The organism is Egbenema bharatensis FJBBOT/2019, from assembly GCF_048077055.1.
GTDB classification, from domain to species: domain Bacteria; phylum Cyanobacteriota; class Cyanobacteriia; order Elainellales; family Elainellaceae; genus Egbenema; species Egbenema bharatensis.
The window spans coordinates 1,698,654-1,813,996 of sequence record NZ_CP182236.1; the positions used below are offsets into that span (position 1 = coordinate 1,698,654).

Here is a 115,343-nt window from a genome sequence, read left to right on the forward strand (position 1 = left end):
CTTTCAAAGTTAAGTTTAGTGTTTTAAAGTCAGAGATTTCTCACAGAATAGATCATCGCTAAGTAATATGTTCAGCACAATATTGATTATTATGCAGAACAGGTGATCTTGCGGGTAAGCTGGCGGATAATCACAGAGCGACTTTAAAACATACTGGCTAGGAAATAAGGGCATGGTAGTGGCACAAGAAAGACCGTCGTTGGCTAATGTTTTCCGTCAACTCAGTGGTAGTGCCTTCCCGCCTGTGGTGGAAACCTATGAGCGGGGCAAAACCATTTTCTTTCCTGGCGACCCAGCAGAGCGGGTTTACTTCCTGCTAAAGGGGGCGGTGAAGCTTTCCAGGGTCTATGAGGCGGGAGAGGAAATTACGGTAGCCCTGCTGCGGGAAAATAGCGTATTTGGCGTACTCTCCCTGATTACTGGACAAAAAGCCGATCGCTTCTATCATTCAGTTGCATTTACCCCAGTAGAATTACTCTCAATCCCGATCGAGCAGGTTGAGAAAGCGTTGAAGGAAAATCCTGATCTGTCAATGATTATGCTTCAGGGGCTTTCATCGCGGATTCTGCAAACTGAGATGATGATTGAAACCCTGGCCCATCGGGATATGGGTTCTCGGTTGGTCAGCTTTTTGCTGATTCTTTGCCGCGATTTTGGAGTGCCCAGCCCTGAAGGAATTACGATCGACCTGAAACTATCCCATCAAGCCATTGCTGAGGCGATCGGTTCTACTCGCGTGACGGTGACTCGTCTGCTGGGGGACTTGAAGCAGGATCAAATGATCTCGATTCACAAAAAGAAGATCACGGTACATAACCCCGTGACCTTGAGCCAGCAGTTTACTTAGGATTAGGGATTGAATAACCTCCCAAGAGGAACCCACCCCAAGCCCCTCCCAGGAGGGGATTTACTGGAGATCGCTTTTTAACAAGAATTCTCTCGCATTTTCCCTATTGGGAGGGGGCAGGGCTTTTTTCCGCACAGTTATCACTATCTCCACCTCCTCTGCACCTGGAGGTTCTTTAACAATGCTGTCAATTTTGCTAGCTTTTGTCCTAGGATCCATTTTGGGATCGTTTAGTATTTCATTTATCTTGTCCGAATTCTCTTCTAGCCGCTTTAATTCTTCTTCTTTAGTAGCCATAGCAACTCTCCTGACTTTCTTCGTCATCGAGAAGCCGTATACCCTCTCTGAAAAAACTTCGAGACTCACTCCTCACTCAAACGAAGGGTAAGTATTTGCATCTCTACTCATATTCTTATGCTGATCACTCATTCCGTCAGCATGATGTTAGGAAAATATACTTAAATCTCTTCAGGGTCAACCCCTAAGGCTCGTAACCGTTCTGCAAGTTGAGTCGATCGTTGTTCTGCCGCATCTGCACGCTGTTCTGCTGCTTCTGCCCGTTGTCTGGCTGCTTCTGCCTGTTCAGCGATTTCAAGGTAACTCAGAAAGGGTTTGCCGTCAGGGTGCGTCAGTTGGAGCGTTTCTGGAAGCAGAGCAAATTGGATTTTCAAGCGAGGGCTTTCCCAGGTTGAAATGGGTTCAATCACTTCTAATCCATCTCCTCCTCGCAAAAAGCCCCGAAGCTGATTCTGATCTGGATCGTAGATGTAATATTCTTCTACACCATACCGCTCAAAAAATAGAAGTTTCCTGTCCATCTCGTTTTGCGTGTTGCTGGGAGAGAGAATTTCAAACACAACCTGTGGTGCAATGTTGTCTTCTTCCCATTGTTTGTATGATCCTCGCTTCCCTTTCGGTCTACCCAGCACTACCATGACATCTGGAGCCACAACAATATCATTGCGGCCCTCTACGGGATACCAGAATAAATCCCCTGCAACGAAGACATTGGGATTCTCTGCGAACAACCAGTCCAGGTTTTGCTGGATAGTGACAATCCAACGAAATTGTTCTGTGTTGTTCGCCATTGGCTGTCCGTCACTATCAGGATAAGTAACAGATGGAGTTGAAGATATTTGCGTCTGGGAAACCATGAGCAAACCTCGACAGGATGGAATATGGCCTTTTCCTCAAGATAGTCAATTACTGGCTGCGCTGGGTAGATTGGCAAACTGCGCTGTTTTAAGGTTCTGAAGTTCTAATGCTTTATTGAGAAGTAGGGACGAACCGTTTGATCGTCAGGTAAACAATTGTTCGTCCCCATTCCTGAAGCTTAGAGCACTAAACGTCTGGGGGATCGGGTGGCTCTGCGATTGGGTGCCGTCTGCCTGTGAACCGTGGGCTGTTGCTCAGGAGAAGCGATCGCTGGGCTTAGGGCGGAAATAGCCTGAACAAACTGCGGATCCTCAGTTGTGCCCCATTGGTCTGAAGAGAGGGCTTGCGACTGATCTTCAGCGATCGGCACTATGCGATCCGGGGCAATGCCACGACGGTTGATATCCAGCCCTGATGGGGTGTAGTAACGGGCGATCGTTACATTTAACCCAGAGCCATCTGAAAGCGTATTCACCGACTGCACCAGGGCTTTGCCAAAGGTTTGGGTGCCGACAATTACAGCTCGCTGATTATCCTGTAAGGCTCCCGCCAGCACCTCACTGGCACTGGCAGAGTTACCGTTCACCAACACCGCCAGGGGTAAATTAGTCAGAGCCGTTTGGTCAGCCTGAACCCGGTTCTCTCGGTCATGGCGATTCACCGTACGGACAATATCTCCGTCATTCAACCACATCCGGGCGATCGCAATACTCTGGTTCAGTCTGCCCCCTGGATTGTTGCGCAGATCCAGAACAAACCCATCCACCTGTTGCGCCTGCAAACTTTGAATGGCTCGCTCCATTTCTTCGGCTGCATGGGCATTGAAATCACGCAGGCGAATGTAGCCGATTCGTTGACCACCAGTGGTGTGAACTGCGGAGGTGACGGTCTGGAGTTGAATGCGAGAGCGAGTCAGCCGGACTGATCGAGTAGACTCTCCACGGCGCATCGTCAGCCATACCGGAGAACCCGCTTCTCCCCGAATCAATCGCACTGCATCCTCCACCATCATTCCCTCGGTGCTTTGCCCATCAATTCGTTGCAGCACATCCCCTGGTTGAATTCCCGCAGCGGCAGCAGGTGAATTTTCGATCGGTTGAACGACAGTTAGAGCCTGGGTGCTGGGGTCAGCCCGTAGTTGGATCCCCACTCCCACTAACTCGCCATTGGTTCGATTGCGAAACGATTGGAACTCCTCAGGCGACATGAAGCGAGTGTAGGGGTCGTTCAACAGGCTAAGTTCCTGGCGCAGGGCTTCATAGGCAGCCTCACGAGAAGCATACTCCTGGGAGAGTAGGGTTTGGCGAACACTTTGCCAATCAACCTGATTAAACTGCGGATCAACATACTCACGATTGACAATCTGCCAGGCTTCATCCAGAACGGCTTTAGAACTCGATTGCAGGTTTGCCTGGGCTGCAAGGGTGAGGGCAGGCATTCCCATCAGGGCAAGGGCAGCAGTGAGGATGAAGCGTTTGTAAGTTTGATGCATTGGGGGTAAGGGTGAGTTAACAGAGGGTGATGAAACAGAACAGTTGATCTGAATAGTTGATCTGAAATTTGGGGGGATTTGTCCCAGACGATCGAGCTTGAAAGGCGCAACCGTCTGACGATTCATCCACAACCCAGTGGCGGGATCCATTGATGGGATCGAGGAACCATTGAAATTGGGCCAGCCAGAACAGGCAAACCCATGCACCCGGAATCGCCTTACGGAGGTTAGTAGGAGGGAAATCGGCTGACATCAGTGTTTCTAGGTATTGCAACCCTGATCCACCATGAAGCAGGCATGAACCACCCGCCCGGAGTCAGTGATATCCACTGAAGCAAGGTGGACTTAGAGTGCCCACTTCAATCCAAACTTTCCCAAGTCGAGTTACTTTTTCATAAATTCTTTCGGTTTGATTTTTAGTTGGCTAAGGAAAAACCGATCGTACTTTGCGCCCTGAGACCAGTCGAACTGTGCGCCCTAAGACCAGTCGAAACGGTGGTGGATCGCTGGTTGACTGACAAATCTTTTCCCGTAGCGATTGGTCTAGCGATTGATCTGTAGAGATGCACTGCTAACGGAAATCAATCCTTAGAGAGATGTACTGCTAACGGAAATCAATCACCCGAATTAGTCACCACCATGATATTCTCTCCGAATTCTAAAAGCTCGGAATGACATCAAAATGACAAATATGTGACAGGGCAAATATGTGACAGGGCAACGACTTCGACGAAAAACCGATACAGTAAGTAAAGGAATATAAAGAATTTTCAGAAAAGGTTCAGACCATCCATGCGTGTAATTTTGATGACAGGTAAGGGAGGCGTAGGCAAAACCTCTGTGGCGGCAGCGACAGGGCTACGCTGTGCGGAATTGGGTCACAAAACCCTGGTGCTGAGTACGGATCCAGCCCATTCCCTGGCTGACAGCTTTGACATGGAGTTGGGCCACGATCCTCGGCAAGTTCGCCCCAACCTGTGGGGAGCCGAGCTAGATGCCCTGATGGAGCTAGAGGGAAATTGGGGAGCCGTCAAGCGATACATTACCCAGGTGCTTCAGGCGAGAGGATTGGAAGGTGTTGAAGCCGAAGAATTAGCGATTCTGCCAGGGATGGATGAAATTTTTAGCCTGGTACGGATGAAGCGGCACTATGATGAAGGCGAGTTTGATGTGCTGATTATCGATTCAGCTCCGACCGGAACAGCCCTGCGCCTCTTGAGTTTGCCGGAAGTGGCCGGCTGGTACATGCGGCGATTTTACAAACCCCTGCAAGCCGTATCCGCTGCCCTTAGACCGTTAGTAGAACCACTGTTCCGTCCGATCGCCGGATTTTCCCTGCCCGATCAGCAGGTGATGGAAGCGCCCTACGAGTTCTATCAGCAAATTGAGGAGCTAGAAAAAGTATTAACCAACAACACGCTAACCTCAGTGCGGCTGGTGACGAACCCCGAAAAGATGGTGATTAAAGAATCGCTGCGGGCCCATGCCTACCTGAGTCTTTACAACGTGGCAACGGATATGGTGGTTGCCAACCGGATTATTCCCGACAGTGTGACCGATCCTTTCTTTCAACGCTGGAAGGAGAATCAGCAGCAATACCGTCAGGAAATTCACGATAATTTCCGTCCTCTGCCGATCAAGGAAGTCCCGCTTTACTCTGAAGAAATGTGTGGACTGGCAGCCCTCGATCGCCTCAAGGAAACCCTTTACGCCGATGAAGATCCATCGCAGGTGTACTACAAGGAGACGACCCTGCGGGTGGTACAGGAGCAAAATCAGTACAGCCTGGAGGTTTATTTGCCGGGAATCCCCAAGAACAAGGTAGAACTGAGCAAAACGGGCGATGAGCTCAACATTCGGATTGGCAACCATCGACGCAACCTGGTACTGCCGCAAGCATTAGCCGCCCTGCAACCCGCTGGAGCCAAAATGGAGGAGGACTATCTCAAAATCCGATTTGCTCAGTAGGTTCAGAACGGGCTGAAAATTTAATTTTTATTTAATTTCAGCAGCAATCGGTTAATTCTATCTATCGCTCTATTGCCATAGAAGGTTTGAATGATACAATCTGGGGTTAGATCAACGGTTGGAATCCGTCATCACCTACATGGGTAAATTTGCATGAAAACAGCGGAGTCTGTGCCGACAGAAGTGGTTCAGCAAGTGGCTGAGTACTTCGGGGTATTGAGTGAACCGATGCGATTACGTCTCCTCAACCTATTACGAGATGGGGAGAAGTGTGTCCAGGATTTGGTAGAGGCAACTCAAACCAGCCAGGCCAATGTCTCAAAGCACCTGAAGGTGATGCTGCAAGCTGGGATTTTGACTCGTCGCAGTGAGGGCACCTCCGCCTACTACAGCGTGTCCGATGAGTTGATTTTTGAACTATGTACGCTAGTTTGCGATCGGTTAGCCAGTCGAATTGAGCAGCAAGCCCAGTACTTCCGAGCCTTTAGTTTGACCAGCAAACAATAGGCTTTTCAGCTTGCAAGGCTACTACAGTTTGCTGGATCCTCGATTCCTCTAGGGATCTGCGATCAACTGGCATCCCAATTTTTGAAAACATCGGCTGTAAGGGCGCACAGCAGTGTGCCCCTAACGGGTATGTTATCTTGCGTATCCCCCTATGCTGAAAAATGCTGCTTCAACACTTCCCAGCGGGAACAGTGCCAGTAGTCCACGTGGGAGATGATTAGATCCTGCTCATTCAGGGTCAATTCGCTCCAGCCAGGAATGCTGATGCGGGGATTCCAGGGTAGGGGTGTATTCCAGCTCAGTGTCCAGTCAGTGCGAATGGTATTATCAGAACGCTGAATCTGATGCAGATCAAGCTGAGGCTGGCGAAACCAGGTATCGATGAACTGGAGCATTTGGCGGTAGCGATCGCACCCACGAAACTCGTTCATCGGGTCTTTGAAATATACATCGTCGGCATAAATGCTGTAGGTTTGATGCTTAGGAAAGTTACGATAGTCTTCCTGCAAAATGTCGAGGATGTCCATGATTAGCCAGCGACTTCAGCGAGGGGGATCAATGCCCATGAGGGCAAATGGGTGTACTCAAAACGGGCTACGGGCCAGCCTTGTCAGCCTTGCCGCCCTTACCATTATTCCTAGCCTAGCACCTGCGGCCCAGGCTACTCCATCTGAAGCGGCTCTAGAGAGCTGTCAACAGCGGATTGCCACTGAATTACCTGGAACTGCGATCGAGCTGATTCCTGGCTTAGAACTGTTTGACTTAACCCTGATCCGATGGCAAACCGATCGCGGCTCAGGCTTTTGCCGGGTGACCTCCACCGGAGAAATCGTCGAATTTATCAATCCTTTTGCTCTCCCCAGGGGGCAACGACCGATCGAGAGCCTGATTATTTTTGAAACCGATGAATACACTGTGCGTGTGTTGCGCCTGGTGGAACAACTGTACCTGACGGTCTACGATCGAGCGGCTTCTGAGGTGGAGCTAGATCGCGCCTTAGCCCAGGTGACTGAATCCGATGAACAAACCATCTACACCAACTTGCTGGGACAAACCCGGTATCAGGCGATCGTTTCTTCTGAAGGGGAATACCGATTGGTGATTCGATCGAGGGGGGTTACTACCTATGAAGCTTTGGGGGAGGCGATCGCTGTCACGGAGCCACGTTTGTAGCCACGTTTGTAGAGAGGGGTAGGTACAAAAAGAGAGTTGATTTCGTCCTGAGTTGCAAGATGCCCACCCCACAAGAGGCTAGTTGACTGGGCGGGCAAGATGCCCACCCCACAAGAGGAAGGCAAACAGGCGGAGAGTGAATGGCAGGCAAGATGCCTGCGCTACGGGTTGGTGCTACCCGAACATTAGTTCTGGAGAGTTTGCCCCACTCCCTCTCCTTGCTCCTTCCTGCCTCCTGCCTCCTCACTCCTCACTCCTCACTTACGTATATTGATATTGCAATTCTGCAAACTAAACAGTCTTATTCTATAAAGATATAAAGAACCTTAAAGGACTTTTTTGTTCTCGATGCTATGTCAATCTCAATTTAAATCGCTTGACTTTTTTCAGGATCGTAAAAAGTTATATCAGTTTCTTGACTTTTGTCGCCAAAAATCGATCGCAGAGTGTCATCCGAAAATTGTCAGCATTTCCTTAGAAATTGATGCAATCGATCCACTCATCGCCCTTTATAACCTCGTCCAACCTGATCAATGCCATTTCTATTTTGAAAATCGAGAGTGTGATCGGGCGATTGCTGCGATCGGTGCGGTGCGATCGGTTCAACTTCATGGAGCACAGCGATTTTCTCGGGCACAACTGTTCATTCAAGATTGCTTAAATCATTTGATTTCTAATCACTCCTCTGAATACGTTGTTGCCCCCCAATTTTTTTGTAGCTTCACTTTCTTTGATCAGGCGGTTGAATCCCATCAGCCCTTTCCACCTGCCACCATCTTCCTACCTCAATGGCAGATTTCTTGCTGGCAATCGGAATGTGTGGTGATTACAAATTTAATTGTTGATTCTGATACAGAAATTGACCATCTTTCAGAAACAATCTGGCAAGAATTCCAGGCAATTCAGCGGCAGCAATATCATCCTTTTTTATTTTCTTCCCCCCTTCAACCCATCTTTAATTGGGAGATTAACAACCCTCATGACTTTCAGAAAACCGTGATCTCAGCACTGGAATCGATTCAGCGACGACAGTTAGAAAAGCTGGTTTTGGCCAATGCGGTAGATGTTGTATCGCCTTTACCCTTTCAGTGGGGACATTCTTTACATAATCTTCGGCAGGTCTACCCCGATTGCTATGTGTTCTCGGTCAGCAATGGTAAGGGGCAGTATTTTATCGGAGCCAGCCCTGAGCGACTTCTGAGCGTTCAAAATCAACGGTTGGTGACAGATGCCCTGGCCGGGTCTGCGCCTAGAGGACGATCGCGGGAAGAGGATGACGCACTGGCCAAACGATTATTGGAGAGTGACAAGGAACGACGAGAGCATCAAGTTGTAGTAGATTTTATTACCCAACAACTGGCTCAATTTGGACTAAAAATTCACCTTGCCAATGAACCCACTCTGCTGCGGCTGTCCAATATTCAGCATCTCCATACCCCCATGCGGACAACGCTTCCTAACACAATCCATCCCCTGGAATTACTCGCTCAACTGCATCCGACTCCGGCTGTGGCAGGTTTGCCCAGGGATATAGCCTGTGAACAAATTCGGCACTATGAAAGCTTTTGCCGATCGCTCTACGCCGCTCCCCTAGGCTGGGTCGATGCCCAGGGCAATGCTGAATTTATTGTCGGGATTCGATCGGCTCTTTTGGATGGCCATTGCGCCCGGCTTTATGCTGGAGCAGGAATTGTTGCGGGGTCTGACCCCCAGCGTGAAATGGCAGAGGTACAACTCAAACTTCAGGCCCTTTTAAGAGCATTGGTTTAGCGGCCGATCGGGGGTCGAGCCGGGTCAACCCTGCCCGGTAGAAGCATACTGCTGTACGCCCTGTGCCGATTCTATTCCCTCGCCTGATACTGCGAACACGCTTCGCACGGGCCAAACGGATTCACCGCACAGCGAATGTAGCTCGATCGCGCATTAAATTTGCATGACCAATCGCCAATCACATAGCCAATCCCCTCGGCGTACTGGTGTTCGGGGGGAAGGGCAAGGCTGGGTAAGCCCCTGGAGGAAACCGACTCGAGCGCCAACCTCAAGCGTTCCTGTGCTCTGATGCCCGCCCGCCGCATCATCCAAACAGAAAGAATAGATGGAGTTAAGCCTAAAACAATGATGAAAAATGCAATCATTACGGTGTTCTACAGGTTCTAAAACAACCGATCGCTAATCGCTAATCGCTAATCGCCCATCATCAATCGAGCATCGCCCATCACGAAGCACTAATCATCCAATGGTAGATTTAAGCCTCCAAACCGCAGGCTTTGATCTTTACCTCAGACGAGATTGCTGACTAGTATTACGCACACACCAGGGGATTGGCAACATTTTCTCCCGTCAGGCTAAAGGCGCGTACCGTTGTAATTCGTACCGGAACCACCTGTCCCTTCAGTTCTGCAATGTCTCCCGTGAAGAAAGTCAGACGATTGCCGCGCGTCCGTCCCATCACCTGAGTTGGATCCTTGGGATTTTGATCCTCCACCAAAACCTCTTCCAACCGACCCAAATACCGCTGCGATCGTTCGGCAGCTCTGATAGAGACGAGATGATTCAGGCGTTGGAGGCGATCGCTCTTTTCATCTTCGGCAAGCTGATTATCCCAAAGAGCGGCTGGCGTACCGGGACGGGGAGAGTAGGCAGCGGTATTAAGCTGATCAAACCCAATGTCATCCACCAGGCTCAGGGTGTTTTGGAATTGTTCCTCCGTTTCCCCCGGAAAACCAACGATCGCATCGGCACTGATGGACGCATCTGGCATATAGCGACGAATCGTATCGATAATCCGACGATATTTTTCGTGGGTATAACCTCGCGCCATTGCCTTCAGGACTGCGTTATCGCCCGACTGAAAAGGAATATGAAAATGTTCACAGACCTTGGGCAATTCTGCACAGGCGCGGATCAGTCGCTCGGTAAAATAGCGGGGATGGCTGGTAGCAAAGCGAATCCGCTCAATGCCAGGGACATCGTGAACGAAGTAGAGCAAATCCGTCAGGGTATGCTGATGGCGACCTGCCGCCGTCACCCCCGGTAAGTCTCGCCCGTAGGCATCAATGTTTTGCCCCAGTAAGGTAATTTCCTTGAAGCCCTGCCGTCCCAATTCCTCTATTTCCGCCCGAATCGCTTCCGGAGTGCGGGACTGCTCCACACCTCGTACATTCGGGACAACGCAATAGGTACAGCGTTCATTGCAGCCGTAGATCACATTGACCCAGGCAGTGACGGTGCTATCCCGACGCGGTTTAGTAATGTCTTCAAAAATATGAACTGGCTCGGTCGCTACGATCTGATTGCCATCAAACACCTGTTCCAGCAGATCGCGCAATCGATTTGCATGTTGGGGCCCCATCACCAGATCCAACTCTGGAACCCGACGCAGCAGCAGTTCTCCCTCTTGTTGAGCCACACATCCCGCTACGATTAGGGTCAAGTCAGGCTTTTCGTGCTTCCGCTTCACCTGCCGCCCCAGATAGGAATACACCTTCTGCTCGGCATTGTCTCGAATTGTGCAGGTATTGTAGAGAACCAGATCGGCTTGCTCTGGGTCTTCTGCCCATTGGAAGCCCATCTCTTCCAAAATCCCAGCCATACGTTCCGAGTCTGCCTTATTCATCTGGCAGCCAAAGGTGGTGATGTGGTATTGACGAGGCAAGTGAGTCATAGGTGTGCGCTGTGGATGCGATCGAACTCCCAAAATTCCAGGGAAGGCTAAAAAATCAGGGAAGACTAAAAGAGTGGCAGTCAATTCCACCACTCTGATTAAGCTTCATCCTCATATTATAGGTCGTTGGCTGTTATGCCGATGCATCCAACTGAAGCATAAAGAAACCCCGGCAAAAATTACCGGGGAACGTCCAATGGTGTGCTACTAAATTTCAGAGTTCCCCATTTCCTGGAGCAACTAACACCGAATTGATCAATGGCGTTACAAAAAAAAGTGATCATGGTTACAAAATGGGTCTTATTGTCTTACCCAGGTTAGAAGCTTTATTCCCGTTTCTAAAAATCACTGAATTTTCGCGTTTTGATAATCCGCCCTTTGCTAGACGCTGGTATCTACTACCGACCGATACGCTGAATCACAGCATCTACAACTGCTTCAACGCAGGAAGTAGGCTTATTAATTTTTTCAACGTATGCAGGCTTTGCACCTATGAGTCCGATCGTTTCTTTCCTCAAGCGAATCCGCATTGACAAAATTCTACTGATTTTTGTCGCAGGATTCATGCTGTTTTTTAGTGTTGCCTGTAGTAATGGCACTGAAACCGGAGCCAGACCCCACAATCCTCCTGTACAGGCAGGTGGAGCCAATAATCCCTACAAAGGGAGCGGAGATAGTTACACCCAATATCGGCAGCCCTCTAATCCGAATGTAAGCCTTGATCAACATAAGTCTTAGCGGATTAAGGCTTAATGCAGCGATTCAATGCATCTCAGCTAAAGTGCATTGAATTTGGGTCAAACCCAGTTCACATCATCAGCCCAATCGATCGCAGCCCAATCGATCGCTGACATTACTTGGAAGTAACAATACTGGAAACATAACTGGAAACATAATTGGAGTTGATCATGATTAATCAGTTTTTTGGCAGCCTTGCCAACCGTTTCTCATTTTTCAAACGATTTCATCTACAGCGAATTTTTATTGTTATTCTCGCAGGGTTTTTAGTTTTATCCGCCACTGCTTGCAGCAATAAAGTTGATTCACCTCAGGCTTCTGACACTGGTTCCTACCGGGAGCGTGTGGGTCAACCTTCTGGGGTTCGAGAGTTCAGTGGGCGATCGGATACCAGGGAACGTCCCAGCCTGAATACCTACAACGATTATGGTCAGTATGGTTCGGGTGAAACGAGTGGATTGTCTCCCAAGGCAAAGGAATTAGTTCGGAATGCTGAACGGAATGTTAATCGGCAGATCAAAGATGGAGAAGATCTGGTTGATAATATCCGCAGCGGTAAGCCCCTGGATGAAAGAGTCAGCGATTTGTCTGAACGAGTTGGCGATCGAGCTAAACAGTTTGGAGAAAACGTATCTGAAGGAACCCAAGAAAACTTCCAAACCCTGCAAGATAATGCAGAAAGTGCAGGACGAACCATTCAGCGCACTGCAAGAGATGCGACCTGAGATCGACAAACAGATCTGAAAGTAAAGATCTCATTTAGAGATCTCATCTCTAGCTGTAGCACCCTGTTGTTTTAGACCCAATCTAGGAGAAATTAAATCATGACCTATAGCGATCAACCGTATCGTGATCCAGAACGCCGTGTCGCCGATCGTCCTGTTGCAGTTCCGGCGGCTGTAGACTATCACGATCGCGTTCGATGGGGCCCCATCCTTGCGGGTTTAGTGCTGGCTATTACAGCACAATTGGTGTTGAGTGGAATTGGTGCAGCGATCGGTCTATCAGCGGTTGCAGCCGCCGACAACCCTCAGCAGGCAGCCGCTGATGTGGGAACAGGCGTGGGGATTTGGCCCATCATTAGCTTGTTGATTGCACTGTTCCTGGGTGGCTGGCTCACGACCCGCCTATGTGGCCCGATGAACCGTAGCACAGCTTTGCTGAATGGTACTGTCCTCTGGGCAACGACGATCGCCCTGAGTGCGTGGTTGTTAACGAGTGGTGTAGCAGGTGCCTTTGGTGTAATTGGTGCCAACCTGGGTGAAATTATTAACCAGACTCAGACAGGAACGGCTGGAACCACTGAAGGATTAGATCAACAGCAAGTCCGGCAGATTGCTGAAAATGCGGCCACTGCGGGTTGGACCTTTGCCTTTGGGGCATTGTTGGGATTAATTGCTACTCTAGTCGGAGCAACTCTAGGAGCACGTCCTCCCCGTCAGCCTATCACTGCCGCTGCGCCTCCTGTTCCTCCCTCCGATGTGGACAGACCTTACACGCGGTAGGGCACTGTGAGATCCTTGTGAGATCACCGTGAATCGCCGTGAAAATTACTGTGCCATTGTCCTGGTTGATCCTGCTGTAGGGGCGCATAGCAACCCGCCTTTATTGAATCGCAACCTTTGATCGCAACTGATGATCAACCGCTGTGGAAGCAAGTTCTTCCATGCACTGCACCCTCTAGCTACTGGTTAGGGGGTGTCTTTTGTTGGAGCGACTCAACATCCCGGTAAAATAGGGAGACAATTCAGTTTGCCAGAGGTTCAGAAGTCATGACTGATTCATCTGTAGAGATGCCACCCCGCGCCAAGCTGCTCTACTACTTAGATACCACCCTGGAAGCCGATCGAGAATTTGCTGCGATCGAATATGCAGCAAGCGGCATGCTGGACTTGACTCATCCTGAAACGTTGCAGGAACTGGATCTAAGTATTGCGTTGAAAACGATTCAATGTAAGGCGGAAGCAGCCCGAAAAATCATTCAATGGTTGGCTGACCATCCTCACCATGTTTAGTACAGACTGAACGTCAGCCAGATTGGGCTTGATTAAGCGATTTCCGTAGCGCAGGCTTCTTGCCTGCCGGGTAAGCTATTTGTAATGCAAAAGCAAAAATGGGATGTACCCCACTAACCTGATTGCCTAACAAAACTCCTGAAACCTTGACTCTCCTGTTGGAAAAAGTTTTGTTAGTCAACCAGACCACTAACTCTACCAAGCAAAATTAAACCTTAAACAATCGAACCAACATGAACTGGCGATGGCATAAGTTCTTTCTATCTGCACAAACTCGTATTTTAATTTGGCTTGGCATTCTCATATTTCTGTCCGTTGTTATTTCTATTTTCACCATTCGGCAAATTCTGTCCGCTTTGTTAACCGAACGAGTACAACGTTCCCTGGAGCAAGAAATCGAAGAAGTGCAGCGATTGATTGGGGGTCGCAATCCTTCTACAGGAGAGCCATTCGGAGATGATATCGCCTCAATTTTTGATGTCTTTCTAGCCAGAAGTGTCCCTGAAGATGATGAGTTTTTTATCACTTTATTGAATGGTGAAATTTACCAAACCAGCCCGATCGCCCTCCCAGATCGGCTAAATGAACGCTCATCATTTCTACAATCACTAGCTCAGGTGAAGCACCCCCAACAGGGAACTAAAAAGATTGGTTGGGAAACGATAATTTACCTGGCTTATCCGATCGAAACGAATGGAGATGGCACGTCTCAGGGAGTGTTTGTGGTGATCCAACTCCTGGAAAACAAACAGCGAGAAATTGATGATGCGGTGCTGGTTGCCGCCAAGGTGATTGGCCTAGTGATGCTGGTTGCCCTGGGGTTAGCCTGGGTGGCCATTGGTCGCGTTTTGTCTCCCCTCAAACTCCTGACTGAAACCGCTCGATCGATTCACGATGTGACACAAAATCTGGATCAGCGCATTCCCATTCGAGGGGCAGATGAAATTACGGAACTCACGATGACCTTCAACCAGATGCTCGATCGCCTGCAAACTTCATTTGCGACCCAGCGGGAGTTTATCAACGATGCCAGCCACGAATTTCAAACGCCCATCACCGTCATCCGAGGTCATCTTGACCTGCTGCTGGTTCACCTGCTGGATCAAACTGCGCCTGAAATGCGGGATGCAGTGAATTTAATGCATGATGAACTCGATCGGATGAGTCGGTTGGTTGACGATCTATTGCTACTCGCCAAAGCTGAACGCCCTGATTTTTTATCGCTGGAACTGGTAGATGTCGATCGTCTGACGCAGGAACTACATGCCAAGGCGACAGCCCTGGCTCCCCGCAACTGGCAACTGGCTTCAACCGTCTCAATTCGGATTGTGGCAGATCGACAGCGCATTACTCAAGCAGTGATGAATCTGGTGCAAAATGCCGTAGAACACACCCATCCTGAAGACACCATAGAGCTAGGCTCAAAACTCACTGAAGACCCAACCATTAAAGGAATTTGCTTTTGGGTGCGCGATACAGGCATTGGGATTCACCCAGATGATCAGGTTCGCATTATGCAGCGATTTGCCCGTGCCACCAATACTCGACGAAAATCGCATGGAGCGGGGCTGGGACTGGCGATCGTCAAAGCGATTGCAGCAGCTCATGGAGGACGGGTCAGTGTCTCCAGTAAACTAGGAGAAGGCTCACAATTTAACATTACCATTCCCCTTGATCCACCTCAGGAAGCGACATTCCGATGAGTCACATTCTAATCGCAGAAGACGAACCTCGCATCTCAGCATTCCTCCAAAAGGGGTTACAGGCGCACGGTTTTACGACGACGCTGGCAGAGGATGGCGTTCAGGCCGTTTACCTGGGACAAAAAGGCGAGTTTGATCTTTTAATTTTGGATTTGGGACTACCTGAAAAAAGCGGTCATGAAGTTATTCAGGAGCTACGGCACCAGGGCAAACAGATGCCCATCATTATTCTGACCGTTATTCAAGACGTGAAAGATAAGGTCAAGGCTTTAGAATCGGGAGCAGATGATTATGTCACCAAACCGTTTGCGCTAGAAGAATTGATTGCTCGGATTCGGGTGCAGTTGCGCTACAAACGATCGCCCCAACCAATGGAGCAAATGATTACGACCATAGGTGACTTGGAAATTAATTTTCGGCAGCGCAGCGTTCAGTATAAAGGGCGAAAGGTTGAACTATCAACCCGTGAATTTACGCTATTAGAACTGCTGGCTCGTCAGCCTGGACAGGTTTGGACAAGAGAAGACTTGCTCGACCAAGTTTGGGGTTATGATTATGCACCCACGTCCAATACTGTCGATGTATATATTGGTTATTTGAGAAAAAAATTAGGATCAGGATTAATTCAAACGGTTAGAGGACTTGGCTATCGGCTGCAAGTTTAAGAAGACTCTCATCTGTTTTCAGAAATTTCTCATTGTTCCTGGGCAACAGTTTTTTAGGATGGGATAGATCATCACTTGACTTTGAAATGGTCTATTGCAGAGCCATGTTTTTGATGGCGATCGGCTCCAGTTAACTGATATGGAAAATGGTATAAAAAATGAACGTTTTCTCATGTTCTATCAGAAAAGACTCATGAAAGCTGACTTAATAATCGCTTAATCTAAGTTTAACTCTCCCCCTTCCCATCCTTAAGATGGTTGTCTAAGGCATCTGACAACGGTAAGCTCCCAAGCCTTTCTGAGTCCAGGCAGAAAGCTGCTCCTGCGATAGGTACGGGCCATCGCATATCTTCCGTTTGTTGAGATGTAGAACAATGAACCCACGAACCCAGTCCAGTCCAGATCAACCCGATCGAATTCCGTCTGAGATGCCCCAGGATGTTCCCCTTCAGGATGATCTCAGGGACTTTCAACTCCGCATTGCCCTCTACTCCCACGACACAATGGGATTAGGGCACAAGCGGCGGAATTTGCTCATTGCCCAGACTTTAGCCCAATCCTTACCCCATGCATCCATTCTGTTAATCAGCGGCATGGTGGAGGGTAGAGAGGAACATTTGCCACAAAACATAGACTATTTAGCCCTTCCCGCGCTGCATAAGTCCATTGATGGGAAGTATTATCCTCGACGGCTGGAACTCTCATTGCAGGAACTAGTGGCCATTCGATCGCAGGTGATTCAGGCTGCCCTGGGAACTTTTGCACCAGACTTGTTCGTCGTAGATAATGTGCCACGCGGAGCCGTGCGGGAGCTAAATCCAGCGTTAGAGCAGTTACGTGCAGGTGGGAAAACCCGCTGTGTGCTAGGGCTGCGGGATGTCTTAGACGAACCGGGAGTAGTGACCCACGAATGGCGACGAACCCTTAATGAAGAGGCAATTCGTCAATATTATGATGGGGTTTGGGTCTATGGCGATCGCACCGTTTTTGACCTGGTGCAGGAATACCAATTTGCACCCGATATTGCAGCGAAAATGCGCTATACCGGGTACTTTGATCAACGCCAAAGATTGCAGTTTACTGAAACATCTGCTGAATCAGTCACCGCATCATCTAAAGATGGGTTACAAGATTTAAATCTACCGGCGGGCAAGCTGGCTCTATGCCTGGTTGGGGGTGGCCAGGATGGAGCGCAGTTGGCTCTACGGTTTGCTCAGGCAGTATTACCGGAAGGCATGAATGGCGTGATTATCACGGGTCCTTTTATGCCAGTGGAAGTCCAACAGCAGATACAGCAATATGCAGCGTCTCACCCTCGTTTGCGGATTCTGACCTATGTGAATGAACCCGCGCAGCTCTTAGACAAAGCAGATTGTCTGGTTTCGATGGGAGGCTATAACACCACCTGCGAGGTGATGTCTTTTGGGAAACGATCGCTGATTGTGCCGCGAGTGGCCCCTCGGTTGGAGCAATGGATTCGGGCCAAACGACTGCATGAGTTGGGTTGGGTTGATGTGCAGCACCCTGATCGGGTCAGTTCCGATAGCATCAGCCAGTGGCTTGCCCAGGAACAAACTTCTCCAGTAAAACTGCGATCGCCGATTGATTTAAACGGGTTAAGCCGTTTACCCAAGTTTGCGTTGGATATCTTGCAAAATTCCGCAAACCCTTCGCAACCTGATGCTCCATTTCACTTACCACTGAATACAAAGTCTGGTTCTCAACCAATCGTTTGCCAGGCTTCTTAGTAAAGTTAAGAAAGGATATTTCTGATTATGCAGCTTAAAGATACTGTCAAAGTTGGCTATGTTTTGAAGCGATATCCTCGCTATTCTGAAACGTTTATTGTATCGGAGATTCTAGCCCACGAAGCGGCTGGACTAGAGGTCAAAATTTTTGCTCTACATCCTCCCCTGGACGGTCATTTTCAGAACATCATCTCGCAAGTCCGTGCGCCCGTTCAGTATCTTTTCTCCCATGACCTGCGGGGTAGTACCCTGTGGCGGGTGTTTCACGAGGCTAGTGAAATCATTCCTGATTTATGGGACAAGTTAAAGTTTGCCCAGGGGGAGGATGTGCATCGAGTGCATAAGGCGATTCAGCTAGCCTGCGAAGTTCGCCAAACCGGAATCACCCATCTCCATGCCCATTTCGCCACTTCTGCAACAGTCGTTGCTCGGTTAGCCAGCTATTTCGCTGATATTCCCTATTCCTTTACCACCCACGCGAAGGACATTTTTCATGAAAGCGTAAATTTCGAGGAGTACGGGAAAAAACTGCAAGATGCCGCATCGGTGATTACAGTTAGCGATTACAACGTGAACTATCTACAGCAAGTCTATGGAACGCGATCAAACAAAGTTCAGCGCATCTACAATGGACTAGACTTGCAGACCTTTACCTATCAATCTCCCCAGCACCGATCGCCCAAAATCCTTGCAGTTGGAAGGTTAGTTGAAAAGAAAGGATTTTCTGTGCTGATTGATGCTTGCCATGAACTGCGATCGCAGAAAGTTCCTTTCACCTGCCAGATTGCAGGAACGGGTGAGTTAGAAGCAGCCTTACGGACGAAAATTGCCGATCTGGAATTGCAGAATCGGGTGGAGTTAATTGGGCCACGTCCCCAAAGTGAGCTGATTAATCTGGTGCGATCGGCGGCGGTGCTTGCGGCTCCCTGTACGATTGGGACAGATAGCAACCGTGATGGACTGCCCACCGTTCTGTTAGAAGCCATGGCTCTGGGAACGCCCTGCATTGCCACCGATGTCACGGGCATCCCGGAAGTTCTCCACCACGAACAAACTGGGCTGATGGTTCCTCAAAATGATCCGATCGCCCTGGCTGAGTCTCTTAAGCGGTTACTAACGGATTCTCATCTCCGAGTACAGCTTGCGACCCGCGCCAGACAGGTGATTGAGCAAGATTTTGACATTCACCGTAACGCTGCTCACTTGCGAACCGTATTTCGATCGGCTGCATCTCTCGCAACAGCAGTCTGAGGAACGTGATTGAGAAGGAATTGGAGAAATTGGAGGAAAACGAGATGCGAATTGCCTATATTTGTGCAGATCCAGGGATTCCCGTTTTTGGGTGCAAAGGTTGCTCAATCCACGTTCAGGAAGTGATTCGAGCTTTATTACAGCAAGGGCATCAGGTGGAACTGTTTGCGGTGCGATGGGGCGGACACCCCCCCGCAGACCTGGCTGCCGTCCCCTGTCACAAATTGCCCAAACTGCCCAAAGGAAATACGCTTTCCCGAGAACAAGCAGCTTTAGGACTGAATCTGGATCTTCGGTTCGCCCTGGAGCAGGCTGGACGATTCGATTTAGTCTACGAACGCTACTCACTCTGGAGCATAAGCGGTATGGAATTTGCTCAGGAAAGAGGAATTCCGGGAGTTCTGGAGGTGAATGCGCCGTTGATTGAGGAGCAGTCCCAGCATCGAGGATTAGTGTTGCGATCGCACGCGGAACAAGTTGCCCGACGGGTCTTTCAGGCGGCAACACTTTTGGTTGCAGTGTCGGATGCCGTGGCAGACTATCTGAGAAGCTATCTCCCCACCGATCGAAAAGTGCAGGTGATTCCCAACGGGGTCAATCCGCATCGCTTCCCGAATGATCGGGTTGCCGCGCTCCCCCACGAGGCCTTCACGATTGGTTTTGTCGGAACCATGAAGCCCTGGCATGGATTGTTGACCCTGGTGGATGCGTTCACCCAGTTTCAGGCGACGCTGCCTGCACCCACACGCCTGCTGCTGGTGGGAGATGGGCCAGACCGATCGGCGATTGAGTCTGCATTGAGCGATCGTCACCTGGGTTCTGCCGTTCACTTTACAGGGAAAGTCAATCCAACTGAGATTCCGGGACTGCTTGCTTCTATGGATGTAGCCGTCGCGCCCTATCCCCAGCAGCCGCAGTTCTACTTTTCACCTCTGAAAGTTTACGAATACATGGCCGCTGGATTGCCCGTTGTCGCCAGTCGGATTGGGCAACTGCAACACCTGATTCAAGATGGCACCAATGGCTTACTCTATCAGCCTGGAAACCCTACCGCTCTCGCTACCCAACTCAGTTTGCTCTACCATCAACCAGCATTGCGATCGCACCTGGGACAGGCGGCTCGATCGACGGTATTACAGACCCATACCTGGGAACAGGTAGTGCAGAAAGTTTTATCCCTGGCTCCGGTGGCATTGCGATCGGCGGCTTGCCCAATGGAGGTCAGTGCCTCATGAGTCGCCCTCAAAAGTTGAAGGAAGTTGTGCCAGGATTGGGACGAATTCTACAACGGTTCTATCCCTATATCCGCAAGCAGCAAAGACTGATTACCGTTTCCATGTTGGCTCTGTTTGCCGAGATCGGACTGCGCTTACTGGAACCCTTACCGCTCAAGTTTGTATTTGATGAAATTTTTTCAGAACAAGCTGGACGAGAATTTACAACACTCACATTTGTTCAGTCCCTCGATACGCGACTGCTGTTAATACTGTCGGCTGCGGCAGTCCTGTCCATATCAGGATTACGGGCGATCAGTGCTTACTGGAACACGGTCGGTTTTGCCCTAGTAGGAAATCGGATACTCACAGAGGTTCGCAGCGTTCTATATTGTCATCTGCAAACCCTCTCCCTGTCATTCCACAATAGTGCCCGCAGTGGTGATTTAACCCTGCGTGTGGTCAGTGATGTGGGATTGCTGCAAGAGATCGTCGTTACCGCTTTTCTTCCCCTCCTGGCCAACTGTCTTGTTTTGGTTGGAATGTTGAGCATTATGGTTTGGCTGAATGCCCAATTAACAATGCTGGTGTTAGCCCTTGTGCCTTTATTCTGGCTCACAACCCTGCGGCTGACTCGACGGATTCGAGAAGTTTCACGGCAACAGCGCAAGCGAGAAGGAGCCATGGCCGCTACGGCAGCAGAATCGATCGGCGCGATCAAAATTGTGCAGGCTTTATCCCTGGAAGACAAATTTGCCAGCGTTTTTACTGGGCAAAACAAAAAGAATCTCAAACACGGTGTAAAGGCAAAACGGTTAGCCGCTAATTTAGAACGCACGGTCGATGTGCTAGTCGGTGGAGCGACTGCTTTGGTGTTGTGGCGTGGATCAGAATTAGTGTTAGACAATGCCCTGACCCCGGGAGATTTGCTGGTTTTTCTCAGCTATCTCAAGAATGCATTTAAACCCATGCGCGACTTTGCTAAATACACGGGACGATTAGCCAAAGCCACCGCCGCTGGGGAACGCATTTTAGATCTGCTGGATCAATCTCCCGAAGTTTACAATTCACCAAAGGCAAAACCCGCTCCCCCCTTCGTTGGACTGGTGCAATTTCAATCCGTCAGCTTTGGCTATCAGCCAGGACATCCTGCGTTGCAGGAAATCGACTTTCTAGCTTACCCAGGTCAGCGAGTGGCGATCGTGGGACACTCTGGCAGCGGCAAATCCACCCTGACGAATCTACTCTTGCGCTTATACGATCCCACAGATGGCGAAATTCTGATTGATCAACATCCCATTCGGGATTACACTCTGGAATCCCTTCGCGCTCAAATGAGCATCGTGTTGCAGGACAGTCTGCTGTTCGCCACCAGCATTTGGGAAAACATCGGCTACGGATCTCCCTCTGCTACCCAGGCGGACATTATTGCAGCGGCTAAGTTGGCCAATGCCCACGACTTTATCATGGCTCTCCCCCAGGGGTACGACACCGTGATTGGTGAGCGAGGGGTCACCCTATCCGGAGGACAACGCCAGCGAATTGCGATCGCCCGTGCTGCGGTTCGTCAAGCTCCAATCTTGATTCTGGATGAACCGACGACGGGACTCGACAAAGCTAATGAGCAGGAAGTTCTAGACGCGCTGGAACGGCTCACCGTGGGACGAACCACATTTTTGATTGTGCATGATCTGGCACTGGTCGCCAAAGCCGACTGCATTCTTTACATTGAGCGGGGACGGCTGTTGGAACGGGGAACCCACCAGGAGCTAATGGGCCTTAACGGACGCTATGCCTCTCTATATCGATTACAGGCGGCTGAACAAGAACAGATTCACTACCCGGTTCAGGAGGACACGAATGCTTTCGCCCGCTGATTTACATCTAATTCGCCGCGATCCAGATCTGCCAGGGCTACGCTACTTACTCTGTGCAGATATCTTTGCAGAAAAGCTAATGGCAAAGTTGCCCAATATCAGCATCAGTCAGATTCGCAAAACCTACATTCGCCACAAACCAGCGACGAACTGTTTGGTTAGCTACGAACTAAATATCGCTGGAACCCATACATCGATTTACGCTAAAGCAGTTGCTTCAACCAGCATAGACAAGTTGAAAAAATATCAACAGCGTGCTGATGTACCTGGAGCATTGGGAACAGGGCGAATCATTTTACTACCTGAAAAAATCATTGTCTCAGCTTTCCCTAATGACAATCGGTTGAGACAGCTACCGACATTAATTGATCCGACCTTACGACAAAAGCGATTGCAAAAAATATTGCCAGACTGTTCTGAGCTATGGACAGGCACACTGCATTCTTTGCGATATAAACCAGAACGTCGCTACGTAGCTCAGTTGCAGGTTAAAGGACAGCCTCAAGCGATAATTAAAGCTTATACAAACTATAGTTTCCGGCAGGTAAAAGCGAACTCAAAGACTTTTCAATCGATCGATCAAGTGAATATCCCGTCCCTGATTGGACACTCTAGACCCAATCAGTTGCTCATTTATCCCTGGGTGTCGGGGCAATCTTTACATGAATTAATCACAACATCCAGCTTAAACGAGGATATTGGCATTCAAACCGGAGCTGCTCTAGCACAGATTCACCAGCAGAATCCTAAACGGCTGCTAAACTTAACCCGTACCGATGAAGCGACAACACTGCTGACTGTTGCTGCTAATTTAAGTTGGTTATGTCCGCAATGGAAACACCGAATTCAAACGATCGCCGTTCAGCTTGCTGCGGCTCTTTTGAGTACACCTTCTCCAGGGATTCCAATTCACGGAGATTTCAACGCAGAACAGGTGATCGTCCATGCAAACGGAATTACCTTCATTGACTTCGATCGGGCAGTCCGGGGTGATCCAATGGCAGATCTAGGGTCGTTTGTGGCAAAGCTCCACTGGAGCGAACTGTGCCAGATTCTTTCAGCAGAGCGACGAGAGCAGCTTACCTCTATGCTGATAGCTGGCTATCGTGATGTTGCGCCTGAAAGAATAGATGATGAACAAATTCAACGATATACGGCGATCGGGCTACTGCGATTGGCGGCTGACCCGTTTCGCTACTGCGATCCAGATTGGCTGAATAAAATTGGGTTGATTATCCAGCGGATTGAGGATTTGGTGATGGAATCCTGTCTTTCGACTGCTCAGATTGCTTGAGGGTTGAATGATTGGAATGGGGGTTGAGGACTGGGCAGGCAAGATGCCACCGCACAAGAGGATGAATTGTTCTTTAAGTGGGTATGGTATGTCTTCAACAAGATTAACTTGCATGGTGTTGTTTTGATGTTTTTTCAGATAATTTTTTCGGGTTATGATCAGCTCTGTCTTGAGTGATTCAAAGCTGAGTTTTTTAATTGCGGCGATCGATCCTACAATGGTTCAGGCTTGCTTTCAAAGCCATGTATCGGTTTGGGTTGGTGACAATGCGAAGATTGCGATTTATAACATTCGGGTGGTTCGTCATAAATTCGGCAAGCGCTGCCTGATTGAGTATGATGTCGAGGTGAACCATGCAGGAACTTCAGAATTCATGACCTGGATGGGTAAGGTTCGCGCTAAGGGACTCGATCGCACCAGTTATCAGCTTCAATGCAAATTATGGCAGCAGGGATTTGAGGCAAATAGTTCGGATGGCATCTCGGTTCCCGAACCGATCGGGACTGTTCCAGAGTGGCAGATGTGGCTTCAGCGCAAAGTGCCAGGAACGATCGCCACTGTGCTTTTACCGAATGCCGAGGGGCACACCTTAGCCCACCGCATTGCCGCTGCCCTTTGTAAACTACACCGAACTCAGATTTTGCCCGATCGCCATCATGGGATCGAACAAGAGCTTGCCATCCTGCACGATCGCCTGGATCGGGTGGCTCAACAATTCCCCCAATGGCAACGTCGATTAGAGCGGATCTTAGACGAGTGCGATCGGACGGCTGGACGGATTGAATCCCCTCACGTTTGCGGTATCCACCGTGATTTTTATCCAGATCAAGTATTAATCAATGACTCGCGCCTTTACCTGCTGGATTTTGACCTTTATACAACGGGTGATCCTGGGTTAGATGCAGGCAATTTTAACGGGCATTTAATCGAGCAAGGACTGCGATCGTTCCATGACCCAGCAGTTCTGGCATCTCAACAAACGGCATTCACTGAGCGATTCATTCATCAGTCTGGAGCAGCGGTTCTTGATTCTGTAGAAACCTACACCACGCTGACCCTGGTTCGCCATATTTATCTGAGTACCCAATTTCCCGATCGTCAACCGTTTACCGAACAACTCTTGGAGCTATGTGAACAACGGCTTTTACATCCAAAATTTCGTTACTTCTAATCTTCTTTTCTACCGTTTTATACGTTAAAAATCCTATGCACAACTGCTTGAAGTGGATTGTCCTATTATTCGGATCGGTGACTATTTGGACAATACCCTTACCGACAAAAGCGACGACAGAACGGACATTCACTGAACAAAGTACAGATTCCTACGAGAACCAAAGCAATACTTTTATACCTATTTTTCAGCTTGTAGATGTTCAACCAGATGACTGGAGTTTTCAAGCTTTAGAACTGATTTCAGAACGCTATGGCTGTTTAGATGAAAACTCGTTTTTGAGGAACCCTGAAAGCGGCTCTTTCACCCGAAATGAATTCGCCATAATTTTGTCAAACTGTCTCGATCGCCTCTCCCAACAGACGACAGAAAGCAGTTTAGGAGTTTCCTCAGAAGACCTTCTTATCCTGCAACGATTACAGTCGGAATTTTCTCCACAACTTGCTGCAATCCGGAATCAAGTCAATCAACTAGACAACCGATCGAATCTTCTAGAAACCCAGCAATTTTCTACTACCACCCGATTGGAAGGAGAAGTAGTTCTGGCAGTGGCAGGAGTTATTGGCGAGGAGAGGGCTGATCAAAACAATGAATCCATCGATCGCACCCTCGTTGGCGGTAATCGAGTTCGGCTGGAGCTTTTAACCAGTTTTACGGGATCAGATCAGCTACGACTGCGACTGCAAGCGCGGGATATTCCAGAACTGGAAAATGTCACCGGAACCCAAATGTCCAACCTGGGATTTGATGGCAGCAATGGCAACAATATTGAATTGGATCGCTTGGATTACGAATTTGCAATCGGCGATCGGGCTTCTGCGGTGGTCAGCTTGGCGGGAGGCGGCTTGGGCGATTACGTCAGCACAGTGAATCCTCTTTTTAGCGGCAGCAGTGATGGTGCTATCTCAACCTTTGGCCGTGAAAACCCGATTCGGCGGCAGGGAGGCGCACCCGGTGTTGGATTGACCTACGAACTCAGTGAAGCCGTTAGCCTGGAGGTGGGCTATGTTGCTTCTCAAGCGACCAACCCGGAGGTGGGCATTGCTCAAAGTCCTTATGGTGCGATCGCTCAGATCACCGTCGAACCGTCTGACACCACTCGCTTTAGTGTGACCTATTTGCGATCGTTTAATGGATTGGATACTGGAACAGGTAGCGTGCGATCGGGTGATCCTTTTGACGGGGATTCTGAAGCGATGATTGCTAACTCGTTTGGCGCAGAAGTATCGTTTGACCTCAATGAGGCTGTGATAGGGGGGCGAGTGGGATTCATCCAGGCAAACGCAAAAGATCTGGCAGCAAATCCGAGTGCTGATATTTTTACCTGGGCTGTCCTGGCTGGATTCTCAGAGCTGGGTGGAGAAGGAAATTTAGCTGGATTAGTGATTGGTCAGCCTCCCAGAATTACTCGCAATCAATATGCTGAAGCAGAACAGGCTGCATCCTGGCATCTTGAGGCGTTTTATCAAGCGCAGATCAACGATCGCATTTTGATTACACCCGGTATAATTATTTTGCTGAATCCAGAACACTCAGCGAACAATGCACCTATTTATGTAGGTACTATTCGAGCCACATTTAGCTTTTAGCGGTTGCGATTTTGCAATACAGAAACTGTAAAAGTTTTGTTGTCCAATATAGAACAGTTACCACGAGCAGTAAAGTACTTACCCATTGTAACCAGGGAAGCTGAAGTCCGATTTTAGTAGCTGCAAACAGCAGTGCATCATCCACAAAGCTGAGGGCAAAGGGAAGACCCTTTTGAAAAGCTGATTGCAGAAAATTGAAAAGATGGTTTTGCATCGCTTTTAGAGTCCCCGAAGAAAAGACACCTTTACTATAGGAAAGCGAGTTTCCTCATGCATTGACTCTTTATGAAGGTTCGCTTGCAGATTTAGGCATTCGGTGCAGTTATCTTCAGTAATCCTTTAAAGATTCAGTCAGCTAGGATTGGAAATTAAACAACCTGCCAGTCATTCTGCCCAGTCAACAAGGCGGACAAGATGCCTACCCCGCAACAATCAGATTATTCAATTTTCATTTCTTGGAAGCTGAAGAGTTGCAGATTTGTGCAACTCAAACAGTTGTTTCTTGCAGGCGGCGCATCGAGAAACTGAAGTAATTTTTACAAGAAATAGGATCGAACAATCAAGGAAAAAGTGGCAGCATTTGAATATTAAATCTACTTCAATCAGCATGAAGTTCAGAGTAAAAGATGAATCAAATTCAGATAAAAACTGTACGGGAGGCGGATAGATGATCTCTTTTCTGCTAATGATTGGATGGCTACTGATCTTCGATCGCCTGCTTGCTGCTTGCCCACGCCTTATCCCACGGGACTAGGTTAAAGGCTTGTGCAACCCTACTCAAGGCTCTTTACATTGCAGTTTTCGGCAAGCCAAGTTGCGGATTTGCGTAACCTGGGGTGCAGAAATGGCAGATGCAGGGATTGGATAGTTTGCCCTATTGTAGAAACGATCTGGCTTTTTCCGAAAGCGATCGTCCCTGTACCCCACACACGCTTACAGTGTGTTGTTCCCTAACCCGTGATTACTGTTATTTGTATGATGCTATTGCTCTGGTCTGTCGTTTCCTATCTCGAACTCCAGCGATCGATGCGGTGGTGGTTTGAGCGACGGACGGCTCATTTGGAAGCTCAATCTGAACGCCTTCATAACGGGGTGATGCAGGAGCTATTTGTGTTACGCCGAGAGCTAGAGGCGACCTTACATCAAGGGCACCTGCTCCCATCGCATTCTAATCCAGCTAGTTCAATCCAACTACAGGCGATCGAAAAAATTCATCATCAGTTGGAGCAGATTAGCGATGAACTTTCTCCCCCTTACATTGCAGACAGTTTGCCTCTGGCGGTTCAGGCTTATGGGCAGGAGTGGCAGCACAACCATCCTGAAACTGTTCTAGAGCTAGAGTTGCCAAAGATCTGGGAGCAGCAGGCAACGCCACAGGATCAAATCCTGCTGATGGGACTGGATGAACTGTTGCAAATGGTCATGCCCGGCTCTCAAACAACCCTACCGTGCCGGGTTCGCTTAACGACCCAAGATCAGCCAGCAAACAACGGAGCAGCCCCAACGTCCTGGGGTGAACTATCGGTTGAAGTCACTTACCCCAATGCGGTTCTGATTTCCAGTGTTCTACGGACGAGAGAATTGCGCTATTTACGGCGAGTGGTGCGAGGGCTGACCCACGGACGATTGCTGAATGAGCGTCGGGGACTGACTGTAACGTGGTATTTCCGTTGGGTTCTGCGATCGACCCCATCCCTTACAGTAGGGTTAGATTAAACCATAGATCCTGTTAGTTATAACCATGAGCAGAACAATTGTGGTGATCGATGATCACGAACTCGTTTTGGATGGAACAGTAAATTTATTAAACGATCGCTATCCTGACGCAACCATTCAAGTTGCCCAGACTCGGCAAGCCGGTCAAGCATTTATTGAGCAATTGCAGCCTGATTTAGTCGTGGTCGATTTATCGATTCCTGAGTTGGAGGGTGTTAGATCTCTTCCTGAAACGGGGATCGAGTTACTCAAAACCCTGATGCAGAATTACCCTACCCTCAATATTGTCGTGCAAAGCATGAACCCCAAACCTTTGGTGCGGCTGAAACCGATGATCGATGACCATGAGGGCGGGTTCACCATAGCTGATAAGAGCCTCCGCCGTGAGGAAATGCTAAAGAAATTGGATATGGCTCTAAATGGGGGAACATACCTGCCCAAGGAAATGAAGCTAGGGTTGGAGGTGAAACCAGAATGGTTAGAACTCTTGCGATTGGCCTATCAGGAGGGACTGCAAGACAAGGCGATCGCTAAAGCGATGAGTATATCCGATCGCACGGTGCGGAACTACTGGACAAAAGTGCAGGATGCTCTGGGCGTTTATCCAGAAGACAATCAAAATCTCCGCACTCAGGTGGGAATTCGGCCCGGGAAGAGGGGTTGATTGATTAGTGGGAATGGGTAATGGGTGATGGGTAATGGGTAAGATGAATCACAGGCGATGGGAACGAATTCGAGATGAGATTGCGATCTGGCGGATTGGGGCGTTGCCAGGTTTACTTGTGATTGGTTTGGTTGTGCTGCTGCGACTAATGGGAACATTACAGTTTTCCGAATGGTGGATGCTGGATTTCTTTCTGCGATCGCGTCCGCCGGAACCAACCGATGAACGAATTTTGATTGTCGGAATTAATGAAGCTGACATTCAGGCGAATGGCCATCCGATTTCAGATGAGACATTGGCTGAACTGATTGAGGCATTGCAAATCTATGAACCCAGAGTAATTGGATTAGACATTGTGCGCGATTTACCGGTGGAGCCGGGACACGATCGATTAAATCAGGTGTTTCAGTCCCCCAATATTATTGGGATTGAAGCGTTACCGAATGCCAATGGTAATGCAGTTTCTCCACCACCCGGATTACCCCCAGAGCAAATTGGGTTTGCAGATGTGTTTTCGGATGCCGATGGGGCATTACGACGCAGCTTATTAGATATTGCCCTGTTTGAAACTGAATCCAACGAAGCTGAGTCCAAATTTTCCCTGGCTCTGTTGCTGGCTGAAGCCTACCTGAATCAAGAGGGAATTTATCTGGACAATGGCATTCGTGATCCCGATGCGATGCGGTTTGGTTCAGCAGAGATCCCGCAGTTACGGCCAAATTCGGGTGGTTATGTGAATGCGGATACAGATGGTAATCAGACTTTGATTCACTATCGCAGTGGTGACCTACCCTTTCGTCAGGTGTCGATGGCGGATATTCTGTCTGGAAATGTACCGGAGGATTGGATCCGCGATCGAATCATTCTGATTGGCTCAACTGCAATCAGTTTGGGTGATCTGAAGCTGGCTCCAGCCCTGGCAAACAATGATAATGCTGGGCTAACCTATGGAGTCAAAATCCACGCCCATATCACCAGCCAGATCATCAGTGCGGTATTGGACGATCGCCCGCTATTACGTACCTGGGCGAATGGTTGGGATTACGTCTGGATTATCGCGTGGGGGTTACTTGGCATTCTGTTGAGCCGGGTTCTGGCTTCACCTTTCAAAACCCTTTTAGCGTTGGGAATTGCCAGTGCGCTGCTGTTTATCATTTGTGTTGCTGCCCTGATGGCAGGATGGTGGTTGCCGATTGTACCTGCCCTGGGTGTGCTGATTTTAAACAGTGCCGGACTGACCGCTGCTTTGTTCTACCGTCATCAACAAGACCTGCAAGCCAAAATCCACGATCGCCAGTCTGTGATTGAGCAAACCTTTGATGCGATTCATAATGGCCCCCTGCAAACCCTGGCGGGAATTATGCGGAATTGCTCAGAAGAATCCTACTCGCGGGATCAGCTCTACGCTGAACTGCAAACGCTCAACCATGAACTGCGCACGGTATATGATGCCATCCGACAGGAAACGCTGACCCCCAATGGACACTTTTACCTCTGCAATGGAGAGCAGTTGGATTTGCAACACCCCACCCACGAACTGCTCCACGCCGTTTACCGAGCCACGCTCAATCGCCCTTTCCCATCCTTTGAACATTTGAAGGTTAAGGTGGTATCTTTCCAGTTCATTGATGTTCGGATATTGAGTACGGATCAAAAGCGCGGCCTTTGTCGCTTCTTAGAGGAGGCACTCTGTAACGCTGGAAAGTATGCCAGGGACATGACGCGCTTAGAAGTGTCCTGTAAACCCCAACCTGGAAAAATTCTGATCCGTATCGCGGATAATGGCAAGGGGTTGCCCCATACTACCAGCTCATTTTCGGGACGGGGCAGCCATCAGGCAACGATGCTGGCAAAACAGTTGAATGGTTCCTTTCACCGCCTTCCAAATTCTCCCCAGGGAACCCTTTGCGAACTGACTTACCCGATCGCCAAGCCCTGGTTTGGATGATCCCTACTGCCACCTGGAACTCAATAAGGTGCAGTTTTCTGCAAAGTTTTTATCAGTTTTCAGATTTATGATTGACACAAATCGGGAATGAAGGTTTAGATCAATTTATTTACAGTATGGGTATGCAATTAATTCAATATTAAATGTCATCAGGAAATCGTTCTATGAAACGTCTATCCCATCCCCCATCTCCTTTTCTAACCCGATCGATCGCGGCATTTGCTTTGATCGCCGCCCTTGCTTTTCCGGGTATCGCCCTTGCCCAAAGACGCTATGTGCCCCGTCGCGCTGGCACTCCTCCCAATGCGCGCACGATCGCCGGAACCCGTACGGGAAGCTGTACCGGAACCGCTGAAACTGCCTTCACCCTCCTGGCTCCCTACAGTCATGTCGGACAAACCAGTAACCCTCGCCCGACGCTATCGTGGTATGTACCGGATGCAGAACCCGTTGCTGTAGAGCTTCGAGTTTATGCCTATGCTACGAATGGTCATTTGCAGGTTCCGCAAATCTATGAGACAACGCTGCAAAGTACATCAGGGATCATGTCCTATTCCCTGCCCATTGATCTCGCTGTTGAACAAACTTATTACTGGCAAGTTGCGCTTTTGTGTAATCCCGATCATCAAGCTTCAGATGTGATCGCGGGAACGGAAATTCGCATCGTTGATCCAACGGTGGATGAAGCCGATCGCTGGTACGATTTACTGAATAGTACGTTGCCCCAACTGGATGTATTGGCAGATTTAGCAGACATCGAACAAGCTGCCGGGCAGGAATGGGCTGCACAAGCGGCAGCGGCAATGGGCAGTGAACAGGCGGAGCTAGAAACGAGAAGGATTGAAGTATTGCAGCAAAGCGAACAGTTGCGGGAGATTGTGGCGAATAGTAACGAACCGATCAGTCAGGAGCATCAAAGTCGTTGACCCGATGTATCGCCTGGGGTGGGCACTGCCCACCCTACATTTACATCCCTTACAACCAATTTCCAATTAGAATGAAGGCTGACCAGAAGGCTGGATGGGACGTTCTGCCCTGCGATCGAATTAACTCGATTTGTGCAGCTTGCAGGGCTTTGGCTCTGGATAATTGCTCGTTGAACAAGCCTTCGTAGAACTGTGAGATCAGTTGGGCAGTTGCCTGGTCGTTGACGGCCCAGAGAGAGGCTAACACACTCCTGGCTCCGGCTTGAGCTGCAATTCCAGCCAATCCCAGGGCTGCCCGATCGTCTCCTGTGGCAGTCTGGCAGGCACTGAGAACCAATAATTCCACTGGATTTTGGAGGCTGGTGCTGCGGATTAAATCGTCTAGGTCAGTGATAGTCAGCTTTTGGGTGTCTTGATTCGGATCAAAGCCAGAAACGAGAAATGCCTCTTCGGCTTCAAAGCTAAACTGGCCGTGGGTGGCAATATGAATCACGGGATAGGTGTTGGTTTCTAGGGCTTGCTGCAACCGATCGCGGGTGAAGTTTTGATCCCGTAACTCTAAACTGTTGGGCAGAATGGAAGTGACGGCCCGTAGTTCTGAATCGACATAGTTCAACTGAGGGAAAATCCGATCGTCTACGGTGGCTGGTTTTGTCAGTCCGAGGGCAAGGGCCCGTAATTGCCGTCGATTCAGGGGGGCAAAATTGGTCAGGTTTAAGCTGGGCGTGGTGGTAACAGCGTACCGTTCCACTAAAAACTGGTTGCCATCGTAGAGTGCTGTCATGGGCACACTGCGGAAAATACCATCCTGGACAAAGACCAGCGTTTGGACATTGCGTTCATCTAGCAGTGCCTCAAAGGGACGAATCAACCAGTTGTAAAGCTGGGTGGCCAGGGTAGGGTCGTAGCCGCCCAGGGCAGCCGGTACCGCATCCCGCGATCGATCGAGTCCTTTCCGATATTCGTTAATGGTATCAACGATCGTTTCTCGGCTCAGATCATTCCCCTGCTGATCTCGAACCCATTCAAATTTCTGTTGAATTTGCTGGTTCTCATCCTGAATGCTAACAATCACTGCGGTGCGATCGTTCAAAATCACGGTACTGAATACGGCGGCCGTTGGATCGGTTTGGACTAACTGCATCCCATCATCACTTAAGGAAACCAGAACACAGTCATTACCAAAGTAATTTTGCAGTTCCGCTAATCTGAGCGAGTCAATGGTAGTCAGTACCCGATTAATGTTGGCATTCCTGTCGGTTAAAGGGATTAAAACTGAGGTTGGTTCCTGGGCAAGGCGCAAACCAACCACCTCCCGATACAGAGGTTCGATCGTATCTCGAAAGTCGAACCGGACTTCCGGGTTGGCAATCAGAATATCTTCACTGAGGATGTCCAGGGTGGCAATGGACTGATCATAAGCGCGAATAGCATCCTGCGTTTGTCCTTTCGCTTTTAAGATGCGTCCCGCTTGCCATTGCCACAGGTAAAGTCCATCTCGCGTCTGTAAGGATTGATCGGCAATCAGTTGCGCCTGATGGGTCAGTTGTAATGCCCGTTCGTATTCACCAGCGCATTCATACCAGTGTCCTAACTCACCCAGAGCAAAGGATTCTGCCCGTGGATTTTGAATGGTTTTAGCGATCGATACGGATGCTTCTAAAAAGGATTTTGCTGGCTCAGAAGGAGACATACAGCGAGGTTGAAAACCCGTTAATCCGATCCGGGCATCCCGATTAGATTGTAATCGCGCTAAGGTAATGGCTGAACTGACTTTCTCCTGGGAATTGGGCAACTGTTCCCAGAGCGATCGGGCGGTTTGGAGCTGCGTTTCTGCTTCCTGGATCTCTCCTAAACGGTAAGCGGCCGGAATGCTACTGAGACGGGCGCGGAGCTGGCTGGAAAGGTCGTCCGTTGATTGGGCTAGCTGGGTACTTTGCTGCAAGTACTCCAGGGCAGTGCGGTCATGGGCTTGAGCGGCTTCACGGGAAATTCTAGCCTGCTGTGGTTGCTCGCTCTCCTCAGCAAAGCTGGCCCGTCGATAATCTACCTGTGCCAACGTCAGATAGATTTGTCCGAGATGGTGGGTGGCAGAAATTTGATAGGGCAAATGCTCCAGGTCTTGCGCAATTCTGAGACTGTGTTCGGTTAAGTCAATCGCCTGCTGATACTGTCCCTGCAATCGATAGACATCCCCTAAACTCCCCAAGGCTGCCGCTTCTCCCAACCGATCGCCGAGGGACTGGGCAATTCCCACCGCACTGCTTGCCTCGCAGGATGGATTCAAGCTGTTGCGATTAGATGCTCCACAGAGTAAGTCGATCGCCTGCTGGTATTGTCCATTCCGGGTGTAAGCCTGGGCCCATTCGGTGGCAATGCGTCCCACTTGTTGGGGTTGATTCAACTGACGGTAAAGCTGAATGGCTTGCTCCCAATGGCGAATTTCCAGATCGGTTTGCCCCAATGCCTGATAGGCCCTTGCCAGGTTCTCCAAAACGATCGCGGCATGGCTGAGATTTCCCTCGGCTCGATATCGTTCCAGGGCTTGCGTCCAGACTGCGATCGCCTCCGAAAACGCCCCTTGCTGATACTGTTCCACGCCCTGCTGCACCAGGTGGGCAGGGGAATCGCCATTCTCTGTAGAAGCATGGGTTTGAGCAGTAGATCTTGGCGGCTCTGGCAGGTTGGCCATCCCAGCAGGCTGCCCAACCCAAAGGCAAAGCGTCAGGCTGAGAACAAACAACATCCCCAGCGATCGGCGTTTGGAATGATGCAACCCCGCAGCAAGCCTTTTGAGAACACGAAATCGATCGATCACGAGTTTACTCCAACCATTCCGTTGTTGATTCACGTCAATTTATGGTTAACGATTAAAACGAATTAATATTAAATGATTAATATCAGCCTAAGTTAAGAACAATTAAAGCATATACCCATTACCCATCCTCCCATAGCCTACCAGAACAGCTCAAGATTCCACCTATCCTTCAAAACTTTTTTACTTTAAAGGTTCATCCTGGATGACATGAATCTATTCTGCTATGGTGCGGGTGGGCGATGGGGCTGAAGTAAGGAGCTGGGTGGAGAACTGGTGAAGCAAATGCCTGATGCGATAGAGAATCCGGCTTGGAAGTGTTCAATTTGAACCAAAGCCATCATTGATTCCCGCTTAACCTTTTGATTGATATTTCTCAATATATGCTGCGTTGTTTGGGGCAAATGTTCCTTTCTGGATTCAGAATACGGTTAAGGGTTGGGTTCTACATTCCATCTATCTGCCGATCGCCTGATTGAAAATGGCAGTAGCGTTGGCAGAAACCTACAAAATTTAAAGATTTTGCCCTATTCATCTCCAGCAAATTAGGCGATGATTTTTCGTAACTCTATATTGATAAGTCCGATATTGATCACCCTATATTTAAGTTGAGGCAACCTCTATGCACTGGCGCGATCGGTTGTGTCCCTTTGGATTGGTTAGTGTAACGACGTTGGCAGGATGGGCTTTGGGGCTGCCTGGGATGGCTCAACCTGTGCCGGATGGTTCGCTGGGAGTGGAGCGATCGGAAGTGATTCCCCTGGGTGGGTCAAGTTTTGATATTGGTGGGGGAGCATCTCGCGGAGCCAATCTGTTTCACAGCTTCCAGGAGTTTGGGGTGGAGAATGGCGGCAGTGTTTATTTCCTCAATCCAGTCGGGATTGAAAACATTCTCAGTCGGGTAACGGGGAATAATCCATCCAATATTTTGGGTTCGTTGGGTGTTCGGGGTGGTGCCAATCTATTTTTGATGAATCCTAATGGCATTGTGTTTGGCCCGAATGCTCGATTAGATGTGCAAGGCTCTTTTGCAGCGACGACGGCAGATGCGATCGGCTTTGGGGAGCAGGGGGTGTTTAGTGCGATCGATCCTCAAGTTCCACCGTTGTTGACGGTGAATCCTTCTGCGTTCTTCTTTAACCAGATAGCTGCTCAACCTATTACTCAAATTGGTCCTCCCAATCAAACTAACGCAGCAGGTTACATTGAAGGGTTACGGGTACCAGATGGCAGAAGTTTGCTCTTGTTGGGAGGACAGATCAATATTCAGGATGGTAGGCTACGTGCTTCGGGTGGCAGGCTGGAATTGGGCGGAGTCGCAAGGACGGGTGCAGTCGGATTGGAAATCAACGGTAATCAACTGAGCCTGAACTTTCCTAGAGATCTCGATCGGGCAGATATTTCTATCACAGGATTAGCTGATATTGATGTCACTGGCGGTGGTGGTGGTGGCATTACGATGTATGCTCGAAATCTCAACATTTTGGATGGAAGTGACGTTTGTGCAGGAATTGGACCCACAGCAAGCTGTGGAAGTCAAACTTCAAATTTCGGAACTGTCGATAGTCAAGCAGGTGACATTGTTCTGGATGCGCAAGGAACGATTAGAATTGCTGATTCAGTTAGCGAAGTAACAAATAGTGTGAATAATGAATCGCTCGGCAATGGTGGTAATGTTTTTGTGCAAGCAGATTCCTTATTTCTGACTAATGCTGGACAAATTAGGGCTAGCGTTTTTGGACAGGGAAATGCTGGGAATATTATTATCGATGTTCGCAATCAAATAGTGCTAGCTGGTACTAGTACAGAAAACGTACGTAGCGGGATATTCAGTACCATAGTGCCCCGGGGGATAGGTAATGGAGGCAACATCGAAATTACGACTGATTCGTTATCACTAAGAGATGGAGGAATAATCAACGCTGGTACCTTTGGGCGATGGGGAACTGCTGGGAATGTCAACATTTATGCTCGTGGGGATATTTCACTCGATGGTATGAATAGGAGTAGAACGTCCCCTAGCGGTATCTTCAGCACAATGGAGGGAACTAGGGGACAAAGCGGAGATATCCGTATTTTTGCTAGCTCTCTCTCGTTTACGGGTGGTGCTCAACTGGTCACTCGCACCTTTGGGGAAGGAAATGCAGGAAATGTCTTTGTTTGGGCAACTGATTCGCTTTCGTTCAGGGGTCGAGTTCCTGGTTTTACTAGGGAAGGCGAACGCGATGTCTTTTCCTCCGGTATCCTTACCGATAACATTAGTGGACAGGGCAATGCGGGTGTGATTGACATTGCAGCTGATTCTATATCCATATCTGCTGGGGCTCAATTGACCAATATTACCTTTGGAGAAGGGGATGCAAGCCGGATAAATATCCAAGCCGATCGAATTTCAATCAATGGCACTGGGCCAGAAATTCCAGAGGGACGCGCACCAAGCGGTGCTTTCAGTCAGGTAGGGCGAAGGCGTGTTGTAGGGGGCGATGGACGGGGCGACGGGGGGCAGATCGATGTCACTACAAGGCTTCTATCTCTTACCAATGGAGGACTATTAAGCACTAGTACATTCGCACAGGGTAATGCAGGTGATATTATTGTTCGTGCCGATCGCATCTCAATTGACGGTATAAGTATTGATGGAAGATTTCCCAGTGGAATTTTTAGTAGTGTCAGTCAGGGAGCGATTGGTAATGGTGGAAATATTCAAGTTGTTACTCGGTTATTATTGCTGACGAATGGAGGACAAATTAACGCCAGCACCTTCGAACAGGGTAGCGCAGGGAACATATTCATTCATGCCCATGATCACATCTTGCTCGACGGTGTCAGTTCAAATAGGCAGTTTCAGAGTGGCGTTTTCAGTGCTGTGGAGCAAGGTGCTGTAGGTAGAGGAGGAAATATCACTATTAATGCTACCGATCTTAGTCTTACTGATAGAGCTAGTATTTCAGCAGCGAGTCAAGCGATAGGAGAAGCAGGCAACATCCGTATTCAGCTGGATAGACACTTCAGTTCGACCGATAGTACAGTTGTTACCGCAGCAGAGCAATCCTTTGGCGGGAACATCACCTTGCAAGCCAGCGACATTCGTTTGTTTGGAGACAGTGATATTTTGACCAATAGCGCGATCGATGGCGGGAACATCACCCTGCGAGCAAACTCGATTCTGGCGTTCGGAGATAGCGACATCATTGCTGCTGCCGGACAGCGAGGTGGAGACATCACCTTAGATACTCCGGTTTTCTTTGGGGAAGGATTCATCCCCGATTCTGCCACTGCTGATCCAGATACATTAGATGGAAACGATCGCGTCGATATTAATGCCAGTGGACAGATCAGCTCTGGTAACATTTCGATTCCGGATACGAGTTTTGTGCAGGATAGTTTAGCCGACCTTCCCGAAAGTGCGATCGATACTGAATCACTCATCGCCTCAAGTTGTGTGGTACGGAGTCAGGAGACAGAAGGGACGTTTATTATCACGGGTAGAGGAGGCTTACCGGAACGACCAGGGGATGGAGGACGATCGGTTTATGCAACGGGAGAAGTGCGATCGATTCCTGAAACCAGTCAAACCTCCTGGCAGATGGGAGATCCGATCGTGGAGCCGCAGGGATTGTATCAGTTGGAAGATGGGCGAATGGTGTTGAGCCAGGAATGTGATTAGGATGGTGAGTTGAATCTGTGCTGGGTTGACTGGGCAGGTAAGATGTTCAGCTCACAAGAGTAGTAGGTGCGATCGGTTGGTTGAATGGGCGGGCAAGATGCCCACCCCACAAGAGTTTGTTGACTGGGCGGGCAAGATGCCCACCCCACAAGAGTTTGTTGACTGGGCGGGCAGGATGCCTACCCCACAAGAGTTTGTTGATTGGGCAGGCAGGATGCCCACCCCACAAGAGTGGTAGGGGGGTGATGCCGCTGATTGGCTCAATTATGACTTGCCAAAAAGTAGCGGAATACGCTTGTGTTTGCCCAACGTATCCGCTATGCTGTTGCGATGCTGGTTGTTTCTACCCAGAAGGAGCCAGTGAACCAAACCCGCTTAAGGTGAGGTGTAGCGCTGATTAGGGAAGCGCCAACGACCCTAACCAGCTAACCTAACTTCTGACGACCCAGAAAGTCAGGCTGTCTGATTGTAGATCATGCTGTCTATTTTCGGCTGTCCTGCTGATGAACGACGATGTTTGGGGGGCTGTCTCTCGGCACTCCCCACACCTTAAGCCTTTCTTCCCTTAATACGCATCAGCGAGGAACTAAATATGTCTTCAGAGTTCAACGAACTACTGCCCGTCGCTCAGGATGAACGGGTACAGGTTTGGATTATCGGCACCCGCGATCAGGTCATCTTCACCATGAACGAATTCTATGTGCGCCGGATTGCCACCGATCGGGTTCAGTTCACCCCGATTATTCCGGCTCCCTTTGCCACCGGAAAATACATGACGGTTCTGGTGCGATAATTTCTCTGCCTGAACAGCAAGGGGGATTCACGAATCCTGAACAAGGCGATTCACGAATCCTGAACAAGGGCGATTCACGAATCGCCCCTACCAAATTACCTATTGTCTTATCATTCTTGCTTGTGGGGTGGGCATCTTGCCCGCCCAGTCAACCATCTTGTGGGGTGGGCATCTTGCCCGCCCATTAATTGCCTACTGAGTTACACACGCCCAATTGCCATAGGAATCAATACAGCAAGTCGTAATGTAGTAACCATTCGTGTAATATTCGCAGTAATATCCTTGAGCCATCAACTCTTCCGATGCGGATTCATCAAGGCTTGCTTCCATCTCTTCGATCGGAGCAACGGTCGTTGTCGTGATCGTAGACTCAATCTGTTCTGGTCGAGTCGTTACTGCTCGAACATCGGAAGTTACTGAAGCAGTCATCGAACCAAACGTTAGGGTACTTAGAATAGCCAGAGCAATATGTTTTTTCATGGTGTTTCTCCATCAGGTAAAAGAAGGAACGCTGGGAGGAACGGGTTCAGTAGCAGCAGTGCTTAAGGTGATATCCTGTCCTCTTGATTTACAGCATAGGGAAATGGTGTAGTGAATTCATTCCCCTTTTCCGCCCATTCGCTTGCGGTTTTCTGCACCGGGTTTGCACCCCCTCAGCGATCGCACCTCAACCTGCAAACTATGTCTATATGTCTAAAAGTTCCTGAAATTTAAGAATCTTGTCCTGTCTCTCCTAAACGCCATCACTTAAGCGATGATTTTTAAGGTTCTTACGTTCAAGCTGCTTTTATGCAAACCTGGCGCGATCGCATTTCTTCCTTTGGTTTTGTTGGTGCATTGACAATTGCTGGATTTGGATTATGGCAGACCACCCTTCCTCTGCAAACGATCGCCCAACCGATACCAGATGAGACTTTGGGAAACGAGCGATCGCAGGTGTTTCAAGCCGGAGAAACGCTATTTGGCATTGACGGCGGAGCGACCCGCGGAACCAATCTGTTTCACAGCTTTCAAGACTTTAATGTGGATAACGGCAATGCGGTCTATTTCATCAATCCGGCTGGCATTGAAAATATCCTCAGTCGCGTCACAGGGAATAATCCCTCCAACATCCTTGGCACATTAGGCGTATTTGGTGGTGATGCCAACCTGTTTTTCATGAACCCCAATGGGATTGTTTTTGGCCCCAATGCCCGTTTAGATGTACAAGGCTCTTTTATTGCCACCACCGCAGATGCGATCGGCTTTGGCAATCAAGGAACGTTTAGTGCGATCGATCCTCAGGCTCCGCCGCTATTGACCGTGAATCCCTCTGCATTCTTTTTTAACCAGATCTCGCCTAATGCTTTAGTCAATCAATCTCAAGTGCCAGTGGGGACAAGTCCAAATGGCTCGAATTTATTTGGGCTGCGAGTGCCGGATGGGGAAAGCCTGCTGTTTGTAGGTGGCGATATCCGGCTGGAGGGTGGCGGATTGGTCGCGCAAGGCGGACGGGTGGAGTTGGGTGGGCTGGTAGAACCCGGCAGAATTGGGTTGGATGGAACCAATGCGGGTTTGCGTCTCATTTTTCCAGAGGGAACGAATCGATCGAATGTCTCGCTGACGAATGATGCGCGAGTTGGAGTACGGGGCACAGGTGGCGGAAATATTGTGGTTTATGCCGATCGGCTGGATGCAGTGGACGGCGGGCGACTGGTGGCGGGAACTGAAGGAGATAGCAATGCTGGCGATCTTTTCATCGATGCAAACCAGGTGAATTTATCTGGAATTGGAGCCAGTGATATTCAATCTGGCTTTTACAACACGCAGGCAGGTTTTTCCGGAGATTCTGGCAATGCCGGTACAATCACCATCGAAACCGGAACATTGAATGCTGGAGAGGGGTCACTGATCTCAGCCTTAACGTTTGCTGATGGTAATGCGGGAACGGTAAACATTACGGCACGAGAATCGGTTTCGTTTAATGGTGGCGATCTGTTCACTGCGGTTCAAACTGGTGCGATCGGCAATGCTGGCAATATCAACATCAATGCTGGATCAGTATCCATTACCAATCGATCGCAGTTTGACACCAGCACCCTTGGTCAAGGGAATGCGGGAAGCATTAATATTACAGCCCGTGATGGGCTGCTTCTGGATAATGCCATCCTCTTTAGCGAGGTGGGCACGGCAGGAATCGGCGATGGGGGTGACATCATCATTAATGCTGGATCAGTCACACTGAACAATTCAAGGTTTATCAGCAGCACCCTTGGTCAAGGCAACGCGGGAAGCATTAACATCACAGCCCGCGACGCAGTGATATTCGACAATGCGATCCTCTTCAGCGATGGAGAGGCGACGGGAATTGGCGATGGGGGTGACATCATCATTAATGCTGGCTCGGTATCGTTCAAGAATGGTTCACAACTTGTATCCAGCACATTGGGGCAGGGGAATGCAGGCAATACTAATGTGACTGCCAGTGGAGCCGTTACTTTAGATAATGCGTCCTTTTTTAGCCGAGTTAGAGAAGATGCGATCGGCAATAGCGGCAACATTACGATCAATGCCGGGGCACTTGCTCTGGTCAATGGAGCACAACTCATCAACAACGTATTAGGACAGGGGAATGCTGGAAATGTTCGGTTAAACGTCCTGGATACGGTCACGCTTAACCGTGGATCGGTCTTTAGCGATGTGACTGCTGGCGCGATCGGCAATAGTGGCGATATCAACATCAATGCTGAATCCGTGTTACTAACGAATGACTCTCGCTTGAGAGCTAGTAACTCTGGACAGGGAGATGCCGGAAATGTCACTGTCACTGTCCGTGATAGTATTTCGTTGCTGGATCAAGCTTTTATCACAAGCAATATCATTGGGCAGGGAAATGCTGGAGATGTTCGGCTCAATGCTGGCAACAGGATTTCTCTCATTGGAGAAACCGCAACAATCATTACGGGTATTGGTACAGACGGAATTGGTAATCCCGGAAATATTATTATTACAACAGGCTCATTGTCTGTCACCGATCAGGCTCAACTTGCTGCCAGTGCCCTCGGACAAGGGAATGGAGGAAGCATTCAAATTACCGCCCGTGAGAATGTCTTGTTTGCCAGACGTGGCAATGCGACCACCTCAACAGTCGCAACAGCACAGGGGAATGCTGGAGATATTACCATCAGAGCAGGGTCACTAACCCTAACCGATGACGCGGGATTAGGGGCGAATCCACGGGGACAGGGCAATGCAGGAAATATTATTCTTACGGTGGACGATACCATCACCCTGAGCAACAGGAGCTTTGTGTCAACCTTTGTTGGAACCGACGCTGTAGGCAATGGTGGAGATATCATCCTCTCTACGGGTTCTCTTTTAGTGGGTAATGAATCGGGATTTGGCACGTTTACTGCTGGACAGGGCAATGCGGGAAACATTGAAATTACTGCCCGTGACGTGGTTTCCTTTACAGGAAGACTGGCAGCAGCCAACACGGCTGCATTTGCAAACGCGATCGGCAATGGTGGCGACATCACAATTACCACGGGATCACTGTTGATCAACGGTGGTCAGCTTACCACTGCAACCAGTGGGCAGGGCAATGCCGGAAACGTTACAGTGAATGTGCGGGAGAACATTTCGATTACCAACGGCGGGAATATTTTTAGCAGCACAACCAGTACGGCGATCGGCGATGCAGGTGACATTCAACTTACGGGCAACAACATTCGGGTTCTCCGAGGAGGGCTACTTGCTACTGCTACAGCGGGACAAGGACGGGCAGGTAATGTGGTCATTGAAGCAACCGATCGCGTTTTATTCAATGAAGCTGGGAGCGATGCGATCACTGGTGTTCTGAGTTCAGTGGCATCAACAGGAATAGGTAGAGGTGGAGATATCACGATTTCCGCTCGATCGGTTTCTGCCCTCAATGGGACGCAATTCGGAGCGATTACCTCAGGGCAGGGTGATGCAGGGAATATCACCATCAATGCCACTGATACCGTCACGTTTAGCGGGCGAAGTCGCCAGTTTTTTAGTGGAGCCTTCAGCACCGTTCAAGACAATGCCAGAGGGGATGCCCAAACAATTCGGATCAACACAGGAACCCTTTCGGTTATGGATGGAGCCAGGGTCAGTGCCAGTACCTTAGCACGAGGCAACGCCGGAAACCTGATTATTAATGCGCGAGATGCTGTAATTGTAGACGGCACAACCACTGAAGGATTTTCTACAGGCTTGTTCACCTCCACCTCCGAAAATGCGATCGGCTCTGGGGGAACCATTCGCATCAATACCAGTCAGTTTCGCGTATCCAACGGGGCCGTTGTAAATGCTCAAACCCAGAACCGATCGCGGGGTGGCAACATTGAAGTGAATGCTAATACTGCTGAACTCACCGATGGCGGACAGTTGATTACTACGACCAGCAGTTCAGGTCAAGCTGGCAATATTACAATTAACGCCGATCGCATTCGCCTCTCTGGTGCTGACTCAACCTTTGCCCAACGAATTGAAGAGTTTGGCAGAGGACAAACCGCTAATGAAGGCAACGGTGAAAGTGGACTGTTTGCCAACACTCGGATCGATGCTACTGGGGCAGGAGGTCGCATCAGACTCAACACAACCAATCTTCAGCTAACCGATCGCGCCCGCATCTCTGCCCAAAGTGAAGGCTCTGGAAGTGCAGGAGGGATAACAATTAATGCTAGAGGGAATGTATCACTGAGCGATCGCGCCATCATCTCCACCCAGAGCCAGGGAGAGAATGCCCCAGCCGGAGATATTCAAATTACCGTCGGTAACACCTTCTCGGCAACCGATAGTGACATCACCACATCAGCGGCTAATGCTTCTGGCGGCAATATCACCCTGCAAGCCAGCGACATTCGTTTGTTTGGAGACAGTGATATTTTGACCAATAGCGCGATCGATGGGGGCAACATCACTCTACGGGCTAACTCAATTCTGGCCTTCGGAGACAGTGACATCATCGCCGCAGCCGGAGAGCGAGGGGGCAACATCACCTTAGATACTCCGGTTTTCTTTGGATCAGGATTCACACCGGATTCTGCTAATGCTGATCCAGACACATTAGACGGAAACGATCGCGTCGATATTAATGCCAGTGGACAGATCAGCTCTGGTAACATTTCGATTCCGGATACGAGTTTTGTACAGGATAGTTTAGCCGACCTCCCCGAAAGTGCGATCGATACTGAATCACTCATCGCCTCAAGTTGTGTGGTACGGAGCCAGGAGACAGAAGGGAGATTTATTATCACAGGTCGAGGAGGGTTGCCGGAACGACCGGGAGAAGGAGGACGATCGGTTTATGCGACGGGAGAGGTGCGATCGATTCCTGAAACCAGTCAAACCGCCTGGCAGATGGGAGATCCGATCGTGGAGCCGCAGGGGTTGTATCAGTTGGAAGATGGACGAATGGTGTTGAGTCGAGAATGCGACTGAAAATGGTGGGAAAGGCTCTCTTCAGACGCTTGCTGCCGCCTCATAAAATTTACATAAAGAAATCAAATTCTGAGGTTTTTTCCGATACTCTATAGCTTGAATACTTGCTAGTTGCGACATACTTGTACTATTGTCCTGCATTTTCCTTGAGCTTTAAGTTTTTGCTCTTTGTTCGACCGCTGATATAGGTGCTCTGTCTAAATTTAAATTCTTAACTAAAAGTGGGTGATCTTACCTTTCGATCGCTGCTCTTGCCTGGAGCAACGGCTACAGTTTTTCTGTGGTTCACTTCGGCTGGATTGGCTCAACCTTTGCCAGGGGAAACGATTCCACCAGAGTCTCCTGGAACTGCCCAATCCATCGATCTGGTTCCCGATCCGTCCGAGGCTCCGCCTCCCTTGCCCGTCATTCCCCCTGCCCCACCCCCTGACCCTCAACTTCAGGTTCCCGATGTAGATCTGCCACCCCTTGATCCACTGATTACGCCTGTCTTTTGGCTGGAGGAAGTGCAGGTTCTGGGGAGTACGGTTTTACAGGATGAGATTGCTGCCCTGGTGAGCGAGTATGAGCAGCGAGAGGTGACTTTTGAAGAACTGCTGGAACTGCGATCGCGGATTACCCAGCTTTATATTGACAACGGCTACATTACCTCTGGGGCGTTTTTGCCGACGGGGCAGAATGTGGGCGATCGGGTGGTGCGGATTCAGGTGGTAGAGGGAGAGCTAGAGGCGATCGAGGTCTGTATGCTGTCGCCTGGGGCGGCAAGGGAATTGCTGACAGCTCCAGGGGACGATTCATCCAGCCAGAATCCTGAAGAGGTTCAGTCCCAGTCGCCCGTTTCTCCCCGTTGTGGTTCGGCTCATTTGCGGGAAGGTTATGTCCGCAGTCGGCTCAACTTGGCAGCAACTACTCCCGTTAATCAATCCAATCTGGAAGAGGCACTACAACTGCTGCAACTTGATCCGCTGATTGCCCAGGTGAATGCGGAACTGACGGCAGGTCAGGTGCCAGGACAAAATTTGTTGCGGGTGCAGGTGCAGGAAGCTCCGGCGTTTCGGGCGGGGATTGGGGCGGATAATTATCAGTCCCCCAGTATTGGTTCGGCTCAGGCGACTTTGACCATTGGGCATGATAATGTTTTTGGGTTTGGCGATCGCATCTTTGCTCAGTATGGGCGTACGGATGGGCTAAATTCCTATGGAGCAGGATACGCCTTTCCAATCAACGCGATGGATGGGACGGTGCAGTTTCGCTACAGCCGGGATGAAAGTGAGATTGTCCAAGATCCGTTCCAGGATATTGGGATTCGTAGTGAATCGGAGACTTTTTCCCTTAGCTTTCGCCAGCCGATCGTCCGCCGACCGACGACGGAGTTTGCCCTGGGATTAGGAATGGATATTCGCCGCAGTCAAACTTTTATTTTGGATGATATTCCGTTTTCCTTTTCGGAGGGGCCGGACAATGGCCGATCGAATGTGACGGCGATTCGCTTTTCTCAGGACTGGGTCGATCGCAGTACTACTAGAGTTTTGGCGGCTCGATCGCAGTTCAGCTTTGGCATTGATGCCTTTGATGCCACGACGAACGATTTGGGGATTGATGGGCGATTTTTTACCTGGTTAGGACAGTTTCAGTATGTGCAGCAGGTTGCGCCAAACGGGACGCTGTTTTTGGCTCGTGTGGATACGCAACTGAGTCCAGATGGGCTGCTACCCCTAGAGCAATTTGCGATCGGCGGAGCAGGGACGGTGCGGGGCTATCGCCAGAATCAGATTGTGACTGACAACGGGATTTTGGGTGGGCTGGAGTTTCGGATTCCGATTTTTGCCGATGATCCGCAACGGCTGCAACTAACTCCGTTTGTGGATGCGGGTTATGGCTGGAATAATGTGCTGCCTGACCCAGAACAGGCGATTGTTAGTGTGGGGTTGGGGGTACGCTGGCAGGTGATTCCCAATTTGTTTGTCCGGGTGGATTATGGAATTCCGCTGGTGTCGATTCCAAATCGGGGGAATTCGTTGCAGGAAAATGGCTTGTCGCTATCGATTCGCTATCAACCGTTTTAACGTTTCATCTTTGGGCTAATTCCTATGAACCTCTGGCACGATCGGTTTTATCCTTTTGGCTTGGTTGGTGTAATGACGTTGGCAGGATGGGCTGTGGGGCTGCCTGGGATGGCTCAACCTGTGCCGGATGGTTCGTTGGGTGCGGAGCGATCGGAAGTGGTTGGCGGTGGAGGAAATTTTGGGATTGTGGGTGGAGCGACCCGCGGAGCTAATCTGTTTCACAGCTTTCAGGAGTTTAATGTAGACAATGGTGGGAGTGTCTATTTTCTTAATCCAGCCGGGATTGAAAATATTCTCAGTCGTGTAACAGGAAACAATCCATCGGCCATTCTCGGTACATTGGGGGTATTTGGTGGCAATGCCAATCTATTTTTGATGAATCCGAATGGCATCGTGTTTGGCCCGAATGCTCGCTTAGATGTACAAGGTTCTTTTGTGGCAACGACGGCAGATGCGATCGGCTTTGGGGAGCAGGGGGTGTTTAGTGCGATCGATCCTCAAGTTCCACCGTTGTTGACGGTGAATCCTTCTGCGTTCTTCTTTAACCAGATAGCTGCTCAACCTATTACTCAAATTGGTCCTCCCAATCAAACTAACGCAGCAGGTTACATTGAAGGGTTACGGGTACCAGATGGCAGAAGTTTGCTCTTGTTGGGAGGACAGATCAATATTCAGGATGGTAGGCTACGTGCTTCGGGTGGCAGGCTGGAATTGGGCGGAGTCGCAAGGACGGGTGCAGTCGGATTGGAAATCAACGGTAATCAACTGAGCCTGAACTTTCCTAGAGATCTCGATCGGGCAGATATTTCTATCACAGGATTAGCTGATATTGATGTCACTGGCGGTGGTGGTGGTGGCATTACGATGTATGCTCGAAACCTCAACATTTTGGATGGAAGTGATGTTTGTGCAGGAATTGGGCCTTCAGATAATTGCGGTAGTCAAACTTCAAATTTCGGAACTGTCGGTAGTCAAGCAGGTGATATCGTTCTGGATGCTCAAGGAACGATTAGAGCGGCTACCACTGCTGATCGGATCAGGATTGAAAATGCTGTTAATGTCAATGCGATTGGGAATGCCGGAGATATTATCATTCAAGGCAGTTCGTTATTGTTAGAGGGTGATAGCCAAGTTATTTCGGTTATGGAAGGGCAGGGCAATTCTGGGGATGTCAGCATTCACGTTCGCGATCGACTGGTGCTTGAGGGTATAGATCGTAGAGGAGCCTATTTATCTACCCAAACGGGAGGACGAGGGAATGCTGGGGATATTCGCATTCGTGCTCGTGATGTCCGACTCAGTGGTGCCAGTGTGATTTTCAGTGGCATCTCGGCGGGTGGAATTGGACGAGGAGGAGATATTGAGATCCAGTCTGATTCACTTTCTCTCACAGGGGGTTCACAAATTGGTGCTACAGTGATTCGACCAGGTAGAGACGAGCAAGGAAACCCGCGTTCCGGTGGACGAGGAGCAGGAGGGAGTATTCGGCTTATTGTTTCTGATTCAATTATCCTTTCTGGCACTAATCCCATTGCTGGGTTTTCTAGTGGGATTTTTGCGTTCACGGAAAGAGGCGCATTAGGGCGAGGTGGAGAGATCTTGATCGAAACAGATGACTTGCGAATTGCTAGGGGTGCTGTAGTGGGGGCCAGTACAGCCAATCGAGGAAATGCCGGTGTTATTACTATTAATGTTAGGGACTTAGAAGTGATCGATGGCGGGCAAATTGTGTCTGCAACTCGTAATCGTGGTAGAGCAGGTGGAATTCGACTGCATGTTACGGATAGCCTTTCGCTTTCGGGTATTGATCCAAACTTTGAAGAGCGATGGGAGCGGGCAGAGCGATATGTTCGAATCTCAGGAACATCTGAAGACCCCACCAATATTTCTGATGTTGGTAGTGTAGATGATGTTGTGACTAGCGAAGGGGACGCAAGTGGCATTTTTACCACTGCAAATGAGTCTTCCACAGGCAGAGGCGGCACTATTGCGCTGAACACTATCAACCTCAACCTCTCTGATGGAGCAATGATCTCAGCCCAAAGTGCGGGGAGGGGGCGATCGGGAAACATCAACATTACGATGACTGGAAATCTGAGAATGATAGATGGTGATATTCTTGCCAGTGCTCAAGAATCGGCAGGTGGCAGAATTCGCATTGCAGCCGCAGATATTTTCCTCAATGGTACGAGCAACATTCGTACTGATGTATCACGCGGTGGAGAGAATGCGGGTAGTATTGATATTACTGCTAATGCCGTTTATTTGCGTGATGATAGCAACATTCGTACTAATGTAGGTGGACAGGGCACTGGGGGTAATATCACCGTCAATGCTGATTTTATTGTGGCTTTTGATGATAGTGACATTTTGGCTTATTCTGCCGGTGGTTCGGGAGGAAATATTACGCTTCCCGTTTTCTTTGGCGAAAATTATTTTGAAGATGATATTTCTAATGAGGGTCTTACTCAGGCAGAACTAGAGGGCTTGAATCGAAATGGACAAGTAGATATCAATGCCAGTGGACAGATTAGCTCTGGTAACATTTTGATTCCCGATACCAGCTTTGTGCAGGATAGTTTAGCCGACCTCCCGGAAAGTGCGATCGACACTGAATCACTCATCGCCTCAAGCTGTGTGGTACGGAGCCAGGAGACAGAAGGGAGATTTATTATCACAGGTCGAGGAGGGTTGCCGGAACGACCGGGAGAGGTCGGGCGATCGGTTTATGCAACGGGAGAGGTGCGATCGATTCCTGAATCCAGCGAACAAAGTTGGCAGATGGGAGACCCGATCGTGGAGCCGCAGGGGTTGTATCAGTTGGAGGATGGGCGAATGGTGTTGAGCCAGGAATGTGATTAGGATGGTGAGTTGAATTTGCGCTGGGTTGACTGGGTGGGTAAGATGTTCATCTCACAAGAAGTTTGTTGAGGAAACAGACATGGGAACCCACCCTTAACCCCTCCCAGGAGGGGAAATTCTAGAGAACCTTTCCTCAACCAGGAAAATGTCCATCAAATCCCCTCTTGGGAGGGGCAGGGGTGGGTTAATCTTCATCCCATTACAACAGTGGGATGCTTCCTTGATTCCTTTCCCTCATCCAACCATGACTTGCCAAAAAAGTAGCGGAATACGCTTGTGTTTGCCAAAGGTATCCGCTATGCTGTTGCGATGCTGGTTGTTTCTACCCAGGAGCAGTCAGTGAACCAAACCCGCTTAAGGTGAGGTGTAGCGCTGATTAGGGAAGTTCCCAGCAACCCTAACCAGCTAACCTAACTTCTGAAGTGACCAGAAAGTCAGGCTGTCTGATTGTATCCGTACACAGGGTAAAGCAGAAAGAGTGAGCGATGTGAGGGTAAGTCTGCTAGGCTAAAACGCATGGAATCCCCGAATGCCTTTTTAAGCGAAATTTCAGCAGAGGACTGGGCCAACACACCGGAGAGTGTCAAGCAGTTGGTGCAGCGTCTATTGGAGCGTATTGAGGCATTAGAGGCAGGCCAGCAAGCGTTACAAGAGCAAATTCAGCGCAATTCCAAAAACTCCTCGCAACCGCCTTCGCAAGACCCTCCGAAGGGATTCAAGGCTACCCCGAAAAGAAAAGTGGGAAAGCGCGAGGCGGACAACCGGGACATCCGGGACATTCGCAGGAACTTTACCCGCCGGAACAATGTACGCGCATTGAGGATCACTACCCTGAGGTGTGTTGCGAATGTGGACATCGCTTGAGAGGGAAAGATGCCAATCCGCAACGGTGTCAGATCGTAGATTTGCCACCGTTACAACCGATTGTTTTGGAACATCGCTTTCATGCGTTGGAGTGCCCCCAGTGTGGGGTAAGCAGCCGTGCCTATGATGGCGAGATTGTGGATGGTTGTCGCTATGGGGAAAGGCTGTGTGCATTAGTCGCACTGTTGAGTGGAGAGTATCGTCAAAGTCACCGGATGGTGGTGCGGCTGTTGAGTGAATTGTTTGAGATTCCCATCTCCGTGGGCAGTGTCGGACGCTTGCGGCAACAGATGAGTGAAGCGATTGAGCAACCCGTCGAAGCGGTTCATCGCTATGTGCAGCAGCAACCCGTTGTTGGGATAGATGAAACGAGTTTGCCTCAGGGTAACGCCGATGGGAACAATGGCAAGGGGAAGCGAGGCTGGTTGTGGGTGATGGTAACCCCGTTGGTGTGCTATTTCCAGGTGGCGTTAAGCCGCTCTCAAGCCACCGCTCAAAGCATCTTAGGAACTGATTTTGCTGGGATTGTCAACAGCGACCGCTACAGTGCTTACAACTGGTTAAACTTGCAATGGCGACAATTGTGTTGGGCGCATCTGAAACGCGATTTCACCAAAATTGCCGAACGGGGTGGGGTGAGCCAGACCTTGGGAGAGCAACTTCTCCAACAGCAAGAGAAATTATTTGAGTTATGGCATCGGGTGCGAGATGGAACCTTAGCACGCCCCCAATGGATAGAAGCCGTAGCACCCATTCGACAACGGGTGAAAGCACTGTTGGAAGAAGGAGCGGCTTACCCAATTGGGACCAGAGAAAAGACACCTTTGGCAAAGACGGTGCGAACCTGTCAGCAGTTACTCAAAGTAGAACCTGCTTTATGGTTATTCGTCACAACCGTTGGAGTAGAGCCAACCAATAATGCAGCAGAACAGGCGATTCGTCCAGCAGTGTTGTGGCGACGCTGTAGCTATGGCTCCCAAAGTGAGGCAGGCAGTTTGTTTGTCGGACGAATGATGACGGTTGTAGCAACGCTGCGGCGGCAAAATCGCCATGTCCTCGATTATCTCACCGATGCTTGCTATGCCAAGCGTCGGGGCTTGCCTGCCCCTTCTTTACTTCCGCTTCCCGACCTACAGCGATCCTCCTGACTACCTTGCTAACCCTGTGTACGGATACGTCTGATTGTAGATCATGCTGTCTATTTTCGGCTGCTCTGCTGATAAACGACGATGTTTGGGGGGCTGTCTCTCGGCACTCCCCACACCTTGAGCCTTTCTTCCCTTAATACGCATCAGCGAGGAACTAAATATGTCTTCAGAGTTCAATGAACTGCTGCCCGTCGCGCAAGATGAACGGGTACAGATTTGGATTATCGGCACCCGCGATCAGGTCATCTTCACCATGAACGAATTCTACGTGCGCCGGATTGCCACCGATCGCGTCCAGTTCACCCCGATTATTCCTGCTCCCTTTGCAACCGGAAAATACATGACCGTTCTGGTACGATAATTTCTCTTCCTGAACAGCAAGGGCGATTCACGAATCCTGAACAAGGGCGATTCACGAATCGCCCCTACTCTTGTGGGGTGGGCATCTTGCCTGCCCATTCAATGTCTTTAACGATTCCGTCCTTTGACATGAGCCATCACCATATCCGTTTCTAACTCATTCGCCAGATAACTCAACGCCTTGCAGCGTAACATGATCAACTGTTCGTAGAAGGGATTCAGCTTACAGAGGGGAGGAATATCCAGCAGTAGGCGATCGAAGAGGTAAATCTTGTGTTCAAAGGGACATCGGGCTGGAATGAGTTTGCAAATCCGTTGTGCAGTCTGCACATCCAGGATTTCGATCGACTCCAGCCATTGCCGTAACTGATAAAAAGGATTGCATTGAGCCACTAAAGGTAAGGATTTCATAGAGCCTCCGCATCATACTTTTAAGGGCCTATCCGAAAACCCATTAGAGTATTGGGAATCTAAAACCCTGGCAGGGTTCTCGGACAGGTTTTAAGAACAAAAGGTTTAAATATGTCGCCTCAGAACTTTAGCAAACAGGTCTCCGGGAATTGCACCCTCAACCTTATCTACGATCGCTCCATTTTTGAAAATGAGCACAGTAGGAACACTATCTACCCCGTATTGAATCGAAGTATTCGGATCATCTTCCAGGTTGATCTGAATACTCCGAATTTCATCCTTAAACTGTTCCGCCATGTCATTCATGACCGATGAAAACAGTTCACAGGGTTTGCAACCTCGCGCCCAGAAATGCAGCAGGACGGGAACCGGACTATCCTGAATCTGCTGCATTAACTGTTGATCGACCTGCAACAATTGACTGACGATTTCAACAAAATCGCTGGAGCCATTGATCAATGAGGTGGATGGGGTTGTCGTCGGAACGGGACTGGCAATGAAGAACAGCTCACCTTTGTTAAATGACGGGGATGAACCGTTTAGCAGAATCCTGACGCAGGTAGATAAATTGAGCGATCGAACCATTTGAAGAGATTGAATCGCATCGTAGGGAATTTCGTAGAACGGAGCCTGCTCGTAGCGACTGGGTAAAGTGGAAGCAATGGTACTCACGGTCTGCACATCATCTACACAAGGCTGAGGTTCTAAAATCAACCGCTGATTCGTGATATGACAAAGACATTGCAACATGGACTTAGGCTTGTACCCAAACCGCTGTTTCTCTGCCTCTGTGATCAGGAATGAGAAATATTGTTGTTCACCCGGATGAAGTTGGGTGGCTTGGACGTGAGCGGGGCTGTAGGATTCGATCGGTTTTAACATCAACATAGGGATAACTCCGGGGGTTAGAAATTTTTACTTCAATTCAGCTTGTTCAAACCATACCAATTTGGGTTCAGGATTACATTCTGTCTTTCGGCAATTGAAATGGCTGATGTTGGATATCTGAGTTGCTGAAAACTGCCTTGACAGGGAAGGGGTGTTGAGCAAAAAAATAAACGCGATCGGGTCGTTTCAAGTAGGGGCGAAGCATTTGCGGTGAGACGTATTGCTCAGGAGAACAATTTTTATGCAAATGCTTCGCCCCTACAAACGGTTGCGGCCCATCTGATCGATTCATTTACCATTCACCTTGACAGGGCTGGCACTGCCCACCCTACGGTTGAGAGGATTTGGGGATGCTGGGCGATGTCCACTCTACAGGTCTGTGAATAATCTGGCTCGTCTCAGCAGGGATTGCAGGAACGTTTCCTCCTTAGAAATAATGCTGGCGGTTGCTTCCATGCCAGGTTGAATTCGGCATTCTCGATTGCCTCTGGTCAGTACCGTTTGATCGGGTTGAATGGACACTTCAAACGATCGATTCTCTGAGCCATTGCCCTGGGTATTGCTTCCCGTTCCGCTGGCTTCTCCTCCAGAACCAGCATCTGGAGCCACCGCAGTAACCACCCCTTGTAGGGTGCCGTAATCAGGATATGGGCAGGCATTGACGCGCACTCTGGCACTCTGTCCAACGTTGACTTGATCAATATCCTGATTCGCTACCATCGCCCGAATTACCAACGGAGCCTCATTGGGTGCGATTTGGGCAATACTATCCCCCGATCGCACGACTTGATTGGGATTTGACAAATTCAGCCTGAAGATAACTCCATCGCCCGTGGCTCGAATCACGCTATTGTCTAAGTCCCGTTCCGTTTGTTTGAGCTGGGTTTGCTCCCGAATCAGTTGGGTCTGGATTTCTGACTGCCGTTGGAGGAGGGCTTCCCGCTCTTTCTGCAAATTGGCGATCGTCACTTCCCCACGGGCGATTTGTTGGGATACTTCCTTCTGGGCAATATCTACGCTGGCATTCGTGGGGTTCAGTAAGGCCCGGATCGTTCTAATCGGGCCTCGGCAGTGCGAACGGCTGTCTCCTTTTCCTGAAGCTGAAGGTCAGATATGGCTCCAGACTGGGCCAGTTGCCGATAGCGTTCTCGTTCATCGATCGCCAGTTCCAGGGCTGCTTCTGCCTCCGCAAAGTCTGCCTGACTTGTGAGCTGTCGTTCTTCATATTCCCGCTGGTTGCGTCGAATGTCTGCTTCTGCGGCGGACACAGCTCCTTCGATCGATCGAGACTCAGCCAGAATTTGATTGTCAATCAGTCGGATCTGGGCCTGTAACTGATCCAACTGAAGCTGGTTTTGCTGAATGCTGCCCTGAAGTTGAGTGCGCTCAATTTGATGGCGTGTGTCATCCAGATAGGCAATTACATCTCCCTCACGGACAGATTGATTCTCTTCCACCTGAATCTGCCGGACGGTTCCTTCTAATTCTGACTGTACGACTCGCAATTCTCCAGCCGGACGCACCGTTGCTGCACCATTGACCACGACGTTGTACTTTACAACCGATGCAAATGCGACTGCACAACCGATCGCGCCTACGAGGAATAGTCCTCCATAGGAAGTAAAGCGACTCATGGATGGCAGGAATTCATCCGCTTTAATAATTGGAATGGCATCAGCTACAAGTAGAGGAGTAGAATCAGATTGTTTGGAGGCATCAATGTTAGGCTTGGACTGAATGCTGTTGACCATGATGATTTTCCTTGAGGACGTTCGGAATTAATGCGTTTGTGAACTGAAATAGGACAATAGGGGAGATAGTCTTCGGATGGTGTTACTTTGGTGACTGGGCGAACAAGATGCCTACCCCACAAGAGCATAAGAAATGAGTAGGTTGGGTTGAGGGACGAAACCCAACACAAATTCGTTGAGTCCATCCCCTGTCGCTTGAATCGGAAACCCAACCACAGTCAAACATCTTCTAACATCCGATCGCCTGTCTATCATCTCCATAGAGGGCATCGAGTTGATGATTCACCTGGGCTAAAATGTCTTCCCGTGGCCCCTGCAATTTCACCTGTCCTTGCTCCAGTAGCAGAATCCAGTCAGCTCGATTGATCACACTGGGACGATGGCTGATCAGAAGCGTCGTTTTGCCCTGACGGTGTTGCAACAGGCGATCGAATACGGTAGTCTCGCTGGCGGCATCCAATCCAGAGGTAGACTCATCCAGGATCAGAATCGGCGGGTCAGTGACTAAGGCGCGGGCAATGGCGAGTCGTTGGCGTTGTCCTCCAGATAGGTTGGTGGCGAATTCGCCCAGGATAGTCTGGTACTTGTTGGGGAACTGGCTGATAAACTCATCGGCTCCGGCAATCTGGCAGGCGGTGACGATTTGCTCAAAGCTGAGGTTAGGATCGGCGAGGCGGAAGTTTTCTAAAATCGATCGATTCCAGAAGTGGGGATCCTGGGGAACTAACACGACCTGGCGACGCACACTCTCCAGGGATAAGTCCTGCTGGTTGTACAGCCCAAAGCGGATATTGCCTGCCTGCACGGGGTAGAATCCGGCGAGGAGTTTGGCCAGGGTGCTTTTGCCGCAGCCCGACTGACCCAGAATTGCAACGGACTGTCCACCGGGAATCTTGACGGAGAAGTTACTGAGGAGATTGTCGCGGTTGGAATAGCTAAAGTCGATGTTGTTGCAAAGAATTTCAGCATCGGGGGCAATCTTAGCGGCAGGCTTTTTCGCGTCTTCCTGTTCCTCTGGGACGGCATGGGTAATTTCGGTTAACCGCTGCATGGCGGCCCGCATCCGGGTAAATTCATCGACAAAGTTAATGATGCTGTTGATGAAGTAGAGGAAGTTGTCGTTCATCGCCTTAAAGGCGAGGAGTTGTCCGACGCTGAGTTGCTCGGCAGGATCAATTACCAGATTGCCGCCGAACCACAGGAGGGCGATGCTGCCCACGCCAGACACCATTCCAGCAAAGGAACTGTTTAAGATACCAATTTGATTGGTGCGTAAGCTCAAGTTTCCCAGATGGCTGTAGCGACGTTGAAATTCCTGCCAGAACTGGGGTGCAGCGGTCATGGTTTTGAAGGCCAGGCCCCTTTGAAGGTTTCGACCAAAACCCCCTGGTTTTCGCTATCTGCCACCAGTAATGCCTGGGTCTTGCGACGGAGCATGGGCTGGAGGACGATCGCGCAGAAGGTCATGGAGACGGCAATGATCAGGGCTAGAATCGACAGTTTCCAGCTATAGAACAGCATCAGGGCGGCTGACAGAATGGCGACGAAGGCCTGGCTGGGGAGGGTGACGATGACCTGGGAAACGAGCTGATTCAATTGCTGAATGTCCTGAAGACGGCTGACGATCTCACCACTGCGTCGCGCTTCGTAATAGCTGAGGGGCAGGTAGAGCAATCGTTTGCAGAACTCCAGGATCAGCCCTAACTCTAATCGTTGGGCGAAATGGGCAATCAGATTAGCCTGAATCCACTCCAGACTATTACTCACTACGGTCATTAGAATGACTGCGATCGCGACGGTATGGAGCAACTTCAAGTCACCCCGAATCAGAACGTCGTCGGTCAAGATTTGCAGCAGAATTGGCGAAGCGAGGGAGAGCAGTCCTACGAATAGATTAAGTAATACAGCCTGACCTAGAATTCCCTTGTAGGCGAGGATTCGTTGAAAGAAGCGTCCAAATCCCTGCTGGGGGCGATCGGTTGTGTCCTGGACTTCCTGACCAAAACGGTTGGGATCAGGTTCGAGCAGCAGCATGACCCAGTCGATCCAACCCTCTGCTAATTCGGTGGCGGACAATCGCCGCACGCCAAGGGCCGGATCAACCACGATGTACTGTTTGCCTTGCTTACCATACAGTACGACCCAGTGATTGCCTTTCCAGTGCAGGATGGCGGGCAGGGGGGCTTCGTTGATGCGATTCAAGACATCGGGAGAGGCTTTGACGGGGCGGGTGTTGAACCCAAGCTGTTCTGCGCCCTGCTGGAGTCCCCACAGGTTGGTGCCGTTCTGCCCGGTGCCAACCATTTCTCGAATCCGGGAGAGTCGAAGCTTTAAACCGTGATGGCGGGCGATCGAGGCTAAACAGGCGGCTCCGCAATCTTCTTCGCTAACTTGCTGGACAAAAGGGTATCGCATGGCATCCAACCTTGTACTACGACTCCAACTGTATAGAACTCTTGGAGTTGGGTCTTTCCCTATTTCTGCTAACTGATCTGCCAAAGCCGGAGCGATCGATCGCTGAATTCAGTGATGGGGGTTGCAGAAAAGTGCAGGTGATTTGGCAAAAGAAAAGGCACCTTTTCGCAAAGATGCCTTCGTACAAGTTGATGCGATGTCTCACTGTAAATCACGCGATGTTCAGACGGTGATTCGAGGTTGCTCCTTAGAAGCAGCGAACCACCCGAATGGTACGGATGAAGAAACGCCAGCCGATGCGGACGCGCTGACGAACCCAGATAAAGCGGCAGAATCGTCCACCATTGAGAGCAGCAGTTTCTTCTTCGTTCAGTTCGGTGAACAGTGGGTTATTTACAGATGAATTCATGACGTTCTCCTTGTTTTTTGTGGTTGATTGGTCTAAAAATGGTTGTGTTTCAGATGAATGCGCCGATCGAGGATTTAGTAGCAGCGCACGAGTCGAACGTAGCGGTAGAAGACGCGCCAGCCGACCCGGACAATCCGCCATGCCCAGAAGTAGTAGCAGCGGTGTCCACCATTCAGGGATGCTTGTTCTTCTTCGTTCAGCTCGGTAAACAATTGGTCGTTTGTAATTGCGCTCATGATTTTCTCCTTGATTGAAGTTAGTTGAGCAGTCCATCCAGGTTTTTCTGGGGGCTGAAGCGTTTTCGCTTAATTCATACAATAGGAGAATGCCCTTGCAGAGTCATTCACGCTTTGTGTCACCTTGGTTGCTGTTTCTATGAATCACCCATGACACCTATCGGTTACTCCCATTGCTCAAAACTGCATCCATAGCGATCAGGGGGAGCAAACCCGCTGAACTGCTTGAGTCCTTTGAATTTACAAATCTAAAGGTTTTGTTTGTTCTGGATCTGCCTGATCTAAGCGATGATTGCCCATAGTCCTATGCTGAATTGAAGTAACTTCTATGCAGATTTGGCGCGATCGGCTTTATCCCTTCGGAGTGGTGAGTGTTCTGGCGTTAACCGGCTTGGGACTCTGGGAAGCCAGTTTTCCTTCACCCACGATCGCCCAACCGATACCGGATGAGACTTTGGGGAACGAGCGATCGAGGGTGTTTCAAGCTGGAGAAACATTGTTTGGCATCAATGGCGGAGCGACCCGCGGAATCAATCTGTTTCACAGCTTCCAAGACTTTAACGTCGATAACGGCAATGCAGTCTATTTCATCAATCCAACTGGGATTGAAAATATTTTCAGTCGGGTAACGGGGAACAATCCATCTAACATCCTTGGCACGTTGGGTGTATTTGGGGGTAATGCCAACCTGTTTTTCATGAACCCCAATGGGATTGTGTTTGGACCCAATGCCCGATTAGACGTGCAAGGCTCTTTTATTGCAACCACGGCAGATGCGATCGAGTTTGGCACTCAGGGAATGTTTAGTGCGATCGATCCTCAGGCTCCACCATTGCTCACGGTAAATCCTTCGGCATTCTTTTTTAATCAGATTAATCCGAGTGGGATTATCAATAATTCTGTTGCTCCTGCTGGAACCAGTCCTTCGGGAATTCCACTATTTGGCTTGAGAGTGCCCGATGGTCAGAGCTTGCTGTTTGTGGGTGGCGACATTGCGATGAACGGTGGCAGACTCAATGCTTCAGGGGGACGAATTGAGTTGGGCGGGTTGGCAGAGCCAGGAGCGATCGGGTTAGAAATTGATGGCGCAGTTTTAAGCCTGTCTTTTCCTGACGATCGGACTTTAGCAAACCTTTCTCTTGGTAATGATACTGTGGTAGCAATCCCTGGTAGTGGAGGGGGCAACATCATCGTCAATGTTGATACCTTTACCGCTTCAGGTGGTGGCAGGTTAGTCACGGTTGCCGAAGGAGCAACGAATGGCGGTGATATTGAGGTTAATGCCAATACGCTTAACTTCACAGGTACTGGATTCAGTGGGAATGGTTCAGGGGTGATCTCTCTATCCTTTCCAAATACTACTGGAAGAGCAGGGGACGTTATTGTTAATGCTGGTTCGATCGTGGCTCAAGGTGGAGGTGGAATTGTTTCTGTAACCGCTGGTGCAGGAGATGCGGGAAGCGTCAGAATCATCGCCGACACGATCGAACTGATTGGACTGGCTGAAAGTCGTCAGTTTGTTAGCAGTATTAATAGCGAAACCAATCCTGGCTCCAGTGGAACTGGTGGAGATGTATCAGTTTCTACTCGAGTACTGCAAGTGCGAGATGGTGCAATCATTTCAGTCAGTACTCGTGGTACTGGGCAAGGTGGAACGCTCCGAGTGGAGGCAAGAGAACGAGCGGAGCTATCGGGAAGTGCTGTCAGTGCTCAAGGGCAAAGGGTTGCTAGCGGTTTGTTTGCCACCACTTTTGACACAGGACAGGGCGGCAGCTTAGAGTTTTCAGGGGGGCAGTTGCTCATTCGTGACGGGGCAGCAATTTCAGCCGCAACCTTCGGTGCAGGAAATGCCGGGAATGTCCGAGTCACAGCCGACACGATCGAACTAGTGGGGCTGGATGAAAGTCGTCAGGCTCCTAGTGGCATTGGAAGCGAAACCAATCCTGGCTCCAGTGGAACTGGTGGAGATGTATCGGTTTCTACTCGAGTACTGCAAGTGCGAGATGGTGCAACCGTTTCAGTCAATACCTTTGGTGCTGGACAAGGTGGAACGCTCCGGGTAGAGGCAAGAGAACGAGCGGAGCTATCAGGGACTGCTGTCAATGCTCAGGGGCAAAGGGTTGTCAGCGGTTTGGGTGCTATTACATTTGGTGGTGGGCAGGGCGGCAGCTTGGAGTTTGAAGGCGGGCAGTTGCTCATTCGTGACGGGGCAGTAATCTCAGCCACAACCTTTGGTACAGGAGATGCGGGAAGTGTGAGCGTAACAGCCGATACGATCGAACTAGTGGGGCTGGATGAAAGTCGTCAGGCTCCTAGTAGCATTGCTAGTGAAACCAATCCTGGCTCCAGTGGAACTGGTGGAGATGTATCGGTTTCTGCCCGAGTGCTGCAAGTGCGAGATGGTGCAACCGTTTCAGTCAGTACTCGTAGTACTGGGCAAGGTGGAACGCTTCAGGTTGAAGCCAGGGAACGAGCAGAGCTATCGGGGACTGCCATTGATGCTCAAGGGCAAAGGAGTGCTAGCGGTTTGTTTGCCACCACTTTTGACACAGGACAGGGCGGCAGCTTAGAGTTTTCAGGGGGGCAGTTGCTCATTCGTGACGGGGCAGTGATTTCAGCCGCAACCTTCGGTGCAGGAAATGCCGGGAATGTCCGAGTCACAGCCGACACGATCGAACTAGTGGGGCTGGATGAAAGTCGTCAGGCTCCTAGTGGCATTGGAAGCGAAACCAATCCTGGCTCCAGTGGAACTGGTGGAGATGTATCGGTTTCTACTCGAGTACTGCAAGTGCGAGATGGTGCAACCGTTTCAGTCAATACCTTTGGTGCTGGACAAGGTGGAACGCTCCGGGTAGAGGCAAGAGAACGAGCGGAGCTATCAGGGACTGCTGTCAATGCTCAAGGGCAAAGGGTTGTCAGCGGTTTGGGTGCTATTACATTTGGTGGTGGGCAGGGCGGCAGCTTGGAGTTTGAAGGCGGGCAGTTGCTCATTCGTGACGGGGCAGTAATCTCAGCCGCAACCTTTGGTACAGGAGATGCGGGAAATGTTCGAGTCATAGCCGACACGATCGAACTGATTGGAGTGGACGAAAGTCGTCAGATTGCTAGCGGCATTGGGAGTGAAACCAATACTGGCTCCAGTGGAACTGGTGGAGATGTATCGGTTTCTACTCGAGTACTGCAAGTGCGAGATGGTGCAACCGTTTCAGTCAATACCTTTGGTGCTGGACAAGGTGGAACGCTCCGGGTAGAGGCAAGAGAACGAGCGGAGCTATCAGGGACTGCTGTCAATGCTCAAGGGCAAAGGGTTGTCAGCGGTTTGGGTGCTATTACATTTGGTGGTGGGCAGGGCGGCAGCTTGGAGTTTGAAGGCGGGCAGTTGCTCATTCGTGACGGGGCAGTAATCTCAGCCACAACCTTTGGTACAGGAGATGCGGGAAGTGTGAGCGTAACAGCCGATACGATCGAACTAGTGGGGCTGGATGAAAGTCGTCAGGCTCCTAGTAGCATTGCTAGTGAAACCAATCCTGGCTCCAGTGGAACTGGTGGAGATGTATCGGTTTCTGCCCGAGTGCTGCAAGTGCGAGATGGTGCAACCGTTTCAGTCAGTACTCGTAGTACTGGGCAAGGTGGAACGCTTCAGGTTGAAGCCAGGGAACGAGCAGAGCTATCGGGGACTGCCATTGATGCTCAAGGGCAAAGGAGTGCTAGCGGTTTGTTTGCTACCACGTTTGGCACTGGGGATGGCGGCAGCTTAGAGTTTTCAGGGGGGCAGTTGCTCATTCGTGACGGGGCAGTGATTTCAGCCGCAACCTTGGGTGCAGGGGATGCGGGAAGTGTCAGTGTCACAGCAGATACGATCGAACTGGTAGGGCTGGATGAAAGCCGTCAAGGTGCTAGTAGCATTGCTAGTGAAACCAATCTTGGCTCAACGGGTAGTGGCGGAAGCGTTGTGGTTTCAGCCAGACAGCTAAACATCCGTAATGGTGCTGCGATTTCAACCAGTACAAGGGGTCCAGGCAATGCTGGAAACCTGCGAATTACTGTAGAAGAATCCGCCATCCTGTCAAGTGCATCTGTTCTCTCCAATGGACAACTTACAGCAAGTGGACTATTTGCAAGCACAACAAGCTCTGGTAACGCGGGTCAAATTCGTTTGCGCGTTGGGCAACTGATTCTCCGCAACGGCGGCATTATCTCAACAGTAACCGGGGGGAGTGGTCAGGCTGGAGATATTATGATCCGCGCCGATGATTCCATTCGTTTGGCTGGAACAGGGGGAAATGAGAACTCCATCATCACTAGCAGCATCACCAGCAGTGTTGCCCCCGGTTCTACAGGCAATGCAGGGAATATTCAACTTCAAGCCAGGAATCTGTCTTTGCGCGATGGGGGACAAATTAGTGCAGTCGTATCTAGAGAGAGTATTGATCTAGAAGGTAATATCATTCCGGGTGGACGGGGCAATGGTGGCAATATTCGCCTCAATATTGCAGACTCCATTACCCTCTCAGGAGTAAGCGATATTGGTGGTTTCTCCAGCGGCATTCTCACCCTGACTGAGCGGGGAGCGTTGGGCAATGCCGGTGATATCTCTATCAGAACGGGCAATCTTCGCATTACCGATGGGGCGATCGTCACCGCCAGTACCTTCAACCCAGGAGAGAGCGGTGATATCGACATCCGTGCTGCAAACCTGGAATTGTTAAACGGTGGGCAGATTGTCACCAGCACTCGCAACCGCAACAATGCCGGGCAGATTAACCTCAATATCACTGAAAGTACCCTGATCAGTGGGGTTGACCCAAACTTCTCCGATCGCCGCAACCGGGCCCAACAATTCACTCAAACACCAGCCGGACGATCGCAGCAAGTTGATGACATCATCGTCAACCAGGGACAACAGAGCGGTATCTTTGCCAATACCGAAGCCGATTCCACAGGAGATGGCGGGTCAATTCGTTTATCTACAACCAATCTTCAACTAACCGATCGCGCCCGCATCTCTGCTCAAAGTCAAGGCACTGGGGAAGCAGGAGGAATTGTAATTAACGCCAGAGAGAATGTCACCTTGAGCGATCGCGCTATCATTTCAACCCAGAGCCAGGGAGAGAATGCCCAAGCCGGCGATATTCAAATTACTGCTGGCAATACCTTTTCTGCTACGAATAGTGACATCACCACTTCTGCGGCCAATGCTTCTGGCGGGAACATTACCCTGCAAGCCAGCGACATTCGTTTGTTTGGTGATAGTGATATTTTGACCAATAGTGCGATCGATGGAGGAAACATTACTCTACGGGCTAACTCGATTCTAGCATTCGGAGACAGTGACATCATTGCCGCAGCCGGAGAACGAGGGGGCAACATCACCTTAGATACTCCGGTTTTCTTTGGATCAGGATTCACTTCCGATTCTGCTAATGCTGATCCAGATACATTGGACGGAAACGATCGCGTCGATATCAACGCCAGTGGTCAGGTCAGTTCTGGCAATATTTTTGTCCCAGACACAAACTTCATCCAGGATAGTTTAGCCGACCTGCCGGAAAGTGCGATCGACACTGAATCACTCATTGCCGCAAGTTGTGTGGTACGGAGTCAGGATACTGAAGGGACGTTTATTATCACGGGTCGAGGAGGGTTGCCGGAACGACCAGGAGAAGGAGAACGATCGGTTTATGCGACAGGAGAAGTGCGATCGATTCCTGAAACCAGTCAAACCTCCTGGCAGATGGGAGATCCGATCGTGGAGCCACAGGGGTTGTATCAACTGGAGGATGGACGAATGGTGTTGAGTCAAGAATGCGATTGAAGAATAGCAGATTGATTTAGCGGTAACTTTATTGGATGAGTTGACCGAGTTGCTTAAGAATTTGCAGAACCTGGATTAATTCATTGTCGGGAGTGAACAAAGAGAAAACCCTGGAAGTCGCATACTGTGGCGTAGCCGATCGGCTCAGCTTCAGGAACAGAAATTCACTGCCATTCGTAATCAATCCATATCCAGTAGGCTGATTGCTAGAAATCAAGTAAGCCAAGGCTTGAGGTAACGCTTTAGCCAGGGAGAAATCGCTCATTTTGGATTCAATCACAAGAATCCACAACCTGTCCTTCACCACCAAAACATCGATCGCACCTTTCACCATCACTCCATTTTCTTCATCCTCCATACTCCGAATTTGGATAGAGGCTTCCGTCCTGATGCGGAAAGGCGGCTGATAAAAACCAGCTAAATCCAGCAGTCCAGACAGCACCACCATTTTGACTGCACTTTCCAGCAAAGGGGGTTCTTCCAGGAGATTCTCAAAATTTGACTTAATGCGATCGAGACTCCGAATTTCTAACTCCGTCAACGGTTCAGTCAACGATTGCCACTCCGAAAAGAACTGGGGATCTCTGGCAAGGGTTAACCCAAACTGCTCTCTCAGGGTTGCTAGTGTGATTGAGTTGGCTTGAAGGGATTGCATCATGCTGCCCCGCTCTACTGCAACTCATTTTATCCTATTTGTTTTACTCTAATTTCAGTCCAAAAAGTAGCGGAATACGCTTGTGTTTGCCAAAGGTATCCGCTATGCTGTTGCGATACTGGTTGTTTCGACCGAAGGAGCCAGTTAACCAAACCCGCTTAAGGTGAGGTGTAGCGCTGATTAGGGAAGCTACCAACGACCCTAACCAGCTAACCTAACTTCTGTAGCACCAGAAAGTCAGGCTGTCTGATTGTAGATCACGCTGTCTATTTTCGGCTGCCTTGCTGATGAACGACGATGTTTGGGGGGCTGTCTCCTGGCACTCCCCACACCTTGAGCTTTTCTTCCCTTAATACGCATCAGCGAGGAACAAAATATGTCATCAGAGTTCAATGAACTGCTGCCCGTCGCGCAAGATGAACGGGTACAAATTTGGATTATCGGTACGCGGGATCAGGTCATCTTCACCATGAACGAATTCTATGTGCGACGGATTGCCACCGATCGGGTTCAGTTCACCCCGATTATTCCTGCTCCCTTTGCTACCGGGAAATACATGACGGTGCTGGTGCGATAATTTCTCTGCCTGAACAGCAAGGGCGATTCACGAATCCTGAACAAGGGCGATTCACGAATCCTGAGCAAGGGCGATTCACGAATCGCCCCTACCTGTGGGGTGGGCATCTTGCCCGCCCAGTCAACAATCTTGTGGGGCATCCTGCCTGCCCAGTCTAATCCAGCAGAAGCATTCACTTCACACAGATCATTTAATCCATGCGCCTCAATGGAGCAAACAACAGTTTCCCTCTCATCACCGCAAAATGTGCTGATAAGTACATAATGGGAATTTAGTAAAGGTTTCCTCAACAAAAATTTGCAACTTTCTCATAAAGTTGTTAGATTGCAAGAACTACTAACCTTTACATTGCAATCAATCACCATGCATTTCAACTTTATTCCGATTCCTCCTTCAGTCATGGAAAAATCGCGGGTTTATGAGCTAAAAAGTCGTTTGGATTGGGGAGAACCTGCGCTAACGATCGTGGACGTTCGCAGCCATGATGAATTTATTCAAGGGCACATTCTGGGGGCCGTCAATATGCCTTTAGGAGAGTTAGTTGATCGGGCTGCCAGATCTCTGGAACCTGTACGAGATATCTACGTCTATAGTGATACAGACGAAGAGGCTTCAGAGGCCGCCGCCAAGTTACGTGAGGCTGGATATATGAATGTCTCTGAAGTACAGGGTGGTTTGCCCGCCTGGAAAGCGTACCAATATCCAACCGAATCTGGTGCCATGTTTGTTGCCTGACTCCTTGTGTTTGCTATGACTTGTAACCTAAAGATCCACCTTCACGGTGGATTTTTTCGTGGTTTTTTTTGTGGTTTTTTTGTGATTTGCTTCATTACGACTTTTTGCCCTGGATAGTCTGCCCAATCCAAACGCTAAAACTTAAGATCTAGAATGTTGGCATTCACCTGCGATCGATCAGGCTGTCATTCATCCATCTGTCATCCGTCTTAAGGCATTAAATTGTTATCCTCTGTCCGGTTACGCCACTCTATCTGTAATATCCAACCCGAGTTTGAGCCGGATTTGATTCAGATTTACAGTCAAGTTTTGTAAGGAACAAGTTTTGTAATGCAAATGAAACGTTGTCGTTGGTTAAACCTGTTTCTGGCTGGAATATTTGCTTTTTTGGGTGCGATCTCCCTGGCTGCTTGTAGTGAATCCTGGTTATACACGCAATCGGAGCCGCCTCTGGTATTCAGTGCCATTGCTGAACCTAAAACGTTTAACTATGTCCTCAGTAACGAAGCATCCAATATTTTTAGCTATACCTACGAGGGTCTGACCACCGAAGACGGTGAAACGGGCGAAACGATCCCAGCACTGGCAGAATCCTGGGAAATTGCCCCCGATGGCTTGCAGATTACCTTTACCCTGCGCGAGGGGTTGCAGTGGTCAGATGGAGAGCCGTTGACGGTGGATGATGTGGTGTTCACCTACAACGAACTGTTCTTTAACGAAGCCATTCCTACCGCCATTCGTGACATTATGCGGATTGGTGAAAGTGGAGCCTTACCAACCGTTGAGAAAGTAGACGATCGCCGGGTTGCCTTCACCATCCCAGAACCCTTTGCGCCATTTCTGCGAAATACGGGTTTAGCTATTCTTCCGGCCCACGCCCTGCGGGAGTCTGTTGAAAATACCGATGCAGAGGGAACCCCCCTATTCCTGACCAAATGGGGTAGTGATACCTATCCAGGCGACATTGTTGGCAATGGCCCTTACGTTCTGGCCAGCTATATTCCAGGGCAAAGAGTCACCTTCCAGCGCAATCCATACTACTGGCGTAAAGATGAGGCAGGCAACCCACAGCCCTATATTCAGAAACTGGTTTGGCAGGTCGTTGAGTCTACAGACAATGCCCTGGTGCAATTTCGATCGCGGGGGCTAGACATCATCAGCGTTACCCCAGACTATTTTTCGTTGATGAAGCGAGAGGAGGAGCGGGGGCAGTTTACCATCTACAACGGTGGGCGGCATCTGGAACAACCTATCTTTCTTTCAACTTAAATCAGGGTAGCCGCAATGGTAGACCATTGGTTGATCCGATCAAGTCTCGCTGGTTTAATCAGGTGGCGTTTCGGCAGGCCGTTGCCTATGCCCTGGATCGCGATCGCATGGTGACGAACATTTTCCGAGGATTGGGCGAACCGCAGAACTCTCCCATCTCCGTCCAGAGTCCTTTCTATCTATCCCCTGAAGAAGGCTTGCCCGTTTACGATTACAACCCGGAGAAAGCCAGGGAATTATTGCTCTCTGCTGGATTTCAATATAACCAATTGGGTCAACTGCTGGATGCAGACGGCAATCGGGTACGCTTCACGATGATCACCAATTCAGGGAACGAAACCCGCAGAGCAATGGGGGAACAGATTGTGACTGACCTGCGCCAGATTGGGATTCAGGTGGATTTTCTAACTCAAGCATTCAACACTGTCGTCAGCAAACTCTCAAATTCCCTGGACTGGGAAGCCTGCATTCTTGGTTTTACAGGGGGAGTTGAACCCAACAGCGGAGCCAACGTCTGGCAACCCAACGGTCGATCGCACCATTTCAACAAAGCCGCCCAACCCGGAGATGAGCCGATCGAAGGGCGCGTGGTCGCTGACTGGGAAGAACAAATTGGGCAATTGTACATTCAGGGAGCACGAACTCTAGACGAGGAAGAACGCAGAGCCATTTATGCCCAATCGCAAATCATTACCCAGGAAAACCTACCCTTCATCTATTTAGTGAACCCCTTGAGCCTCTCCGCTGTACGCGATCGGATTCAACCCATCCGGTTCTCAGCATTAAGCGGTGCGCTATGGAATTTACATGAGTTGAAAATTGTGCAGGATGAGGCTTAGAAAACTTGAGGTCAGTACGGGCTACCCCCTGAAAACTCTTCCCTCCGATCCATGTCTTCAACATCACAATTTGTCACTATCAGACACTAAAGAGATACGACTGTGGAAATTGTCTGAAGTATAGATACTTTGTTATGCGCCAAAAGTTTTTTGTGCGGCTCGCGCTAGGGGGTCTTTGTCTGGCACTGTTGCTCGCTGCCCTACTCAACCTCGGCTCCAGTCCCAGAATGACGCGACTTTCGGAGTTGTTTCGGCAGGAGCAAAGTCAGCCTGGAGTAACCGATCGGGCCCAGCCCGGCATCCCGCCAACGGTAGTCGATGCTGATCGCTATGGCTCTGGCCTGCGGCGTACGATGAATCTGCTGACTAGCAGTACACCAGAGCAGCAGAATACAGTGAAAATCCTGTTTTACGGACAATCGATTACGCGGCAGGTATGGTGGCTGGAACTGGAGGATTACCTGAGACAACGCTTCCCAAATGCGAATTTAGTAGTGGAAAATCGGGCGATCGGCGGGTTTGACGCGCCTAAATTGATTCGCACCGCAGAACATGATCTGTACTCGTTTTACCCAGATTTGATGATTTTTCACGTTCATGGTGATGAAGAGTCCTATGAGTCCATCATTGCCAATGCTCGCCAGCGCACAACGACAGAAATTTTGCTCGTTTCAGACCACATTACCTGGATGCCGGAAGCAGGCGAATCCTCAGCCGATCGGACACGGGCCTACGAGTGGCATAATCGACGGGCAATGGAGTGGTTGCCTCAACTGGCTCAACAGTATGATTGTGAGCTGGTGGAAATTCGTCAACCCTGGGAGCAATATCTCAGAAGCAATGGCATGACTCCCAGTGACCTGTTGGCCGATGAAGATCACTTGAATGGGCCAGGCAATGCGTTGATGGCAAATTTCATTACAACCCATCTGGAGCAAATGCCCATTCAGCCGATCGCAGCGGATCCCGTCCAGACCTATGTTGTCGGCTCAGAGGTGCAGTGGCAGCAGGGCCGGTTGGAACTGGAGTTTGAGGGAAATCGGGTTGATTTGATTGCAGCGGATCCAGGGTCGATTGGTTCTGCAGCCAGCCAGTCCAATTTTTCCTTTGCCAGGGTTCTAATTGATGGTCGTCCTCCCTCTGAGGCAAATCTATACAAAATCACTCGCCCGTCGGATGTGTTTGGCGTGGATCAGCCTGCCGTGATGCAGGTGAGTGCTTCCGCAGCATTGATTCCAGAACGCTGGACGGCAGTGATTACAGAAATTAACGACACCTGCGATCGGTTTCGGTTCAGGGTGTATGGGTCTGAGACGGGGTTTGATGGTGAAGGGCAGAACGATCGCCAGTTTGTATCGCAATCGGGGCGCGTGGTGATCGAACCGCAGGACTGGTGGATTGATGATGCTTGCCAACTGTTTCAGATTGCCACCCCCGAAGGGTTTCAGTTTCACTGGCGTGTGGAACCGCTCTTTAGCGATGTCTATGTTCCACCGGCGATCGAAACAGCCAGCCCTCCCCCGACAACGACCATTGCCCAGGGTTTACCCAATCAAACCCATACCCTGGAAATTATCTCACCTGAAGGAAATCCAGCTCCGATCGCAGCGATCCGCGTTTATCGCCCCCCGTTCCGCCCGGAGGGATGATGCATGCAACGATCCTCAAAGTTACCGATAAGGTCATCACTAAGGTCATCGCTCTGGTAAGCCTGACTAGGATCCAGTTGCCTGTTCCTGGTGGGTTACTTAATGGGGGAGGGTTCTACCGTCGTTTCACTGGTCGCTTCTTGATGTCCATTCTGGGAAGAAGAGTCTGTCTGGGTTGGATCAAAGATGGGCATGGCGATCGTAACCGTCGTACCGTGTCCGACCCCAACACTGTGTAACCCAATGTGTCCTCCCATCATTTCCACCAGGTTACGAGAGATCGCTAACCCCAGCCCTGTCCCCTCAAACTTCCGAGTTGTCGTGCCATCCACCATGACAAAGGGGCGGAAAAGCTTATGCTGCTGGGCCGGTTCAATCCCAATTCCGGTGTCCTTAATGGCAACAATCACCCAGGGGCGAGAAGGAATACCGTTCATGCTGAGATGGGCATTTTGCCCCAGTTTTGATCCATCCGCCTGCGGAATCGAAGGCTCCACCGATACCTCCGTACGGACATCAATGGACACTCCCCCCTGATCGGTAAACTTGATTGCGTTGTAAATCACGTTCAGCAACACCTGCCGAATGCGGGACGGATCGGCCCGGATCAGGATGGGTTCTAGCATCTCGCTAATGGTTAACTTTAACCCTTTCTGCTGCGCCGAGACTGACTGAAGTTCGATCGCCTCCTTTAGCACCTGCCGCAAATCCAGGGTTTCAATGGATAGGGGCAACTTTTCCTCTTCAATACGTTGAATGTCCAGGATATCGTTAATAATTCGGAGCAAATGAATCGCCGCTTTGTCCGCCTGCTCTAAAAACTCTACTTCCTCCTCACGGGTATCGCAGCAGCCGTCCTTTACCAACCGAATACAGCCAATAATGCCGTTCAGCGGTGTCCGAAGTTCATGGGAGGTATTGGCCAAAAACTCACTCTTCAACTGATTGGCCACCTGCGCCTCTTGCCAAGCCGACTCCAACTCCTTCGCCCGTTCCTCCAGCCGTCCCACCATGCTATCCAGCACCTCGGATAAATGGTTCAACTCGCGGATGCGGAAGTTTTTGGGCACCTTTTGCTGAGGATCGCGTTTGTGGATACCCAGAGCATACTTACCCAGTTGTTCGATCGGCAGAGCCAGATCGCGGGCCATATAAAGCATGGCTAGTAGGTGGGCTGCCAGTAATCCTGCTGTGAGAATCAGCAGAATCTGAGTGATTTCTTCCAAGCCTTGCAGGGCACTATCTACCGAAGTCACCGACAACACTGCCCAGGTTTGAGTCGTTTCGGGAGCCGTTGGAATAGTGACAGGCGAAAATCCGGCAATCCACTCGGCGCCATCAAAATCGACAAAGCCATATAAATGGCGGGTTCCCGAAATCCCCTTCCCCACATTGCTGAGAATCTCCTGGAAGCGGTCTTCTCCGGGCTGCTGGGCGATGTTATGCCGAACTCGTTCTGCCACCGGATGGGCTAAAAACATCCCGTTTTCATCCACAATTACAGTGTAGCCCTGCAACATCCAGGGTTCTACCGTTTCCGTCTGAGTGACAACCGCCTGGGCCGTCAGGCTGTACCGCAGTACCCCACTGGGGTCGTAAACTGGAACAGAAACGACGAGGCTGAGCTGACTCATCATGTCCTGCTGGCTGGGCGGATTGATGCGGTTAATGCTTAAAGTACTTCTCTGGAGTCGATCGGCTGCTCCGACTTCCCGAAGTGGCTCCCAATTTTGGGCGGAAACAGGATCCAGCACTCGGTTGCCGCAGGTACTCGTAATCAACTGATTATTTTGCAGATCTCTCAACTGAAGGCACTGAACTTGGGTGGGCAGTTCAGGTTGCAGTTGGGTGAGTAGCACTCTAGAGGAGACGGGAGAGCCGTATTGGAGAGGAGCCGTTTCGCTGGCGATCGCCAAACCCGTTTGGAGGGCTTCAATAGAGTCTTTAATGGCCTCAGCCCGACGCACTGCACTTTGCTCCAGGTTCACTCGTGCCGTTCTGAGCAGGCTGGAACGAGCCTTACGAAAGGTCACTGCCATCCCCAAAAACAGAATCGGGATACTGAGTAGGAGAATCCGCAGGAGTAAAATACGGCGGAAGGAAGACTGACCAAACATAGCCATACAATTACTTAAGCGATGTAATACTCCATACGGAGATGATGAAAGATGGAGATGCGAACCTGGGCTGATTGGATTGATTGAAAAGAGTACTATCCACCTTAATACTCATTCACCTCAGTTAAGTGAGTCATCCGTACACAAAACCGTGTTCTTCAAGGTTTCTTTATCCACATAAAGTATGGATCAGAAAGTATGGATCAGATCCGCCCCCATATCACAGTTATACTGGCCATGAGTGCAGACGGTAAAATTACGGATGTAAACCGCTCTCCGGCCCGCTTTGGCTCTGCCGCTGACAAAGCTCATTTGGAAACCCAAATTGCTCGATCCGATGCGGTGTTGTTTGGCGCACAGACCCTACGAGCCTATGGCACGAGCCTGAGCATTACGAACCGAGCCCTGCTACAGCAACGCTCCCTGAATCAACAACCTCCTCAACCCACTCACATTGTTTGTTCTAGATCGGGCCAGCTATCTCCAGATTTGCCGTTCTTCCAGCAACCGATTCCTCGCTGGTTAATAACTGCTCCTGCTAGAGAACAATTCTGGCGCGATCGTCTGGAGTTCAGTCGCATTTTAACCCCTTTCACCGAGTCTGGCGCGATCGAGTGGTGTAGTGCCCTGACTCAGTTATCCCACCTGCGGATCCAAACCCTCCTGGTTATGGGAGGGGGGCAACTGATCGCCTCACTGCTGGCAAACCATTTCATTGATGAACTCTGGTTAACCGTCTGTCCGTTACTGCTGGGTGGCTCAGATGCACCAACCCCAGTAGAAGGGGCGGGATTTCCAGCCAGCCTCGCACCTCGACTGCACCTACTCTCAGTCGAAACGATCGAGCAGGAGGTATTTTTGCACTATGCCGTGCAGCGATAGGCTACCGTGTACACAGATCTTGACTGAGAGGCTCAAACCCTGATAGATCCCCCTAAATCCCCCTTAAAAAGGGGGACTTCTAATCCGGTTCCCTCCTGTTTAAGGAGGGTTAGGGAGGATCAAACCCAGTCGTGGCTAGAGCAGATGACTTGTGTGTACACCACCGTAGGCAGCGATAGGGGAGATGCAGCAAAGTAACATCCCCCTTAGGAACGCGGATTAAATAAAATCGAAAATTTAATCTCCAGAAGGGGCGCACAGCAGTGCGCCCGTACAGAAAAAATCGGAGTTATTTAATTTGCGTCCCTTAGGGGTACACAGCAGTGCGCCCTTACAGCCGATTTTTTCAAAAATTGGGATGCCATCTGATTGCCGATCCCCAGGTTCAGCAGCAGCAGTTTCGTTATTGCTTGATTTCTGCTGTTATTTCTAAAGAAGTTCCCTGCTTTCGGTCACACGCCTTTTATCTGCGTCAGGATAGATCCAGGAGAACACTAAGACGATCGCAGGTTAACCATGATTGAGCATGATGTGATTATTGTGGGAGGCGGACTGGCAGGCACACGGGCCGCTGTGGAAATTGTTAAAACGGATCCACGCCTGGATGTGGCGGTGGTTGCCAAAACTCACCCGATTCGATCGCACTCCGTCGCCGCACAGGGGGGGATTGCTGCCACCTTGAAAAACGTGGATGAGGCAGACACCTGGGAAGCTCATGCCTTCGATACTGTAAAGGGGTCTGACTTTTTGGCTGATCAGGATGCAGTGGAAATTCTGACGCGGGATGCTCCAAACGTGGTGATCGACCTGGAACACATGGGCGTATTGTTTTCCCGATTACCCAATGGTCGGATTGCCCAACGGGCCTTCGGGGGTCACTCCCACAAGCGCACCTGTTATGCAGCCGATAAAACGGGACACGCCATCCTGCACGAGCTGGTCAACAATCTGCGGCGGTATGGAGTCAAGATCTATGACGAATGGTACGTGATGCGCTTGATTCTGGAAGAAGGCCAGGCCAAGGGAGTCGTCATGTACCGAATTCGGGATGCCCGGGTGGAAGTGGTGCGGGCCAGGGCAGTGATGTTTGCCACGGGCGGTTACGGGCGGGTGTACAATACCACCTCCAATGATTACGCTTCTACGGGGGATGGCCTGTCCATGACGGCGGCGGCAGGACTGCCCCTGGAGGATATGGAATTTGTCCAGTTTCACCCAACGGGCTTGTATCCAGTGGGTGTCCTCATTTCCGAGGCAGTGCGCGGTGAAGGGGCGTACTTACTCAACAGCGAAGGGCGACGGTTTATGGAGGACTATGCCCCCAGCCGCATGGAGCTGGCTCCTAGAGACATTACCTCACGGGCGATCGTCCAGGAGATTCGGGCAGGACGTGGCATTCATCCCGATGGCAGTGCGGGAGGAGCCTATGTGCATCTGGATATCCGTCATTTAGGGAAGGAACAGATCATGAGCCGCATTCCTTTCTGCTGGGAAGAAGCCCATCGGCTGGTCGGTATTGACGCAGTTTATGAGCCGATTCCGGTGCGTCCTACCGTGCATTACTCCATGGGAGGCATTCCAGTCAACACCGACGGGCAGGTTCGTAGCAGTGCTGAGCACTTGGTGGAAGGGTTTTTCGCCGCAGGGGAGGCAGCCTGTGTGTCGGTACATGGTGCGAACCGACTGGGGAGTAATTCCCTGCTGGAATGCGTCGTGTATGGTCGCAGAACGGGCGCAACGATCGCCTATTACGTCCAGGGCCGCAAACTACCGGAAGTAGATGAGCAACACTACATCACGGAGGCGACCCAGCAGATTCAGGCTCTAATCGACCAATCTGGACAGTATCGATTAGCTCAAGTGCGTCAGGCATTTCAAGACTGTATGACGGAACATTGTGGTGTATTCCGCAGTGATGGAGTCATGCGTCAGGGTTTAGCTAAACTGCAGGAGATTAAACAGCAAGCCCAGCAGGTGTATCTGGATGATAAGAATAAAATTTGGAACACTGAATTGATTGAAGCCCTGGAACTACAAAGCTTACTGACGGTGGGTGAAGTGATCCTTGCCAGCGCATTAAACCGTCAGGAAAGCCGAGGCTCCCACTCCCGTGAAGACTTCCCCGATCGCAATGATACAGATTTTCTTAAGCATACGTTAGCCTATCATTCAGCGGCAGGCATTGAGATTCAGGAAATGCCCGTCGTCATCAGCCTGTTTGAGCCACAGGAACGAAAGTATTAAACCACTCATTTTTCGCATACCCCTCAAGAAACAACGCACGCTATTGACTCAATGAGTGATTAAAGAACACTGCTGCGGCAATCCAGAAAATGAGCCTCATTGTAAATTCATTTGTTCATAGTTTGAAATAATAACTAACAATTTTGACTGTTGTGCCTTGAGGCTCAGTCTTTACCGTTTGTCACCTCTGTCTTTACGTAAGCTTAAGAAAAGCTTGAATTCTCTTTTCTAAAAGCTTGAGAAATGTAATTGGAAAAGGCTAAGAAAAACGAAAATTTCTAAGCTATAGGCGATCGTTAGAAATAAGTTAGAGAGGTAGATTTATACCTGTCAAACTCCAAATGACAATTTTGCTGACGAGCTATAGTACCGTTAGCGTGACAGAACTATATGAAACAAACACAACGATATGTCCTAGTGTTGGGGCAAGACGCTAGAACGTTGCAAATGCTTGGGTCTTTGCTGGATCAGTTGAAATATCCAATGGTTGTCGCTGATTCCCTGGAGCAAGCGATGGTTCGAGCTAGCCAGACACCCCCCTTGATGATCATCCTGTCGGGTCATCAAAATTGGACGCAACCATTGATCAAAAGACTGCGAAATGTTGCGAATTCTTCTAACAAAATAACAATTGTTGCATTAACTGAATTTCATTCTCCCAGTTGGCTCCATCAGGACGAAAATCCAGGGGTTGATGGATTCTTGGTTAAACCGATCCAGAGCGACGTTTTGTTTTCCTTGCTGCAATCAGCTTGGGCCCGGCAGACCTACTGCACCTGATGTCTTTGCATTACGCTGACATTAAATTTTCCGTATCTATTCCCGTTGATCAAATAACCAAGCGATACCATTTTGGCGATCGTAAAGTTTGCTTAAAAATCGCCCTCTGAGTGCACTCATCCTGTCAGAGAAAACCGCCTGAAACACTAATTTGGTATAAAAAATAGTATAAGCACAATTCAGATAGAGCCTCAGCGTGTAGAAAAAGTGACTGGGGGATGAGAAGATTACGGCAATCCGACTTACCCACTTTCACCTCAGTATGCCTATGATAGGGGCAGCATTGTTTGTTACCCGCCAACGTCCGGTGAGCCGATCTGCCCATCTCAAACCCTATCCCTATGCAGCTTGCGCCGTTTTTTCCCCTCCTCCATAAAGTCCTTAAACCCACCTTCCCCGATTGCCTGTGGGTCGGCAATACCGCTTCACCCACGATCGCCCTCACCTTTGATGATGGCCCCCACTCCCAGCACACCCCCCTGCTGCTGGAGGTTCTCGATCGCCATCAGGTGCCTGCTAGTTTTTTCTGGTTGGGGATGTGTGTCCAACGATCGCCAGAGATCGCCCAGAGGATCTGGCAGAGCGGACACTGGATTGGGCTACACGGGTACACCCACCAATCCTTTACCCGGCTAACCACTCAGGAGTTGCAGCAAAACTTGACAAGAACTCAAGAGACGATCGCTCAGGTGTGCGAAGTTGATCTGGCCTATGTTCAGCAAAACATCCGAGATGTGCGTCCGCCCAATGGTTTGTTTACACCTCAAATCTTGCAAAATCTTCAACAGTGGAACTATCGCCCCGTGATGTGGAGCGTTGTTCCGGAAGATTGGGTGCGTCCGGGTGTGGATGTAGTCATCGAACGGGTGCTGAATCAGACCTGTAACGGTTCCCTCATCGTCCTTCACGATGGATATCACGGTGGTGAAGATGTGGCGGCAACGGTCGATCGATTAATCCCAACTCTACTAGAGCGGGGCTATCAGTTTGTCACCGTCGATCGGCTCTGGCAACAGCATACAGCGATCGCCGCTATGACGGCTCACCCAGCGCAGGTGAAACTCGTTAATAAAGGGAATGACGATTGAAAAATGACGAAAGGCGATCGGTCAAAATCTCACAACCCGCTTGAAATCTGAATCAACCTCTTCCCGTCAATTCACTCAACCTTGCCAGCGTTTGTGGCCCCGCCACTCCATCAACCCGCAATCCACAATCTCGCTGAAAGTCTATTACAGCCGCTTTAGTGATTGGCCCATAGTAACCCGTCAGCGGGCCGTGGAAATAACCTAACTGCTGCAACTGCTCTTGCAAACATCGCACATCGTCTCCACTGTCGCCAGGACGGAGCACCTTGCAGAAGGAATGGCTCGGAGTGGGGGCAGGAGTCGGATGAGAAGGGGCATCAACTCGCTTCACTGCCAGGGGATGCACTGCCGTGGGAGCCACCGGAACGAAAACCACCTGCTTGTGGGCATCCTGGTAGTCAAAAATGTAGAAAAAACCGCCACCCGCATAGTCTTTGTAGTAGGCACTGGCCGCTGCGGCTTCAGCAAAGGATAGACTTAACCCTCCCGCCATGATGCCCAGAAGCAGAATCGACCATTGGGACGGATTGAATGAAGTTTGCGCTGTTACCCCATTCTGAACGGGGAGCAGCAAAGCCTCATCACACTCTGATTCTTGATAGCTTTGCATTAAATGAAGATAAGCAAGGGATTCCATATCGCTCCGTCCTCAGGCATGAAGGTAAGTAGTGAAACACCTAATTTGGGCAGGGTAAAACTTTAGTTGATTATTATTCTACGAATAACATAATTTAGGCAAAGCTGCAATGTTTTGGTGATCATTCCTGGTAGTAAAGCGACGATCGAGCCTTTAGAAATTGGGCGTATCCCCTTGCGGCAAATGGGTCAATTTCCGTAGCGCAGGCATCTTGCCTGCCAGTGAACAATTCGTCATGCAAATGGGTCAATTTCCGTAGCGCAGGCATCTTGCCAGGGAGAGATGTGTCCTGCCAAGGCAAAACTGGACATCCAGTAGGATCCACTCTGGCAATAGCGTCAGTTCACCGTGCTACAGGGCAATAAAACGGTAAATGTTGTCCCTTTGTGCAGGACGCTTTCCACCTGAATCTGGCCCTGATGGTTTTCAACGATGATGCTGGCGATCGACAGCCCCAGTCCTGAGCCTGTGGTTGAGCCAGTCTGACCTGGTTGTAATCCAGCGTTACTGCGGGCTGGATCCACTCGATAGAACCGCTCAAAGATTTGCGGTAAAGCGTCGGGAGGAATGCCAATTCCAGTATCTTGAATTTGCACTTGCAGATAAGAGATTCCCTGATGCTTCACGCGCCGCAGGTTAATGTCTACTCGTCCTTGTGGGGTGTATTGAATGGCGTTACTAATCAGATTCGTAAACAATCGCCCTAACTGATCGGGATCGGCCTGCAGCAGATAGGGGGAAGACTTAGAATCTCCTGAGTTGGCAGATCCAGATCCTTCTGGACAATGCAATGACAGGGTTAAGGTTTTGTCCGCTGCGATCGTTTGCTGTTCTTCAATCACCTCAGCCAGCAGTGCTTCCAACTGCACCGGAGCCCGTTTGGGTGGCGTAATGCCGCTGTCCTGACGGGCTAAAAACAGCAAATCATCCACCAACCGTCCCAACCGCCGAGTCAAGCGTTCCACGACTCTGAGTTGGGCTTGCTGCAATTGCGGATCGGGATCGGCTAAAGCGACCTGAACGTTAGTTTGAATGATGGCGATCGGGTTACGTAATTCGTGGGAAGCGTCGGCGGTAAATTGTTTCAACCGCTGATAGGAATCCCGCACCGGAGCAATAGCTAATCCCGACAGCAACCAGCCGATCGCCGCCACCGCCCCGATCATCAATGCCGTTCCCAGGCTCAGATCTCGAATCAGTTGCCGACTGGGTTTCGTCACTTCAAACCAGGGATGACTGACCCGCAAATAGCCCAACGTTTGCTGATTCAGGATAACCTCACGAGTCACCTGACGCAGGGCAAAGGAGAGGGGAGTCAACTGCTCAATGATGTCTTGATCAGAATGAATCACCAACTTCCCATAAACCGTTTCCCCCTCACTGGGATGGAGCGGAATATCGAGGGGAGCTGAAAAAGTAGACCAGAGCAGATCGCCAGCCGGATTAAACCACTCCAGATCGATGTGATCATCCTCAACCGCTTCGGCATTATCGGCAAAGCTAGCTTCTAAATTCACGCGAAACCGTGGAAAATCTACCTCTGGCAAGCCTGATTCCACAGGCTCCACAATCAGCGATCGCTGCACCACCTCCACCACATGATTTAAGGTGTCGTCAATTCGCTCCACCAAAGTACTGCGCACGTATAGATAAAATCCGCTGGCAAACAGGAGCAGCAGCACAGCCGTAACGATGGTATACCAGAGCGCGAGGCGTTGACGGGTCGCCTGAAACATAGACAAAGCCAGGAAGAGATACCTCCATCCTAATACTCTCCTGTGAATCAATATCCTGTATTACCGAAATGAGCACCCCGGTTTCTGTAGTAGGAAGAGAGGCAAATAGTCGCAGAAACTTTGTTTTCATTCCAACCACGCCTCTGTTGTTCTATCCATGATGCACTTACAGAGTCGGCAATCCCTCATTGCTGCTCCGATTCACTATCTCATCCCTGTTGAACGCTCAATATTGATTTAACCTGTGCGAGGGTTCAGAAGGGATCTCATTCGTGTAGAGTTCATTCAAGCCCCTCTTATGATGAACACCATAAAATATTCTTCTGATCAAGCTCCGACCCAAGCAACCTCTTTTTTCAAGCAGGAGTCTGATAAAAATCATCGGAAACCTGGAGAAATTCCCATCCTTTTACAGGGAATTGTAGAAAGCTTAATTGATGGAATCATGCTGCTTTCGGAACAGGGTGAATTGGTTTTTGCCAACCGCCATGCCAACCGCATCTGCTATCAACTGACACAAAATCTATCGTGGCGAAATTCAGTGCCTCGGGAAATCTGGCGGAGTTGTAAAGCACTCATTCAAGGACGCAAAGAGTTTGCGGAAGAGGCGATCGTCATTGAAGATGAAATTAAAACTCAGGATAATGGATCGATTCGGCTACGAGTTCGCTGGTTAGCCCTGGATACAGCAGAATCTTATCTGTTTGTCACCCTGGAGGACTTGCAGCAATCCGCTCACCGTCGAGCGATCGCAGAAGCACAAAAGTATAGCTTAACAAAGCGAGAAGCCCAGGTCTGGCAACTCCGCCGAGCCGGGTATAGCCGCAAGGCGATCGCCGCCGAGCTATACATCAAAGAAGATACGGTTAAAAAGCACATCAAAAGTATTCTGGCGAAGCAGAATGATGCGGAATGGTTGGGCGAAAGCATCGCCAATTGACCTGAAGGAATGGGTATCTTTAACTTTCAGGGGTGTTCCAATCATGATCTTCCAGTACTGCTAAAACGGCTTTCGGCGATAATTTATCCTTAAACCAAATCATGGGTGCAGCGACATTGGTTAATTTAACGCCCGCTTTTTCCAAATTTAGCCGTTCTGAAATGGCCAAAATTAAATCATTTCGGCCAGACTGGCGCACCTGAGAAAACTTCTTGCGAAGATATTCGGGTCGCCAGTAACCGACAATTTCCAGTAATACCGATCGCCCATCGGGATGAACTAATCGAAAGTCTGGAATCATGACGCTTCCTGGAATTGGAATTAAATCCACCTCGCGTTCTAACCTCCATTCTGACTTACAGGCATCCCAGCGATCGACGAAGGATGCTTCCAGCATGCTGTCGTAGGGTTTACCCGGAGGATAATGGGTCACTAAACCGCAGTCAGCATTCAAGGTGAAGCGACGGTCTTTTTCTTGTTTAGAATAGCTATCCCGCAGGCGTAAATCTGCAATCAGGCTCCATTTCGTGACATGTAGTAAAGCAGGAATCAGTTTAGCAATGTCTAATCCATAGCGAGTGCTGGATTTAAACAGGCTGGTCGGGCCATCAATGGTAATGGTGAAACCATGATCTGCATCTCCCTCAATGTAAGCCATTAGCCCAAACAGCTTTAAGTAGCGAAACAGCAGCTTATATTCCCCTGGATCATTGCGATGGGCTGTAATCCGAATCTGGCTGGCTTTGTAAAATACACCCTGCACCTGAGAAACGTTGTAGCGATGGAGCAATGCGTCTGGAGTGGGTGCATTAAACTGAGTCAGAATTTTGTTTTCGTTCAAATCCGCATATAGCCCCGCCTGAATTTGTTCTGGCACTATCTCCCGTTCCAATTCCTGGCTCAACTGCTCCGCGATCGCTTTCATTGTGATTGGAGCCATCTGAGGCAAGGGAACCGACTGGGCCGATCGGGCAAACACTCGCTCCCGCAACAGTTGTGGCTCCAGGGGACTGACCACCTCAAAGGTGCTAAAGGTATCACTTTTGAGCAAATGCGCCAGCCCGCGCTTGATCCGATAATCCGTACTGGTTCCTTCGATCGCCTTCAGTTGACGCTCTAACTCCCCCTGCGTCTTGCCCTGACAGGTTTGAAACAGGGTGATTAACTCCGTGGCGATCGCCAGATTCCGTGGGTCAAGGGGCAATCGTTTGGGCGTAATTTCTTCACCGTTGTGCCGATGAATCAGCAAATCACTGGGGAGCATGATTGTACGATATTGCTTAACCTTGCCATACTACAGCAGCTGAGTTCTTGCAGCACTTTGGGGTGTTACAGAAGCACCAATCAGCTTGCGTTGCTACAGATACAAGATTGTTCGTAGTCCATCATCTATCTCCTCCCGCAAGTCGTTTGGGAGGGAACCGATCCGTTCAACCAGGAATGTTTTATCGACTGTGAGAATTTGAGACACATTAGCGACTCCTAAGAAACTAAAACTAATCCAGGGTTATAAGGCTTGATTGTCGCTGATTTGTTGACAGTTTCTTTCTCCCTGAAGGTGCGAAGCGCGTGGAATGCTAACGTTCCCCTTCAGCGGCGGCAAGTAACCTCCAACTCAGCACCGACGACTTGCGACCGTCCGCTGCAAGGGGATTGTTAGCTAGCATCTTAACAAGAAGATTTAATTGATCAATCAGTGTCCTGTTGAGCCAAATCCCCCCACTCCACGAGATGTAGAACTTAATTGACTGATTTCTTCAATCTCAACACGGATAACTGGTGCAATAACCATTTGAGCAATTTTCATACCTTGAGTTACTGTGAATGAACTGTTGCCATGATTGATCAGGATCACGCCAATTTCACCACGATAACCTTCATCCACTGTACCTGGTGTGTTGAGGACAGTAATTTGGTGCTTTAAAGCCAGTCCACTCCTCGGTCTAACTTGTGCTTCCGTATTGGGGGGCAACTCAATAGCTATACCAGTCCTAACAAGCCTACTCTCTCTGGCAGGAATTTCAATTTCTTCTACCGCAGCCAAATCTAAACCTGAATCAGTTGAGTGAGCATATTCCGGAATAGTTGCGGAGTCATGTAGCCTGAGTATCTTCAGTTTCATAGTCAAGAATCTTCCTAAATTTCCCACCAATCACTATTGGTCATTGCCTGGACTTGTTTATAGCATAATCAGTCCCTAAGACCACCCAAACAACTGCAAGTAATTCAACAAATTTACCTGTAACTACTGTAGCCGTCTCATACCAATTCTTCTGCCCAAATTTTGTTTCATTAACAGACAGAAAAATTTGTGCCGATATCGCTATCAATGTTGCAATAAGGGTTGACAACAACAACTTAGAGAACCAAGATCGTTGGTTTAAACTGGCTCGATTTTGCTTGATTGTCTTATAGTCTTGACACTCCTCCATCTTCATCTTTAAAGCTTCTTTATCACTCATGTAGTATCCGTACACAGGGTAAAGCAGAAAGAGTGAGCGATGTGAGGGTAAGTCTGCTAGGCTAAAACGCATGGAATCCCCGAATGCCTTTTTAAGCGAAATTTCAGCAGAGGACTGGGCCAACACACCGGAGAGTGTCAAGCAGTTGGTGCAGCGTCTATTGGAGCGTATTGAGGCATTAGAGGCAGGCCAGCAAGCGTTACAAGAGCAAATTCAGCGCAATTCCAAAAACTCCTCGCAACCGCCTTCGCAAGACCCTCCGAAGGGATTCAAGGCTACCCCGAAAAGAAAAGTGGGAAAGCGCGAGGCGGACAACCGGGACATCCGGGACATTCGCAGGAACTTTACCCGCCGGAACAATGTACGCGCATTGAGGATCACTACCCTGAGGTGTGTTGCGAATGTGGACATCGCTTGAGAGGGAAAGATGCCAATCCGCAACGGTGTCAGATCGTAGATTTGCCACCGTTACAACCGATTGTTTTGGAACATCGCTTTCATGCGTTGGAGTGCCCCCAGTGTGGGGTAAGCAGCCGTGCCTATGATGGCGAGATTGTGGATGGTTGTCGCTATGGGGAAAGGCTGTGTGCATTAGTCGCACTGTTGAGTGGAGAGTATCGTCAAAGTCACCGGATGGTGGTGCGGCTGTTGAGTGAATTGTTTGAGATTCCCATCTCCGTGGGCAGTGTCGGACGCTTGCGGCAACAGATGAGTGAAGCGATTGAGCAACCCGTCGAAGCGGTTCATCGCTATGTGCAGCAGCAACCCGTTGTTGGGATAGATGAAACGAGTTTGCCTCAGGGTAACGCCGATGGGAACAATGGCAAGGGGAAGCGAGGCTGGTTGTGGGTGATGGTAACCCCGTTGGTGTGCTATTTCCAGGTGGCGTTAAGCCGCTCTCAAGCCACCGCTCAAAGCATCTTAGGAACTGATTTTGCTGGGATTGTCAACAGCGACCGCTACAGTGCTTACAACTGGTTAAACTTGCAATGGCGACAATTGTGTTGGGCGCATCTGAAACGCGATTTCACCAAAATTGCCGAACGGGGTGGGGTGAGCCAGACCTTGGGAGAGCAACTTCTCCAACAGCAAGAGAAATTATTTGAGTTATGGCATCGGGTGCGAGATGGAACCTTAGCACGCCCCCAATGGATAGAAGCCGTAGCACCCATTCGACAACGGGTGAAAGCACTGTTGGAAGAAGGAGCGGCTTACCCAATTGGGACCAAAGAAAAGACACCTTTGGCAAAGACGGTGCGAACCTGTCAGCAGTTACTCAAAGTAGAACCTGCTTTATGGTTATTCGTCACAACCGTTGGAGTAGAGCCAACCAATAATGCAGCAGAACAGGCGATTCGTCCAGCAGTGTTGTGGCGACGGTGTAGCTATGGCTCCCAAAGTGAGGCAGGCAGTTTGTTTGTCGGACGAATGATGACGGTTGTAGCAACGCTGCGGCGGCAAAATCGCCATGTCCTCGATTATCTCACCGATGCTTGCTATGCCAAGCGTCGGGGCTTGCCTGCCCCTTCTTTACTTCCGCTTCCCGACCTACAGCGATCCTCCTGACTACCTTGCTAACCCTGTGTACGGATACAACGATTCCAACCCCGGCAGTTGGCTCCGCTCCACCACCATTGTCAGGCAATGCACGCTTAACTAGCCCGAGTTTCAATGCGACGGGAGCGAAGTTATACCGATTCTCAAAGCCGAACTACATAGAAACACTCCTATAAGGTGTTTTGCGAAACGCCCTTACGAGATTTATCGTTCTAATTTTGGGAACTGGTATTAACCGAATCCTATTGCTTTCTTAACCTAATAGCAGTTCTCTAGTTAACCTTTAAGTGCGACTCTAGTATCTCGGACGCACTGTTTGGCATTAATTGCTATTTTCTTCAATACCGATGTCAAACAGTCTGAGCCAGTCGCAAGGATTTTTAGCTTCTTACGACACATTGTGCGATACATCCAGTTCCCTGGGTTTATTTCATTCCATTCTGAGGTAAGGAGAGGCATCGATCGCAGGTTCAGGGAATTTATAACGTACCGAAATGGATTGAATCATTCTGCTCGATCGCATCGACTTAGAGCATTGAATTCGCAGCACTTTTTCACCCTGCACTTTCAAATTTAGCCACTTAATTTTGGCTGACATTTTGCTGTGAATTGTAGTCTCAATCGCAACAAGTCCACTGAGTTGGGCTTGACAGAATTTGCTGCTTAAAAACAGGTCAAAACTACCACTGTGAGGATCTATGGCAAACACAAATAGCGTTATTTTCATTCACCCGGACGGAACCAGTCCTTCCCACTATGCAGCAGCGCGCTTTGTGCATTATGGCCCCGATGGTCGCCTGAACTGGGATCAAATGACCAACGCGGGTGTCTATTTGGGACACATGAAAGACCAGCTAACGGGCACATCGAATGCAGGGGCGGTAACGCACGCCTTTGGAGTGAAGGCCTATGCAGGGTCGTATGGTCTGGACGAAAACGGTGAACCGATCGAGTCTCTGTCGGGACAGGCAGGGATTAGCATCATGGAAGAGGCGATCGCGGCGGGAAAGGGAACCGCTGTCATCAACTCTGGGTTTATTGCTGAGCCGGGAACGGGGGCATTTTTGGCGGAAGTGGAAAGCCGCAGCGATGTCACGGGTATTACAGCCCAGGTGGTGGAGTCTGGAGTGGACATCATCCTGGGGGGTGGTGAGATTCATTACCTGCCCGTTGGAACGGTGGGTCGCTTTGGCGAAGCAGGAGTTCGGGAAGATGGTCGAAATTTGATCGAAGAAGCTGAAGCGGCTGGATATACCGTGGTTTACACCCTGGAGGAACTGCAAAGCTTACCGGCTGGTACGGAAAAGGTGTTAGGGATCTTTGCGGCAGAGGATACCTACAACGACACGACGGAGGAAAACCTTGCCGAACAGGGGTTAGGGCTGTACGGGCAACCGGGCAACGAAAACCCGCCGACAGTGGCGCAAATGTTGGAGAAGGCGATCGAAATTCTCTCCAGCAATCCCAATGGCTTCTTCATCGTTCTGGAAGAAGAGGGTACGGACAACTTTGCCAACAACAATAATGCGGCCGGGACGATCGAAGCTGCGAAACGGGCGGATGATGCGATCGGCGTGGCGATCGATTATGTCAATAACGTGAATCCCAACACCTTAATCATTACGGCGGCTGACAGTGATGCAGGTGGTTTAGAAGTCCGTGAGCCGGTAGCGGCGGATGAACCTGTGGGCACCGTAGCTAATAACCCAATTCGCAATATCGGTATTGAGAATCCGCTGGATGGCACGGAAGGACTGGGCACAGCCCCTTTTGTTTCTGCTCCTGCTGCCAATGGCAACATCTATCCGTTTGCAGTGGGTTGGGCAACGACCGCTGATGTTCCGGGCAGCATTGTCTCAAAGACCTACGGACTGAATGCAGAAAAATTACCCAGCACGCTGGACAACACCGAAATTTATCGGTTGATGTATCAGACCCTGTTTGATGAGGAATTGCCATCTCCAGTTCCGGCTCCGGCTCCCACTCCCGCACCCGCAGCAACCCAGGATACGGGGAACGTGATCTTTATTCACCCCGATGGTGCCAGCCCTTCCCACTATGGAGCGGCCCGCTTTGTGCATTATGGCCCGGATGGTCGCCTGAACTGGGACATGATGAGCAATGCAGGTGTTTACCTGGGACATATGGAAGATCAGTTAACGGGCACGTCCAATGCGGGTGCGGTAACTCACGCCTTTGGGGTGAAGGCTCCGGCGGGTTCCTATGGTCTGGATGCAGACGGCAATCCGGTGACATCGGCATCCGGTCAAGCTGGAGTTTCAATTCTAGAAGAGGCGATCGCGGCGGGTAAAGCTACTGCGGTGATCAACTCTGGAATCATTGCCGAACCCGGAACGGGAGCATTTTTGGCGGAAGTAGAAAACCGTAGCGATGTCACGGGCATCACGGCACAGATTGTGGAATCAGGAGTCAGTGTGATTCTGGGAGGGGGTGAAATTCACTATCTGCCGACCGGAACAGTCGGTCGCTTTGGCGAAGCGGGCATTCGGGAGGATGGCCGCAACCTGATTGAAGAAGCTACAGCCGCAGGGTACACCGTAGTGTATACCCTGGAGGAGTTGCAAAACTTGCCAGCAGGAACAGAAAAGGTACTGGGCATTTTTGCAGCGGAGGATACCTACAACGACACGACAGAAGGCAACCTGTTCGCCAACGACCTGCCCCTCTATGGTCAACCCGGCAACGAAAATCCGCCCACAGTGGCGCAAATGCTGGAAGCAGCACTGGGCATTGTCTCTCAAGATCCCGATGGTTTCATGGTGGTCTTGGAGGAGGAAGGCACAGACAACTTTGCCAATAACAACAATGCGGTGGGGACGATCGAAGCTGCGAAACGGGCCGATGATGCGATCGGCGTGGCAATGAATTTTATTAACAACCAGGATCCCAACACCTTACTGATTACGGCGGCGGATAGCGATGCCGGCGGTCTGGAAGTGCGCGATCCGCTGGATGCAGATGAACCTGTGGGTGTGACTTCTGTTAACCCCACGACGAGACGCGGCACCGAATTAATTCTAGATGGCACCCAGGGGGGAAATACGGCTCCCTTTCTCTCAGCTCCAGATGCCAACGGTACCACCTATCCATTTGCGATAAGTTGGGTGGGAACTCCTGATTTTCCCGGCAGTATTGTTTCCAAAACCTACGGGATGAATGCAGACTTGCTGCCCAGTACGCTGGACAACACTGAAATCTATAAGCTCATGTATCAGACGTTGTTTGGCATTGATGTGGATGCAGATCACGGTGACACTCCAACGTCTACTCTTGTTGGCTTTGCCTCGCTGCCGGCGGATACCTTTGCTGAGGGGCCTCCGGCAGGTGGGGATGATGGTACAGGTCAGCCCATCTCGGCAAACGATCGCACTGGCCCCTTTGAAGGACAACCGATTCAGGGCTTTAGTGGCGTGCAGTTTGCCCCAGGCAGTGATGGTTCTACCTTCTGGTTCCTATCGGATAATGGCTTTGGCTCCAAGGTCAACAGTGCCGATTACCTGCTGCGGCTCTATCAGGCGAAACCGGATTTTGCAACCAATGCCGTCGAAGTGGAAGGGTTTGTGCAACTCTCTGATCCCAATAACCTGATTCCGTTTGAAATTCAAAATGAAGGTACTGAAGATCGGTTGTTGACCGGAGCCGATTTTGACCCCGAATCCTTTGTCCTGGCTGCCGATGGCACAATTTGGGTGGGTGAAGAATTTGGCCCGTATCTACTGCATTTCAGTGCCGAGGGTGAATTGCTAGAAGCACCCATTGCGACACCCAATCTCCTGAATCTGAACACGCTGAATGGACAAGATCCACTGGTGCTTGCCCATCGGGGTGCCAGCGGTGAACGTCCTGAACATACTCTGGAAGCGTATCAACTGGCGATCGAGCAAGGGGCAGATTTCATTGAGCCAGATTTAGTTTCCACCAAAGATGGTGTGCTGATTGCTCGTCATGAAAATGCATTGGCTACGGTAGAACTGGACGAGGACGGAAATATCGTTCGCGATGAAAACGGCAAGCCGATCGTTACCTCCGAAACGACGAATGTAGCGGAGTTGGAGAAGTTTGCCGATCGCCTCACTGTTAAATCCATTGATGGAGATCTCTACGGTGGCTGGTTTTCGGAAGATTTTACCCTGGCAGAAATCAAAGAACTGCGATCGAGAGAGCGAATTCCCAACGTTCGTCCTGGTAATACCGAGTTCAATGATCAGTTTGAAATTCCAACCCTGGCTGAAATCATTGATTTAGTCAAGCAAGTAGAGGCAGAAACCGGGAAACAGATTGGCATCTACCCCGAAACCAAGCACCCTACTTTCTTTGCCAAAGAGGGCACCTTCCTGGATGGAACGCCGATCAACATTTCCCTCGGACAAATCCTGATTGATACGCTGGTAGAAAACGAGTTCACTGATGCCGATCGCCTCTTCATCCAGTCGTTTGAGATTGAGAATCTGCTGGAGTTGCAGAACGAAATCATGCCAGCGGCGGGAATTGATATTCCCCTAGTGCAACTCACTGGAGATTTCACCAACACGCAAGGTAGTTTCTCGGCTCCCTATGATGTGGTCTACAACTTCCAGGAGGGCAACGCCAACGCCAACCCAGAGGTTTATGCAGACTTTCCGATCGGATTTGGTGCAGACACCGACTACGGTGATCTGGCCAACCCAGAGGTGCTCAACTACATTGGGCAAGCCTACGCTGAGGGACTGGGCCCCTGGAAAAATAGCTTCTTGCTACGAGAGGCGATCGATACTCCCGTGGATGGCAATGGTGACGGCATTGCTGAAATCAGCACCCAGCTAACCGGGGAAGTGTTGCCCCTGATTACCTGGGCCCATGCTGCGGGAATGCAAGTTCATCCCTACACCTTCCGCAATGAAGAACGCTTCCTGACCCTTAATCCGGACGGCACACCGCAAACGCCTGAACAAGAGATTGAGCAGGTAATTCGCTTGGGGGCAGATGGCTTCTTCACCGACTTTCCGGCAACGGGTGATCTTGTGCGCGATCAGATTACTGCGGATGAGGTGCGCTCTCCCGACAACCCGGAGGTTCTGGCAGGGAATGAAGTGGCAAACTTGCCGCGATCGCGGGGTTTTGAAGGTATGGCGATCAGTCCCGATGGTAGTAAGTTGTATCCTGTCCTGGAAGGCACCGTAACGGGTGATCCCAAAGGGGCAGTCCGCATCTATGAATTTGATGTGGCATCTAAGGCATATCAGGGGCTGGTCGGCTACTATCAACTGGAGGATGCCAGCCATGCGATCGGGGAGTTCACTGTTGTCAATGACAATGAATACCTGATCATTGAGCGAGATAGCCTCCAGGCAGACGAAGCCGCCTTCAAGCAAATTTTCAAGGTGGATATTTCCCAGGTGGATGAGAGCGGTTTTGTCGAAAAGGAGCTAGTAGCTGATTTGCTCAACATCAGCGATCCAGACGACCTGACGGGAGACGGCAGCAATACTTTTCGCTTCCCCTTCGTCACAGTTGAAAGCGTACTGGTGCTGGATGAAAACACATTGCTGGTTGCCAACGACAACAACTATCCTTTCTCAGTCGGTCGTCCGCCTGAAATTGACAACAACGAGATTATTAAAATTGAGTTGGGTCAATCGCTCAATTTAGCAGAAGGGGTGGGCATTGCCGGATTGAACGCCATTACGGCTCTCCTGGGAGTAGCTACCTCGGTCGCGCCTTAGAGTCTGTTTGAGGAGGGATGGCCAAACGTTAAGAGGTTGAATATGTTGTTCAACATAACTTACGAAACAGGCTATCCCTCAACTCAAGCGTAGTGAAATTGAAGCAGGATGCGTTCGCCCCTAACCCAGGATGCATCGGGGGAACGCTCCGCGCCATTGGGCAGCTTAAACCCCGTTGAAGAATCAAATGATAGCCCTGTGTTGTCTTCGTCTGTCCAGTTACCCAGACGTTGGGTTAGCCTGCGATTGCGATCGCCTGTTTCTCCGCCGGTAGGTGATATAACGATGAGTTCTCCGGCTGCGGTGCGCTCAAATTTCACATCGGGGTTCGCTCGACACAGTTCATAAAACGCCTCATCAGTGAGATCAAACAGGTTTTTTAAGCTGATGGTAATGGCTGTCATTTCAACCTCCAGCAGGTTGGGCGATCTCGATCGCCTCACGCATTAACTGAAGATCATCAAAAGGAATTGAACCAGCAAAACGCAACAATTGCTGCCCTGGTGTACCTCGAACTTCCGCTTTTACCAGCGATCGCACAAATTCGAGCACCTGCCTTTGCACAGGCTGAGGCAGGACTTTCAACTGTTCAACAACCTCGTCGATGGTAGGAATACTCATATCGCCCTCCTTTTTACCATCCTACACCGCTTACTCAGAGAGCGGTAGAAGAGCAGTGTTTCATGCTGACTAAGGGGTACAGGGATTGCCTTCTTCGGGAACTCCAGCCGCATAACGATTGAGATGAGCCGCCGCAGATAACCTCTGATTCTCACAGATAACCTCTCGGCGGTCGGCTCAGAGGCTATGTTATGCCGCCGCGTTCGGCTTTGCCGTCTCGCAGAGAATCGCCCTCACTGCTTTTAAGCGTCAATCTCAATGTTTTCATAGAGGGCAATGATTTCGATTTGAGCTTCAAACGCACTCAAGGACAACGTAACATTTGGATCATCATATTCTGATAACAGCCATTGATTAGCAGCCGTTTTGATGTAGTGTTCTACATGAATTTGGTACTGATCAATGAGGAGATATTCTCGGAAGCTTTCAATGGTGCGGTAAGCAGAAAACTTTTCGCCGTGATCATAATCTTGGGTTGATTTGGACAGTACTTCAGCAATGAAGCAGGGATTGGTCACGGTGTCGGTACGCCCGGTTTGAAGCTGTAAAGGTTTTTCGACAACCATCAGATCGGGATAGGTGTAAAGATTGCGATTTCCCTTTGGGGAGGCTCCGCCACCGGGAATCCACAGCCGTTGATCGGCTCCAAAAATCCGGTAGGGCTTGCCTCGCAAAGCAGATTTGAGCAGGGTTGCAAGATTAATTGCTATTTCGTTGTGGTCAGGTGTGCCTCCCGTCATGAGTCGAATTTCTCCGTTTATATATTCATGGCGTTCCTCCGAAGCCGTTTCAAACTCCAGATATTCTTCACGGGTATAGGTGCGTTGCTCAAGTGCTTGTGACATGGTGTCTTCAACCTCCCTGGTGCTCAACGGTATCGGGCATTTGCTGAATGATTTCCATCGTGCGAACGCTGACGGTGCAGACTCGCTGTAGCAGGTCGATGACGTGTTCTTTGTAGTCCGCAAACTCGTAAGTGTTGAAAAGTTTGGCGATCGTTGGGTCTTTGGGTTTCTTCTCTTTGTAATGGAGAACGGCGTAGGTGTAGTGGAAGATGTCAAGTTTAGTGATATCTCTCTGAGGCAGTGGAAAAATGCTTGGCAATTGATAAGTCATTCCATTGAAATTTTTGTCGAAATAAAGATACTGCTTGGCATAAGGACGGCAGCAACTCTTGACAATTCTTTCCTCTTCAAACGTTTTTTTAATTTTTCGCTCTAAATATTTTTCAAGCTCCCGATCCCACTTAATATCTAATTCTCGTCGAGAACCATCTTTCAGTCGTTCTTGATAGACCTCCACGAAATATTTCATCCGCTCAATCAAAGCTTCTTTTGAGAAATCATAAACCCATTCATCCCGTTGAGTTGCAACGCCTCTTGAAAAAAGCTGAAAAACAGCTTCCTGCGATTTTCCTGCCTTCACCCCCTTATCAATCAACGGCAAAAAGCTATCAAAATCGTTATCGGTTAAATTAATCCAATTTGCCTTCTGATCCGGCGTAATGTGGTCAAAGGGAATCTGCTCAAACCGTGTCCGCTCAAACCAGGTGAGCTTTTCTTCCTTGGTTTGTTCATCCTGCAAAGTAAAGTAAAAAATTTTCGCCTTGCTCATGTCCACACTCGTTCAATCGGATACAAGTTAAATTTCTCATCACTACTCAAGATAGGTAAGGAATAGTTAATGGATTGAGCAACCAAAATACGATCAAAGGGATCGCGATGCTTATTCAGTAGGGGTAGACTCATGTAGGTGCCAAGATCTGCTGTATTGATCGGCAAAATTTCTATATTCAGGAACTCAAGCCGGATCAGAAGTTGACTAAACGATGAAGTGATTTGGAGCTTGCTGACATTCAGCTTGATGGCAATTTCCCACAGGCTGGCAATACTGAAAAACATATCCTTCCTAGGATCTAAAATCACCTTAGATTTATCGCTGAGTCTGGAATCTGACTCAACATACCAAAGGACAGCATGAGTATCTAAAAGGATTGACATACTACATATACTCTACCAAATCTTCTAATGGCTCATCAAAATCATCAGACATAATGATCTGACCTTTCATGCTGCCATACCCGTAACGCTTTTCAGCCTCTTCCGGCGAGAGTTGCTCTAGCTCCTGCTGTAGTTCCTGCCGTAATTCTAAAAGGTTAGATGGCTTATTCTTTAGGTGTTTTTCTAACAGAAATTCAACATAATGCAGCACTTCTGTTTGTAATGACTCTGGTAACACCTCTAATTTCTTTAACAAAGTAGGTTGAATCATGGTTTTTCCTCCTTCGCAGCTTTTACTAAAAGCATGACAGCGATTCCGGTTTGAATCCCGAAGACATTGTTCTTGGTGCCAGAGATTTTGGGATTGTTTCTCACATCGGATTGAGTATCAATAATATAAACGTAATCAAACTCGCGATCGATGCACTTGCGAAAGCCATCAAAGGTTTTGGAATCGATAAACGATCGATTGGTGATGAAAGCAATAATCCCGTTCTTTCCTAGCCTGTCTGATGCCCACCGAAAGAAGCGGGTGTACATATCGTAGACAACAATCTGATTTTGGGCTGTTCCCTCTTTGATATAGGTTTCCTTAATGGCTTTGTCAATTCCTTTATAGAGACGGTTGGCATTGCGTTGGTTAAAATTTTCCTGGTGGGCGTTGTAGGGCGGATTGCCAATAATCACAGAAATGGTGCGATCGTTTTGCTGTTGAATTCGCGCCGTATTCTGCACACTCATAGCAAACAGATCAAACTGATGACCCTCTGAGGTACAGTGATCCAGCGTATCTACTAAGCAAATATTTTTAAATTCTTCATACTTCCCCATCTTTTGTTGATAGGTAAACTCAATATTTAAGTTGGCAATGTAATAGGGCAGAATTGCCATTCCATTGCAGTGGATCTCGTGTTTATATTTATGCTCTAACCTATCCACAGGCAAATATTCGATTAGTTCCGTGACATAGGTGCCCGTGCCCGTACAGGGGTCAAGAATCTCCACCCCCGGATCGCTCAACAACTTGCCAAAGTGCTTATGGGTCAGATAATCCGCACTCTCAATCATGAAGCGGACAATTTCATTCGGCGTGTAAACAATCCCCAACCGATCCGCCGCTTTCGGGTTATAGGCTTTGTAGAAATTTTCGTAGACTGCCTTAAGAAACTTCTGCTTTTCGTGGTGATTGGCGATGTTTTCCGAGTGACGACGAATCACCGCATAATAGTGTTCGATGCTTTTGAGTGTGTTTTTGCGGGTCGCTCCCGTGAAAAAGGTGTTGATGATTTCTGACAGTTCCCGCGCAATGTTGTTTTCGCGGTGAAATTGCGACTCATGGAAGATATTGGTGAAAATATCCTCCGTGAGAATGTGCTGAATCAACATTTCATGGATGTCGAAGATCTCGATTTCCGGGTTGATTGACTGGCGACAAACTTTTAGAAAGGTGTTGCGGCGTTCTCTAAATTGGGTATTATTCTCCTCCTGCTGAGCAATAATGCTCCGTAAGGCTTCCAAAATATGCGGGACATCTTCCTTAAACTTGACGATCGCCGCCCGAAAGTCGCGCACTTCAGGGCGTTCATAGTCCACAAACGTGCTGATTAGCCCATCCAACGCCTCCGCATCCCGCATGGAAACCCGCAACTGCTCTCGACTGTGCTGAATCAGGATGGCAGTTTGGGAGTCTTCAAACAGAATGTTTTCGTCTGGGTAGCCCTTTGCTAATTTTTTCTCGATTTCTTCGTCGATCTTGTCATACTGGTCTTTGCTCTCCCACCAGCCATGCTCCGGGCGGATGGCATCCTTCACCGTGCCATCGGGAAAAACCGTCGTATTGAACTTGGTCTTAAAATCTAGCTCCGGGATCAGCAGATAGTTGCGGGGCTTGCAGTAATCATTTAGTAACCGCTCAAAGGCATTCCGAATGCTGGTTTCCTTTTTGGAACCGCCATAACGAACGATTTTTTCAACTTCTGCTTGGTACTGTGTCACCAGCAATCTGGACATTCTGCAACTCCCGGAACCATAAAGCCTGGGTAAAGTGAGGACTAAAGCTCAGTATTCCCACTTAATCTCCATTCTGACTCATCGACAAGGTTCCGGATCTGAAACTGAGAAAGACGGTTGGACAAGTAGCTGCATTAAGGCGGGCGATCGCATCTCATCAATTACTTTCCGGTTACGCCCCCACCGAGGACTTGCGGCATAACCGTTCCTAATTACCCGCCGCAGATAACCTTGAACTCTCACCGCTCACCTCTGCTCCGTCCGCACCAACGCAGTGTTAGATGTCCGACAACTTCAACAAACTTTACCTGACAACCCTTGACCCTATATCAGAGTATAAGGTTTACCATGAGCTTGTCAGGTCGTAATGGAGTGATGCCAATGTTTCAAGTGGGGGAAGTCTCTCGTCGGTTAGACCTTAATCCACAAACCCTTTACTTTTATGAACGCATTGGGTTGATTCCGCCACCTCAGCGCACGGAGTCGGGATATCGGCTCTTTAGTCAGCAAGATGTGGATCGACTTGCCTTTATTACACGGGCTAAAGCATTAGGGCTGAGCCTGGACGAGATCAAGGATATTCTTGCCCTTAAGAATGGGCGATCTCTCACCTGCCAAGCGGTCTATGAGCGTCTGGGTAAAAAAGTCAGTGAGATTGAAGAAACCATGCAGCAGTTGCAGATGCTCCATGATGAGTTAACACTATTGATGCAACACTGTGCTGCCCGTCTGCACACGACCGAGCGAGAATGTGTTGTTTTGGAGCAACTACCCGCGAACATTGCTGAGCATTGATGCAATTACAACTTGGAATTGACTATTAAGAGGAATGTAACGATGAGTTCGATGATTGTTGAAGTCTTGGGAACTGGCTGTAAAAAATGCCAGCAACTAGAAGCAAACGCTAGAGAAGCGATCGCTAACCTCAACCTAGAGGCAGAGGTCTTGCACATTACCGACCCCATGAAAATTGCCGAGCGCGGCGTAATGAAAACCCCTGCCTTGGTCATTAATGGGCAACTAGCGAGCCAGGGGAAAGTGCCCACCCCAGAGCAAATACAACCGCTGCTTGCTGTTGATTAACCCTCACAATTTTGAGTTAGGTTAAAGGGCTGGCATGGCTCTTTTCCTGGCTCTCTCTTACTTGGAAAAAATCGATGCAAATCAGTTCATTCTGGCGAGAACAGTGGAAGCCACTCGCCCTGATTGTGGTGGCCTTCGTTCTTTGTTTCCACCTACCTGTTGAGGCACTACAACAATCAGAACGGCTGCGTAATGCGTTTTGGGAAGCCCTCTATTTAGTGCGGTGGTATGCCCAAGAACACGTTCTATTATGCCTAATCCCTGCCTTCTTTATTGCAGGGGCGATCGCAGTTTTCATCAGTCAGGATGCCGTGATGAAATATCTGGGTTTTAAGGCGAATCCGCTGCTGGCCTATGGAGTCGCATCTGTATCAGGCACTATCTTGGCGGTCTGTTCTTGCACAGTGCTGCCCTTGTTTGCCGGTATCTATCGTATGGGGGCGGGGCTGGGACCTGCGATTGCCTTTCTCTATTCTGGCCCTGCCATCAATGTTCTGGCGATTATCCTCACCGCTCGAATTCTGGGGTTGAAACTGGGCATTGCCAGGGCGATCGGTGCGATTGTTTTTAGTATCGTGATTGGCTTGGCAATGCAGTTTATCTTCCGCAAGGAAACACTAGAGCCAGTCAAAGCCAGCACCATGTTACTTGATGAGGATGAAACCCGTCCCCTCTGGCAAAATGCCCTCTTCTTTGCCGTTTTGGTCGGCATTTTGGTCTTTGCGAACTGGGCTAGACCTGATGTGGCTGCGGGGGCATGGTACGTCCTCTACACCCTAAAGTGGTGGATTACAGGAGCTTTGGGGCTGGCGCTGGCCGCCATTCTGATCGCCTGGTATCACCTCAATCCAGGCAAAGTGACCTTAATTACCGGGGTGACAGCCGTGCTTTCCTGGCAATTTCAGCAACAGCCCCTCGTGCCGTTCTCGGCTGCGGTCATTGGGTTATCCTGGCTGACCAGCACCAGCAAAGGAGAAGCTGAACAATGGTTTGAATCGTCCTGGGACTATGCCAAACAAATTTTGCCCCTGTTGTTGATTGGGGTATTGATTGCGGGTGCTTTACTGGGTCGTCCTGGACAAGAAGCGCTGATTCCCTCTACATGGATTACATGGGCGGTAGGTGGTAATTCGATCTTCGCTAACTTTTTTGCTGCGATCGCCGGAGCCTTCATGTACTTCGCTACCCTTACCGAAGTCCCCATCTTGCAAGGACTCATTGGCAATGGCATGGGGCAAGGCCCGCTTTAGCTCTATTGCTTGCAGGACCAGCGCTATCCTTACCGAATATGCTAGTGATTCGCAGCATCATTGGCACGAAGAAAACCGTTGTGTTCGTGTCCCTGGTGGTCGTAATGGCAACGCTATCCGGAATTATCTACGGAGCAATTTGGGGTTGACTTGTAGCTTGCAATCATGCTGGAAGCCAGCAGCTAGAGATATCAAGCACCATCCATTAACCAAGGACATCTAACGGTGAAGTTGTGCGGCGGCAGATAACCTCGAACTCCCACCGATAACCTTTGTTCCGTCGTTCCGTCCGCACCAACGCAGTGTTAGTCTGCTAACTGTAGCGCAGGCTTTTATCTAGCGTTGAGTAGCCTCACCTAGCGCCTCCTGAAGAATTTCATCACTCACACCATGACGCTTAAGACTGGCAATCAATGCAGAGACAGTATCCCCTTCTAATCGCTCAAGATCAGCACGCAGCCCTTGGCCAATATAAGCACGTGCTAAGGGCTGATATCCCGAAAAACCCAATATTGGGGCTAGCCGCTTCAAGTCCTCAATTACATCTTCTGGCATCCGAATAGTGATCGTTGTCATAGGTCGATCTCTATTCAACCGTTGTTTCAAAGCATCAATCTTCATAGTACTCGCGCTCCTTGCGTGTTGCTTTGCGGGCCGAAATAATTCTAATGGTGTCGTTTTCACGCTCTATGTAGACGACATATAAGAGGTTCCAGCGTCTGTCCAAGCCAATGACAGCATCGCGCGCTTCAGCATTACGACTCGCATCAACTACCACAAGGAATGGATCAAAGAAAGCCTCTGCACCTTGCTGAAAAGTAACCCCATCATGGTTTATGGGGTTAACCCTAGCCTTCTCTTCATTCCAAACGAAGGTAACGCCATTGAGCACGAAATGTACATCCATACCTCATATTGTAATCAGTATGTATTTACATCGTCAATACATACTGATGCCAGCTGCCTTCTTTGACTCAACCCTGCTACTCAGCCAAGGCGGTTGGCTGACCACCTTGCAGATACCTTAAACGGTTCAACGGTTCTGATCAGCGGTTGCCGAAATCTTTGCAACATCACAAGTGACTTGGGCAAATCCACTGCACTAGCCTTGTTAGGCAAGGATTACACCGGCGTTTGCTGGTGAAGAACCAATTTCCACATTCCACCACTAATTTCATACGTGCTGTTAATCAGAGCTACGTATGGCTTGCTATCTTCACGTTGTGCAGTCACTCTGTATACAAGTACTTCAGCACTTTCTGATAATGAAATTACACGCGGCTCTTCGATTCGGAACGACTTCCAGGGCTGAGCAGCTAAAGATTGCAAGATTTTCTCTTTCCCCTCGATGATCATTCCACCTGGAAAGAGCATGATAGCATCATCACGGAGAACGGAATTGTAGAACGTCTTGCTCGCTTCCACATCCGTTGATAGCGCTTGCCATCCTTGCTCTTCGAGATCAATCAGGTCTTACATTGTGGTTCCTCCTTCCGTCCAACGATCAATCTAACCTCTCAACGCTCAACAGACTAATTCACAATACTGCCCCAACAACAATTCCAGCAGCCTAACGGTGAAGTTGTGCGGCGGCAGACAAACTCGAACTCCCACAGAAAACCTTCGTTCCGTCCGCACCAACGTATTGTTCGACTGCTGGCTCCACGATTCGAGGTAGTCTATACCAATCCAGGTGGGATTGCCTTCTGATATTAGGATATTTGCGCGACCGTGCTAAAAATCTTCTACAATGAAAGCCAACCGCTGATTCATTTTAACTCCAAAGATCTGGCAAAGGTAAGAGGATATCTAGATGACCTTACAAGATGAGATTGACTTAAGAAGTACCGAGGTCAAGTCTGATAGCTACTCGATGTCAATTGGTGAGTTGACTAACCTCTACCAAGATGAAGAAATAGATATACATCCAGAGTTTCAGCGTTTTTACCGCTGGTCTCCTTTACAAAAAACCAAGTTAATAGAATCCATCCTTTTAGGGATTCCCCTTCCGCCTATCTTTGTATCTCAGAGGAAAGATGGGGTTTGGGATGTTGTAGATGGACTACAGCGATTATCCACTATTTTTCAGTTCATGGGCATTCTTCTTGATGAAGACAAGAAAAAAGTTGAGCCTCTAACTCTGGAGGAAACAAAGTACCTGCCTTCTCTCAGAGAAAAGAAATGGGATAACCCTGAAGATCCGGAGAATGCTTTCACTGCAGCTCAGAAGCTCTTCATCAAGCGTTCCAAACTAGATGTCAAAATCATATTGAAAGAAAGTGATGAAAAAAGTAAATATGAATTGTTTCAGAGATTGAATACCGGAGGTTCACCACTTTCGGATCAGGAATTGAGAAATTGCATTCTAATCATGGAAAATCGTAGAATGTTTTCCTGGTTATCTGAACTATCCAAAGATGAAGGATTTGAGCAATGTATTGTTTTGACAGATCGTGCAAAAGAAGAACAATACGATATGGATCTTGCACTTCGATTTGTGGTCTTTAGAACGCTTGATGCTGAAGAAGTCAAGAAAGCAAAAGACATTAATGAGTTTGTGACCGATAAAATGTTGGAGATTGCAAGGAATCCTAATTTCAACTTTGATCAGGAAGCCAAGGCATTTAAAACTACTTTCACTATCTTAAATGAAACTATAGGGGCAGACTGCTTCCATAGATATGACATTCAAAAACAAAGATTTCTAGGCGGATTTTTACTGTCCGCGTTTGAAGCAGTTGCCCTTGGTGTTGGATATAACTATGAAGCCATTCTAGATACTAAAGGGAGTTTTGACATTTTAGAACGGATTAAAAAGTTATGGGGAAACAAAGACTTCCTGAAAAGAATTGGTTCTGGAAAAACAGCTAGTTTGCGGATGCCAAGAATAGTTCCTCTGGGAAGGGATTTATTCAAACCATGACTAAGATTCGGACTGTATCTCAGCTAAGCGATCAGCTTTCTGAGGAAATTGCATGGCGAAAAAAAGAGTTAATATACATCAAAACTTTAATTGAGAAAAATAGATATCGAACTGTTCAATCCACCTTGCTTAGGAGCGGTACTGCAATTCTGTACGCGCACTGGGAAGGCTTTGTTAAAAATGCGGCAACATCTTATGTAGAATTTGTTTCTAGACAAAATTTAAAATACTCAGAATTAGCACCTAACTTCTTAGCTTTGGCTGTTAAAAAACAACTTAACGAAGCTCAAAGCAGTTATAGAGCCGTTATATTTACCAAAGTTGTAGATTTTCTAATAACAGGGTTGGAATCTAAGTGCTTAATCCAGTGGGATGATGCAATTAAGACACAATCAAATCTTAATTCTGAAGTCTTAAAAGATATCATATGTATTTTGGGGCTAGACTACTCTCTCTACGAAACAAAAGAAAAAATTATTGATGAGACATTGCTTCGCTCTAGAAACGAAATTGCGCATGGACAGTATCTACTAATTGAGTTCGATCAGTATATGGAATTGCACCATGAAATTATATCGCTGATGGATTTGTTCAGAGATCAAATAGAGAATGCAGCTATATCAAAAACCTACCTTTGTACGTAGGACTCAGTGATTGCTTCAATATTAAGCACATTATTCATCACTATGCAATGCAACTACTGAGAAAATTCGTACAACCTCAACACTGGGTACTCACAGATATGCTTAAAGTTGCTGTCTCACCGAAAACATGAAGCAGTCGAACGCGTCTGGTCAGCGGTTGCCAAAAATTTTGTGACATCACAAGCAGCTTTGTGCAATCTGCTGCACCAGAGCTGTTTAACTGCGTTTTCATTGACTACTCGCTGTTGCCTCCCTGATTACTTCTAGAACTTCTTGCGGATGCGAAATCATAGGGAAATGGCTTGATTGCACAGTAACTGTTTTTGCACTCATTCGCTGAGACATGTCACGCTGTAAATCAGGCGGAACCGCTCTATCGTTTGTCGCTAAGATATACCAACTTGGTTTATCTCTCCAAGCAGGCGAACTTGCCTTCACTTCCGTTAATGATACAGATGGTGTTGTTTGAGTCACATGGATTAATGCCTTTCTTTCTTCTGAGAGATCATTTGCCAAAACCTCATCAACACCTTCTTTGGAAATCCAAACAAAACCATTTTGCTCCTGAAAATGCGGTGATGGGGAGCCATATTTACTCATCAAATCAATCATTGATTCACCGGCATCAGGAGCAAGCGCTGCAATATACACCAAACCAGCAACTCGTTCATCATGTCCAACTGTAGTAATAACGAAACCACCCCACGAATGACCAACCAGAATACATTTCCCCTCGATATGGTCTAAAGCACGTTTCGTCACAGCAATATCATCTTCTAGAGATGTAAGTGGGTTTTGCACTGCAATAACTTCATAGCCTTCTGCCAACAGCGTTGGAATAATCTCGCTGTAACAAGAGCCATCCGCCCAAAAACCGTGAACCAATATGACGTTTTGAACTTTGCTCATAAGTGTTTCCACAAATACAGCGTTGGTCGCAAAGCATTTTCGATGGAGTCTACAGAGGCGGTCGAACTATTAATAGGCTGAATTTTTCTGTCTAAGATCCCAATTTGGGGTAGATAGGCAGAATGATTCGGTATAACACCCAAAATTTGCTACATATCCAGATTCAGTAGATCGCAAATTCATTCTAGAGAGGGTAAATAGATGGCTGTGATGACTGGGAAATGTCGCTCGACAGCCTGAGAGAGAAACTCCAACATGGTCTTGAGACTAAAGAGTTCTCGGTAAACGACCCGTCCTCCTCGTTGAGTACGGCTCACAAAGAACCAGAGCAAATACACCCAGAGATTGACCAAAATAAACGCCAGAGCCACAAACAGCAAACGGGTGACTGGATTCTTGCTCGTGGTGCGGATACGGCACCCATTTTTCATCCTGTAGCTGGTCTCGATACCGAAACGGTCTTTGTAATGCTGATGCATCTGCTCCAAAGCAACCCTCACACGATGCAGCACGTATAGGGTGTATTGGATACCATGTTTCCCTTTGAACCCTTTGTAATAGCTGCAAATCACCCGCATCTGACAGGTAACTGAACCATATTGAGGGCTGTTGAGGGTATAACGGGTGGCATAACTTTTGCGCCCAATCAACAACTGGCGAGTACCTCCACGTTTGCCTCGAATTACCGCAGGCATGAGAAACGGAATATTGAGAGCTTTGAGCCAACGAATGACTGGTACACTATAGAACCCACGGTCAAGATAAAGCCGTTTGACGCGGACTCGTAAGGGAGTCAGCATGGCTAATAAATAAGTGATGGTTGCAACCAATGTTTCATGCCGATGCACGGCATGTGAAATGTCAACTATTCGTGCCGGTGAATGACTATTGGTTTGCCGATTCCAAGGGGCAGAACTAGATGACATCCTAGAGTGACAACTAGACAGAGCAAATCGACAACGACACAAAGAAGACCTGTCATTTCACAGACGACAGGTCCTATATCAAAAAAGAGACCCTCAGGTAGGAGAATCTCAAAAGATAGATGCACTATCGATAGATAAAACAGCGCAACGACTCAACACGAGATCGCTAACTCAGAGCATCACACTATGGCTTGGGTTTAGCGCGCTCAACGGCTGAATGCTTACGAAAACTCTCTGCCTGGATTTCAATGATCAGTGCATGGTGTACGAGGCGGTCGACCGCAGCGACGGTCATCATCGAGTCAGAGAAGATGGCATCCCACTGGCTAAAGGGATGGTTCGCGGTAATCAGGAGGCTGCGACGCTCGTAGCGATGAGCAATCAGTTCAAAGAGAACGGAGGTTTCCGCCTCATCCTTTTTGACATAGCCGAGGTCGTCGAGGATGAGGAGGTCAAAGCGGTCCAGCTTGGCTAAGGTAGCCGGGAGTTGGAGTTGGAGCTTGGCGTACTGCAACTGTTGCACCAACGCCATCGCTGAGAAGAACTTGACGCGTTTGCCCAGGTGGATCGCTTGTTGGGCGACTGCTGCTGCCAGATGAGTTTTGCCGACACCGCTCGGCCCCAGCAAAATCAGGTTTTCCGCCTGCTCCAGCCAAGTGGTGTGTTGCACCAGTTGCATCAGAGCAGCGCTATTGAGAGTAGGACAATGGTCAAACTCAAAGGTCGTAAAACTTTTTCCGGGTGGGAGTTGGGCCTCGCCTAGAGCGCGTTGGATGCGGACTTGAGCGCGACGGTCGGCCTCCAGTTGGCATAGCGCTAGTAAGAATTGCGCGTAGGACCAGTTCTCTTGAATGGCCTTGGCTTCGATGCTCTGCCAGTGGTTGAGCATGTGGGAGAGGCGCAGGTGTTTGAGGGTGAGGCTGAGGGTCTGATGCGGGTTGCTCTGGTTGGGGGGTATCGGCACTATCGAGTCCATGAGAGGGGAGGAGTTGGTCATAGGAATCCAGGGGATGTTGGTGAACATTGAGGTTGGACATCGAGGAGCGGGGAACGATTCCAAAGTGGCGTTGTAAGCCATTCAAGGTCAGTTGACTCGTTTGCAGCTGCATCTCTAGATAGTCGGCAACCGCCGTTTCCTGGTTTGTTTGATGAGCGATGAAGAGCGCCTCAACGATGAGTTTGGCGGCGCTATCCGGGTCGAACTGTTCACTGATGTGCGACCACAGGGTCCGCCAGTGCTCATTGGGCAAAATGTCCTGCTGCCATGTACAGAAGAGGAACGCTCTGGGTTTGCGCCTGAGTCCCTCAATGATGTGGTGGTAGTTGATACAGCGGGCGCGGCGTCGCGTGCCGCTTCCAGACCCCCGAATCCGTGGAAGTTCCACCACCTGCTGCTGCCCCAGATAGCCCACCAATCGGTCATGGTAGAGTCGCAGGTTCAACTGCTGGCCAATCAAACGCGAGGGGACGCTGTAGAGGACGCAGCGCACCGTGATGGTGCTGAAGCGACTGACCCGGGCGATGACCTCTTCGTAATCAGCAACGCGGTAGCGGGGCAGCGGCTGTAGATGCTGCTTCTCCTCTTCGTACTTGACGCTGCACTTGCCGTTGAGCTTTGCCACCACCTGTCCAATAAAGTCCTGGTAAGCGGCCACCGATGGAAAGTCAACGCTCTCACGGAGATAGAGTTGCTGGATGAGGCGGCGCTTGAGGTGCCCGTGAGACGCCTCTATAGCCCCGTTCTCGTGTGCTACACCGGTGTTGTTGCGTGTCGGCTGCATCTGATAATGCTCACACAGCTGGTCGTACAACTGGGTCAACGGCTTGTGGCGTTTGCCGGCCATGTTGCGGTAGGCCGCACTCAAACTATCGGTGCGATGCAGCTTTGGTACTCCGCCACACGCCGCCAGCGCGTTCTGCAGCCCTTCGGATAGACCAATGAAGCTCTCGCCGCCCTGAATCACCTGCACGTACTGCCAGCCACTGTAGGCTAAGCGGTAGTGGTAGAGAATATGCTCGAACGGCACTCCGGCTATCGTAATCGTCACCCCCTTGAGCTCCGTGAAGTCCGACAGACCCATCTCACCCGGCGTGTGGCGAATCTCAAACATCACTTCTTTCGGGTCGCCGTGCAGCGCCTTCCAGGTCTGTACCCGCCGCTGCACGGTTCTCAAGGTTGACTCATACTCCCCAGGGTAGCGCTCTACCAGGTACTCATACAGTGTCGTCGCTTCCAAGCGTGGTTCTCGTTTGAGCATCGGCTCGAGTTCCTGCTCCCATACTCCAGAGAGGGGGTCTGAGCGTCTGCGCCAGTGGCGCTCTTCGGGCAGACGCTCTGTGCGTTCTCCACGTTCAATTCGTCGGCCGCTGCGCTCACAGCATCCAGCGATCTTCGCCGATTGCACCTGCGTGCAGCCTTCCTCTCGTGCTCGCATATACACCTGAACTTGGTAGGGTTGTAGCATCGGCACTAGCTCTCGTTCTGCGTTCAATACAGAAATGATCTAGTGCTTTTCTATGGTTGCGACGACTTCTATCTAGTTGTCGCTGGTCTTAGGTGCGATCTCTCACGGGTCTACGATCTCAAAACTGAGCCAGTGCGATTTGCTCACCGGTCAAATAGTCGTCGTTCTCATCTATTTGGTATTGTCGTCCAACAGATGCATCTGCTCCAAAGCAACCCTCACACGATGCAGCACGTATAGGGTGTATTGGATACCATGTTTCCCTTTGAACCCTTTGTAATAGCTGCAAATCACCCGCATCTGACAGGTAACTGAACCATATTGAGGGCTGTTGAGGGTATAACGGGTGGCATAACTTTTGCGCCCAATCAACAACTGGCGAGTACCTCCACGTTTGCCTCGAATTACCGCAGGCATGAGAAACGGAATATTGAGAGCTTTGAGCCAACGAATGACTGGTACACTATAGAACCCACGGTCAAGATAAAGCCGTTTGACGCGGACTCGTAAGGGAGTCAGCATGGCTAATAAATAAGTGATGGTTGCAACCAATGTTTCATGCCGATGCACGGCATGAATACCCAAAGTAACCCGTTTGTTACGACAAATCACATAGACGGTGGCATAGGCAAAGAACGAAGTCGTGCCTGCCTTAGCTTGAGAGCGGTAGATGTAAGGCTCAGTGGCGACGTTCACACTGCCGTAATAGGGAATCAGATGGAGGTCAATGGCAATACGATGCTTGCCCTTACGAATTTTTGGGGGGATGCGGCTTTGCAGAGCGGCATTGAGTTGAGATTCCAGAGTTGTGATATCGTCTAACTTATCGAGATGATAGCGAATGCCATTGCCACTGGGTACGCCCTCCAATCGTTGTGTTGTGTGTTCAATGCTATCGCTGCGACTGGCGGCCCGTAGCAAAATCTCAAACAGATCTTGGAGTGTGTATCCACCTTGCATGTCCAGGGATAAGTGTTCCAATAGGCAGTCGAGGGCTACCTCCAACGTCGCTTCATCCGTCAAAGCTGGAGCAGGCGATAATGAACTTGGGTAGATCGTCATGGCTTTGTTTTAATGCGTTTAGCCTGACCCTACCCCTTTCCTAGAGAATTTGCGATCTACTGATGTTAGCAATTGCCAGGTAAACGACTTTGAGCGCAGAATCATCGGTTGGGAAAGCTCGATGATTTTTGAGGACTTTCCTGAGGGTCATGTTGAGGGATTCGATGGCGTTGGTGGTGTAGATAGCTTTGCGAATTTCAGCTGGAAAGGCAAAGAATGGGATGATGCGTCCCCAGTGATTCATCCAGGACTTGCTGATGGTCGGGTATTGTTTATCCCAAGCCTCTGCAAACTCAACTAGCCGCTGTTCTGCCTGGTTTTCAGTGCTAGAGGTGTAGATCAATCGCAGGTCAGCAGCAACTGCTTTGCGATCTTTGTAGGAGACATAGCTTAGGGAATTCCTCCCCATATGGACAATGCACAACTGCACCGTCGTTTTGGGAAAGACCGTCTCAATGGCATCGGCAAAGCCTGTCAGTCCATCGATACAAGCGATGAAGATGTCCTTGAGTCCTCGATTCTGTAACTCTGTCAGAATCGCTAACCAGAATTTGGCAGATTCATTCTGAGTCATCCACATCCCCAGTAATTCCTTGGTACCGGACAAGGTCACCCCCAGAGCCAGGTGGATCGCTTTGTTGACCACTCGTCCGTCTTGGCGAACTTTGACCACAATCGCATCAAAGTAGACAATCGGGTAGAGCGCATCAAGCGGTCGATTTTGCCAGAGTTTGCGTTCCGCTTCGACCGCATCAGTGATGTTGGAAATCAGTCCAGTCGATACCTCCACTCCATAGAGGTCTTGCAATTGAGCTTGAATATCACGAGGACTCATGCCTCGGGCATACAGGCTGAGAATCTTGTCATCAAACCCGTTAAAGCGAGTTTGTCCCTTCTTGACGATGATGGGCTCAAATTCACTGTGACGGTCACGGGGAACCGCGATCTCAGCTTGTCCAAACTCGCCCTTGATTGTCTTCTTGCTGTGCCCGTTGCGACGATTGCGAGCCGTTTTGCCCTCACTGGCTGGTTCAGAGGATTGTTCCTCCAGATGCGTTTTCATCTCTGCATTCAAACACCGCTCTACCAAGGCTGCCGTCAATTGTTTGACAATGCCCTCGTTGCCTAGGAGGTCTTCCGGGTTCTCGTAGCCTTGGAGCAGTTCATCGAGTAATTCAGGTCGAAAAGTCATAGGGTTGTGTCTCAAGTTCTATAGTTCATTAGATCTTGTTTTATTCTCTGACACAATCTAATTTACAATCCCTCGCCATGTCCTCAATTATCTCGCCGATGCTTGCTATGCCAAGCGTCGGGGCTTGCCTGCCCCTTCTTTACTTCCGCTTCCCGACCTACAGCAATCCTCCTGACTACCTGGCTAACCCTGTGTACGGATACAAATTCTTCTTGGCGCGTTAAATGAATAGTCTGCATATTCGCCAGCATGATGTTCTTCCATCACGACATCATCTTTTGACCATCCTAAGCACTCAAAAAAGAGACGGTCAATCACCTGAAACCGGGTATTGGCTTCGTTTCTATGTGCTGGTTCGTACCAAGCGATGAGACGTTCTAGATTTCGTCTACATTCCTCGTAGTCAGCAGTCATGTCGATACCCATACAATTACGAGCAACTTTCTGGGGAGATTAAGTAGATTCTAAGAAAAAAATCTAACATCGTCATCATGACCCTGACTACCAATGAATAAGCTTCGGGATGCCCCTGCCCAGGATTGAATCGGTATAACGTTCCGCTTAACCCGCCGCAGACAATCTCAAACACGCACAGACAATCCTTCGGCGGTCGGGTTCAAGCGGGTTGTTATGCGGCCATCACTTTTTATAGTCTTAAGGCAATGGGATTCCTGCTGAACGAATAGCCAACTTGACTGCCCCTTTAACTACATCACTCACTGTTGCATCCCCCAGCGATTGCCCCCACTTCAACAACTTATCTTTGACTGTTGAATTAGTTTGAGCCTGAGTTGCCATGTCTTTAGCTACCTGCTCTTGAGCAACTTCAACCGCTACGCCTCGCCTTTGCAACTGCTCGATCAAGTCTTGAATCTGAACCGCTGCATGAGTCAAGTCTTGGCTCATATTGATGTAATTACCCTGAACATATGTTCCGCTATTCGACTCGATGTAGTTGCCACCACCTGTATTAATGTTTCTGTCTCCACTCATAGTACTATTCTCTCCTATTTGAACATTGGCTGCTTGAATTTGATAACTAACCTGGGATGTTGGCGCTGAAAGAAGTCTTTCAAACATCATTGAAAGAGCTGAATCTTTTGCTTTTACCTCTCCTTGCAGTTGAGCTATTTGGAGTTCAAAATCAAAAGTTTTCTGTTCTAAAATCTCCTTTATCCTGTCGCTATTTGCATTTGATGGATGGCTAACTTTAATTGTCACCAAGCCATCATCTAGAATTTTGTACTCTCGAAGAAAAAGCTCCCCACCATATTCATCTAGAACCTGGACATTGGATTCGTTAAAGGCATACGCAAAAGCTTTCCAAGGAACATTATCATAGAAGGTTAACTCAATAATATTTTTGGCAACTTGAAAACGCTTGGAAAACTCTCCTAGATTAAACTCACCTTCGCTTGGGCACCGTTCTTTCCTCCCAGTCCTCAAATAAATGTACTGACAGTCAATATTCTGCAATTTTGTATTCTTGTTAACATTCCAATCTTCTATGCAAACACCTGTGAATTCAGTTCGAGAAAAATCTGCTCCTAATGCTTGAACACGGCACATTTCAGCATTGGTGAGAAATGCTTCCACAAAACTGGCTTCGTTAACATTTGCGCCTGACAATTTAACGTCGATAAGTTTTGCTTGGCTAAGATTAGCTCCTATAAGGAGAGCTTCGCTAAGATCAGCATCCTTCAAGATAGAGTTATTTAGGCTTGAACCACAAAGACTTGCTCTCACAAGTTTCGCATTACTGAAGTCACTATTTACAAGATTTGAATAGTTTAGTTTTGTCTTATTCAACTTTGTTCCTATAAATGTTGCTGCTTGAAGGTTTGCTCTGTTTAAAGTTGCCCCACTAAGTATAGATCTACTAAAATCAGCTCCGCCTAAGTCTGCCTCACTAAAATCAGCTTCACTCAGGTCGAATTCAATAAATCTAGCCCCCCTAAGATTGGCTCTATTGAAATTAATCTCAAAAAAATCTAAATCCCTTAAGAAAATAGTCTTGCCAAGATCAAAATCAGCTAGTGATAAATCAGGAATAACGTCTGGATTCTTCATCCTCCAGCTATTCCAAGCATGAACACCTTGCATAAGCATTGCTAGATGTTCTTCATTAGCCATTGTCAATCTCCTACGCCTTTGGGTCTAATCTAGACTAAACAGACACCTCCTATTTTTCTGCTCTAAGGATTCACTTCTCCCAACGCCTGCAACCTAAAGATGTTGTTTCAAACACGCCTTGCTAGCAACCTGAGGCGGCATAACTACTGTTTATGCTGACTCTCCTACCTAAATTCCGTCTAACACCCCGTAGCAAGGTAGTTAACCAGAATCAAAGTTGCATATCGCCTCCTCTGGGGGTAGTTATACCGAATATTAACCGCATAATAGCCCAAATCGGAATGTTATACAGAACTCTGTCGGGCTATCTACCCGAATTCAGGTGTTATGCCGAATCAAGTCGTGATAATCACCCTCATAAAGGCGTTTAGCCAGATCTTGTTCTGTATAATACGCCGATCGAAGGGGGTTATGCCGATCGCCTCAGCAAATCTTCAGGATCAGTATGCAGGTAAGAGATATAGCACTTGAGACATAAGCACTACTTAACGATCATCCGAAACCCGATCGCCCTTGAGAACTCAAGCAGGATAGTTTGGGGATAGTCGATCGAACATTGGTGCGATCGACTACTTCATAGACAGAGCAGGCAAGATGCCCACCTCAAAATGGTTGGGGCGCACTGCTGTGCGCCCTTACATCTATTGTGTACCCCCAACGTCTGACTTAGAGCGTCATCGATCGCACATAAATTCTCATAATCTCACCGGGTTCTTTGGTGGTGGCTTGTTGGATTTGCGAGAAGGGTAAGGGACGTGACCAGTTTTCGACGCGACAAAAGTCGCACTGGTACAGACGAGCGATCGTGATTTCCACATCATTGGGTTGCCCGATCATCAGGATTTTGACCGATCGCCGGGCAGGGGAAATCAGCCGATCGCCTGCGGGAGGCAGACCGAACAGTTTGTCGGACATGGTTTGTAAATCTCCTTAGGTTCCAGGGTTTGAAGAAACCCTAGAGACTAGCCCTCGTTCAGACAGGGCAAGGAACAGACATCGGGTGCTATGATACACCCTAGCCTGGACTAGCTTGAGTAGTCTGGGTCAGGAGGTTGAGCGTATTGCTTGTCACGGCACGCTTGACCTCCGTTAGAGAATTTCGTCTCCAGGTCATCCAGCTACCCCCCAGGTCTGTGCAACCCAAAAGATAGCTATAGCTGATGAGCGTATCATCAATCGATCGAGTAAATCAAGTCACCATTGCTACGATTGCATCATTTTTGCGATCGCTTGATTTTTCCCTTGCCGATATTAGAATCGTGAATTCCTTCACCAGTCAATCATTTCACCTGTTTAACTGGGCGGGCAAGATGCCCACCTCACCAGGGTTTCAGATAATTCAATTTGCATTCCTTAAACAGATATTAGTCAGATATTAGTTAGATATTAGGCGGGAAGGAGCCTGATCAAACGCTGAGGCGATCGCACTCCAGGCAGGTTTACGATGGAGCAGTGAGTCAAGCGGCAGGGGACGGGGAGCAGCCCCATCTGATCGCGGACGAAAATTCGTCAGCCAGGTGTAGCGATCGCTCAATCCCCAGGTCAACACAGCAATGACCGCCGGTTCCTGTAATACCGCATCCAGATAACTTTGGTAGGTGTGCGCAACAGCCAGATCCCGTGGATGAAGGGCGCGAGGTAAATCCTGATCGACCACATCCAGTTCAGTCACCATGATTTTTAATCCCAGGTCTGCCACTTGCCGCAAAAAGTCCCGCAGTACAACCGGATCAAAATCAGTTTCGGCTGCTCGCAAATGAGCCTGCATTCCCAGAGCGTGAACCGGGACACCACGGGCAACTAATGCTCGCAACAGCCGTAAAATGGCTTCCCGTTTCGCGGCATCTCGCGGAATATCATAATCCAAATCGTATTCATTCAGAACCAATAGGGCATTTGGATCGGCCGCGGCAGCGGTGTGAAAAGCAATGTCAATATAATCAGCACCCAACAACCGTTTCCAGGGAGTATCGCGTAATCCATCGGCTCCCTGCCCCACCGGATCGATTGCCTCATTCACCACATCCCAGGAATGCATTTGTCCTGCATAATGTCCGACCACAGTACGGATATGCTCAGTCAAAACCTGCTCGGCATTTTGGTGCGTGACAACCTGATCAAACCATTCGGGAAGGGCTTCATGCCAGACGCAAGTGTGTCCCCGAAACTGCATCCCATGGGCTTGAGCAAAGGCTGCTAACCAATCCCCTCGCGTGAAATCAAACTGCTCTGGAGATGGACGTAAGGCTTTCCACTTCAAATCATTTTCAGGCACAAACAGGTTGCATTCTCGTGCGACCGCCGAAGCAAAGGCTGCATCCTGCTGCATTTTTCGGGCCGTAGAAGCTGCGCCATACAATAGCCCTTTTGCTGCCGCCCGATCGCTCAGGGGTATTGCTGCTTCTAAGGCTGGATCAACCATTGCCATGAATAAGGGATGCGTCCAGGATGGTTTAGCGGTACTCAACCACTGCGTCCCCAGAACAGTAGCAGCAGTTTGCAAAAAGAAACGACGATTCATATTTGCGATTCACTCGTTGGGTTAAAACGATGATCTGCCGAACAAAACAGCTATCCGGCAAATAAAGAGAACCTGAAAGTTTGAGGGTTTTGTTGTCATTGGCAGTTAGAATTTAAATTCACTTAATTTTTTCCATGTTCGTTTTGTAAGTTGAACTGGATGATGAAAGCCAATACCAGCGACCTTTAATGTCAGTATAGGCTTTGTATATTGAGTAACGTTGAATATTGCGACCTGCGGACTATGACGACACCCGCGACCTATGCTCCCCCCGTTGATGCCCTGCTCCGGGTTGGAGACAAATATCTGCGCTCTTACCACGGAAAATGGGCTAATTACCCCGAAATTTATGGTTTTACAGCTGAACATATTCCTGAACTCATTCAGATGGCGATCGACCCTGATCTTAACTGGGCCGATTCAGAAAGTCTGGAGGTTTGGGCCCCCGTTCATGCCTGGCGCACCCTGGGACAACTCAAAGCGGAAGCGGCGATCGAACCCTTGCTGTCTACCTTTAATGAGATGGAAGAGAGCGACTGGTATAGGGAAGATATGCCTGATGTGTTTGGGCTGATTGGCCCGGCAGCACTGGTTCCAGTGAAGGACTTTCTGGCGAACCCAGAGAACGAATTCTATTGCCGTTGGTCAGCCGCTAGTAGTTTGGTCAAGCTGGGCGAAACCTATCCAGAGGTGCGACAGGACTGTGTTGCTGCCTTGGCAGAACGACTGGAGCCGTTTTCTAGAAACAGCCGAGACTTTAATGGCATGATTATTTCTTGCCTGATCGATTTGCGGGCTCAAGAAGCGGCTCCCATCATCGAACAGGCCTTTGCGGCTAAATGGGTTGATACGTCCATCTGTGGCAGTTGGACTGATGTGCAGTGGGAACTGGGGCTGATCTCGCAGGCAGAGGTCTATGCTCGTCGTCATCACGTCGATGCTGAGAGACTTAAATCAAAGCCAGCAAAACCGCGATCGAACTCCACCAAGGGGTTTGGGGCAGGGATATCCAAAAAGTCACAGAAAAATCAGGCCAAATAGTTGGCGAACATATTGGTCAAATATTGGTCAAATGTTGGTCAAATGTTGGTCAAATAGAAAAATCACTAACCCAAAAACGGAATGGATTAGCGGGGCATCGTAGACTGTAAGTCATCGATCGGCGCGAATTCATAGGTACCGCCATCTGCCATTAGCGACAGAAACAAATGACCATCTTGAAGCGTATACGATCGCACATACTCCCAATCTTGGACAATGCGATCGAAAAGTGAACCCGGTGGGCAAAGGGCGCGAGTCGTTGCCAGTGGACCAAACACAAGCTGATGCGGTTCTTCAGATATCCAGGTGCCCCGTCCCCGGTTACAGTCAATTTGCATATTGATCTGACCTGCCGCAGTAAACGTGATCGTGTATTTCGTCGGATCATCGGGTATTAAAACAGTGCCATCACCGCTTTGAAACTGGACAAGCTGCCAGGACGTACCACCCAGATCATTCATTGCATTGGAAGTTTGAGAAGTTAAAGGGGGATGTAAAGTTTGATCATTCGCAACTTGCTCGACGAGATCAAGGCGATCGTTCCAGGGATCCATTGCCATAACTGCACGAGCCTCTAAGGTAAACATCATTAGATCCGGTTGGGCTGAATCGGTTTGTGTCCAGGGGGGCAACCCCTCGCCATTGGGATCGCCGGACTTGGCAAAATTAGCGAAATAGGTATGAAAGAGCTGTGCCATTGCCCGATCGGATTCCGTTACCGCCTCACCATAGCGGGCATCTAACGTATCAAACAGATAGGGCAATTCGCTGGCGTGTTCAGCTCCCAAAACCTCTGAACGCAGGGATTCAGCCACATAGCCGAAGCGATAGAGCCAGGCAGGGTTTCCAGCAGTCCTCATCTGGCGGGCTACGAAGCGGGCGGGTTCGTGCATAGTAATGTCTGCGGCAATGGTAGTGATGACTGCTCCGGGGGGGAGAGTGCCATCGGGATTGTAGGTGACGATCGCCCTTTCCGCTGCCGCACCAAAGAAGGAAAACGGATTTTCTAAGGGCGGAAAAGTAACGGGAAGATCTGCACTGGTCGTGCCAATCAGAATCGGAACGTTAGCTGCTTCACCCTGTCGCAGAATTTCTCCTGGCATAGCAGTGATCAGTTCCCCATCAAAAATCGGGCCGCCTGCATAGGTCGGAGGTTTCGTTAGCAATGCCAGCATATTCAGGTCGCCATTGACCTGTTCGGCTGGTAAAGCTTGCAGGGCTTCCAGAGCTTCAGTTCCGTCAGTGGTAATCCCCACACTTCGGGCAAACTCAATGCCGCTGACTTCAGCCGAGGGCAGTTCTGGAGTGCCTTCCCTCAGGTTTCGCAAACTGCCCAGAAAGGTTCGTCCACCACCGGAAAGAACGATCGCCTGGTGAAATAATCCCTGCGACGCTGGCGAGGTGAGGTGATGCATTACGGAAATGCCACCCGCCGATTCTCCCATCATTGTCACCTGATCCGGATTGCCACCCAAGGCACTGATATTACGCTGTACCCATTGCAGAGCCGCAAGCTGATCCAGTAAGCCGTAGTTGCCAAGCAACCCTTCTTCAGCAGCCGTTAGGGCAGGATGGGCAAAAAATCCAAGCCGCCCCAAACGATAGTTGAAGCTCACAACGACTAACCCCTGCTGGGCAAAGGCACTGCCATCATAGATTTCTGCCGCTGCACTGCCATTGACAAACCCACCTCCATGAATCCAAACCAAAACGGGTAAGGGTTCCTCTAACCCAATCGCCGCAGGTCGCCAGACATTCAGCACCAGGCAGTCTTCAGACATCGTGCCACCACTGGCAGCCGCATCCCCTGGTAAGGGAAGCTGAATGCAGTCATCACCATACTCGATCGCCGGACGAACCCCCTCCCAGGGTGCAACAGGCTGGGGAGCCTGCCAGCGCAATTCATTAACCGGCGGAGCAGCATAGGGAATTCCCTTAAAGGAAAGCACCTCCCCAGTCACAGAACCTTCGATCGCACCGCTATCCAATTGAACGATTGAGTTGCCCCCTTGCCCTGACGTTGGAGGAGTAGAGACGATCGCAATTAAAATGGATATGATAATTACGATCGCATATCTGCGGTTCCTCATTTGTGGCTTCCTTCTAGCAGCATCTCTACGATCGCAGAGTAAGCTAATTCAAGCCATCAAACGGTATCCTTCCAGATTTTTTTCATATTTCGGAACGGTTGGCTATTGCTTGACCGCCAGAATCTTGGTTACATCTGCCACTGCCTTTACTTCTAGACCAAGCTGGAACTTCAAAGACGGTGGATCAATGAATCCATTTCGGATCAGATGAGGAAGGAAAATATTCAAAACCTGCGATTTCACCGGAGAAAAAGCGATCGATGTCCCCTGTAATCCCTTGAGCGTATTTTGACAATCATAATCAGGACATTGACTGTATAGCTCAACTAACGTGAATTGATCTTGATAAACCTTCTCCGTCAACAACGGCAGGAGGGGATAGAGTGCATTATCAGGAGACTGTTTCACCTGCTGAATTAACTCAGTTTTCCACTGGCTATAGGGCTGTTTTTCAATGGTGTATCCGTAGTAGCGCAACAGTTCAAACAAGTCAGCCAACGGCAAATCCTGCCCAGGGGGTGGGGTGATATGGAAGGTTTTGCCCAACTGTTCTGGCTGGCTGGCAAGATGCACGATCGCCTGGCTGGCATAATCCACTGAAATCATTTGCTCTTTGCAGGTACCAAAATCGGGGGAACATCCCATTTGAATGCAGCCTTTCATGATCCGGGAAATGTAGTCTTTAGGATTGTGTGCCCCTGTTTGACGATGACCCACAATAAACCCAGGACGGTAAATGCTCACTGGAACCCCCCGGCTTCTGGCGAGATTAACCCGCTTTTCTGCCACCCATTTGCTCTGAGCATAGCCATCATCCACCGGCAGGAACGGCAAACTCACGTCAATATCAATCTCTTCATGAACGACTTTCTTCCCAGTGAAATAACCGATCGCCCCAAAAATGCCGATAGTTGAAATGTGGTGAACCGGAATCAGGCGTTTGCGGCAGGCAAGTTTAAGAATTTCCTCTGTTCCTGAAACATTGGCAGCTTTGAGGAGGGAATAGGGTTTGATGAAATCCACCGTCGCCCCACTGTGATAGATTCGATCGATCGTCCCTGCCAGTTCATCAAACTGCTGATTCGACAATCCAAGCTGCGGCTGCTCCAGGTTACCCGGAATCACAACCACACGCGAGTTCAGATCTGCATGGCGAATCTGGTAGTTCTCCAGAATTTGCTGAAGTTTGGTCAAACCTTCCTGCGGGTGAGCACAGCGGACTAAACAGTAGATCGTGGCCTGGGTTTGCAACAGTTCATGCAGCAAAAAGGCTCCTAAAAATCCCGTTGCCCCCGTGAGCAGAATCG

At 49.4% G+C, this 115,343-nt stretch carries 85 protein-coding genes and 10 pseudogenes (1 of these 95 only partly in view); 47 read left to right on the forward strand and 48 right to left on the reverse strand.

Annotation, left to right across the window (positions count from 1 at the left end; genetic code table 11):
- The first annotated feature begins 172 nt into the window (after positions 1-172).
- Entirely contained in the window at positions 173-847 is a 675-nt protein-coding gene (gene ntcA, locus ACM1PF_RS08025; protein ID WP_416673879.1) for a global nitrogen regulator NtcA, read from the forward strand.
- 60 nt (positions 848-907) lie between these two features.
- Here ntcA and ACM1PF_RS08030 read toward each other — a convergent pair whose 3' ends face one another.
- The 4 genes from ACM1PF_RS08030 to ACM1PF_RS08045 form a co-directional block, all read right to left on the reverse strand.
- Positions 908-1,144, reverse strand: a complete 237-nt coding sequence (locus ACM1PF_RS08030) for a hypothetical protein (RefSeq protein WP_416673880.1) — start codon at positions 1,142-1,144, stop codon at positions 908-910.
- A gap of 161 nt (positions 1,145-1,305) precedes the next feature.
- Positions 1,306-2,001 (reverse strand): Uma2 family endonuclease, encoded by a 696-nt coding sequence (locus tag ACM1PF_RS08035; protein WP_416673881.1) that lies wholly within the window; start codon positions 1,999-2,001, stop codon positions 1,306-1,308.
- A 179-nt stretch (positions 2,002-2,180) separates the two neighbouring features.
- Positions 2,181-3,494, reverse strand: a complete 1,314-nt coding sequence (locus ACM1PF_RS08040; protein WP_416673883.1) for a S41 family peptidase — start codon at positions 3,492-3,494, stop codon at positions 2,181-2,183.
- Between the two features lie 16 nt (positions 3,495-3,510).
- The gene (locus tag ACM1PF_RS08045) at positions 3,511-3,747 is read right to left on the reverse strand and encodes a hypothetical protein (protein WP_416673885.1); all 237 of its coding nucleotides are present in this window, start codon (positions 3,745-3,747) and stop codon (positions 3,511-3,513) included.
- A gap of 539 nt (positions 3,748-4,286) precedes the next feature.
- On the opposite strand from ACM1PF_RS08045, the gene ACM1PF_RS08050 reads away from it, so the two are divergent.
- Positions 4,287-5,462, forward strand: a complete 1,176-nt coding sequence (locus tag ACM1PF_RS08050; RefSeq protein WP_416673888.1) for a TRC40/GET3/ArsA family transport-energizing ATPase — start codon at positions 4,287-4,289, stop codon at positions 5,460-5,462.
- Between the two features lie 153 nt (positions 5,463-5,615).
- Positions 5,616-5,969 carry an ArsR/SmtB family transcription factor gene (locus ACM1PF_RS08055; protein ID WP_416673890.1) on the forward strand — a complete coding sequence of 118 codons (354 nt, stop codon included), beginning with the start codon at positions 5,616-5,618 and terminating at the stop codon, positions 5,967-5,969.
- Between the two features lie 149 nt (positions 5,970-6,118).
- Here ACM1PF_RS08055 and ACM1PF_RS08060 read toward each other — a convergent pair whose 3' ends face one another.
- A complete protein-coding gene (locus ACM1PF_RS08060; RefSeq protein ID WP_416673891.1) occupies positions 6,119-6,496 on the reverse strand; it encodes a DUF2358 domain-containing protein in 378 nt (125 codons plus the stop codon).
- On the opposite strand from ACM1PF_RS08060, the gene ACM1PF_RS08065 reads away from it, so the two are divergent.
- Positions 6,495-7,142, forward strand: coding sequence for a hypothetical protein (locus ACM1PF_RS08065; RefSeq protein WP_416673893.1), 648 nt, complete (start codon positions 6,495-6,497; stop codon positions 7,140-7,142). The two genes, ACM1PF_RS08060 and ACM1PF_RS08065, sit on opposite strands and share 2 nt — an antisense overlap.
- 348 nt (positions 7,143-7,490) lie before the next feature.
- Positions 7,491-8,912 carry an isochorismate synthase gene (locus ACM1PF_RS08070; RefSeq protein ID WP_416673895.1) on the forward strand — a complete coding sequence of 474 codons (1,422 nt, stop codon included), beginning with the start codon at positions 7,491-7,493 and terminating at the stop codon, positions 8,910-8,912.
- A gap of 71 nt (positions 8,913-8,983) precedes the next feature.
- Here the strand turns inward: ACM1PF_RS08070 and ACM1PF_RS08075 are convergent, their stop codons facing one another.
- Positions 8,984-9,277, reverse strand: coding sequence for a DUF6464 family protein (locus ACM1PF_RS08075; protein ID WP_416673896.1), 294 nt, complete (start codon positions 9,275-9,277; stop codon positions 8,984-8,986).
- Positions 9,278-9,444: 167 nt separating this feature from the next.
- Entirely contained in the window at positions 9,445-10,806 is a 1,362-nt protein-coding gene (miaB, locus tag ACM1PF_RS08080) for a tRNA (N6-isopentenyl adenosine(37)-C2)-methylthiotransferase MiaB (protein ID WP_416673898.1), read from the reverse strand.
- 492 nt (positions 10,807-11,298) lie between these two features.
- On the opposite strand from miaB, the gene ACM1PF_RS08085 reads away from it, so the two are divergent.
- The 17 genes from ACM1PF_RS08085 (at position 11,299) to ACM1PF_RS08165 (ending at position 31,325) form a co-directional block, all read left to right on the forward strand.
- A complete protein-coding gene (locus tag ACM1PF_RS08085; protein ID WP_416673900.1) occupies positions 11,299-11,544 on the forward strand; it encodes a DUF6658 family protein in 246 nt (81 codons plus the stop codon).
- A gap of 170 nt (positions 11,545-11,714) precedes the next feature.
- Complete coding sequence (locus ACM1PF_RS08090) at positions 11,715-12,269, forward strand: hypothetical protein (protein WP_416673901.1); 555 nt, start codon at positions 11,715-11,717, stop codon at positions 12,267-12,269.
- Between the two features lie 99 nt (positions 12,270-12,368).
- Positions 12,369-13,049: a hypothetical protein gene (locus tag ACM1PF_RS08095; protein ID WP_416673903.1), complete on the forward strand. Its 681-nt coding sequence runs from the start codon at positions 12,369-12,371 to the stop codon at positions 13,047-13,049.
- 267 nt (positions 13,050-13,316) lie between these two features.
- Positions 13,317-13,559 carry a hypothetical protein gene (locus ACM1PF_RS08100; RefSeq protein ID WP_416673905.1) on the forward strand — a complete coding sequence of 81 codons (243 nt, stop codon included), beginning with the start codon at positions 13,317-13,319 and terminating at the stop codon, positions 13,557-13,559.
- Between the two features lie 233 nt (positions 13,560-13,792).
- Positions 13,793-15,262 carry a sensor histidine kinase gene (locus tag ACM1PF_RS08105; protein WP_416673907.1) on the forward strand — a complete coding sequence of 490 codons (1,470 nt, stop codon included), beginning with the start codon at positions 13,793-13,795 and terminating at the stop codon, positions 15,260-15,262.
- Positions 15,259-15,927 carry a response regulator transcription factor gene (locus ACM1PF_RS08110; protein ID WP_416673908.1) on the forward strand — a complete coding sequence of 223 codons (669 nt, stop codon included), beginning with the start codon at positions 15,259-15,261 and terminating at the stop codon, positions 15,925-15,927. The genes ACM1PF_RS08105 and ACM1PF_RS08110 overlap by 4 nt, the downstream gene beginning before the upstream one ends.
- 374 nt (positions 15,928-16,301) lie before the next feature.
- Positions 16,302-17,675: a glycosyltransferase family protein gene (locus ACM1PF_RS08115; RefSeq protein WP_416673909.1), complete on the forward strand. Its 1,374-nt coding sequence runs from the start codon at positions 16,302-16,304 to the stop codon at positions 17,673-17,675.
- Between the two features lie 27 nt (positions 17,676-17,702).
- Positions 17,703-18,926, forward strand: coding sequence for a glycosyltransferase family 4 protein (locus tag ACM1PF_RS08120; RefSeq protein WP_416673910.1), 1,224 nt, complete (start codon positions 17,703-17,705; stop codon positions 18,924-18,926).
- Positions 18,927-18,970: 44 nt separating this feature from the next.
- Positions 18,971-20,161: a glycosyltransferase family 4 protein gene (locus ACM1PF_RS08125; RefSeq protein ID WP_416673911.1), complete on the forward strand. Its 1,191-nt coding sequence runs from the start codon at positions 18,971-18,973 to the stop codon at positions 20,159-20,161.
- On the forward strand, positions 20,158-22,017 hold the full coding sequence (locus ACM1PF_RS08130) for an ABC transporter ATP-binding protein (protein ID WP_416673912.1): 1,860 nt from the start codon (positions 20,158-20,160) through the stop codon (positions 22,015-22,017). Before ACM1PF_RS08125 ends, ACM1PF_RS08130 begins: the two co-directional genes overlap by 4 nt.
- A complete protein-coding gene (locus tag ACM1PF_RS08135; protein WP_416673913.1) occupies positions 22,001-23,311 on the forward strand; it encodes an aminoglycoside phosphotransferase family protein in 1,311 nt (436 codons plus the stop codon). The genes ACM1PF_RS08130 and ACM1PF_RS08135 overlap by 17 nt, the downstream gene beginning before the upstream one ends.
- A gap of 154 nt (positions 23,312-23,465) precedes the next feature.
- Positions 23,466-24,482 carry a phosphotransferase family protein gene (locus ACM1PF_RS08140; RefSeq protein ID WP_416673914.1) on the forward strand — a complete coding sequence of 339 codons (1,017 nt, stop codon included), beginning with the start codon at positions 23,466-23,468 and terminating at the stop codon, positions 24,480-24,482.
- 77 nt (positions 24,483-24,559) lie between these two features.
- Positions 24,560-26,071: an iron uptake porin gene (locus tag ACM1PF_RS08145; protein ID WP_416673915.1), complete on the forward strand. Its 1,512-nt coding sequence runs from the start codon at positions 24,560-24,562 to the stop codon at positions 26,069-26,071.
- A gap of 957 nt (positions 26,072-27,028) precedes the next feature.
- Positions 27,029-27,787, forward strand: a complete 759-nt coding sequence (locus ACM1PF_RS08150) for a hypothetical protein (protein ID WP_416673916.1) — start codon at positions 27,029-27,031, stop codon at positions 27,785-27,787.
- Between the two features lie 25 nt (positions 27,788-27,812).
- On the forward strand, positions 27,813-28,451 hold the full coding sequence (locus tag ACM1PF_RS08155; protein WP_416673917.1) for a response regulator: 639 nt from the start codon (positions 27,813-27,815) through the stop codon (positions 28,449-28,451).
- Positions 28,452-28,485: 34 nt separating this feature from the next.
- Positions 28,486-30,399, forward strand: a complete 1,914-nt coding sequence (locus ACM1PF_RS08160) for a CHASE2 domain-containing protein (protein WP_416673918.1) — start codon at positions 28,486-28,488, stop codon at positions 30,397-30,399.
- A 164-nt stretch (positions 30,400-30,563) separates the two neighbouring features.
- Positions 30,564-31,325 carry a DUF928 domain-containing protein gene (locus tag ACM1PF_RS08165; protein WP_416673919.1) on the forward strand — a complete coding sequence of 254 codons (762 nt, stop codon included), beginning with the start codon at positions 30,564-30,566 and terminating at the stop codon, positions 31,323-31,325.
- A gap of 49 nt (positions 31,326-31,374) precedes the next feature.
- Here the strand turns inward: ACM1PF_RS08165 and ACM1PF_RS08170 are convergent, their stop codons facing one another.
- Complete coding sequence (locus ACM1PF_RS08170) at positions 31,375-34,176, reverse strand: CHAT domain-containing protein (RefSeq protein ID WP_416673920.1); 2,802 nt, start codon at positions 34,174-34,176, stop codon at positions 31,375-31,377.
- Between the two features lie 586 nt (positions 34,177-34,762).
- Here ACM1PF_RS08170 and ACM1PF_RS08175 point away from each other — a divergent pair.
- Together ACM1PF_RS08175 and ACM1PF_RS08180 are read left to right on the forward strand one after the other, a co-directional pair.
- The gene (locus ACM1PF_RS08175) at positions 34,763-37,807 is read left to right on the forward strand and encodes a two-partner secretion domain-containing protein (RefSeq protein WP_416673921.1); all 3,045 of its coding nucleotides are present in this window, start codon (positions 34,763-34,765) and stop codon (positions 37,805-37,807) included.
- Positions 37,808-38,399: 592 nt separating this feature from the next.
- A complete protein-coding gene (locus ACM1PF_RS08180) occupies positions 38,400-38,600 on the forward strand; it encodes a hypothetical protein (RefSeq protein WP_416668673.1) in 201 nt (66 codons plus the stop codon).
- Positions 38,601-38,792: 192 nt separating this feature from the next.
- Here the strand turns inward: ACM1PF_RS08180 and ACM1PF_RS08185 are convergent, their stop codons facing one another.
- Positions 38,793-39,080: a hypothetical protein gene (locus ACM1PF_RS08185; RefSeq protein WP_416673922.1), complete on the reverse strand. Its 288-nt coding sequence runs from the start codon at positions 39,078-39,080 to the stop codon at positions 38,793-38,795.
- A gap of 309 nt (positions 39,081-39,389) precedes the next feature.
- Between ACM1PF_RS08185 and ACM1PF_RS08190 the strand changes: the two genes are divergently transcribed.
- From ACM1PF_RS08190 to ACM1PF_RS08210, 5 genes and pseudogenes are all read left to right on the forward strand, one after another.
- Positions 39,390-44,051, forward strand: coding sequence for a beta strand repeat-containing protein (locus tag ACM1PF_RS08190; protein ID WP_416673923.1), 4,662 nt, complete (start codon positions 39,390-39,392; stop codon positions 44,049-44,051).
- 221 nt (positions 44,052-44,272) lie between these two features.
- Positions 44,273-46,117 carry a ShlB/FhaC/HecB family hemolysin secretion/activation protein gene (locus ACM1PF_RS08195; RefSeq protein ID WP_416673924.1) on the forward strand — a complete coding sequence of 615 codons (1,845 nt, stop codon included), beginning with the start codon at positions 44,273-44,275 and terminating at the stop codon, positions 46,115-46,117.
- 24 nt (positions 46,118-46,141) lie between these two features.
- Complete coding sequence (locus ACM1PF_RS08200) at positions 46,142-48,979, forward strand: two-partner secretion domain-containing protein (RefSeq protein WP_416673926.1); 2,838 nt, start codon at positions 46,142-46,144, stop codon at positions 48,977-48,979.
- 516 nt (positions 48,980-49,495) lie between these two features.
- Positions 49,496-50,991, forward strand: a pseudogene (gene tnpC / locus ACM1PF_RS08205) (IS66 family transposase).
- Between the two features lie 160 nt (positions 50,992-51,151).
- Entirely contained in the window at positions 51,152-51,352 is a 201-nt protein-coding gene (locus ACM1PF_RS08210) for a hypothetical protein (RefSeq protein WP_416673928.1), read from the forward strand.
- A gap of 107 nt (positions 51,353-51,459) precedes the next feature.
- Here ACM1PF_RS08210 and ACM1PF_RS08215 read toward each other — a convergent pair whose 3' ends face one another.
- The 7 genes and pseudogenes from ACM1PF_RS08215 to ACM1PF_RS08245 form a co-directional block, all read right to left on the reverse strand.
- Entirely contained in the window at positions 51,460-51,762 is a 303-nt protein-coding gene (locus ACM1PF_RS08215; RefSeq protein ID WP_416673929.1) for a Mo-dependent nitrogenase C-terminal domain-containing protein, read from the reverse strand.
- Between the two features lie 105 nt (positions 51,763-51,867).
- Entirely contained in the window at positions 51,868-52,650 is a 783-nt protein-coding gene (locus tag ACM1PF_RS08220) for a thioredoxin family protein (protein ID WP_416673930.1), read from the reverse strand.
- Between the two features lie 369 nt (positions 52,651-53,019).
- Positions 53,020-53,619, reverse strand: coding sequence for an HlyD family efflux transporter periplasmic adaptor subunit (locus ACM1PF_RS08225; RefSeq protein WP_416673931.1), 600 nt, complete (start codon positions 53,617-53,619; stop codon positions 53,020-53,022).
- 65 nt (positions 53,620-53,684) lie between these two features.
- On the reverse strand, positions 53,685-54,401 hold the full coding sequence (locus tag ACM1PF_RS08230; RefSeq protein ID WP_416673932.1) for a biotin/lipoyl-binding protein: 717 nt from the start codon (positions 54,399-54,401) through the stop codon (positions 53,685-53,687).
- Between the two features lie 229 nt (positions 54,402-54,630).
- Positions 54,631-56,816 (reverse strand): annotated as a pseudogene (locus ACM1PF_RS08235) (peptidase domain-containing ABC transporter).
- Positions 56,817-57,063: 247 nt separating this feature from the next.
- Complete coding sequence (locus ACM1PF_RS08240) at positions 57,064-57,225, reverse strand: hypothetical protein (RefSeq protein WP_416673934.1); 162 nt, start codon at positions 57,223-57,225, stop codon at positions 57,064-57,066.
- A gap of 74 nt (positions 57,226-57,299) precedes the next feature.
- Positions 57,300-57,461, reverse strand: a complete 162-nt coding sequence (locus ACM1PF_RS08245; protein WP_416673936.1) for a hypothetical protein — start codon at positions 57,459-57,461, stop codon at positions 57,300-57,302.
- A gap of 328 nt (positions 57,462-57,789) precedes the next feature.
- Here ACM1PF_RS08245 and ACM1PF_RS08250 point away from each other — a divergent pair, with 328 nt between their 5' ends.
- Positions 57,790-63,276 (forward strand): two-partner secretion domain-containing protein, encoded by a 5,487-nt coding sequence (locus tag ACM1PF_RS08250; protein ID WP_416673938.1) that lies wholly within the window; start codon positions 57,790-57,792, stop codon positions 63,274-63,276.
- Positions 63,277-63,304: 28 nt separating this feature from the next.
- Here the strand turns inward: ACM1PF_RS08250 and ACM1PF_RS08255 are convergent, their stop codons facing one another.
- A complete protein-coding gene (locus ACM1PF_RS08255; RefSeq protein ID WP_416673939.1) occupies positions 63,305-63,934 on the reverse strand; it encodes a restriction endonuclease subunit R in 630 nt (209 codons plus the stop codon).
- A gap of 373 nt (positions 63,935-64,307) precedes the next feature.
- On the opposite strand from ACM1PF_RS08255, the gene ACM1PF_RS08260 reads away from it, so the two are divergent.
- The 4 genes and pseudogenes from ACM1PF_RS08260 to ACM1PF_RS08275 all read left to right on the forward strand — a co-directional run bounded on the left by ACM1PF_RS08260 (position 64,308) and on the right by ACM1PF_RS08275 (position 69,000).
- Positions 64,308-64,508, forward strand: coding sequence for a hypothetical protein (locus ACM1PF_RS08260; protein ID WP_416673928.1), 201 nt, complete (start codon positions 64,308-64,310; stop codon positions 64,506-64,508).
- A gap of 363 nt (positions 64,509-64,871) precedes the next feature.
- Positions 64,872-65,243 carry a rhodanese-like domain-containing protein gene (locus ACM1PF_RS08265; RefSeq protein ID WP_416673941.1) on the forward strand — a complete coding sequence of 124 codons (372 nt, stop codon included), beginning with the start codon at positions 64,872-64,874 and terminating at the stop codon, positions 65,241-65,243.
- Between the two features lie 336 nt (positions 65,244-65,579).
- Positions 65,580-67,351 (forward strand): annotated as a pseudogene (locus ACM1PF_RS08270) (ABC transporter substrate-binding protein).
- A 134-nt stretch (positions 67,352-67,485) separates the two neighbouring features.
- On the forward strand, positions 67,486-69,000 hold the full coding sequence (locus ACM1PF_RS08275; protein ID WP_416673943.1) for an SGNH/GDSL hydrolase family protein: 1,515 nt from the start codon (positions 67,486-67,488) through the stop codon (positions 68,998-69,000).
- Positions 69,001-69,095: 95 nt separating this feature from the next.
- On the opposite strand, the gene ACM1PF_RS08280 is transcribed toward ACM1PF_RS08275, so the two are convergent.
- Complete coding sequence (locus ACM1PF_RS08280; protein ID WP_416673945.1) at positions 69,096-71,123, reverse strand: sensor histidine kinase; 2,028 nt, start codon at positions 71,121-71,123, stop codon at positions 69,096-69,098.
- Between the two features lie 192 nt (positions 71,124-71,315).
- On the opposite strand from ACM1PF_RS08280, the gene ACM1PF_RS08285 reads away from it, so the two are divergent.
- The 4 genes from ACM1PF_RS08285 (at position 71,316) to ACM1PF_RS08300 (ending at position 76,111) form a co-directional block, all read left to right on the forward strand.
- Positions 71,316-71,999, forward strand: a complete 684-nt coding sequence (locus tag ACM1PF_RS08285) for a RibD family protein (protein ID WP_416673947.1) — start codon at positions 71,316-71,318, stop codon at positions 71,997-71,999.
- Positions 72,000-72,515: 516 nt separating this feature from the next.
- A complete protein-coding gene (locus ACM1PF_RS08290) occupies positions 72,516-74,243 on the forward strand; it encodes a succinate dehydrogenase/fumarate reductase flavoprotein subunit (protein WP_416673948.1) in 1,728 nt (575 codons plus the stop codon).
- Between the two features lie 390 nt (positions 74,244-74,633).
- Positions 74,634-75,023, forward strand: coding sequence for a response regulator (locus ACM1PF_RS08295; protein ID WP_416673950.1), 390 nt, complete (start codon positions 74,634-74,636; stop codon positions 75,021-75,023).
- Positions 75,024-75,364: 341 nt separating this feature from the next.
- Positions 75,365-76,111 (forward strand): polysaccharide deacetylase family protein, encoded by a 747-nt coding sequence (locus ACM1PF_RS08300; RefSeq protein WP_416673952.1) that lies wholly within the window; start codon positions 75,365-75,367, stop codon positions 76,109-76,111.
- Positions 76,112-76,163: 52 nt separating this feature from the next.
- Here ACM1PF_RS08300 and ACM1PF_RS08305 read toward each other — a convergent pair whose 3' ends face one another.
- The 3 genes from ACM1PF_RS08305 to ACM1PF_RS08315 form a co-directional block, all read right to left on the reverse strand.
- Complete coding sequence (locus ACM1PF_RS08305) at positions 76,164-76,748, reverse strand: peptidoglycan-binding domain-containing protein (protein ID WP_416673953.1); 585 nt, start codon at positions 76,746-76,748, stop codon at positions 76,164-76,166.
- Positions 76,749-76,869: 121 nt separating this feature from the next.
- Positions 76,870-77,016, reverse strand: coding sequence for a hypothetical protein (locus ACM1PF_RS08310; RefSeq protein WP_416673955.1), 147 nt, complete (start codon positions 77,014-77,016; stop codon positions 76,870-76,872).
- Between the two features lie 70 nt (positions 77,017-77,086).
- On the reverse strand, positions 77,087-78,484 hold the full coding sequence (locus ACM1PF_RS08315) for a sensor histidine kinase (protein ID WP_416673956.1): 1,398 nt from the start codon (positions 78,482-78,484) through the stop codon (positions 77,087-77,089).
- Positions 78,485-78,782: 298 nt separating this feature from the next.
- Here ACM1PF_RS08315 and ACM1PF_RS08320 point away from each other — a divergent pair, with 298 nt between their 5' ends.
- Positions 78,783-79,424 (forward strand): LuxR C-terminal-related transcriptional regulator, encoded by a 642-nt coding sequence (locus ACM1PF_RS08320; protein ID WP_416673958.1) that lies wholly within the window; start codon positions 78,783-78,785, stop codon positions 79,422-79,424.
- Between the two features lie 19 nt (positions 79,425-79,443).
- Here ACM1PF_RS08320 and ACM1PF_RS08325 read toward each other — a convergent pair whose 3' ends face one another.
- The 4 genes and pseudogenes from ACM1PF_RS08325 to ACM1PF_RS08340 all read right to left on the reverse strand — a co-directional run bounded on the left by ACM1PF_RS08325 (position 79,444) and on the right by ACM1PF_RS08340 (position 81,886).
- Positions 79,444-80,688, reverse strand: coding sequence for a DUF790 family protein (locus ACM1PF_RS08325; protein ID WP_416673960.1), 1,245 nt, complete (start codon positions 80,686-80,688; stop codon positions 79,444-79,446).
- 93 nt (positions 80,689-80,781) lie between these two features.
- A pseudogene (locus ACM1PF_RS08330) lies at positions 80,782-80,904 on the reverse strand (type II toxin-antitoxin system PemK/MazF family toxin); the annotation flags it as partial.
- A gap of 213 nt (positions 80,905-81,117) precedes the next feature.
- Positions 81,118-81,546 (reverse strand): dUTP diphosphatase, encoded by a 429-nt coding sequence (gene dut / locus ACM1PF_RS08335; protein ID WP_416673962.1) that lies wholly within the window; start codon positions 81,544-81,546, stop codon positions 81,118-81,120.
- Positions 81,547-81,586: 40 nt separating this feature from the next.
- Positions 81,587-81,886 carry a hypothetical protein gene (locus ACM1PF_RS08340; protein WP_416673963.1) on the reverse strand — a complete coding sequence of 100 codons (300 nt, stop codon included), beginning with the start codon at positions 81,884-81,886 and terminating at the stop codon, positions 81,587-81,589.
- Positions 81,887-81,956: 70 nt separating this feature from the next.
- On the opposite strand from ACM1PF_RS08340, the pseudogene tnpC (ACM1PF_RS08345) reads away from it, so the two are divergent.
- Positions 81,957-83,452, forward strand: a pseudogene (gene tnpC / locus ACM1PF_RS08345) (IS66 family transposase).
- A gap of 421 nt (positions 83,453-83,873) precedes the next feature.
- Here tnpC (ACM1PF_RS08345) and ACM1PF_RS08350 read toward each other — a convergent pair.
- On the reverse strand, positions 83,874-84,041 hold the full coding sequence (locus ACM1PF_RS08350) for a hypothetical protein (protein ID WP_416673964.1): 168 nt from the start codon (positions 84,039-84,041) through the stop codon (positions 83,874-83,876).
- Between the two features lie 100 nt (positions 84,042-84,141).
- Between ACM1PF_RS08350 and ACM1PF_RS08355 the strand changes: the two genes are divergently transcribed.
- Positions 84,142-89,166: an alkaline phosphatase gene (locus tag ACM1PF_RS08355; RefSeq protein ID WP_416673966.1), complete on the forward strand. Its 5,025-nt coding sequence runs from the start codon at positions 84,142-84,144 to the stop codon at positions 89,164-89,166.
- 110 nt (positions 89,167-89,276) lie between these two features.
- On the opposite strand, the pseudogene ACM1PF_RS08360 reads toward ACM1PF_RS08355, so the two are convergent.
- The 7 genes and pseudogenes from ACM1PF_RS08360 to ACM1PF_RS08390 all read right to left on the reverse strand — a co-directional run.
- Positions 89,277-89,570: pseudogene (locus ACM1PF_RS08360) on the reverse strand (Uma2 family endonuclease); the annotation flags it as partial.
- Position 89,571: 1 nt separating this feature from the next.
- Positions 89,572-89,787 carry a hypothetical protein gene (locus ACM1PF_RS08365; RefSeq protein ID WP_416673968.1) on the reverse strand — a complete coding sequence of 72 codons (216 nt, stop codon included), beginning with the start codon at positions 89,785-89,787 and terminating at the stop codon, positions 89,572-89,574.
- Positions 89,788-90,029: 242 nt separating this feature from the next.
- Positions 90,030-90,632, reverse strand: a complete 603-nt coding sequence (locus tag ACM1PF_RS08370) for a Uma2 family endonuclease (RefSeq protein ID WP_416673969.1) — start codon at positions 90,630-90,632, stop codon at positions 90,030-90,032.
- A 7-nt stretch (positions 90,633-90,639) separates the two neighbouring features.
- Positions 90,640-91,302 (reverse strand): annotated as a pseudogene (locus tag ACM1PF_RS08375) (type ISP restriction/modification enzyme); the annotation flags it as partial.
- Positions 91,303-91,397: 95 nt separating this feature from the next.
- Positions 91,398-91,787: a type II toxin-antitoxin system VapC family toxin gene (locus tag ACM1PF_RS08380; protein WP_416673970.1), complete on the reverse strand. Its 390-nt coding sequence runs from the start codon at positions 91,785-91,787 to the stop codon at positions 91,398-91,400.
- A gap of 1 nt (position 91,788) precedes the next feature.
- Positions 91,789-92,058 (reverse strand): type II toxin-antitoxin system VapB family antitoxin, encoded by a 270-nt coding sequence (locus tag ACM1PF_RS08385; RefSeq protein WP_416673971.1) that lies wholly within the window; start codon positions 92,056-92,058, stop codon positions 91,789-91,791.
- Complete coding sequence (locus ACM1PF_RS08390) at positions 92,055-93,797, reverse strand: N-6 DNA methylase (protein WP_416673973.1); 1,743 nt, start codon at positions 93,795-93,797, stop codon at positions 92,055-92,057. Before ACM1PF_RS08390 ends, ACM1PF_RS08385 begins: the two co-directional genes overlap by 4 nt.
- 381 nt (positions 93,798-94,178) lie before the next feature.
- On the opposite strand from ACM1PF_RS08390, the gene ACM1PF_RS08395 reads away from it, so the two are divergent.
- The 3 genes and pseudogenes from ACM1PF_RS08395 to ACM1PF_RS08405 all read left to right on the forward strand — a co-directional run bounded on the left by ACM1PF_RS08395 (position 94,179) and on the right by ACM1PF_RS08405 (position 96,279).
- A complete protein-coding gene (locus tag ACM1PF_RS08395) occupies positions 94,179-94,592 on the forward strand; it encodes a heavy metal-responsive transcriptional regulator (RefSeq protein WP_416676595.1) in 414 nt (137 codons plus the stop codon).
- A gap of 42 nt (positions 94,593-94,634) precedes the next feature.
- Entirely contained in the window at positions 94,635-94,880 is a 246-nt protein-coding gene (locus ACM1PF_RS08400; protein WP_416673974.1) for a thioredoxin family protein, read from the forward strand.
- A gap of 74 nt (positions 94,881-94,954) precedes the next feature.
- Positions 94,955-96,279: pseudogene (locus ACM1PF_RS08405) on the forward strand (permease).
- 187 nt (positions 96,280-96,466) lie between these two features.
- On the opposite strand, the gene ACM1PF_RS08410 reads toward ACM1PF_RS08405, so the two are convergent.
- The 3 genes from ACM1PF_RS08410 to ACM1PF_RS08420 form a co-directional block, all read right to left on the reverse strand.
- On the reverse strand, positions 96,467-96,751 hold the full coding sequence (locus tag ACM1PF_RS08410) for a hypothetical protein (protein ID WP_416673975.1): 285 nt from the start codon (positions 96,749-96,751) through the stop codon (positions 96,467-96,469).
- Positions 96,741-97,037, reverse strand: coding sequence for a BrnT family toxin (locus ACM1PF_RS08415; RefSeq protein ID WP_416673976.1), 297 nt, complete (start codon positions 97,035-97,037; stop codon positions 96,741-96,743). Before ACM1PF_RS08415 ends, ACM1PF_RS08410 begins: the two co-directional genes overlap by 11 nt.
- A 215-nt stretch (positions 97,038-97,252) precedes the next feature.
- Positions 97,253-97,600: a nuclear transport factor 2 family protein gene (locus ACM1PF_RS08420; protein ID WP_416676596.1), complete on the reverse strand. Its 348-nt coding sequence runs from the start codon at positions 97,598-97,600 to the stop codon at positions 97,253-97,255.
- Positions 97,601-97,943: 343 nt separating this feature from the next.
- Here ACM1PF_RS08420 and ACM1PF_RS08425 point away from each other — a divergent pair, with 343 nt between their 5' ends.
- Positions 97,944-99,053 (forward strand): DUF262 domain-containing protein, encoded by a 1,110-nt coding sequence (locus tag ACM1PF_RS08425; protein WP_416673977.1) that lies wholly within the window; start codon positions 97,944-97,946, stop codon positions 99,051-99,053.
- Positions 99,050-99,697 carry an MAE_28990/MAE_18760 family HEPN-like nuclease gene (locus tag ACM1PF_RS08430; RefSeq protein WP_416673979.1) on the forward strand — a complete coding sequence of 216 codons (648 nt, stop codon included), beginning with the start codon at positions 99,050-99,052 and terminating at the stop codon, positions 99,695-99,697. Before ACM1PF_RS08425 ends, ACM1PF_RS08430 begins: the two co-directional genes overlap by 4 nt.
- A gap of 228 nt (positions 99,698-99,925) precedes the next feature.
- On the opposite strand, the gene ACM1PF_RS08435 is transcribed toward ACM1PF_RS08430, so the two are convergent.
- The 10 genes and pseudogenes from ACM1PF_RS08435 to ACM1PF_RS08480 all read right to left on the reverse strand — a co-directional run bounded on the left by ACM1PF_RS08435 (position 99,926) and on the right by ACM1PF_RS08480 (position 110,905).
- Positions 99,926-100,606, reverse strand: a complete 681-nt coding sequence (locus ACM1PF_RS08435) for an alpha/beta fold hydrolase (RefSeq protein ID WP_416673980.1) — start codon at positions 100,604-100,606, stop codon at positions 99,926-99,928.
- 179 nt (positions 100,607-100,785) lie between these two features.
- Positions 100,786-101,454, reverse strand: a complete 669-nt coding sequence (locus tag ACM1PF_RS08440; protein ID WP_416673981.1) for a transposase — start codon at positions 101,452-101,454, stop codon at positions 100,786-100,788.
- Between the two features lie 262 nt (positions 101,455-101,716).
- A complete protein-coding gene (istB, locus tag ACM1PF_RS08445) occupies positions 101,717-102,508 on the reverse strand; it encodes an IS21-like element helper ATPase IstB (protein ID WP_416670327.1) in 792 nt (263 codons plus the stop codon).
- 391 nt (positions 102,509-102,899) lie between these two features.
- A pseudogene (gene istA, locus ACM1PF_RS08450) lies at positions 102,900-103,997 on the reverse strand (IS21 family transposase); the annotation flags it as partial.
- A gap of 171 nt (positions 103,998-104,168) precedes the next feature.
- On the reverse strand, positions 104,169-105,059 hold the full coding sequence (locus ACM1PF_RS08455; RefSeq protein WP_416673983.1) for a transposase: 891 nt from the start codon (positions 105,057-105,059) through the stop codon (positions 104,169-104,171).
- A 55-nt stretch (positions 105,060-105,114) separates the two neighbouring features.
- Positions 105,115-106,251, reverse strand: a pseudogene (locus ACM1PF_RS08460) (IS256 family transposase); the annotation flags it as partial.
- 183 nt (positions 106,252-106,434) lie between these two features.
- Positions 106,435-106,677 (reverse strand): hypothetical protein, encoded by a 243-nt coding sequence (locus ACM1PF_RS08465; protein ID WP_416673984.1) that lies wholly within the window; start codon positions 106,675-106,677, stop codon positions 106,435-106,437.
- 228 nt (positions 106,678-106,905) lie between these two features.
- Complete coding sequence (locus tag ACM1PF_RS08470; RefSeq protein WP_416673985.1) at positions 106,906-108,384, reverse strand: pentapeptide repeat-containing protein; 1,479 nt, start codon at positions 108,382-108,384, stop codon at positions 106,906-106,908.
- 666 nt (positions 108,385-109,050) lie between these two features.
- Complete coding sequence (locus ACM1PF_RS08475; protein ID WP_416673986.1) at positions 109,051-109,299, reverse strand: hypothetical protein; 249 nt, start codon at positions 109,297-109,299, stop codon at positions 109,051-109,053.
- 460 nt (positions 109,300-109,759) lie between these two features.
- Positions 109,760-110,905 carry an endo-1,4-beta-xylanase gene (locus tag ACM1PF_RS08480; RefSeq protein WP_416673987.1) on the reverse strand — a complete coding sequence of 382 codons (1,146 nt, stop codon included), beginning with the start codon at positions 110,903-110,905 and terminating at the stop codon, positions 109,760-109,762.
- Between the two features lie 243 nt (positions 110,906-111,148).
- Here ACM1PF_RS08480 and ACM1PF_RS08485 point away from each other — a divergent pair, with 243 nt between their 5' ends.
- Complete coding sequence (locus ACM1PF_RS08485; RefSeq protein ID WP_416673988.1) at positions 111,149-111,946, forward strand: HEAT repeat domain-containing protein; 798 nt, start codon at positions 111,149-111,151, stop codon at positions 111,944-111,946.
- An 86-nt stretch (positions 111,947-112,032) separates the two neighbouring features.
- Here the strand turns inward: ACM1PF_RS08485 and ACM1PF_RS08490 are convergent, their stop codons facing one another.
- Both ACM1PF_RS08490 and ACM1PF_RS08495 read right to left on the reverse strand, forming a co-directional pair.
- Positions 112,033-114,036: a carboxylesterase family protein gene (locus ACM1PF_RS08490; protein WP_416673990.1), complete on the reverse strand. Its 2,004-nt coding sequence runs from the start codon at positions 114,034-114,036 to the stop codon at positions 112,033-112,035.
- Positions 114,037-114,138: 102 nt separating this feature from the next.
- Positions 114,139-115,343, reverse strand: the final stretch of a protein-coding gene (locus tag ACM1PF_RS08495) for a non-ribosomal peptide synthetase family protein (RefSeq protein WP_416673991.1). Its footprint extends 2,023 nt past the window's final position; 1,205 of the gene's 3,228 nt are visible here — the last part of the coding sequence; the start codon falls outside the window, past its right edge — the gene reads right to left on this strand; its stop codon occupies positions 114,139-114,141.

What these genes read in the sequence shown, in the direction of transcription:
- ntcA (WP_416673879.1), top strand. Translation starts at nt 173, where the DNA reads ATGGTAGTGGCACAAGAAAGACCGTCGTTGGCTAATGTTTTCCGTCAA.
- ACM1PF_RS08030 (WP_416673880.1), bottom strand. Translation starts at nt 1,144, where the DNA reads ATGGCTACTAAAGAAGAAGAATTAAAGCGGCTAGAAGAGAATTCGGAC.
- ACM1PF_RS08035 (WP_416673881.1), bottom strand. Translation starts at nt 2,001, where the DNA reads ATGGTTTCCCAGACGCAAATATCTTCAACTCCATCTGTTACTTATCCT.
- ACM1PF_RS08040 (WP_416673883.1), bottom strand. Translation starts at nt 3,494, where the DNA reads ATGCATCAAACTTACAAACGCTTCATCCTCACTGCTGCCCTTGCCCTG.
- ACM1PF_RS08045 (WP_416673885.1), bottom strand. Translation starts at nt 3,747, where the DNA reads ATGTCAGCCGATTTCCCTCCTACTAACCTCCGTAAGGCGATTCCGGGT.
- ACM1PF_RS08050 (WP_416673888.1), top strand. Translation starts at nt 4,287, where the DNA reads ATGCGTGTAATTTTGATGACAGGTAAGGGAGGCGTAGGCAAAACCTCT.
- ACM1PF_RS08055 (WP_416673890.1), top strand. Translation starts at nt 5,616, where the DNA reads ATGAAAACAGCGGAGTCTGTGCCGACAGAAGTGGTTCAGCAAGTGGCT.
- ACM1PF_RS08065 (WP_416673893.1), top strand. Translation starts at nt 6,495, where the DNA reads ATGATTAGCCAGCGACTTCAGCGAGGGGGATCAATGCCCATGAGGGCA.
- ACM1PF_RS08060 (WP_416673891.1), bottom strand. Translation starts at nt 6,496, where the DNA reads ATGGACATCCTCGACATTTTGCAGGAAGACTATCGTAACTTTCCTAAG.
- ACM1PF_RS08070 (WP_416673895.1), top strand. Translation starts at nt 7,491, where the DNA reads ATGCTATGTCAATCTCAATTTAAATCGCTTGACTTTTTTCAGGATCGT.
- ACM1PF_RS08075 (WP_416673896.1), bottom strand. Translation starts at nt 9,277, where the DNA reads ATGATTGCATTTTTCATCATTGTTTTAGGCTTAACTCCATCTATTCTT.
- miaB (WP_416673898.1), bottom strand. Translation starts at nt 10,806, where the DNA reads ATGACTCACTTGCCTCGTCAATACCACATCACCACCTTTGGCTGCCAG.
- ACM1PF_RS08085 (WP_416673900.1), top strand. Translation starts at nt 11,299, where the DNA reads ATGAGTCCGATCGTTTCTTTCCTCAAGCGAATCCGCATTGACAAAATT.
- ACM1PF_RS08090 (WP_416673901.1), top strand. Translation starts at nt 11,715, where the DNA reads ATGATTAATCAGTTTTTTGGCAGCCTTGCCAACCGTTTCTCATTTTTC.
- ACM1PF_RS08095 (WP_416673903.1), top strand. Translation starts at nt 12,369, where the DNA reads ATGACCTATAGCGATCAACCGTATCGTGATCCAGAACGCCGTGTCGCC.
- ACM1PF_RS08100 (WP_416673905.1), top strand. Translation starts at nt 13,317, where the DNA reads ATGACTGATTCATCTGTAGAGATGCCACCCCGCGCCAAGCTGCTCTAC.
- ACM1PF_RS08105 (WP_416673907.1), top strand. Translation starts at nt 13,793, where the DNA reads ATGAACTGGCGATGGCATAAGTTCTTTCTATCTGCACAAACTCGTATT.
- ACM1PF_RS08110 (WP_416673908.1), top strand. Translation starts at nt 15,259, where the DNA reads ATGAGTCACATTCTAATCGCAGAAGACGAACCTCGCATCTCAGCATTC.
- ACM1PF_RS08115 (WP_416673909.1), top strand. Translation starts at nt 16,302, where the DNA reads ATGAACCCACGAACCCAGTCCAGTCCAGATCAACCCGATCGAATTCCG.
- ACM1PF_RS08120 (WP_416673910.1), top strand. Translation starts at nt 17,703, where the DNA reads ATGCAGCTTAAAGATACTGTCAAAGTTGGCTATGTTTTGAAGCGATAT.
- ACM1PF_RS08125 (WP_416673911.1), top strand. Translation starts at nt 18,971, where the DNA reads ATGCGAATTGCCTATATTTGTGCAGATCCAGGGATTCCCGTTTTTGGG.
- ACM1PF_RS08130 (WP_416673912.1), top strand. Translation starts at nt 20,158, where the DNA reads ATGAGTCGCCCTCAAAAGTTGAAGGAAGTTGTGCCAGGATTGGGACGA.
- ACM1PF_RS08135 (WP_416673913.1), top strand. Translation starts at nt 22,001, where the DNA reads ATGCTTTCGCCCGCTGATTTACATCTAATTCGCCGCGATCCAGATCTG.
- ACM1PF_RS08140 (WP_416673914.1), top strand. Translation starts at nt 23,466, where the DNA reads ATGATCAGCTCTGTCTTGAGTGATTCAAAGCTGAGTTTTTTAATTGCG.
- ACM1PF_RS08155 (WP_416673917.1), top strand. Translation starts at nt 27,813, where the DNA reads ATGAGCAGAACAATTGTGGTGATCGATGATCACGAACTCGTTTTGGAT.
- ACM1PF_RS08160 (WP_416673918.1), top strand. Translation starts at nt 28,486, where the DNA reads ATGGGTAAGATGAATCACAGGCGATGGGAACGAATTCGAGATGAGATT.
- ACM1PF_RS08165 (WP_416673919.1), top strand. Translation starts at nt 30,564, where the DNA reads ATGAAACGTCTATCCCATCCCCCATCTCCTTTTCTAACCCGATCGATC.
- ACM1PF_RS08175 (WP_416673921.1), top strand. Translation starts at nt 34,763, where the DNA reads ATGCACTGGCGCGATCGGTTGTGTCCCTTTGGATTGGTTAGTGTAACG.
- ACM1PF_RS08180 (WP_416668673.1), top strand. Translation starts at nt 38,400, where the DNA reads ATGTCTTCAGAGTTCAACGAACTACTGCCCGTCGCTCAGGATGAACGG.
- ACM1PF_RS08185 (WP_416673922.1), bottom strand. Translation starts at nt 39,080, where the DNA reads ATGAAAAAACATATTGCTCTGGCTATTCTAAGTACCCTAACGTTTGGT.
- ACM1PF_RS08190 (WP_416673923.1), top strand. Translation starts at nt 39,390, where the DNA reads ATGCAAACCTGGCGCGATCGCATTTCTTCCTTTGGTTTTGTTGGTGCA.
- ACM1PF_RS08200 (WP_416673926.1), top strand. Translation starts at nt 46,142, where the DNA reads ATGAACCTCTGGCACGATCGGTTTTATCCTTTTGGCTTGGTTGGTGTA.
- ACM1PF_RS08210 (WP_416673928.1), top strand. Translation starts at nt 51,152, where the DNA reads ATGTCTTCAGAGTTCAATGAACTGCTGCCCGTCGCGCAAGATGAACGG.
- ACM1PF_RS08215 (WP_416673929.1), bottom strand. Translation starts at nt 51,762, where the DNA reads ATGAAATCCTTACCTTTAGTGGCTCAATGCAATCCTTTTTATCAGTTA.
- ACM1PF_RS08220 (WP_416673930.1), bottom strand. Translation starts at nt 52,650, where the DNA reads ATGTTGATGTTAAAACCGATCGAATCCTACAGCCCCGCTCACGTCCAA.
- ACM1PF_RS08230 (WP_416673932.1), bottom strand. Translation starts at nt 54,401, where the DNA reads ATGGTCAACAGCATTCAGTCCAAGCCTAACATTGATGCCTCCAAACAA.
- ACM1PF_RS08240 (WP_416673934.1), bottom strand. Translation starts at nt 57,225, where the DNA reads ATGAATTCATCTGTAAATAACCCACTGTTCACCGAACTGAACGAAGAA.
- ACM1PF_RS08245 (WP_416673936.1), bottom strand. Translation starts at nt 57,461, where the DNA reads ATGAGCGCAATTACAAACGACCAATTGTTTACCGAGCTGAACGAAGAA.
- ACM1PF_RS08250 (WP_416673938.1), top strand. Translation starts at nt 57,790, where the DNA reads ATGCAGATTTGGCGCGATCGGCTTTATCCCTTCGGAGTGGTGAGTGTT.
- ACM1PF_RS08255 (WP_416673939.1), bottom strand. Translation starts at nt 63,934, where the DNA reads ATGATGCAATCCCTTCAAGCCAACTCAATCACACTAGCAACCCTGAGA.
- ACM1PF_RS08260 (WP_416673928.1), top strand. Translation starts at nt 64,308, where the DNA reads ATGTCATCAGAGTTCAATGAACTGCTGCCCGTCGCGCAAGATGAACGG.
- ACM1PF_RS08265 (WP_416673941.1), top strand. Translation starts at nt 64,872, where the DNA reads ATGCATTTCAACTTTATTCCGATTCCTCCTTCAGTCATGGAAAAATCG.
- ACM1PF_RS08275 (WP_416673943.1), top strand. Translation starts at nt 67,486, where the DNA reads ATGCGCCAAAAGTTTTTTGTGCGGCTCGCGCTAGGGGGTCTTTGTCTG.
- ACM1PF_RS08280 (WP_416673945.1), bottom strand. Translation starts at nt 71,123, where the DNA reads ATGGCTATGTTTGGTCAGTCTTCCTTCCGCCGTATTTTACTCCTGCGG.
- ACM1PF_RS08285 (WP_416673947.1), top strand. Translation starts at nt 71,316, where the DNA reads ATGGATCAGATCCGCCCCCATATCACAGTTATACTGGCCATGAGTGCA.
- ACM1PF_RS08290 (WP_416673948.1), top strand. Translation starts at nt 72,516, where the DNA reads ATGATTGAGCATGATGTGATTATTGTGGGAGGCGGACTGGCAGGCACA.
- ACM1PF_RS08295 (WP_416673950.1), top strand. Translation starts at nt 74,634, where the DNA reads ATGAAACAAACACAACGATATGTCCTAGTGTTGGGGCAAGACGCTAGA.
- ACM1PF_RS08300 (WP_416673952.1), top strand. Translation starts at nt 75,365, where the DNA reads ATGCAGCTTGCGCCGTTTTTTCCCCTCCTCCATAAAGTCCTTAAACCC.
- ACM1PF_RS08305 (WP_416673953.1), bottom strand. Translation starts at nt 76,748, where the DNA reads ATGGAATCCCTTGCTTATCTTCATTTAATGCAAAGCTATCAAGAATCA.
- ACM1PF_RS08310 (WP_416673955.1), bottom strand. Translation starts at nt 77,016, where the DNA reads ATGCCTGCGCTACGGAAATTGACCCATTTGCATGACGAATTGTTCACT.
- ACM1PF_RS08315 (WP_416673956.1), bottom strand. Translation starts at nt 78,484, where the DNA reads ATGTTTCAGGCGACCCGTCAACGCCTCGCGCTCTGGTATACCATCGTT.
- ACM1PF_RS08320 (WP_416673958.1), top strand. Translation starts at nt 78,783, where the DNA reads ATGATGAACACCATAAAATATTCTTCTGATCAAGCTCCGACCCAAGCA.
- ACM1PF_RS08325 (WP_416673960.1), bottom strand. Translation starts at nt 80,688, where the DNA reads ATGCTCCCCAGTGATTTGCTGATTCATCGGCACAACGGTGAAGAAATT.
- dut (WP_416673962.1), bottom strand. Translation starts at nt 81,546, where the DNA reads ATGAAACTGAAGATACTCAGGCTACATGACTCCGCAACTATTCCGGAA.
- ACM1PF_RS08340 (WP_416673963.1), bottom strand. Translation starts at nt 81,886, where the DNA reads ATGAGTGATAAAGAAGCTTTAAAGATGAAGATGGAGGAGTGTCAAGAC.
- ACM1PF_RS08350 (WP_416673964.1), bottom strand. Translation starts at nt 84,041, where the DNA reads ATGTCAGCCAAAATTAAGTGGCTAAATTTGAAAGTGCAGGGTGAAAAA.
- ACM1PF_RS08355 (WP_416673966.1), top strand. Translation starts at nt 84,142, where the DNA reads ATGGCAAACACAAATAGCGTTATTTTCATTCACCCGGACGGAACCAGT.
- ACM1PF_RS08365 (WP_416673968.1), bottom strand. Translation starts at nt 89,787, where the DNA reads ATGAGTATTCCTACCATCGACGAGGTTGTTGAACAGTTGAAAGTCCTG.
- ACM1PF_RS08370 (WP_416673969.1), bottom strand. Translation starts at nt 90,632, where the DNA reads ATGTCACAAGCACTTGAGCAACGCACCTATACCCGTGAAGAATATCTG.
- ACM1PF_RS08380 (WP_416673970.1), bottom strand. Translation starts at nt 91,787, where the DNA reads ATGTCAATCCTTTTAGATACTCATGCTGTCCTTTGGTATGTTGAGTCA.
- ACM1PF_RS08385 (WP_416673971.1), bottom strand. Translation starts at nt 92,058, where the DNA reads ATGATTCAACCTACTTTGTTAAAGAAATTAGAGGTGTTACCAGAGTCA.
- ACM1PF_RS08390 (WP_416673973.1), bottom strand. Translation starts at nt 93,797, where the DNA reads ATGTCCAGATTGCTGGTGACACAGTACCAAGCAGAAGTTGAAAAAATC.
- ACM1PF_RS08395 (WP_416676595.1), top strand. Translation starts at nt 94,179, where the DNA reads ATGTTTCAAGTGGGGGAAGTCTCTCGTCGGTTAGACCTTAATCCACAA.
- ACM1PF_RS08400 (WP_416673974.1), top strand. Translation starts at nt 94,635, where the DNA reads ATGAGTTCGATGATTGTTGAAGTCTTGGGAACTGGCTGTAAAAAATGC.
- ACM1PF_RS08410 (WP_416673975.1), bottom strand. Translation starts at nt 96,751, where the DNA reads ATGAAGATTGATGCTTTGAAACAACGGTTGAATAGAGATCGACCTATG.
- ACM1PF_RS08415 (WP_416673976.1), bottom strand. Translation starts at nt 97,037, where the DNA reads ATGGATGTACATTTCGTGCTCAATGGCGTTACCTTCGTTTGGAATGAA.
- ACM1PF_RS08425 (WP_416673977.1), top strand. Translation starts at nt 97,944, where the DNA reads ATGACCTTACAAGATGAGATTGACTTAAGAAGTACCGAGGTCAAGTCT.
- ACM1PF_RS08430 (WP_416673979.1), top strand. Translation starts at nt 99,050, where the DNA reads ATGACTAAGATTCGGACTGTATCTCAGCTAAGCGATCAGCTTTCTGAG.
- ACM1PF_RS08435 (WP_416673980.1), bottom strand. Translation starts at nt 100,606, where the DNA reads ATGAGCAAAGTTCAAAACGTCATATTGGTTCACGGTTTTTGGGCGGAT.
- istB (WP_416670327.1), bottom strand. Translation starts at nt 102,508, where the DNA reads ATGGACTCGATAGTGCCGATACCCCCCAACCAGAGCAACCCGCATCAG.
- ACM1PF_RS08455 (WP_416673983.1), bottom strand. Translation starts at nt 105,059, where the DNA reads ATGACGATCTACCCAAGTTCATTATCGCCTGCTCCAGCTTTGACGGAT.
- ACM1PF_RS08465 (WP_416673984.1), bottom strand. Translation starts at nt 106,677, where the DNA reads ATGGGTATCGACATGACTGCTGACTACGAGGAATGTAGACGAAATCTA.
- ACM1PF_RS08470 (WP_416673985.1), bottom strand. Translation starts at nt 108,384, where the DNA reads ATGGCTAATGAAGAACATCTAGCAATGCTTATGCAAGGTGTTCATGCT.
- ACM1PF_RS08475 (WP_416673986.1), bottom strand. Translation starts at nt 109,299, where the DNA reads ATGTCCGACAAACTGTTCGGTCTGCCTCCCGCAGGCGATCGGCTGATT.
- ACM1PF_RS08480 (WP_416673987.1), bottom strand. Translation starts at nt 110,905, where the DNA reads ATGAATCGTCGTTTCTTTTTGCAAACTGCTGCTACTGTTCTGGGGACG.
- ACM1PF_RS08485 (WP_416673988.1), top strand. Translation starts at nt 111,149, where the DNA reads ATGACGACACCCGCGACCTATGCTCCCCCCGTTGATGCCCTGCTCCGG.
- ACM1PF_RS08490 (WP_416673990.1), bottom strand. Translation starts at nt 114,036, where the DNA reads ATGAGGAACCGCAGATATGCGATCGTAATTATCATATCCATTTTAATT.